The organism is Phyllobacterium sp. GQ127, assembly GCF_059758635.1.
This window is the reverse complement of the sequence record NZ_JCAXDZ010000001.1, coordinates 798927-908285: the sequence shown is the minus strand read 5'-3', so window position 1 is coordinate 908285 and position 109359 is coordinate 798927. Positions and strand designations below refer to the sequence as shown.

The following is a 109359-nucleotide window of genomic DNA, read 5'->3' as shown; positions in this document are numbered from 1 at the left end:
CGTGCGTTAGCGTGGAAGTTGCGTTGCCTCCAGATTTGCGATCATGGCTTTAACGGCAGATACAGCAGAGGCCAGCTTCGCCGCGTCCCGGGCACGGACAACAAGCTCCGTGGAAAAACGACCGTTCTCATATTTAGGGTATGACCCTATGATTGTGTCTGGGTTTTCAGCTTGTATGTTGCCCAATGCAACCGCGATGGAGCCCTCACCAAATGGACAATTCACTGATTGCGAAAGTAGTTGCGTGCCTACTTTCAATGTTGGAATAACGTTGTCCAGCATAGCTTGAAATATGGAAGGTACGCCGGCCATAACGTACACATTTTCCAGGTTGAACCCGGGAGCGGTTGAAACCGGATTGTCAATATGGATTGCACCTCTTGGCATCCTCGCCATGCGCTGACGACTTTCTGTAAACTCGATGCCCCTTGAAGCGTAATTGTCCCCCATGATTTTCATCGCCTTGGCGTCATGTTCACATGGCACACCAAATGCTACGGAGACAGCATCAGCAGTGATGTCGTCATGCGTCGGGCCGATGCCACCAGAGGTAAAGACGTAATCATAACGCTGGCGCAGGCTGTTCAATGCCTCAACAATTCGGCCTTGTTCGTCCGGAACTATGCGAACTTCCTCGAGATCAATCCCAATGGCGGTCAGAATATCGGCAAGATGGCCGATGTTTTTGTCTTTGGTGCGCCCGGAGAGCAATTCATCACCAATCGCGAGCATGGCTGCTGTCACGATGTTATTGTCATTAGTCATTGAAACACTCCTGATGGGAACAGGAACGTAGTTCCCGAAACGTACCGCTGCAAGCCCAGCCGGACAAACTGTTCATTTGTTGGCCTGGTCGTAAATACATTGCAAAACAACAAAAAACCCGGCGGAAAGCCGGGTTCATGTTGGTGCGGACGGCGGGACTTGAACCCGCATGACCAATGGCCGACAGATTTTAAGTCTGTTGTGTATACCAATTCCACCACGTCCGCGTGACTATGCTTTTCAACGGTTCAATCGATTCCGTCAACGGTGTTTTAGCAAGTTATCGCATTGATACCGGTCCGAAATGAATTTCGGACCGGTTACCATAACTGCCTTGATCAATCCTCGACAAACACCTCATCGCGTTTTTTGCGGATGCTGGGCAGGAGCACGACCACAAGTACAGCTGCCGCAAGCAGCAATAGCGTCAAACTGATTGGCCGCGTGACAAATGTCGTGGCATCGCCGCGTGACATGATCATGGCACGCCGCAGATGTTCTTCCAGAAGCGGACCCAATACAAAGCCGAGCAGCAAGGGTGCAGGTTCACAGCGGAGCTTGGCCAGAACATACCCAATCAGCCCGAAGAATGCGACCGCGTAGAGATCAAAGACGTTGGAATTAACGCTGTAAACACCGATGGAGCAGAACGCGATGATCGCCGGGAAGAGCATATAATAGGGAATAGTCAGAAGCTTAACCCAAAGACCAATCAGCGGCAGGTTTAGCAGGATCAGCATAAGATTACCGATCCACATTGATGCGATGATGCCCCAAAAAAGAGCTGGCTGTTCAGTCGCCACATTTGGTCCGGGGACAATGCCCTGAATGATCATAGCGCCGATCATCAGCGCCATGACCGGGTTGGCCGGAATGCCAAGTGTCAGCATTGGTATGAATGATGTTTGAGCGCCGGCATTATTTGCAGATTCTGGACCCGCAACGCCAGCCACAGCGCCTTTGCCGAACTCTTGAGGCGTTTTCGACATGCGCTTTTCGACAGTATAAGAGGCAAAAGATGCGAGAATTGCGCCGCCCCCAGGCAATATGCCGAGTGCAGAGCCGATAGCAGTGCCACGCAAAATCGGCGCCGTCATCTCCTTCCAATCCTGTTTGGTTGGCCAAAGATTAGTGACCTTTTTAATCATGACATCCCGGTCATGTTCATTTTCGAGATTGCGGAGAATTTCTGCAATACCAAAGACGCCAACCGCAACGGCTACAAAGTTCAACCCGTCTGAAAGCTCCAAGATCCCAAGATTGAACCGAGGCGTTCCCGTATAAATATCGGTGCCGACAAGCCCCAATAGTAGTCCTAGAACGACCATTCCCAGTGCCTTGACCACTGAACCATGGGCGAGGGCAATGGATGAAACAAGACCGACGATCATAAGGGAGAAATATTCGGCAGAACCGAACTTCAACGCAACTGCGGTTAGCGGGGGGGCGAAGACTGCAACCAATATGGTGGAAACTGTTCCAGCAAAGAAAGAGCCAATAGCGGCAATAGCCAATGCGGCACCTGCTCGACCTTTCCTGGCCATTTGATAGCCATCAATTGCTGTGACGGCGGAAGACGATTCACCCGGCATGTTAATCAAAATAGCCGTTGTCGAACCACCATATTGGGCGCCGTAATAGATGCCCGCCAACATGATCAGCGAAGATACCGGCTCCAGCTGAAAAGTAATTGGCAAGAGCATCGCAATCGTTGCTGTTGCGCCGATGCCGGGCAATACACCGATAAGTGTGCCGAGGATAACGCCGATGAAACAAAAGAAGAGGTTCCATGGGGCGCCCGCGGTGGTGAACCCGAGTACAAGATTGTTAAAGAGTTCCACGATGTGTCCTCACTGTCCGAGCCAAGGGCCAAAGCGGCGAAATGGCAGTCCCAATGCGTAACTGAAGACGACGACGGAGAAGATCGTCAGACCGCAGACAAGAAGCAGAGCCATCCCAGGGCGCATTTTGTTGCTTGCAAATGCTGCAATCAAAGCAGTTAAAAACAGCGACGGAACAAATCCCAGGCCGCGAATAGTAAGGCCGAAAAAAATAGGAGCTGGCAGGATGAGCAGCATCCCGCGCCATGCGATTGGGCCCATCGGCTCATGTTCGATCTGCGTTCCCTGAATGATAACGATTACGCCCAGGACGATTAGGATTCCAGCCAGCACGAAAGGGAAATAGCCAGGGCCCATTCGAAATGCTGTTCCGAGATCAAGTCCATAAGCCTGTATCGCAAAGAACAAACCCGCAAGAATGAAAAATAGACCGCATACAATGTCGCGAGTACTGAAACTCAAGGATTTCATTTATCCCCCCAGTCGCCGTTTTCCGGCTTTGCTTAAACAAAAGGACCGGGGCATCGTAATGCCCCGGTAAATGCTGAATTAATCTGCGTATTGACCGGCAGCTTCAATGATGGGCTTCCAGCGTGTCACTTCGCTTTCGAGCTTTGACTTCAAGCCTGCCGGGGTAGCTTCCGCATCTGTCACGGGCACTGTGCCAAGTTCGGCAAATCGGGCAACAATGTTCGGATCCTTCAGGGCCTTTTGCAGCGACGCTGATAGTTTCTCAGTCACTTCGCTCGGCGTGCCTTTGGGAGCGTAGATACCGTGCCAAATGCCTACTTGCATACCTGGAAGGCCAGCTTCCTCAACAGTTGGGACATCTGGAAGGGCATCGAGACGCTTCGCTGACGTCACTGCATAGGCCTTGATGGTGCCGCCTTTGATCTGCTTGGTCGTATTGGTTGTCTGATCACACATCAAATCAACCTGACCGCCGAGCAAATCGGTCATCGCAGGTCCTGTACCCTTGTACGGAACAGTCACAAGCGGAACTTTGATTTCATTCATGAACAACATGCCACAAAGATGCGAGGCAGCGCCGATACCGGCATTGGCAAGACTGATCTTGTCCGCATTGGCCTTCACATATTCTACGAGACCTTTCAGATCGGTTGCTTCGAAATCTTTCTTCGCAACGATGGTCATTGGCACGTCGGTCACAAGGCCAACATATTCAAACGCATTCAACGTATCATAAGGAAGCTTACGATACAGCGTTGCGCTGGTTGCCATGCCAATGTGATGCAAAAGCAACGTGTAACCATCGGGGTCGGCCTTGGCTACCTGAGAAGCACCCAAAGTGCCGCCGGCGCCACCGACATTCTCCACCAGAATTTGTTGCCCGAGATCTTTTGACATTGTTTCTGCTACCAGCCGGGTAACAGTGTCAGTTGGGCCGCCCGCAGCAAATGGCACAACCATTGTTATGTTGCGCTCGGGGTAACCTTGAGAAAAAGCAGTGCTGGATGCCAAGGCAAATGTTGCGGTGGCTGCCAGAGAAATTAGTATCTTGCGCATTAAACACTCCTCCCAGAATACGGCTTGTAAATAGAGCTAGCCTTTTTTACGAAACAGATATTGCCGGGCTCCTCCGAGGTCCGGCAGAATCTGTATGATTTCCATTAGCGCTCTATCGGAGGCAAGCGCGGCCAGTATGTCAAGCATTTCATGGGCTTCGCATAATTTTTTGAGAAAATCTCTTGAGGTAGAGTGCTCAAAGCCGTTTTCGTATATGCATGAGTGAGATGTAAAAGACGATACGAGGTAATTGGATGTCAAAGCAGGATAGGGCCAACAAGCCAGAGAGCTGGACGCAATCAGCCCCATTGCTGGTGGATGTAGCCATGGGACGCCACGCTGCGGACCTCGTCGTGCGAAATGGCCGTCTGGTAAGCGTATATTCCGGTGAAATAATAGCGGGTATTGATATTGCCATTATTGCCGGGCGTTTTGCATTCGTCGGTCATGGCGCGGAACACTGCATCGGGCCAAAAACCAAAGTCGTTGATGCAGCTGGGCGTTATTTGGTGCCGGGCCTTTGTGATGCCCATATGCACGTTGAAAGCGGCATGGTCACCGTTACTGAATTCACCCGTGCCGTTATTCCGCATGGCACGACATCAATGTTTATAGACCCGCATGAAATCGCCAATGTTTTGGGATTGGAAGGCGTACGCCTGATGCATGATGAAGCACTTGGCATGCCGATTAACGTGCATGTGCAAATGCCTAGTTGTGTGCCGTCAGCTCCGGGTTTGGAGAATGCAGGCGCAGCCATAAGTCCATCGGATGTGGCCGAGGCGATGACTTGGCCCAATATTGTTGGGCTGGGCGAGGTTATGAACTTTCCAGGTGTTGCCAATAATGATGCCACGATGCGCGGCGGCATTGATGCCACAGTCAAAGCTGGCAAAACCGTTGGCGGTCATTTTGCTTCACCGGAGTTGGGGCGCGCTTTCCATGGTTATGTGGCTGGTGGTCCCGAAGACGATCATGAAGGCACGCGAATGGAAGATGCGATGGCACGCGTGCGCCAGGGTATGCGCGCGATGCTGCGCCTCGGCTCTGCCTGGTACGATGTTGCAAGCCAGATCAAGGCGGTAACCGAGCAGGGGCTCGACTCCCGCAATTTCATCCTTTGTACCGATGACAGTCATTCCGGAACGTTGGTCAATGACGGGCATATGGATCGCGTTGTAAGACATGCGATCGCACAGGGACTTAAGCCAGTTACCGCAATTCAGATGGCGACGCTTAATACTGCACAGCATTTCCGGCTTGAGCGCGAGATCGGATCAATCACACCGGGGCGGCTGGCGGATTTTCTGATCGTATCAGATCTTCCGAACCTCGTTATTGATCGCGTTTATGCGCGCGGGACGCTTCTGGCGGAAAAAGGCAAGTTGATTGCCGACATTCCAGCCTATGACTATCCCTCATTCGCCAAAAATACGATTAAGCTGGGTAAAAAGCTGAAAGCCAAAGATTTTGATATTGCCGCACCCAAGCCCGGAAAACACGTGACGGCGCGGGTGATCGGTGTGATCGAAAATCAGGCTCCGACAAAAGCGCTTGAAGCGGATTTGCCCGTTTCTGACGGCATCGTGCAAATGGATCGCCGCAATGATGTTTGCCAGATAGCTCTCGTGGAACGTCATCGCGGAACCGGCGCTGTCGTAAACGGATTTGTGTCAGGCTTCGGTTATACGCTCGATTGCGCCATGGCTTCGACAGTCGCCCATGACAGTCATCACATGATCGTCGTTGGTACGAATAAGGAAGATATGGCAAAAGCCGCCAATCGTCTCGGTGAGGTGGGCGGTGGCGTGGTCCTGTTTTCAAAGGGACGTGAGTTGGCATTGGTCGAAATGCCCATCGCGGGTTTGATGTCTGATCAGCGCGCTGAGGTGGTTGCGGCCAAAGCTGACAAGCTGGTGAATGCCATGCGGGCAATGGGGTGCAGCCTCAACAACGCCTATATGCAGCACTCCTTGCTGGCACTCGTCGTCATTCCGGAATTGCGCATCTCCGATGTCGGGATTATCGATGTCCGAACATTTGAAAAGGTTGATTTGTTTCTATGACTGCTTTTGCCAAGGCTGTCGCTTTAGCGACCACCAAGATGCGTGTGCTTTTTCCGGAAACGCCGCTTCAACTCAATCACTACCTTTCGCAGAAATATGGCGCGCAGATTTGGTTGAAACGCGAGGATTTATCGCCAGTCCGTTCCTATAAGATCAGAGGCGCGTTCAATTTCATCTCGCACTATCTAAACACGAACAAATCCGCAGATGCGGTGTTCGTTTGCGCTTCTGCGGGTAACCATGCTCAAGGGTTTGCTTTTATTTGCCGGCATTTTGGCAAAAAGGGCGTTGTCTTCATGCCCGTCACGACACCGCAGCAGAAAATTGACAAGACGCGCAGTTTCGGCGGCGAATTCATCGAAATCCGGCTTGTCGGCGATATTTTCGATCAATGCTATGCAGCAGCGCGGACATTCGAATCGGAAATGGGTGCCGTTATGGTGCCCCCATTCGATCATATGGATATTATAACGGGACAGGCGACTGTTGCGTATGAAATTGCAGCCCAACTGCCCGATGAGCGCAAGCCCGACTTGATGATTCTTCCCGTCGGCGGCGGAGGTCTTTCCGGGGGCGTGACGCGTTATCTTTCTGATCTTGGCTGGGAAACACAATTTTGTTTTGTGGAACCGGCAGGTGCTCCGAGCCTAAAGCGTAGTTTGGAAGCCGGGAAGCGGGTGAAACTTGAAGCCGTGGATAATTTTGTTGATGGCGCTGCTGTTGGCGAGATCGGGCGTGAAAATTTCAAACTTCTCAAAGGCTTCAGTCCAAACTCTGTCACTTTGATTCCGGAAAACAGGCTCAGCTCAACCATATTGGAGATGCTGAACGTCGAGGGCATCGTAGTTGAGCCAGCTGGTGCCTTGGCCATTGACGCACTTAAGGATTTCAAAAAAGCCGATCTGAAAGGTAAGCGGGTCGTGCTTGTCATATCTGGCAGCAATTTCGATTTTGAAAGACTGCCAGAGCTTAAAGAACGATCACAGCGCTATGAAGGCTTGAAAAAATACTTCATTTTCCGGTTCCCGCAAAGACCGGGAGCTTTGCGCTCATTTCTGGATTTGCTCGGTCCTGAAGACGATGTTGCTCGCTTTGAGTATTTGAAGAAGTCAGCGCGCAACTTTGGTTCTGTGCTTATCGGCATCGAAACCAAAAACAGGAAGAATTTTGACATATTGTTCAAACGGTTCGACGAGGCAGGATGGGCTTATCAAGACATCACAGATAATGAAACGATTGCCGGGATGATCATCTAGGAGGGCGTATGACGACGTGGATCATTCTCTTTCGTGGCGTGGGTGGCGCGACATTGTTGCCGGTGAAACCACTCGCGATAGCCTTGACTGAGGAAGGGTTTGAAGGTGTCAGGACATACATCAATACTGGAAATGTGGTCCTGAAATCGTCTGATACATCGGAAAGAGTTCTAAAGCGCATCACTCCAATTGTCTTGAAGGAATTTGATTTTTCAAAAGCCATTTTGATAGCCAGCACAGCTGAATGGGCGAAACTCATTGCTGACAATCCGTTTCCCAACGCAGTCTGTGAGCCAACCAAGCTTCACGCATATCTTATGGAGCGCGAACCGGATGAGGTCGCAATAAAAGCATTGCAATCAAAGGCGGAGGGTCCTGACGAATTTCAGATACGAGGCCGGGTGCTTTACTACTACACGCCGCAGGGAATATCGAATGCTCGTCTGTTTCCCAAGATTGAAAGAACTTTGGGCGTGGTCGCCACAGCACGTAATTGGAACACAGTGTTGAAGCTTCAAGCGTTAGCTGAAGTTGCCTGAACGGCTATCGCCTCGGAAAGAACATCGAATATTCTGGAATTCCCGCATTGGGCGACGTTGAAGCGCATGTAGGAATTGGCTGTCTGCGACTGGCTAAATACATTGCCCGGGGCAAATACCACGCCTTTTTCAAGGCCATATTTTGCAATTTCGGCTGCGTCGATACCGTCCGGCAATCTGCACCATAGCAACATGCCACCGCGCGGCTCATTCCAGGGCACTATGCCAAGCGCTTTCAACCGGGTGATCGTATCTCCCATGCTACGGGCGAGTTGGGTACGCAAACCATCCATATGCTTGCGATATGCGCCTTCCTTCAGCATAAAAAGCACGAGCTCTGCTCCCATGCGGTTGCCACCGAATGATGTGGCGATCCGCAAATCTATCAATCCGTTGATCCAGTCTTGTCTGGCAGCGATAAAGCCGCAACGGAGTGATGCTGAGATTGATTTGGAGAAGCTGCCGATGTGCACAACCTGATTCAGTCCATCAAATGCGGCGAGTCGCGGAGCAGGCTCATGCTCGAAATCGGCAAAAATATCGTCTTCGACAATTGTAAGATTATGCAATTCCGCAAGCTTTAGTATCCGGTGGGCCGTTAGCGGAGATAGCGCTGCTCCTGTTGGATTTTGAAGCGCGGAATTAGTGATGTAAAGCCTGGGGCAATGGCTTTTCAATGCCTGTGCAAACAATTCGATGTCAGGCCCATTTGGCGTGTACGGCACGCCCACGACATTGGCTCGATGTGCTTTGAGCAGGGCGTGAAAGTTAAAATAGCATGGATCGTCGATGATCACTGTATCTCCAGGCTCAATCAGAAATCGGCATAGCAGATCAATTGCTTGCGTTCCCGAATCCGTCAGCATGATCTGATTGGTCGAAACTTCGATACCGTGCTCGCCCAGCCGTCTCGACAGGAGTTGCCGAAGCGGTTGCAGACCAAGGGGAGATGCGTAATCGGTCAGCGTTGAGCTATTCGATCTGGCTAGTGACCGCAATGCACGCCGAATGCCATCTTCGGGCATCCACGAAGCGGGCAACCAACCGCAGCCTGGTTTTAGCATGCCATCATTGGCATCCAATGAGGTTCTTGAGACCCAAAGCGGATCGATTGCATGGTCGAGTTTTGGGCCGATTTCGGCAAGAGTTAAAGGAGCAAGATGACCTGCAACGAAGAACCCGGATCCACGCCGTGATTGAATGAGCCCCTCGGCTGCCAGCCTGTCATATGCATCAACGACAGTCGATTTTGACGTCGCCATGATTTCCGCGAAACTTCGAATCGATGGAAGTTTGGCGCCGGGAGGCAGCAATCGCGCTGCGATACGTTGCCGGATTGCCTGCATAACTTGCTCGACTCGCGTCACGCCACATATCCTTGTTTGTCCATCTGTACTGCTCACTTATCCATTACAGTTTGCATAAATTGTACTGTACCGTATCTGGAAAATCCATCCTTAAGCGCGCTAGAGCAAGGCACGGATGAGGTGAATTGAATGGATAAGACAACGAGCGGTTGGATCAATGGTTTTGTAGGCGTTCTCATTTTTAGCGCGTCACTGCCCGCCACACGTGTTGCAGTGGCAGATTTTGATCCAATTTTTTTGACGGTAGCGCGGGCAACCATTGCTGCCTTGCTTGGTCTGGTGCTTTTGCTCGCGTTTAAAGAAAAATGGCCTTCAAGGTCCGATCTTGGACATTTATTCGTCACTGCCATGGGTGTCGTGGTCGGCTTTCCGCTATTGACCGCACTGGCGCTTCAGCATGTTACGTCGGCACACTCGATTGTTTTTATTGGCCTTCTGCCTCTATCGACCGCTATTTTCGGTGTTCTGCGGGGCGGGGAATCCATGCGTCCAATGTTTTGGATATTCTCGTGCTTGGGTAGTGCATTGGTTGCAGGTTTTGCTCTCACACAAAATCTGGATGCCTCATTGACCGGCGACCTTTTGATGTTTGCCGCTATCGTGGCTTGCGGCTTGGGCTACGCCGAAGGAGCGCACCTGTCGCGCAAACTGGGTGGGTGGCAGGTGATTTGTTGGGCACTGGTCTTATCTTTGCCTGTGATGCTGCCTCTTACCTTGTTGCAATTACCCCAAGACTGGATGGCGATCGGTCAACCGGCTTGGTTCGGATTGATCTATGTCTCGCTGTTCTCAATGCTTATCGGTTTCGTTTTCTGGTATCGTGGCTTGGCGCAAGGGGGCATAGCGGCTGTCGGACAGCTTCAGCTATTACAGCCATTCTTCGGTTTGTTGATCGCGGCCACATTGCTGCATGAGACAGTTGGCTGGCAGATGATTGTCGTTACAATTGCCGTTATTGCATGCGTTTTCGGGGCAAAACGGTTCGCCAAGTAAGGCGGTGTTTTGCGTCGCACAATAAAATCATTTGCTTTTTGTGCGGGAAGAGCCCATATGCCGGTCAGACGCTTGGGCCGGGCAATCCGGTCTTCCGAAACAGGACTTGTGGCGTCTGAGCCCCATCCGCATGATGCGGTGGGCACGGCTGCGCAAGTCGCTTGATCCCTTTGGGGCTTTTCGCGTCTCGTCGTTTATCCGAAAATGTTGCATGCAGGTTGCGCCCTGCGATGCGTTATATGGCCCGCGATGTATCGCGCTTGGCCAAGATGAGAGTTTAAATTGGAAACTACTGAAACAAACGGCTTTGCCACCATGGGCCTCAATGCGATTCTGCTTAAGGCAGTGGACGCAGCTGGAATGATTGCTCCCAAGCCAATCCAGCAACAGGCTATTCCGGCACAGCTTGCAGGTCAGGATATTCTTGGTATTGCCCAGACCGGTTCGGGCAAGACGGCAGCTTTTGCTTTGCCTATCCTGCAAAAAATCATAACTATCGGTGATAAGCGCAAGGGCAAGACCGCCCGCGCTTTGGTGCTTGCTCCTACTCGTGAGCTTGCAGTGCAGATCGAAGAAACCTTCCGTACATTGGCGAAGGGCGCTCATATTTCAACGGCTCTTGTCCTTGGCGGCGTTTCCCGCATTGCCCAGATCAACAAGATGCAGGCCGGTGTCGATGTTCTGATCGCCACACCAGGTCGCTTAACAGACCTCGTGCGCGACAATCGCATTGATTTGTCCGAAACCCGCTGGCTTGTTCTCGATGAAGCTGACCGCATGCTTGACATGGGCTTCATCAATGATGTCAAGAAAATCGCCAAAGGTACTCACCGCGATCGCCAGACAGCTCTGTTTTCTGCGACCATGCCTCAGGAAGTTGCTACCTTGGCAGCCAGCCTTTTGCGCAATCCTGTGCGTGTTGAAGTGGCGCCTCAAGGCACCACGGCAGCAGAGATCAAGCAGGTTGTTCATATGATCCCGACCCGCCAGAAGAAGCAGGTTTTGTCGGCCATGCTGAAAGACGAAACCCTGTCTTCCGTTATCGTATTTACACGTACGAAACACGGTGCTGACGCGGTTACCCGTATTCTGGAAAAGGACGGCTACAACGTTGCAGCTATCCACGGTAACAAGTCTCAGAATGCCCGTCAGCGCGCTTTGAATGGCTTTAAGGATGGGTCCGTCCGCATCCTCGTTGCAACTGACATTGCAGCACGCGGTATCGATGTTGTCGGTATCAGCCACGTGATCAATTTCGACCTGCCAGATGAGCCGGAGAGCTATGTTCACCGCATTGGGCGCACTGGTCGTAATGGCGCATCCGGCAATGCCATCACGCTTTACGATCCGGCTGAAGAAGGTTCAAAGTTCAAAGCTGTGGAGCGTGTAACCCGCATGCGTTTGCCAATGGCAGATTCGCCGGTTGATCTTTCCAGCTTGCCGGCCCGGGCGGCAAACAGCGACCAACGCCCGCCACGCCGCGAAGGTGGCAATAGTGGTGCGCCTGCAAAGAGCAAGAAGCCGCATCGTGGTCAACCAGCTGGCGGCAAGCCTCGGGAACCACGCGGCGAGAAGATTTGGAGCAATGATGGCGGTGCGCCCGCGCAGAAGCGTCCTTTCCGCCGGAATAAAAAAGGCTTTGGTTCCAAAGCTGCATAATTTGAGCTTACATTGAGCAACCTCAATTTTTTGAGAGGCCCTCGGCGTTAAATGCCGGGGGCCTTTTTGTTTATGCCCAAAGATTTATCCCCGTGGCAACAGATTGTGAGATTATGCGCTTGAACGGTGTGATCCGGACAAATAGGTTTAGGGCAGTATATTGAAGGGCTAGGCAATGTATAAATCCGTGATCGAAGCAATTGGAAATACACCGTTAATCCGCCTCAAAAAGGCGTCAGATCTCACCGGTTGCGAGATCTACGGAAAAGCCGAATTTCTAAATCCCGGTCAATCGGTCAAGGATCGTGCTGCGCTCTACATCATTCGTGATGCAGAAAAGCATGGCCAGTTGCGTCAGGGCGGCGTGATTGTCGAGGGCACTGCGGGCAACACCGGGATCGGCTTAACCATGGTTGCCAAGGCACTCGGTTACCGCACCGTTATCGTCATCCCAGAGACGCAGAGCCAGGAAAAGAAGGATGCGCTGCGGCTCCTCGGGGCAGAACTGGTGGAAGTGCCCGCGGTCCCGTACAAGAATCCCAACAATTACGTGAAGGTTTCTGGCCGTCTTGCGGAACAACTCGCAAAAACCGAACCAAATGGTGCAATATGGGCCAACCAGTTCGATAATGTTGCAAATCGTCAGGCACATGTGGAAACCACCGCACAGGAAATATGGCGTGATACGGACGGGAAAGTAGATGGTTTTGTTTCCGCTGTTGGGTCGGGGGGCACCTTGGTCGGCGTCGCCATGGGGCTGAAAGCCAAGAACGAAGCGGTGAAAGTCGCTATTGCCGATCCCCTCGGAGCAGCCCTGTTTTCTTATTATACGACCGGAGAATTTAAATCGGAAGGAAGCTCGATTACTGAAGGCATCGGGCAAGGCCGTGTAACCGCCAATCTTGAAGGCTTTACTCCAGACTTTTCATATCAAATTCCGGATGCTGAAGCATTGGAAATTGTGTTTGATCTGGTGACGGAAGAGGGGCTTTGCCTTGGCGGATCATCCGGTATCAATATCGCCGGTGCTATTCATTTGGCACGTGATCTCGGTCCCGGACATACAATAGTGACTATCTTGTGCGACTACGGCAATCGTTATCAATCAAAACTTTTCAACCCTGAGTTTCTGCGCTCGAAAGACCTGCCGGTACCGCTGTGGATGGAGAGAAACATCGATATTTCTGTACCCTTTGCGAGTGAATAATGGCTTATGACACGACGATCCTTTTTCGCGATGATTCCTATCTGAAAGAGGCCAACGCCACGGTAATAGCGGTTAACGACCGAGGAGGCATCCTCACAGATCAAACCAATTTTTATGCCACATCCGGTGGGCAACCTGGCGATACAGGTGTTTTCGTTCGGTCGGATGGTTCTACAATTGTTATCGCCGCAACTGTGACAGGTGAGACAAAAGAAGAAGTCATCCATGTTCCTGCCTCTGATCAGCCTGTGCCGGATATTGGCGAAAAACTGTTGCTTCGCATTGATTGGGAGCGACGTTACAAATTGATGCGCATGCATGCAGCATGTCATCTGCTGAGCGTTGTTTGCCCGTATCCGATCACCGGCGCGGCCGTCAGCGAAGAAGACAGCCGGGTTGATTTTGACCTGCCTGACGCAGGTGTTACCAAGGAAAGTGCGACTGCAAAATTGATGGAATTGGTCAATGCCAATCATCCCATTTTTACTCGCTGGATCACCGACGAGGAACTCGCTGGAAATCCCGGGCTGATCAAGTCGAAAAATGTCCGTCCACCCACGGGAACGGGGCGTATCAGGCTCGTTTGTATCGGTGAAAATGCTGCCATAGATTCCCAACCTTGTGGTGGAACTCACGTCGCAACGACCGGCGAAATCGGGCAAATCCACATTGGAAAAATAGAAAAGAAGGGTAAGGAAAACCGGCGGTTTCGTATCCGTTTTGGCGCTTTGCCCGAAGGAGAATGAGATGAGCGACAAAAGCGCTTTTGTAGTGTCACCGGATTGGCTTCAGGAAAGGTTGGGACAACCTGGCCTGAGTATCGTCGACGGTTCTTGGTATCTTCCGTTCCAGAATCGTGATCCCAAGGCAGAGTATGATGCGGGACATATTCCGGGCGCTGTCTTTTTCGATCATGATAAAATGGCTGATCCTGACTCCAACTTGCCGCACACATTTCCAAAGCCTGAAACCTTCGCTGCTGCTATTGGCAGCATGGGCATTACCAATAATGACACCATCGTGGTCTATGACGGGCCTGGAGTGTTTACGTCGCCTAGGGTCTGGTGGATGTTGCGCATCATGGGCGCAAAAAAAGTATTCGTTCTTGATGGTGGTTTTGACAATTGGAAGAAGGCGGGCAGGCCAGTTACCGATGAGGTGACAAAGATAGCGCCGTCGGCATTTGTGGCAGATTTCGATGCGGCGAAGATCGCAAGTTTCGACGATATGCACGAGATCGTCCAGGAGGGCACGAGGCAGATAGCCGATGCCCGGGCCGCTGCGCGCTTTACCGGAGTTCAGGCGGAGCCACGGGCGGGATTGCGATCCGGCCATATGCCGAATGCACGCAATGTTCCCTCGTCAGTTCTGGTCGATAATGGATACTTCAAAGATATCAATGGGTTAAAACAAGTGCTCGATGATGCGGGTGTTGATCTGTCGCGCCCCATCGTGACCACCTGCGGCTCAGGTATTACCGCTGCTGTCATTACGCTTGCGCTCGAATCTTTAGGGCACGAGAATAACGTGCTTTATGACGGGTCATGGACGGAATGGGGCGGTGCCAAGGATACTCCCGTAGCCACCGGCGAAGCTTAACAATGCCTACGCTCAAGACACGCGTTACCCATCTCGAAATGACGGATCGCCCAACCGCTGCGATCCCGACGCCAGCCAGCTACAAGCTGGCAATTATGCGGGCAACGAAGATCTCGCTGCCCTTCTATCGATTTTTGTATGAACAAGTGGGCAAGCCACACCATTGGTCAGTCCACCGCAAGCTTGATGACGAAGCGCTTTCTGCAATCATCCATCGAGACAATGTCGAGATCCATGTTCTGTATGTCGAAGGTTCCCCTGCGGGGTTTTTCGAGCTGGTACTAGATCAGGAGCGGGGTGTCGCTGAAATTCTCTATTTTGGCCTTGTAGCAGAGTTTCAAGGGCTTGGACTTGCGAAGTTCTTCCTGAATGAAGCCATCTCCACGGCTTGGATGAGCAGCCCGCAGAAGGTGATTATCGAAACAAATACGCTTGATAGTCCACGAGCGTTGCAAATGTATCAAAAAATGGGGTTCAGGCCAGTGAGCTTTGCTGAGGCTGAAATCGAAACCTGGGATTGATTGCATATTCTGCCGCGAGCATGAATCGGGTGGTTTGACGCTAATCTAATGTGTTTTCTTTGGCATCAAAGGAGACAGTTATGATCACAATTCGATTTATTGCAATGACGACAACAATGGCGCGGCACTATCAAGCCGGTGGTGCCGACGCCAATGGCCAAAAGCCTGAAACCCACCTATCGGATGGGGGCGGAGTGCCTTGCAGGCATTGTTTGCATAATGTGAGGGCCGGCGACAAATATCTCATCCTTTCGCATCGGCCGTTTCCTTCCCCGCAACCCTATGCGGAAACTGGGCCGATATTTCTGCATGCAGATGAATGCGAGCGATATGCGCAGACAGATCAGCTGCCTGAAATGTTCAATAAAAGCAGTGACTTCATCCTTCGCGGCTATTCTTGTCAGGATCGGATTATTTACGGCACCGGCGGGGTAGTCAAAACTGGCGGGATCGCTGACCGGGCTGCGGAATTATTGAAACGGGACGATGTCGCCTATGTTCATATGCGCTCGGCGAGAAATAACTGCTTCCAGTGCCGGATAGAAATGGCATGAAAAATCCCGGGTCACTGACCCGGGATTTTTCATTATAATCAATAAAATCAAGCTGCTAGAACGGCTTTTGCTTCGAACATTTCAAGACCGAGCGCCTCGGCAACAGCACTGTTTGTAATGCGGCCCTTATGCACGTTCAAACCATTGCGCAGGTGCGGGTTGTCGATCAAAGCCTTGACGCCACGATCAGCCAATTGCAGTCCATATTGCAGGGTCGCATTGTTGAGCGCGTGGGCAGAAGTCACGGGAACTGCACCCGGCATGTTGGCGACGCAATAATGGATGACGCCATCCACTTCGTAAGTTGGCTCGGAATGTGTAGTGGCATGGGAGGTTTCAAAGCAGCCGCCCTGATCAATGGCAACGTCAACGATAACAGCACCTTTTTTCATGCCGGAAAGCATTTCGCGGGTTACCAGTTTGGGCGCAGCAGCGCCTGGAATGAGAACGGCGCCAACGACGATATCGGCAGAAAACACTTCTTCATCAAGGGCTTCGATGGTGGAGTAGCGTGTATGGATACGCCCGCGGAACAGATCGTCGAGCTGACGCAGGCGGGGAATCGAGCGATCCAGAATTGTAACGTCTGCACCAAGTCCAGCAGCCATTTGCGCCGCATTGATGCCGACAACACCTCCGCCAATGATGGTAACTTTGCCGGGCAGAACGCCGGGAACACCGCCGAGAAGTATACCGCGACCGCCATTTGCTTTCTGCAAAGCAGTAGCGCCAGCCTGAATGGCAAGGCGGCCAGCAACTTCTGACATAGGTGCAAGCAGCGGCAAACCACCACGCTCGTCTGTCACAGTTTCATAAGCAATAGCCGTCACACCGGAATTCAGAAGACCTTTGGTTTGCTCGGGGTCGGGAGCAAGGTGAAGATAAGTATAAAGAAGCTGACCTTCACGAAGCTGACTCCATTCGGATGGCTGTGGCTCTTTAACCTTTACGATCATGTCAGACTGCTGAAATACTTCTTCTGCAGTCTTTACTACTTTGGCACCGGCGGCCTGATAGGCTCCATCATCTGCGCCAATTCCTGTACCAGCTCCGGACTGGATTATGACCTGATGGCCATGGGCAACATATTCGCGTACGGCACCCGGAGTCAGGCCGACGCGATATTCATGGTTTTTAATTTCTTTAGGGCAACCAACGCGCATAATGCCTCCTCATTGTTCTGCTTTGCTTATTGGGGAGCAATATAACACCACATCTCCCATCGCATGTCCTTGCCAAATGGCCTCGACGGTTGGTGGTTATTCGCGTATTCTTGCGTAGTAATTGCTATAAGTAATGGATTATTCGAACAATGTCGCTGGACAGGATTGATATCGCTATACTTGATAATTTGCAGAAAGACGGACGCATGTCGAATGCGACGTTGGCGGAAAAAATTGGCCTGTCGCAATCTGCCTGTTCGCGGCGCTTGGACATACTGGAAAAGTCCGGCGTTATTCGTGGATATCATGCACGTTTATCCAACAAATTGCTCGGTCATCCCGTCACGGTAATCGTCAATATTTCGCTTTCTGGACAGGCGGATAATCAACTTCGCGAATTCGAGACTGCAGTGCGGCGATGTCCGAATGTTCTGGTTTGCTATCTCATGTCAGGTGAATACGATTATCTGCTTCGTATTGCTGCGAAAGACCTTGAAGATTATGAGCGTATTCATAAATTTTGGCTCTCAGCCATGCCGCATGTCACCAAAATAAACTCATCTTTTGCTCTTCGTGAAGTCGCGGACCGAACCGGATTGGGAGTGGAGACGGGCTTGATAGAAATCTCATCGAACCCGTAACTCGCGTCAATACAACCATTTTTCTCTCCATGGTTGAAAATCTTCGGCAAAAATCGGAGGTTTTTCGGCAAAAGTCGCGGAAATTTCTGTGTTGGAGATGATTATTCGTCAAAACTCCCTCAAGATTCCATTGGTCCTGACCGTGGTGGTCCAAGAGGGCTTAAATTGACGTAATCGACTTTTTGAGTTTGGCAGGAGCCTTTGTGTGCCAAGCCAGTTTTATCCGATGGCTGAGTTCTTCGTCGGAAATGGCATCAAGGTGAATTAGTATATATGGCCATCCCTTATAATGGTCGGTCTCGAAATAGATGCTGGGTGCACTTTCCATAAGGAGAGGCTTTTCCTCCAGCGGACAATAAATTGCAAAGCTCGATTCATCCTTCAAGCGCCCCATGAATGAGGTTTTGACCTTCAACGAGGGCGTGCCGTGAGTTGTGCTTTTTATGAGCTCTGGTAAATGCAGGGCATCAGCCAGTTTCCAGATACGCTCAAACGCACGCTCTAGATTTTCGTCGGTCACGATTTATAGAAGACCTGGCGTACATCGATATATTCGGAGCGGAAGCCTGCCTCGCAATAGAACAGGTAAAATTCCCAAAGCTTTTTGAAACGACCGTCAAAGCCGAGATGGCGCAGCCGGTCCCATGATCCCCAGAAACGCTCCCGCCACTCAGCTAAAGTTCGGGCGTAATCCTGCGGGAAGATATTTTCGCGGTACATGTCGAGACCAAAGTCCTTGCCGAGACTTTTCAGCTTTGTGGGCGTTGGCAGCATACCGCCCGGAAAAACATAACGCTGGATGAAATCCGGACGCTTACGGTAGCGCTCAAAGGATTTGTCATTGATGGTAATGATCTGAAGTCCAGCGCTGCCACCGGGATTCAAGCAATCCTTGACCTTTGAAAAGAATACGGGCCAGTATTTTTCGCCGACCGCCTCAAACATTTCTATAGAAGCAATGTGATCATACTTGCCGGTCTCATCGCGATAGTCCTGAAATCGGATATCAACCTTTTCGGAAAGACCGGCTCGTTGAATGCGTTGGCTTGCATAATCGAATTGCTCGCGGCTGATTGTTAGACCGGTGATCTTGGCTCCAATTTCGCGGGCCGCAAATTCGGCAAAACCACCCCAGCCGCAACCGATCTCCAAAACGCGCGAATCAGCGGTGATTCCAATATTGCGGGCGAGGGCGCTGTACTTTGCCGTTTGGGCGCTTTCCAGATCGTTTGCGCCTTCAGCAAACAAGGCGGATGAATAGGTCATGGTGGGATCCAGCCACTCACGGTAGAAGGCGTTGCCGAGATCGTAATGGGCAGAGATATTCTTGCGCGAACGGCTTCGGGTATTTTCGTTTAGCCAGTGACGTAAGCGCTGCACCGTATTGACGAACCAGCTTGAACCGCCGGCAATGTCTTCGCCAACCTGTTCATTGACAACAAAAAGTTCAAGAAAAGTGGTGACATCAGGACTGTCCCAATCGCCGTCCATATAGGATTCGGCAACCCCAATTGTTCCGCTGGATAGAGCGCGGCGGGGAAGGTTCCAATTGTGCAGAACCAACGAAGCATCAGGACCTGTCTGTTTGCCGCCTACCTTGAATATCTGCTTGTCGGGCGTGGTTATGGTCAATGTACCACGGGGCAGATGGACCGCAGCCCGCAGTGCAGCCTGTACTTTTAACGGGAATCCCTTCAAAGCCGCGCCGACATTTTCCGGTGTCAGCAACTTCAATTGGGCTAGACTATCGGTGGAAAGGGTCTTTTTAATATTGGTCATCGGTCCAGACTTTCCGTTCGCTGACTTAATATTTCCCCCAAAGGACAATAGTTCAAGAGATTTTTCTCATCGTAGCTTGCGTGGCATGATTGCATTTCTCTGATCGGCAACTCTCAGCCTAGGACAAGAACTATGGGTGTCGGGCAAGCTGCACCAGGCAAAAGGATTGGCTTCCAGCGTAGACCATCTGGCCTTTGAAAATAGACAAAAAACGACAAAAATACATGAAGTTTAGACAGGAAGCGTCAATTGTATACATATGCGTGTGATAAGTAACATCTGTACATGCCATGATTCTGTTAAGCATTTACGGCAATTTGGTTTTTATATGTGCAGTAAGTATTTAAAAATTTATGGAAGTTTTTTGCTCCAGTCTGTAAATTATGAAACTATCATTTGCAAATAAATGCCTGATAAACAACATCAATAACCAATATTATCAATTCTGGCTTTCCGCTAAGTAAAATTAAAGGTATAAGAATTATCGTAATGGAATGTGGTCCGGGGGATCAGTTCGTGAAAACTGCAGGTTGTATTTTTTAATACGATCATGAGGAGGATGAATGAGTTCTGGGAATCGAGTAAACCAAGTCGTTGCGGCATCGATTTTTGCTGCGCTTGGGTTCAGCGCTCCAGCGGTTGCCGCTGTGGCGAACGGCAATCTTGGAGTGCAGATTCAGATAACGGCGGAATGCCGTGTCGTCTCAGCCAGCACGCTGGACTTCGGCTCTCACGGTCTTCTCGTAGCAAATGTTGATTCGAGCAGCGTCCTCACGGTTCAATGCACCAATGGCACACCTTATACAGTCGGGCTCGGCCTTGGCGCGGGTTCAGGTGCTACATTGGCATCACGCAAAATGACGGGTCCAGCCGGAGCAACCGTTAATTACTCGCTTTATAAGGATGCGGCCTATACCACGCTCTGGGGCAATGCGGTGCCGGCAGATCTGGTTTCAGGTACGGGGAATGGTGCGAGCCAAGCCATAACGGTCTATGGCCGTGTGACGGCTCAAACGACACCGGCCATCGGAACATACACCGATACAGTCGCGATCGAAGTTACCTACTGACCTTTTCACAAAGGAGAACAAAGTGCGATCCATGCTTTACAGCATTGGCGTCATGAGCCTCTGTGTGCTTTTTTCTGGCCCACTCCATGCCGCTTCACTGCGTGTTTCCCCGACAAACATTGATTTGGTTGCGCCGGGCAGCGCGGGTGTATTGACGCTCACCAATGAGGCCAAACGGCCTATCAATGTGCAGATACGTATTTTCCGCTGGACACAGGCCAATGGCGTGGAGCGGCTTGAGCCGACGAATGATGTTGTGGTCAGTCCGCCTTCAACAAAACTCACCGGCGGCAAGGACTATGCTGTTCGTGTTGTCCGCGTTTCGAAACAGCCTGTTGCCGCAGAGGAAAGCTACAGGGTTGTTGTTGATGAACTGCCCGACCCATCGCGCAAGCAAGGGGGCACGGTGACTTTGGTGGTGCGATATTCGATCCCGGTATTCTTCAGAGGCCAGGATGCGTCTCCGCCGAAGGTCGCATGGGGTGTTGCAAAAACAAAAGGATCGCTGATGCTGACCGCCCGAAATACGGGTGATACGCGACTTCGATTGGCCGAAGTGCAATTGTCACAAGGCGGACGTGTCCTTGGCACGCGCGGGGGGCTCGTTGGATATGTCCTTGGCGGCGCCAGCATGCAATGGCCCATTGGCGCAAGCAAATCAATCTCATCCGGTCGGGTAGCGCTTAAGGCTCTCAGCGACGCCGGACCTGTCAATGCAGATGTTGCGATCAGCGGCCGCTAAACTCGGCGGCATCCTTTGCATAAGTCTGTGCATGGTATCAATTGGACAGTCTCAACAACCAGAAGTTGATCCTGTTGACTTGTCTGTGTCCCCGAGCGGGGAAGCGCAGGATCTACATCTTGAAGTCTACATCAATGATGAACCGACGGGGTTGATCGGTAGCTTCAGACAATTGCCCGATGGTGATTTGTCAGCACAACCCGAGGAATTGCGGGAGGTTGGTCTGAAGCCGATGGACAATGCGCGGGATCAGGATGGATCAATTCGAATCAATCGTCTCGCCAATGTCGAATTTCGTGTCGAGGTCGAAACACAGCGCCTCTATATCTACACTGACAATGGAGCGCGATCCGCCAAAATTATCGATGCCAATCCACGGCCTGAAAGGGACACCCCAAAACCTCAATCGGGCTATGGCGCTGTTCTGAATTATTCTCTGTTTGCCAGCACAGATGATTTGATGTCGAGTAATGTAAAACCGTTTCAAGGCGTGTCAGGCGGGTTTGATGCTCGGTTCTTCAGTCCCTATGGGACGCTCAGCCAGTCATTCACCGCAAACTTATCGCAAGGAGAACTGGAAGGAGTTCGGCGGTTAAACACCACGTGGAGCTTTTCTGATCCTGAACGGCTCATTACTTACCGTGCGGGTGACTTTATTTCCGGCGGATTGCCATGGACACGCCCCGTTTTCCTTGGCGGCATGCAGATTCAGCGTAATTTTACCCTGCGCTCAGATTTGGTAACGCTGCCGGTGCCGATACTTTCAGGAACCGCCGCGGTGCCTTCCACATTGGAAGTCTATACGCAGAACGTTCGAACCTATAGTGGCGACGTGGCTTCCGGTCCTTTTGAGGTCACCAATTTCCCGGTCTTTTCCGGACAAGGCGAGGCGCAGATTGTGTTGCGGGACACCTTGGGGCGAGAGACACGTACAACCGTACCATTCTATTCGTCGAGCTCGCTGCTCCGCAAAGGATTATGGGATTTTTCAGCCGATGTGGGCGTGGCACGGCGTAACTTTGGCACAGAATCGAACGATTACGATGATGATGTCATGGGCGCTCTTACCACGCGTTACGGCTTGACCAACTGGCTGACGTTGGAAGGCCATCTTGAAGGGGGGGCCGATCTGGTGAATGGCGGACTAGGCGTTGCGTTTCCGCTGGGTGCATATGGTGTCACCTCATTGGCAGCTGCCGGCAGCCACCACGACGGCGATACGGGATTGTTGCTCAACGGCTCAATCGAAATGACCTATAAGAACAGGTACACGATCTATGGCCGCGTCCAGCACACATTCGGAAACTACGACGATATTGCTTCGGTGACGGCGAGCGACCAGCTCAATTATATTTACGGCGTTTCCGGACTGCCTGCTATCAGCACACGGGTGCCGAAATCACTGGTGCAAGCCACGCTTTCAATGCCTGGACCGTTTGAAGGCAGCAGTATGAACTTTTCTTATACACAGCAAACGCTGGAATCCCGAGATAAGAGTACTATTGTCAGTGTCTCCTACAACCAGCAGCTCTTCAAGAGCAGCTCGTTTTTTGCCACTGCTTTCACCGATCTGGAGGATAGCGGCAGTTTCGGTATTTTCGCCGGGCTGACCATTCCGTTTGACAATAATATCTCCGTTTCGACCGGCTACGAACAAACAAATGATGGCCCATCAGGATTTGCCGAGATTGCCAAGTCGGAGCAGCGCGTAGAAGGCGGTTATGGCTGGCGTTTGCGCACGAGAGAGGGCGAAACACCAGATCGCTATGCCTCTGCCAGCTATCGTGGCAGGCATGCTCGCGTTGAAGGCAGCGTACAGCAATATGATGACAATGTGCGCGCCACGGCTCAGATCGAAGGCGCGATTGCAGTTGCCGGTGGCGGCGTATTTGCCACCAACCGCATTGATGATGCTTTTGCGGTGGTCGATGCGGGCGCGCCTGGCGTCGATGTCAGCTATGAGAATCGCCCGGTCGGCCGGACCAATGGACGGGGCAGAATATTGGTGCCTGACCTTCGGGCTTATGAGCCCAACACGCTTGCTATTGATCCTGCGAATTTGCCCGTCGATGCCAGTATAGGCTCGACGCGCGACATTGTGGTTCCCGCCGATCGCAGCGGCGTTGTGGTGAACTTCAACGTGGCGCAGACCACGGCCTCAGCGCTTGTCAGCCTGATGGACGCAGCTGGCAAGCCGCTGGATGCCGGATTGAGCGGGCGGGTCGGCGATGCGGGAGAGGAATTCGTCGTCGGCTATGATGGCGAGGCCTATATTTCAGGTCTGGAAGCGAAAAACAGCGTTTCTGTCCAACTTGCCGACGGCAGCACCTGCACTGCCAGATTTGCCTATCAAGCTGCGCGCGGGACACAGGTCAAAATAAAGAATGTGGTGTGCCAATGAAGATTTTCGTTTTGAGAATGCTATTTGTCTTCGGCTTGGGACTGGCTCCGGCTTCCGCACTGGCGCAGTCCTGTACATTCACCACCACGGCCATGACATTTTCCGGATCGCCTTTGCAAGGCGGTGCGATCGATGCCACTGCAACCCTCACATCAACCTGTACGGCCGTGCTGGGTTTGTTTCGAGAAGTTTTGGTCTGCCCAAATATTAATGCCGGAACGGGTGGCACGGATGCTTCCGGTGCCCGCACAATGACAGGGCCAACTGCATTGCAGTTCCAGCTCTATCAGGACTCAGCGCGACAAGTTGTTTGGGGTTCGTATAATTGGGCATTCGCCACCAGACCGCCTGCCATCCTGGTCGGTATTTTTCCGATCTTGGGCACTGGCACCACTACGACGACGATCTATGGACGAATATTGCCCAACCAGACGACAACACCACCCGGCGCTTACAGTTCTGTGTTTTCCGGGGCGCAAACGCCATTCCGATATCGGTTTGATGATGGCAACGGATGCGGAAGTGGTGCAGGAACAACTGCAGCGACAAGCTTTACCGCCAGCCTGAATGTTGCCAAGGATTGCCTGGTCTCTGCCACTAATGTCAATTTTGGCTCACGGGGTATTTTGAGCTCGAACGTTGATGCAACCGGCGCAGTGAACGTAACCTGTTCAGCAACAACGCCTTACTCCGTCTCTCTAGGAAATGGTTTGAATGGCACTGCTCCGACCGCGCGGCGCATGAGGAAGGGCGTGGGGACAGAATATGTAACTTACGGGCTTTATCGCGATGTAAACCGACTTTTGCCGTGGGGTGAGACTATTCCTACCAATACGGTCGCCGGTACCGGAAATGGCTTGGCACAAAACATCCCCGTTTATGCAACGGTTCCACCACAGAACACGCCATCACCGGGGACTTATACAGATACGGTGGTTATTACTGTAACCTATTGAGCAGTAGGAGCCTTGAAAAAGCAAAAGGCCGGGAGCTACCCGACCTTCCTAAACTTATCTCAACATCAGTGCCAGTACATCCGTGGTCAAAAATGGAAATAAGCTATTCGCTATACATAACCATTACCCTCTCATTGCGACAGAATAATGACATTCTCCAAGAAACTTGAGCGCGTACGCAGTACAAATCGCGCTTGAGACCAAGGTGGACGATCAAGGTAAAGACAGGGTTAATGGAAATCAGAAAGTGGTCTGGTTTGCGAGCAACTTGCCGATAATTTTCCCCGCGGCAGCCGGGAGATCCTCGGCGATAAGGCCAAAGCCGAGATGATGGGCGGCCGCACCATGAATGAAGACTGCGGCACAGGCTGCCTCAAAGGCTGGCATGCCTTGCGCCATCAAGCCCGCAGTCAGGCCAGCAAGCACGTCGCCTGAACCTGCCGTGGCCAAAAGCGGCGTGCCATTTGTGTTGATTGCAGCGCGACCGTCAGGCGATGCAATAATTGTGTCGGCTCCCTTATAGATGACAATTGCACAAGCGAGTTTTGCCGCAGCACGGGCACGCTCGACCTTGGACGGCATGCTGGTTTCCGTTAGCTCTGGAAAGAGGCGCTTGAACTCGCCTTCATGCGGTGTCAGCACCAGTCTGATGGCACCGGGTCCAGCTGCAGAATTAAACAGTGTTTCGCGCTCATCCTTGAACGATGTGATCACGTCTGCATCGAAGACGACACCGGCCTTGGTTTCGCTGAGAAGAGCCAGTGCAAATTCCCGGGCTTTCCGCCCTACACCGAAAGCTGGCCCGAGTACAAACGCCGCAACTTTGCGGGTTTCCGTGAAAGTTGCGAGATCGCGCCGGTTCTCGCATTTTTGCAGCATAATCGATGTGAGGTGCGCGGCATTGGCCGCAAGCGCTTCTTCTGGTGCGAGCAATGTGACGGCACCAGCTCCACTGCGTGCCGCTGCCAAGGCCGACAACCGCGCGGCGCCCGTCGACGTGGCACCGCCGGAAAAAACGGCGACATGACCACGGGCATATTTATGGGTGTTTTCTTCCAGAACCGGCAGCCGCGCTTTCCATAAGGCGGGCGTGTTTTCAAAACACTGAGGCCTGATGGCGGTCAAAACATTATCGGCGATACCGATATCAGCGACAATAACTTCTCCAGACAGAGTGCGTCCGGGATAAAGCAGATGGGCGGGTTTCTTGCGGAAGAACGTGATCGTCGTGTCTGCCTGAAAAGCCGTACCAAGAACCTGACCGGTCAACCCGTCCAACCCTGAGGGTATGTCGATGGCAACGCGATGGCAGGTGGAGCCGTTTGCAGTGCTGATGGCAGTGGCGGCCGGGCCGCTCACCGCGCGATTGAGGCCCGCGCCGAAGAGGGCATCGACAATCACGCCAGAAGGTGCGGATTTGAAATCGGCAATGTCCTGCACTTTGATCGGACAATGCTTCGCAGCTTGCGCGGCATCGGTTCCGTTCTTTGGCTCGCCATGCGTCCAAAGGTTTACCGAGGCACCGCTCGCGCCGAGAATGCTGGCCACGACATAGCCGTCGCCGCCATTGTTGCCCGGCCCGCAAAGAATATGAAACGCGCTGGCATCGCCATGATGGCGCAGGAGATGGCGTGCAACAGCGTTGCCGGCATTGAGCATCAGGTGATAGCCGTCATGAATACCGGCCTTGATCGTCGATTGATCGGCGTGGGCCATTTCGGCGGGAGTTAAAATCTCATTTGCCATGTCGCGCGCGTTTCCTGCCGTTGTCATTCGAGCTTAATCGCTAAATTTTTATGGTGAAAGACTTTGCCGTGACAATGCATCCAAACTGCGCGTCGCGCGTTAGTGATCTATCACGCCAGGAGTAAATCATGACAACAAGTATCAAAGAACACATGGAAGTCATCGGTGCCGATGGGATTCACGTTGGAACGGTGGACCGCGTAGAGGGTGGCCGCATTAAACTGACCAAGAAAGACAGCGGTGAGGGCTCCCATAAAGGCCATCATCACTATATTTCAACAGCACTCGTAGCGGAGGTCGAAGGCGACAAGGTACGTCTTTCCGCAAATTCCGATGTTGCGGTCATGTTCGAAGAAGAGGCTTCGGACGACAGGTAAGCCAGAAACCGACTGTATTTTTCGCAAGGAGAATCGCTTTGGGTGATCCACCGCAAATTCCTGATCCGGGTCCGGATACGAACCGGCCTGTTGATCCGGTGCCTGGTCCGCGTCCGGATGAAACACCGCCGCTACCGAATCCGCTGCCCGGCGAAATTCCGATAGAAGAACCGCCACCGCCGGAGCAATTGCCGGATGAGTTGCCTTTGCCCAATCCGGACGAAGTACGCGAGCCGCCTCAGCACGTATGAAGAAAAAGCAAAACGGTCGCTCAATGAGCGACCGTTGCATTTGTGCTGAGCGGATCAACCTTTCGAAGGCATGTTCTTGTCATGATGTCTTTGGCCATGGTGCTTCTTGTGGCCATGGCGCATTTCGCTTTTGTCAATTTTCCCGTCTTCATTGCGATCCATGAGGGCGAAGCGTTTGGCCTTCTGCTTTTCGACTTCGGCAATCGTAACCACGCCGTCGCCATTTACATCAAGGCGCTTGGTCATGCGCTGAGCTTGCCGCTCAACCAGACGTTTCATCGCCATGGCTTCAATTTCCTGTTTGGAAAGGGTGCCGTCCTTATCGGTGTCTGCTTCCTTCAGGCGATCAATATTGGTAAATTCTGCCTGATCTAAGGCGCCGTCGTCGTTCGCATCGAGCCGGGCATTTCTCTTATGTTCATGGCCCGGAGTTTTAGTCGCTTCTTTGGCCACGGGAGGCTGGTCGGGTGTTTGCGTCTGGGCAAACGCGCCGCCGAGAGCAAAGACCGTCAAAAAGGTTCCGGACAAAGCGAGAGCGATAATTCGTTTCATTTTTTCTCTCCTGTAGCGCGAGCGGATTGTCCGCTCCGTGTACAGACCGTAGCGTTGCCAAAATGAACGGGAGATGATCGGCGAATTAATATTTTGTAATGCAAAGGCTGCGGCACAGCGGAAATAATAAAGACGGCCACGTTACTTCGCGGCGGCAGGAGAGACGTCAATCAGCCCGCCCGACCCTATCCTCAATTTGATAGCAGTCGCGCCTTGCCCTTGCGGGCAGATGGCTTGTGACAGATTTCAAAGGGAATTGATATCGTAATCTCAGGCTATTTAAGCGGCCAAAACAGCATCAGAGCAGGAACGGCGGTCAGCACGATGATCAGCGACAGGGGCAAGCCAAGCTTGGGGTAATCGTTGAACTTATAGCCGCCTGGGCCCATGACCAGCGTATTGCACTGATGCCCGATAGGGGTGAGAAAATCGCACCCGGCACCAATTGCCACCGCCATTAAAAAAGCCTCTGGCCGGAAGCCAAGGCCGGTTGCAAAGCTTGTCGCAATGGGAGCCATGACCAGCACCGTCGCCGCATTATTGAGAAATGGCGTCACGGCCATTGCGGCAATAAGGATCAGCGCCAATGCCGCGAAGGGCGGTAATTGATGAGCGATCTGCGTGAGGAAATGTCCGATCAAATCTGTGCCGCCGGTGGTTCTCAAAGCGTCGCTGACGGGAATTAGCGCTGCGAGCATAACGAGGATCGGTCCGTCAATTGCCGTATATAAATCACGCAGCGGTATGGCCTTGAACAAGACCATGGCCACTGCTGCCGCAAAGAAGGCTATAGATACGGGCAGGAGGCTAAAAGCCGTAACGCCAATAGCTGCCAGCAGAATGAGCAGCGGCACCAGCCCGCGGCGCACGCTACCCAGCAATATGGTTCGCTTTGCCAGGGGAAGGCAGCCGAATTCACGCAGCAGATTGGGAAGCACGCTATCGCGGCCTTGAAGCACAATGACATCTCCTAGTTGAAATCTGACTTCGCCCAAGCGATCCTTGATCCTTTCACCCTGCCTGCTGATGGCAAGAAGATTGACATCATAGCGATCAAACAAGGCCAGTTCCCGCGCCGAAACACCAATCAATGGCGACGTGTCTCCCACGACGGCTTCGATGGAATCGATTTCGGCCAAACCGCCCGACTCCGAATGGGATCGGTCGCGCGATAGCTGGAGCTTTCCGCTCGTGACGATAGCGTGGAGGGCTTTCGGATCTCCCTGCAAGATGAGTACGTCTTCCTGGGCAAGCTTTGTATCGGGCAGGGGGGTAACGCGCCGCCCGCCGCGAATGATGGAGGTGACGATCGCCCCACCTTCGGCTGGCTTTACAACATCCGTCATGCTTTTGCCTATGACGGTCGATTCCTTGGAAACGGTTGCTTCCGACACATAATTCAATATTTCAATTGCCTCTTCGGCTGAAACATCTTCGCGGGTTCGCGTTGGTACTAACCAATAAAACAAAACCAGATAGACTATACCGACCGCAGCAAGCGTTGCTCCGACGGGCGTAAAATCAAACATGGTAAAGCTTTCGCCAACCATTTCGGCACGGATGCGCGAGACCACAATATTTGGCGATGTGCCGATCTGGGTCATCAAGCCGCCAAGCAGTGCACCAAATGACATAGGCATCAGAAATACCGAAGGCGATACGTTGGAGCGGCGGGCAAACTGGAAGGCGATAGGAATCATGATTGCCAGAGCGCCGATATTTTTAACAAAAGCCGCCAGAATGGTGACGACAATCACGAGAATGGCAAGCTGCGCCCGGACCGATGACAGGCTTGGCACAAAGCGCTGAACCGCCGCTTCCATGAGTCCGGACCGTGCTACCCCCGCGCTGACCACCAATGCGCTGCCAACAATAATCACAATCTCGTCGCTGAAGCCGCGAAACGCATCTTTATAAGGCACGACACCGACAAGCACAGCCACAAGCAGCGAACACATTGCCACGACGTCATAGCGGAAACGTCCCGATATGAAGGCAGCCATCATGAGAGCGATGACCGAAAAGGACAGGATTTGTTGAGTGGTCATAAGGGTCTCGTTTTGTACCGAATTCGCGATAAGGCAAATTTGTTCCGCCTCAGCTCGGAAAACGGGAAAAATCGTTCTGCATTCGTAGGAGAACTAAAAGCGTGATTCCCTGGCGGAGTAAAACAGTGTCTGACAAGTTTGAACAATGCGCCGTGTATCGCACCCATGCAGGACCACAAACTGCATCTGAGCGACAGCCACGCAAAGTTGGGCACGCGCACCAGCTAAGCGTTATTTCGACGGAGGTATCGGGGCAGAAAGACTGTCGGTTTGAGATTGAACCGGGGAAACATCGTCTTTGGAAAGGAGGGCCACAGCGCCTAAAAGGCAAAATAAACCGATAAGAACGGCAGTTACAATACACTGATGTCTCATTAAACAGTCCCGTATGCGAAGGAAATATAAGCTAACCAATTTTTTTGACCATAATCGGGCCATTTAAAAAAAGCGACATTCGAATATCTTATTAAACAGATTTGATCGCTATACATATAGTTTAAAAGTAATTCTAAAATATTCCATGCGATGAACGATTCTAGTCTTGCGAAACCTTGCTGATGCGTTCTTGACTATAGCGGTGAGGGGATAACGGGCGCTTGCGCCCGTTATCCCCTTTTCATTAATCCATCTGGACGTTGGCGTCTTTAACGACCGGCGTCCATTTGGTGATCTCAGCCTTGACGTGGGCGGCCAGTTCTTCTGGAGTGGAGCCAACGATATCGGCGCTGAATTCCTTCATTTTACCGACCACGACAGGGTCCTTCATGGCCTCTACAGCTGCCTTGTTTAAGGTTGCGACCACTTCCGGTGGTGTTCCGGCCGGAGCAAACAGAGCATTCCAGCTATAGGTTTCATAGCCGGGGATTGTCTCGGCAATGGTTGGTACATCGGGGAAGGAAGCTGCTCGCTTAGTCGTTGTCACGCCGAGCGCCCGTAGAGTGCCACCCTTCATATGGGAAGAAGAAGAAGGAAGATTGTCAAACATGATCGGCACCTGATTGCCAACCACGTCGTTCAGAGCGGGGCCAGCACCTTTATACGGAATGTGCTGCAGGGAGACACCGGCCATTTTCTTGAACAACTCTCCGGAAAGATGCAGCGGCGTTCCGTTGCCCGAAGAGGCATAGCTGTACTTATCCGGATTGGCCTTCAAGAGGTCGACCAGTTCCTTGACATTCTTTACAGGCAGCTCCGGATTGACGACCAGGACATTCGGCACGATGACCAGCAGCGAAATCGGCGTGAAGTCCTTTTCAGCATCATATGGCTTGGTTTTCAGGATGAGCGGATTGAGCGCGTGCGTTGCAACCGTTCCCATAAGGATCGTATAGCCATCCGGATCAGCGCGAACCACATTGCCTGTACCGAGGCTGCCGCCAGCGCCGCCGACATTCTGAACCACGATCTGCTGCCCAAGTATGTCGGACATTTTATTGGCGATCACGCGTCCGACCACGTCGGTCGACCCGCCGGCTGCGAAAGGAATCACCAATGTTACGGGGCGATCGGGGAAGGCCTGTGCCTGGGCGGAGCCTCCAAGAGCTGTTGCTGCCAGCAGTGAAAGGCCGAGGGCGAGACTAGCACGCCGGGTGATCGCAGATAGTGACATTCATTTTCCTCCCTGATGTCGCTTAGGTGATGAGGTTAGTAAAGCACGCGAAGCTGCCTGACGGAAGCACGTTAGGTCGAATGTTCGATTGGAGGCGCAGCATTGTTGAATCAAGTAACGCAATCAGCATTTTCCTGGCGTCGTCATTTGCCGCACGGGCCGCTGATGCCACGACACAATCAGGTGTCTTACTCAAAATCCGAATCGTCGATAGGAGCCTTGCGTCCCGGGACCATAGCCCCGGTCGTCAACTCATTGCCAAGTTCACGATCAGCGGCAAGGGAAGCAATTTCCTCCGGATCGCGTAATCCTTGCGCAAAAAGCGTCATGACGATTCTGGCTAGCCTGCTTGCATCGGGATGAAGCCGGCGATCCCGGCCAAGAATAGTGGAGGCTGTTTCATGAGCGCGGTCCATAATGTCCCACTCATGCGGCGTGAATTGCGTTTCTTTGCGTGATCCGAATGGCATCGACCTCTCTCAGAGCGGAGCTTAAGATGACACAAGCTTATATTGGTTTTTCTCTATGTCCACGTGATTATGAGGTGGTTTTCCTGCGGCAGAGCGCCAGAAAAGCAAAAGGCTTAGCGATTTCTCGCTAAGCCTTTGAAGTGACTGGCTCCCCGGGCCGGATTCGAACCAGCGACCAACCGGTTAACAGCCGGTTGCTCTACCACTGAGCTACCGGGGAATAGCTTTTCAGTCATCAGCGAGGTGGCCTATAGCAAAAGGGTTTCGCTTTTGCAAAGGACCATTTCACTTTTTTTCATTTAATGTGCACAACAAAACGCTGGCATCAGCAAAAACACTTCCTACATCAGAGCTATCCCGTCCAATGAAGCAGAAGGATTTTGAGTGTCCGACGGACCTAAACAGACCGATAACCTTGGCGATCACGCCGAAAAGCCTCACAGGCGACGGCATATCCGCATTCTCGGACGGCACATACCCGTGCCGCAATCGGTGGCAATGCGTCGCACGCTTGGCGGAGGGTTGGTTGCGGGAGGCATATTGGGCTTTCTGCCCGTGCTTGGATTTTGGATGGTTCCTTTAGGCCTCGTTGTGCTCTCACAGGATTCGGCCATCGTCAGGCGCAAACGCCGCCAGCTCGAAGTCAAAATTCTGCGCCGCTGGAAAGCCAGCCGGTTTGGCACAGACAAAGACAAAAATTGACGCTGCTTACGGGCACTCTGTGCCGAAGTTGTGCTGTGTGACAATTTCCATTTGTTAAGCAGAATGCGGCCTGTCTGTGAATGAGTGATTTTAGCTGTTGCAGCACAAAACAAAAACGACTATTCAGAACGCCGCGAGTGACCGGTTCAGAATGAAAATGCGTCACTTTCATAAGTAGTTAATTTCATTAGCTATTTGCAGTTGAGGCCTCGTGGCGGAGTGGTTACGCAGAGGACTGCAAATCCTTGCACCCCGGTTCGATTCCGGGCGAGGCCTCCAACGCCCAAATCCCCGAGCATAAGCATCTGAATTATAAGGCTTTTTTCTCAGGTGTGGCAGCATGGGACGCCACCACACCTTCAGGGTGTGGCAGCTTGTTCTCTATTTCACCCCAATCGATTTTCGAAACGGCTTGCACGGCGAGCTTCGCACGCTGCGCATTGCGGGTATAAATCTTTGACGTTTTTGGGTCAGACCAGCCAAACATTCCTTCAAGCATTAGGTCGGTAGCTTCGTTCTCCGCCATGTTCGTAGCCAAGCCTTTGCGTACGCTGTGAGCGGACAAATGTGGCAGACCGGCCTGGGTAAACCAATCAGAAACGCGGTTACCTAAACCTTTGATGGAGTAGGGCTTCTTATGCTCGGAAATCATGTAAGCCATCCCTTTGAGTGGATGGAGTTTTAAAACCGCATCTAAAATGGGATGAATCGGTATTTGTAGAATGACGGGCTTTCGGTTGCGGTTCTTAAAAACCTTGAACTCGAGCTTGTCGCCGCGCCGATGCTGAGGCCCGATCTGGGCAAGATCGGAGACGCGAACGCCCGTGAACATTAAAAGTGAAATCGCCAGCACTGCTTTTGAAGCTTGGCCATGATGTTCAATGAATTGGCTGATTTCTTCCATGCGCGCAGTTGCATGTCCATTCGTTTGCTTGCGAAATGATGCGACCAGCTTTGCAATATTCTGCTTTACCAAAGGTTGGGGCTTCGCAGACTTACCAGCTTCAAAAATTTGCCGAAGTATTTTTAACCGTTCGTCGGCGGCAAAGGGCGTTTCCTTTTTTCGGTCCCGCAGCACTTCGATGTTTGCCGCGTCGAGGATGGCAATCGGCATGTAGGCGTAAAGACGCTTGTCGGTCTTGGATATAGGCTCCAGCAACATACTGTCGATAATGGATCGGCGCTTTGCTCTCGTTGTGGAATCCAAGCTCTGAAAAGCACTGCTCTGTAGGTAGTTTGAGCAGAGGAAATGAAAGGTATTCGGTCGGGCCACGCCCGGTAGCGTTAATTCGTCCGATACGGCGGCCTCAGCGATTGCAACGCCATTCCGCGCTGACCAGTACGCTTTTGAAAACTCTTCGCTGTGCGGGTTGTCTGGAAGTCGACAAATCCTTTGACCATTGATCCGGAAATAATATCTCAGCTTACCGTGTCGAGAACGGTTCGTTTCGATAAATGGCTGATCAATTGTCGCCAAATCGTTCATACCGATGCCCTCCAGCTGGATACATCGGCCTCTCTTGCGCCATCTACAGGCCACTCTGCCATGGCCGCTTCGATTTCAGCTATACGCCAAAACTTGCGCGTATGCCAAATCCTTGCTGGGGGAAGTGCTCCTTCTTTCACCATGGCGTCGACTGTATTGGGTGCGACGCCCATTGCTAACGCCACTTCCGTGCGGTTAAGGCCAAGGCGTGGGATGTTTCGAGTTGTTTCGGTGCGGGCCATTGTTTCACCCCTGCAGTTTCAAAAGGCGTTCCTTAAGGACTTTCACCTTTGTGACTTTGCCTGCTTGTTGCTGGTTTGCTTGCTGGCGAGCATCAGTTGGATCCTCGGCATCAACGTCAATGAAAGAGCCGGACTCGTAGTGAACGCGGAATGTCGTCATGACTGCTTCCTCGCAATGCTACGGATGATGACAAGGCCCATGTCAGTATCGCCAGAGACGCCGTATAGGGCTGCTGCCACCTTGAGGGGATCGATGCCGACAGAGTTCCAGTAGGCGCGCTCGTCGCCCATTCTGTGCTGTTTGGCGTGTTGTTCCCGGCATAGTGGAACGGTCCAGCGGTCATCAGCTTTTTCGGACTTACCGCGCTCACGCTTTCCATAGGCTGGATCGGCATAGCTGATATGGGCAGCCTCGATTGGGCGGCGGCCAGTGACTATGCAGGGCAAATCCTTCAGCCACTTAAGGTGTTGTCCATCCTTTATCGCAGGGCGTTTGTTGCCCTTCGACGGCGCTATAGAAAACGCTTCAGGGTGTCTTGCAACGCGATAGCTCATAATACGTGGCTCCAAGTACTGCCTTTGATTACTCGGGTCACAGCTCCACGCGACACGTTCAAAGCAACGGCGATTTTTCGTTCAGATATCTTGTGAGAAGCCATTCGGCGGATGGTTCTTACATCCTTCTCCGTGAGTTTCGCTTTGCCGTGGTTTTCACCAAGAGCGATGGTGCCGTGGGCAATCGCGTCGGCTCTGTTCTCCAAAGAAGTTGCCCATCTCAAATGCTCAGGGTGCACGCAGCCTATGTGTCCCTTGCCACAACTGTGGGCAGCTTCATGATCAGGCGTGGGCGGTTCGCCGTGCGCTTCACGGCACATGATATTGGACGCGACACGGTGGCGGCCTTCTAAAGCAATAACACCACGGCCTTGTCTATCCCGCCGGAAAGGCCAAATGAGACAATCATCGCCTTTGTGATGGACATGACGAAGAATCCATGGCCACGGCTCGCCATGATTTGAAGATTTTGTAAGCGATCCAGTTCTCTTCAGTCGTGCGTAGTGCATTTGGCAGTATGACTTGCAACGTGACGGGTCTGTACATTCCGGCACCGCACACTTTTCACGAAGGATTCGGAAGCCAGCCATCAGTTCGCCCTCCGCGAGCGCTTCACTGCGCGTTCAATGATCGCGTTAAGCTCGACTTCCATCTGAGCGAGTGCCATTTCGTTCTGTACAACTTCCAGTTTCAATCTGAGGTGCGTCTGGTCATAAGCGGCAGCCAGTTCACGCGATCTGCGCACTTCATAGGGAGCGTGGAGAGGGATTGAGGTCATGCTGCCCTCATCTGGTTTAAAGCAGAAGTGCCAGGATCAACGCCGAGCAGCGCATCGACGTAATCGAGAACAGCTTGTTTGGATTCCTGAAAGCGTTTGGCGCCCATGGCGTGCATGGATTGCGATTGAGCCGTAAAGCGCATGAGGGTGTTTCCCTCGATCCGGACGATGCAATACGGATCGTCGTTGGTAAGTATCTTGAACCACCGCTCTGCCTCCACGCGGCTGGAACATGCAACGCTTGTGCTGTCGCAAAAGCCACCGGCAATCAAAGCGTGCTTGCGAAGCTGATCTTCATTGAGAAACCGTGATCCAACTTCCTCGGGCAGAGACAGCCACGCGTCATGCAGCCAAGCAAACTGATGCTTGTGCGATACCCACGAGCGATCTTCCTGCACTTCCATGCGATAGTTTTCGCCGACAACAAACTCTGAATTGACCAGATTGTGGTAGCGCGGGAGAGAGCGCATTACCTCGCCATCCCACTGCCATACGATGTTGATGCTCTCCCTAGCCATGATCAACCTGCCATCATGTTATGGACAGCCTCGGGCTGTTCCATGATTTTGGCTGGCTTGGCGGCCATTCCTGCGGATTCGATTAGTTTTTTGAGCGCAAGTGCGTCGGTTGGTGACTTCGCCCAGAAAGTTCGTAGCGGATCGCGATTTGCATCTGCCCATTTTGCAACGGTGAGAGGATCGCTTTCCTTGATGAACTGCTCGGCGCGGTCGTAGAACTTCCCGACAGGCACATTCTCAAGCGCCCATCCGTCGCCCCAAGTGACAGTGATCGCGTCGTTGCCAGCAATGAGCTTCAGCCGGCTCTCTTCGCGCTCATGCTCGACAAGCTCGGAAGCCGTGAGGTCAAGCACCTTGGCGCGATCAAGTTCTGCTTCGTCATAAAGTCCGGTGAACTGCTCAGGCCATCCGGCGCGCAATGCTTGCATTTCCGCGCACTTCGCAATCATGAGGCGAGGCATGCGGCACCAATTGCCGGAATCATCCAATGAGGCGACAGCATCGGGTTTTAGCGTCTTTTCAATCTTGGGATTGCCATCAGGCCAGCGTTCGCCTGTATCAACCTTGTTGTACTGGCTGGCCGAATAGGACAGGGGAGCAAACTCATCCCAGAATGCTTGTCCGGCTACTTCGTACCATTCGGAGGTCTTGGCGTCCTGTTTCCACAGATAAACGGTCGCAGAAACAATACCGTGCGGGTTTGCAGGGCCTTTCAACTCTGGATCAAACTCATATGAGGGTGTCTTGCTGGCTGGCCGGTAATCGCCACAACGCTGCGCAATGACGCGCTGGCCGTCACGGCTGATAATGATTGTCATCTTCCGCTTATTGGCGTTGGCCTTCGAAAAGATCATTGGAATGATCTGACCAAGGAACGGATCAAGGCCCTTTGCCCGGGCGACTTCAACAAACAGATTGAACTCGTCGTTGTTGCAGTCTTTCGCCACCGTGTTCTGAATCAGAGCGAGCTGGCGTGGCGAGTGAGTAAACTGAGCTACAGCGTTCATTATTTCCTCCTGATGGACAGAGAGATCGAACCGTTGTCGAGGTGAGCGCCGGGAATTTCCTCGGCGGCTTCCAGCGCTTCTTTCAGCGCCTTCTTGTCGAGCTTCGGTTCAACATTGGGGATGGTCCAGAACACAGCCGGTATCTCAGCCTCGTTTTCGATGACGAGATTTGGCTTGCGTTTGGAAAGGAATATCGTGGCAGTCGGAAGGGTGAACTTGTCCTGCTCAGTTACAAGCATGGCTTGTTCGATTGCGGCGCGACGACGCTCGATGCGCTGCTCTGCTGCCTTACGGCGATCAGACAAGGTTTCTTCCTTGGCTTTTATGCCAACGATAAGAATTTCATCCTCATCATTCGCATCGATTGCCGCTGTGATTGCTTCGAGCAGGGAGGTTTCACCCTCGATAGCCGTCTCGACAATCTCTTGATCGTCTGCGTCTCCGCTGTCCTTGAGGCTGGCGAGCAATCGCTTTGCAGCCTCAGACTGGCGGCGCAGTACATGCGTTGCATCACTCATGCTGCAATTCCTTTTGCCTGTTCCGTCCGGAAGATTGTTTCTGTGGTAATGGCGACGACGACATAGCTGTGCCCGTAGCGCTCATGGAGGCCGGATGCGCTATCAATAGCGATGCGCTTTGAACTCACGCCGTCCGCAAAGACTTCGCCGGTATCCATGTTGAGGATGCGGTATCTGGTCATTGGAAGAACCTCAGTGCCAGAGCAGACCAGAAATAGACGCAGCCCATGATCAGGACAGACCAGACAAGGGTACGTTCCATGCGGCGGGCGCGGCGATCTTGAGCGTCGGCCATGTCTTCGAGTTCAGTTGTGGGAATGTGCGGGTTCATCAGCGTTTCCCCGCAATATAAAGGCATTCTTCAAGGGAGATTTCGCGAGGGCCGCGCTTTTCAATGCGCATGTCCAGATACGCATTCCGGAGATACATGCCGAACTGAGCGCGATTGAACCGGCGAGGCGGGACGCCCTGACGCTGTTCGTAACCAATCACCCATTCACGATATGAAGCCCAAGCAGTACGCAGGGCGGATGATGCAGTCACATTCGACCGGACCTGTTTGGCCACTGCTGGCTTAGCGATCAGGCCTGTAAGAAACTGGCCGAGGTCAGTAGTGGTTGTGTGGAAAGCGGTCATTGCGTTTATCTCCAAGCCGTTCATTGGCTGTTGAGATAAACGTACGTTTTGTACGATAACAAGTCAAGTACGTTTTGTACGATTTGTTCTGCCGTCGTACGTTTTGTGTGTCTCTGGGTATTTCATGAGATGGATGCGAGTTATTGCATCGAATTTAGCCAATCGGAAATAGATTCCGTAATAAGCCTAGCTCTCCCGGTAGTCTTCCTGAGTACCTTACCGTTCTCGATAAGGATTTGTGGTGATTCACCTAATGCCATTCCATATACAAAAGCAGCTCTACCTGATGCTGTCTTGTTTCTCTTCTGGCTGGATAGATTATAATCGTAGACGCCGCTAACGACACACGTCTCGGTGCTGCAAACCGCAGTCACGCTTTCGTCCTGCAGCATGTAGAGGCGATTTTCCCATCGCTGGGCATAATTTCGCTTGTCATCGATAAGCTTGTCTTTAGCTGTTACTTTTCCAAAATATTCGACTTCTGGGGCGTAATATTTCAAAACTCCATCCAGCATCTCAGAGAGGGACTGTTGGTTGGCGTAAATGAGGTTGCGCGTAACTACCTTTGCACGTTCCTCCATCCGATTTGTATCAGCATTAACCTGAGGTTGCGCTGCTGCAGGGGTGCCCGTTCTGTTAATTTGGTACTTTTCGATTTCGGCTAGTGTGAAAAAATGCATGCTAGTCGATGGCGTATTGAGCATCGTAGTGAGTATCTCGCTTGAAATTCCAAATTTAACAATTGTCGAGATGATATCCGCCATTCCGTATTGCGCTTGCGATCCGGATAGTTCCCCAGATTCGGTATAAAACTGATGCACACCCAACTTACCTTCAACAAAGCGCGCTTTTCCCGCAAAAAATATGAAAGAACAGGCAGATGCGCAGGTAAAATCTTTTGGAATATAGGTGCTGATCCCTTTGTCAAAAACATCCTCTGCAATCAGCAGGCCCGAAGTCATGTCGCCGCCGGGACTAAATAATTGCAGAACTGTAATTTCAGGATGTTCGCGCAGCGCGCGTTTAAATTGAAGCGGGTCTCTGCTTGTGATGGGGCCAGCTAGGGATAGAAGCTTTGGAACAGTAGGAAAGTACAGAAACGCCCCGTACTGCTGTGTTTCCTCAGCAGTGGCGGTGCTTCCCATGAGCAGCAAGGCTGCAAGCGAAGCGAACGTTCTATGCAATAACTCTCCCCTTACTGTTTTGGATCTGTGCCCAATTCTTATAAATCGTGTATCACCCTTTTTACTCGACCAAACACATAAAGATCATCGTTGGCAGGAATGGACGTATGATCGGGATTGGTCGAATAAGGCTGTAGGCGCGCAGGATCCCGTTTGTACCTCTTGAAAGTAGCTTCACCGCCTTCAAGCGAAAAAATATAATACTTGCCATCAATCAAGCGATCATCAGCTCTATTCACGAGCACGATAGCGCCGTCCGGTGCTACGCGGTCCATCGAGTCGCCGTCTACAATTAGTGCGATCCATTCACCTTTTGGCAGATCACCTACTTTGATCCATCGTTCTACGTCCGAGGCGATTACACCTTGTTGGCCGCGCAAGTTGCCCGCGCTAACCATAGACAATACCGGAACGTCAAACTCAGCATTTGAAGTATCGTCTTCAGTGCCAAATAAAATCCAACCAGGATCAACATCAAAAAGCGCTGCGTATCGCTCGGCCGCTTTTCGCGAAATCGGCCGATTTCCATTCTCGTTGCTGATCAATGTGTTGACGTTAATTTCCTTGAAGGCGCGGGCAGCGTCCGTCGGGCTATCAAAGCCTGCGCGCTGTCTTGCCATCTTCAATCTGTCTTTTGGCTCAGTCATTCGTACATAATGACTTATTTTTATCGTCCAAAGTGTACGATTTAGGCTTGTGCTTAATTCGTACGTAATGTACGATTATTGAATGATGAAGCATCCATCCTCCATTTCCGCGCTCATTTCTGAGTGGCCCACAATTGTCGAATTCGCAAATGAAGTTGGTTGCGGATACGAAGCGGCGCGCCAAATGCGCAGACGTGAAAGCATTGCGCCAGAACATTGGGCGAAGGTCGTTGATGCATGCACTGCTCGTTGCATATGCGGCGTAACATTTGAATGGCTGGCAAAGCAACGCACTTCGGCTTCGGGTGAAGCAGCATGAGCGCCGAAGCTGAAATCAAACAGTTCATTGATCGCGTTCTTCGCCTTAAGGAAGAGCAAGACACACTCGGCGAGGATATCCGCGAGGTTTACGCGGAAGCCAAGGGCAGGGGATACGACAAGACTGTTCTCGGCAACGTCGTTTCGCACCTCCGTAAGCTTGATAAGGTTGGCCGTGACGCCATTCAAGAACGGGAAGAAATCTTCGATCTGTATCTGACAGCCTATGAAACTGGCGGTCGGGCGCATGCGCCTGCGCGTACACGAGAAAACATTGAAGAATTTCCGGTCAACGCGAAGCTGGTGGCGACCGTCGCCAACGCTGTTCAGACCGAAACCGGACGCAAGGCTCTTATCGCAGCCGTCGATATCATGATCGAGCGCGAAGAGCAGATAGATCCTGAAACGGGTGAGATCAAAGAATCCTTGGCTGAAAGGCCAAGCGATGCGGTATCCGAGAGGACCGCTCCACTGGTCGATGCAACAGCACCGGCTGAGGCTGTGATAGAGGGGCAACCTTCGGTGACCGCAGCTGCCAGCGCCAAAAGCGCAGGGGAGGCGGTTTCGACTGACCTCCCCACCAATTTCGAGCCGCCAGCATTCTTGCAGGACAAGCCGAAGACGGCACGCGAGTATCGACCGCATTGCCAGAGCCCAAGCGGCTGTCGTTCCGGTTCTCCATTCGACCATTGCTATTCCTGTAAGAAGTTGATTGCAGCTCAAAGCGAGGTTGCATGAACCTCGCGTCAGAAATCACCAGAGTAGGTAGCACTACGATCTTTCGGGTCTCGTCGTTTCGTCTGGTTGTCAGGCGGTTGCTGGCGTCGGGAAGGGGTTGTTTTTTCAGAGCCTTGGACACCCGGTACAGCGCCGCCGCCTCGTTTCAAATTGCTCGCCGTCTTCCTCCCATCCTCCCGGACTGGCTGAGCATGTTGACCACTGGAGCGAAACCCCTCCGCTCCAGTGGTCTCTTTTCTCGCCTTTACGCTGGACAGGATGCGGGCTGCGAGAAATCCAATCTGTTTTTCCGACCAGTCGTCAACCTCGTGATCCCCATCGCTGCGGTTGCTGGTCGTCACTTCCAATACGTCACTGCTCTCCTTGCTGTTGCTGTCCATGACAGAAACCTAGCCAAGGAATTCGTGCATGACGTTGTCAGAAACAGAGCATCTCGTTGTCAAATTGAAACCGGAGCAAGAAGCCGTGAGTAGGGCCGAAATTGCCAGTAGTTACGTCAACCGCATGGTTGATGTTGAAAGCCAGGGTTGGGGTGATGTTTATCCCGCCATGGAACGTATCGGACGCCGGTATCGGCTTTCAAAGTGGACACTCAACCACCTGAGGAAGCGCCGCGCAAAGACCGTCGATGACAGTACCTTCCGGCGCATCCGAGCAGCCTATCTCCATTTTTGCGAACAGCAAATTTCAAATCTACAGCACGAATTAGAACTCGAAAGGTCGGTGAACCCGGATGCTCATATGGAGGATTTTGAGCGCGAGGCTTCGCAGCTTTTGGCGAAGGTTCGTGAAGCGAAGAAAACTTCGACGGGAAGAAATTATCCGGCTGGAGGCTGCTGATAAATGAAACTCCACGGCCTCACACAACGCCAGTTCCATCTCCTGACCTTCATCAGGGATTTCAACCAGAGACACGGCTACATGCCGTCATATGTCGAAATGAAGGACGCGCTTGGTCTTGCCTCAAAGTGCTCGATCTCTCGTCTGGTAGATGCACTTGAAGAGCGCGGCCACATCTGCCGCATCCCAAACAAGGCTCGCTCCATTCAATTGGCGGTGCGGCCATGAAAAAAATAGTAATGGAATTACGAGCTTCGTTTCTCGAGAATACTATCCCAGTCGAATTCGACAGCAGATATTGGCGGTGTGCCGTCCCAGTAAAAACAATCCACGAGCTCGGCGTTCTTAAAATCATCGATTGTGTCGATTTCAGCACCGGAGAAATCACAACCGATGAATTTGTTATTTTCACCGATACTATATCGAGAGCTCCATCGGCTAATTTTAACAGACGTTACGGTGCAACCGGAAAGCAGTCGATAAGTGACCCTCAACGTCCATGTGGAATCGATATCGTCGCTTATTGTTGCATCTGTAAACCGATAATTTGCGCTACTATCCAACAGACTTTCGATGATTTCCATCGCATGGTCGCCGCCAATTATTTCGACCAACTGAGTTCCATGTATAGGTTTCCAACGGTACGAAAAGTTGTCGTAACTCTTCGTTCCGTCAATCTGGATAATTCGATTCGAACCCCGTCTCAACTTGCTGCCTTCTTCAAGGGCATCTACAATTCCCTGAACTACATATCTAGCATTTTTATCGGGCAGGTATCTCACAAATCCATCTGCCAAAAGGTTCATGGCTTCGCTGGCAAATTTGGGATTCTTATCACACGCTATAGCCTGCAGAATGGCGACACCTGCTGCTCTCTGTGGTTCTTCAGTACTTACGATAAGCTCCGCACCTTTTTCCAACAACAAAGCCAAGTTGTTTTCCTCGGTCGCTGCAATCTGTTGACTCAACTTATCGATCTGCGTGCGTTGCAAAACGATCGCATCGAGTTGCGCGTTTGCTTGTCGGGTAGAAATCAAACCTCGCCAGAACACAGTGCAAAACGTTACCCCAGCAGCACCTATCAATCCCAGCTTATAGATAACGTCAATCCTTTTCGCCTGCTCATCCAGCTCCATCGAAGACAACGCGTAAACGGATGCGATAATCACGACGATGCCAACAACACTTGCAATGAGAATGGCCGAAAATTTCCAAGAGTTCTCGCTCTGCCATCCTTCATAATCGCGGACGTGTTGAGCCGCGTTGCGCAGCTGCAGAAATTTATTGTCCAATTAGCTCCCCCTCAATTAGTGGGGCATTTCAACCACAGTTGTATAGCGAGCACAACTCAATCTTGGGTAGTTTCAGCATGATGCAGCTCGATATGTTCGCAGCATTAGCTCCAGCCGAACCGGTAGTCATGCCGGACATGGTCGCCGAACGCTTGATCGAGAAGGGTTATGCTCACAATCAGTACCTTCTTGATGTCAACCGTTCGATCAACGCCGTCTACGGCAATCTGCCCTCACGTCTTTTTGGCTTTCCGATTGAGTACGCGGATCGCAACCGTCTCAAGGATAGAGATAGTGAACTATGGCTGCGCCATCCTGATTTCGAAGGCTTGTCGTTCGTAGATGAAATTGAGGCAGATACGGGCGTTAGGCCGTATTGGCAGCCTTTTGACGAGTTTGGCCGCGAGCGCAATATAGGCCAGTTCTGGCATGCCATTGATTTGCTCACCGATGAGCATTTCCGAGCAATGCTCGATACCCGCAACTTTACTGACAAGCCATCGGTCATTAACGGACTTCGCTTCCATATGGATTATAGGGGCTTGTCCGTTGCGAATGCTCGGATTGTTCTCTCCGAATATGGTTGTGATGAGCCAGAAGATCGAAGCGCTGCGTTTCTTCACAGCGATGCCGTGAAAGTCACCAAGTCTCAACAAGGCAAGCACGTCGGCATGTGGACGAAGGACGAGCAATCAGTATGGGCTGCTATCCATGGCCTTGAGGACGGCTTGTTCAAGCGTAAAGGCGGCTTCCTAACTTTCTCAAAGGAATTCCTGGCTGAGAAGGAGCTGGCAGCATGAACGACAACCAGCCAGACTCGATCAGCCTTCGCAACGTCATCTTCGGAATTTGCCTCGCTATACTCTGCATAGCTTGGATTGCTGCTCCTTGGATATTCGGGGAGGGATTCTGATGCACCTGTTCGATTGGCCGTTTGGCGATATCAATCCTCACAGCTTTGACTTCATCATGGCCGATCCGCCATGGCGCTTCATCCTTCGTTCTGAGAAGGGCGAGGGAAAGAGTGCTCAAGCTCGCTATGACACGATGCCGTTGGACGAAATCAACGCATTGCCAGTAATGGATTTAGCAGCGCCAAATTGTGTTCTCTGGCTATGGTGCACTGCTCCAATGCTTCCCCAGCAACTTACTACCGTGAAGGCGTGGGGGTTCGAATACTGCACCGAAGGTGTCTGGGTGAAGATGACTAAGAACGGCAAAGTGTCATTCGGCACTGGCTATGGTCTTCGCGGATCCCATGAACCTTTCATTATCGCCAAACGTGGCGAGCCAAAGCTGACACATTCAACTCGATCAGTAATCCACGGCAAGGTTCGCGAGCACTCGCGCAAGCCGGAAGAAGCCTACTTCGAGGCAGAGCGATTGATGCCGCGTGCGTCTCGTCTTGACCTTTTCTCTCGAACTAATCGTCCTGGCTGGACCGCTTGGGGCAACGAGTCCGGCAAATTCGCGGAGGCAGCGGAATGACCAGAATTTCGAACGCCGAAATGGCGGAAGAGTTGAACAAGCTCGTCATTGGCAAAGCTGCTTGGCTGCAAGATTTCTCCCAAGGCAGGCGCAAGCGCCCAGATCACGAAATTGAGGCGCGCTGGCGTGAACTGGCAGTCTTGAAACAGGCTGTATCGGACTATGCCGCTGCCGTCGAACACAAGCGAGGTGCAGCATGAGCAAGAACCCATGGATACGTTTCTTTCCCTCAGATTGGCTCGCTGGCACGCGTGGAATGAGCGCCGTTGAAACGGGCGTCTACATCACCTTGATCATGTCAATGTACGAACGCGGTGAGCCTATACCAGAAGACCATGCTCGTTTAGCAAGGCTCTGTGGAGCGTCAAATTCGGCATTTAAAGCTGCGCTTGAAACCCTCATTTCAGAGGGGAAAATCGTTCGTGTCGAGGCCGGGCTTTGGAACGAGCGTGTTGAAAAAGAGCAAGTCTACCTCTCGGAAAAGTCAGAGGTAGGATTTCAGGCCGCAAAAGCCAGATGGAAGAAAAGTAAGCAAAATCAAGCGGCATCCGATGCGGATGCAATGCGTTCGCAATGCGATAGCAATGCCATTCCAGAAGCCAGAAGCCATATAGAAAAACCTCCCGGTTTTTCAGGGCGCGCAAGCGCGCGAAAACCGAAAGGATTTGTCCATGTCCGGAAATCAACAGATGCAGCACGTTCACTAATCCAGGAGCTCGAAGAGAATGAACAATTCGGAGAAGATCGAAGCAACCAAGGCATTGGCCAAGCTGTTCGGGAGTTTCCCGCAATCGCCCATGTCCGATCCTGACTTGCAGCTTCGTGCCTACCTCGATGCGGTCGAGGACTTCGAATGCGTCGATGTTCTGTCAGCCGTCGAGCGCTTTCGTCAGGGCGAGGTGAAGGAAGTGAACAAGGCTTACTGCCCTTCGACAGCTCAGCTTTGTGACGAGGTTCGTCACCGCAAGCAGATGCGGGAAATCATGGCGAGGGCAGGGGTTAAGCCCGGCCAAAATCTCATTCAATAGAACTTGCATAAAGCGGACAGGCAATGAAATCGGGAATAGACAAAGACAAGCACTGGTATGTCGTCCGGACAACCGTGAAGGGCGAAGAGAAGGCTTTCGAGAACATTCGCAAGGCTGGCTTTGACACGTACTATCCCCGCCGTAAGGTCGAGGTGAAGAACATGCGGACGCACACCTACAAGATCAACGAGAATGCTTTGATGCCTCGGTATCTGTTCGTGGGCTTTGATCCGAGGAACGCAAACTTCTACCGGGTGAATGGCTGTGACGGCGTGGAATGTGTGCTTGGCGTCAATGGAAGGCCCATACGGATATCAGAGGATCATGTCGAGGCCATCTACCTAGCCGAAATCGACATGGAGTTTGACGACACCCGGGAAGCACGGATCCACCGCAGGGAAGAACTAGAATCCGCCAAGGATAACACCAAGCGAGAGTTTCCAACCGGTCGCAACGTGTTTGTCACGGAAAAGGGAAATCCGTTTGCTACATTCGGAGGCGTGGTCGAGGAAGTCACCAAGTCCGGCAAGGTCATCGCGCTTATCGAGCTATTCGGGCGCATGACGGCAGTCCAATTTGATGGTAAGCAATTGACACCAGCATAGGAAGCGAGCGGCAGGACATTGACAGGTTCTGCTTCATCATTCCCAAACTAGGATTCTTGAGATGGTTATGCAGGCCAGAATTGCCACCGCTTGGGGAACGCATGAACCTTCCCGCCAAAATGCATCTAAACTGATCGAGCGAGTCTTCAATAAAGATCCGCGTATCGAGCGGATGATTGATTTAGCTGGACCGAACGATACCATTCAAATCTTGTTGGATTGGTCGTGGTGGCAACAGTTGGCAGTGGGAGCCATGACAGTATATGGCGGTGGCATATTAGCCCAAGCCGGGGCTAATACATGGAATCGTATTCAAGCTGTCGCTTCCAAAGCATTGAAATCCAAAGCGGAAGGCGTTTCTTCAGATGCTGTGAAGGAGTTTTCTGACATTGTCAGTGACGCGCAAAATGCTGGAAATACAGTAATTCTGGGACTACCAGTTAACGAGAGCTTTCAGCGCCGTAATATTGGCATCGAGCTACGTGACAGCTCACCACATGAAATCATTCAGGCTATGGCGGTATTGACAAATGTGGGAGGAAAAGTATCCGCCACAATAAATGAGCTTATAGACGCCGGGTTGACTGTTAGGGCAACCGAGGAAAACTCTGATTGTAGTGCAAAGATAAACGTCGGCGAGGATGGAACCGCTACAGTTCGGTTGCGAGTATTTGATAAAGACCAACAAAACGGACGTGATCTGGTCATAACTTTCAGCCCAGATGGTGAAGAGTTGCCGAATTAATAGGTAGTAATCCCCAGAATAAATGAAATTAATCCTTTCGATAGGATGCAAATCAGTATATACGCGCATAAGTGATTTGCGTTGACGCCGGACCTTTGGACAGGGAACACTCGCCGGGCGCATGGGAAGAGCTTCACGGCTTCCCGCTAGGGAGGTTTATGGGCCACAATCCGCAGTTTAATTTTATGACTTGAAGGGACGAAAGCTAGTGGGGTGGACACCCATGCTAGTTCCTCGACCCTCAACAAGGATCCGCATGCGCGGGTTATAATTCCGTCTCACGTCATTTGGAACGCCACAAAGACTGTCGAAAATAAATGGCAGGCCTTGGAGTTCGATAGGTGTTAGGCACCCCTTTTGGCTGTCACCGTCCGCTCGGACGACTTCATAGAGAAGTTCGACGGGATGACCTGCAACCATAGAGGCAATCATTGGAATGCCGACAGCAATTGGGGTACTCCCCAAAAGAAACCCAAAGAAGGGCGCGATCAATATTGCGCCGATCTTTCTCAATTCTCCATCGTTGGTGTCCATCTTCTTGATAGTAAAGATAAGAATTGTGACAGCCAAGATTAGACCAAGAGTAAGCCGATAGGATTTGGTCGTATTCATCCAATTCGTGGATGGCAAATAATTGTAGCCAAAAATCTGTAGAAGAACGGGCATGATAGCAAGCAAGACCCACGTTATGGCTACGAGGGCTACCACTGCCTTGATCCTTAGGATTGTTTTCGTTGCCTCGTTCGTCAACTGATCCAACTGTAGATCCATTCAAATAACCGATTGTGAAGCGAAGTCTGCTTCTTCCACTGGAAGTTCTGTTTCATCGCATACCGTTTTTGCTGAAAGAACACCATCTAGCAGATGCATGGATACCAACGCTTGTTTGGCTAAAAATATAACAACGGACCTTTGGACAGGGAATACTCGCCGAGTGCATGGGAAGAGCTTCACGGCTTCCCGCCATGGAAAGCTATTCACCAAATTTCATTAGGAAACTTGGCTAAGTCAGTCTTCCTACCTCCTAGTAAGTTCACTAGAATCAAACGATATTCGTTTGCCGGTGAATTTAATGGGGGAAAGCACTGTGGCTAGCGACGATCATCTTGACAAAGAAACTTCAATTTCAGCTGAACTGACCGAAACCGGCGTTAAAGCGAAGGCCAAAAGTCGCTTTGTGGCTGCAATCGACAGATTTGCAGGAAACGTTGTCGAGTGGGGAAATGTTATGCTCGAAAGTGGTAGTTCTAGGCGGCGGGCACAAATAGACGGTGAGCGTCAATTGATCGAGGCGGTTGTAAAGTTTGGAATAGAACAAATGAACCACGATCAAGATTTCGCGAAAAGAGCCCTAGAAAATCACTTTGGTAAAATTGCGAAAGCACAGGTCAATAAGGACGAAGTTCTACGCGAAGCACTAGAAGATTTACGCCGAATTCCGCCGAGTGACACGGAAATGAATACTGGTCCGGTAGAGCTTGATGATCAATTTATGGACCGACTTGAAGGCTTTGCCGAAACCGCATCGACGGACGAACTGAGGCAACGATGGGGAAGAGTGCTTGCCGGAGAAGTGCGTAAACCGGGCACATTCACGGCAAAGGTTTTACGTACGACGGATGAGCTTGATGCCAAAACTGCACGGATTTTCGAGGAATTGCAGCAGTATCGTAGCAACGGAACTTTGATTATCCCGATAATGCCCGACCTGCAGTTTCAAGATCGTCTCGCTTTGGTCTCCGCTGGACTTTTGGTGGAGCCCGGCCTAGTTGGGCATGTCGCAATGTTGGTTGAAGGTACAGATAATACGGGTGAAAAGCTTTGGATGCATCAGTTTGGGGAATTTGCGTTTGCGTTCAAGCAGAACGTAGCTCTCAATTACACAGATCTGAGCCCACTTAAAAATAATTCCGGAAGGCCAGCATTTCCAGTCTACATACTAACAGAAGTTGGACAATCGCTAAGCTCCATCTTGCCGTCTGACGAAACGAAAGCGGTGCTTACGTTGATGGGTAAGCTTCGAGATTTCCTCCCGACAGGAGAGCTTCGTTTGTACAGGAATGGTATCCAAGTCCCCTTTTGAAAGCAGAGTAGAGTTGCTTGGAATACCTCAAGAAGCAGGCTACATAAATCAGGATGGCGGCAGCGTCTGTCGATCCCGTGGCCGGATGACGCCATGTCATGGGCAAGTCGGTTAAAAGGCAGGGGAAAGCCCGCGTAAACTGCCAGCCTCATAAAAAGGAGGCCCGATTACGGTGCGTACTGATATCAATATGTAACTGGTTGGCGGCACAAGGGCTGAACCAATTACATAAGAGAATGCCAATTAAACGTCGAAGTAATGGCAAGTAGCCGAATACCCGGCAGCTCAGACGCTCCATAGCGGTGACGTGGAAGGCATAGGGTAACAAAATGTGGTGCCAGTCCCGTAGGCGAATATACCGTATTGACGTTCCATATCCCCCGCACATTGGTGCGCTTGCGGCAGTCTTCGGGCTGCTGCTTACTCCTTGATAAAGTCCGCCAGCTGCGAAATGCCTTCGCGTTCCAAGCCCACCCAAACAGTCGCGTCTCCACCCATGGCCTTCAGAACGTAATACCTGGTGCCATCCTTTCTCTGTCGGAGTTGGCAGTCGAGATATCCCTTGCCGAGGCTTGTATCGATTGCCAACTGCTTAATAATCGGATCGGTAACGAGCCCTTTGATGAGCGCAGCAGAATTCTTAATCTTAGAAAACATTGTCATCGCACTCCAGTCGGTCTTGTTGTAGCGAGAAATTATCATGAGATGGACAAAAGGCGAGCCGGAACCAGAAACACCTGACACCATAGTCGTGGTGCACAAAGACCTTGGCCCAATGCTCGCAACCTGGCAGCCCCATCGTGGCGCTTCATCGGGGTAAAGCCAACAGGTGGTACCTACGGCCCGTTCTTCCATACCAATCTGGAACCGGGCTCAATACTCAAGTGGATGAAGATCGGTTAGCGACCAGAAGCAATTTCTTGGTCAATAATCTCAATCAACCGTTTATGACTGTCGATATTGGTTTGGTAGTCGGTTTTGATCTGTTCGGTGATGTCGATTTCAGGGCCATTGCCTTCGCGGCGGTAAATCCGGCCATTGCCCTCATTCATGAAGTCCAGCTGTTCTTGAAAGCCACGTATGGTTTCAAGATGTTCTTCTTTCATCGCTTGCCAACTCATCTTGGTTTCCTCCGAAGTTAAGTAGGTTCGCTCAAAGCTGGGTAAAGGGCAATCGCAATGTTTATGTCTCGCCCACTGCCACCAGAAACAATCACGTCTGTTGATGCCAGGATAACCTTTGCACCGCCTCCCGAATTAGTTGAGTGGGGGGGAATGGTGCAGGAGGTCACCAAGACCGGAAAAATAAAGGCTCTTTTGGCGTTGTTTGGCCGAATGACCTCTGTTGAATTCGACGCAAAACAAATCCGACCAGCAGCGTAGATCATATTATTTCATTAGATTAATCATGTGAATGTCTAAGAACTCTTTACATTTGTAATCGTGTTCGATCGTTATTCGTTCCAATACGTTCGGATTGTGCGGAGTTTCGGAGTATATCGATGCTATCTTAGTGCGAAGCGTACTGTTTACCTGCCTATGTATACCGTACCCCGTTGAATAAGATTTCTTGAAAATTGGTGGTATGTCTCCGCCAATAGCGTTTAATAGCTCTAGATTCTGGCTTGCAAATGCAAATCCCATAAATACTAAGTTGGTCGCCTGCGACATTGCGTGCTTTATGCGCCCAACAATTTCCTGATCGCGTATGGATTCGGAAAACGTGATCAAAGTGTCGGCCATTTCCCACAGATTTGTCTGCTGGGGGTCGGGGCCGAATTGGATCCACCCCGGCCCGTATCCGCTATCAGCAACTGGCAATTTTCCGAGAACGCCGTAGGGATGGATTATATTCATCCTGCCCACAATTTCGTGCGCGGCCTCTAACGAAACGTTTTGGAAACTTCGTACAATCGCATGTGCGAGGTAAAACTCTATACATCTATCGTAGTTGAAGCAGATGATAGTTACATTGTTTCCTATGTCTTCGACCTGTGTCGATTGAATCCCATCAAACAGCCCATAGGCAAAATTGGAGATCCAGGTTTTGTCTATTTTAGCCCAATCAATTTCATTTTTCGCTCTATTGCGATCAACATACAGATCCGAGGCTTTTTCTGCTTTGGAGAGGGCGTAGGCAATTTGCACTTTACCCATCTCAGCGATATAGGGGTCATGTGCATTCCGATAGATGAAGGAATCGATTGACTTGGCTGAATCGATGGCGCGATTAATTTCCGCACAAGCAGAAAACCGTAAATTTGCTTCAGTGTGGTCTTTGTATTTCGCTTTAATTGCTCTTATGAGTTGATGGTCGCCTTGATCTCCTTCATATGGATTGAAGCGAAACCTGCTATTTGATTTGATGGTGTCCATGAGTTGCCACCCCACAGGAAATTTGAATTCCGCGCTGGCACCAGCTCCAATAACAAAAACTGTCTTATCCTGAAACATGTGGTCAAAAACACCTAAAATCGACGAGGCCACTTTGGCCGCTTGATCTTTCAGATGATATGGGACGCACGAGTTACCCACAAAAATTCGCTTGAATGGAGAGTGCGGGGAAAATAATCCTTCACATAGGAACAAAATCAGTATATACGCGCATATAGGATGATTTGATGTTCAGTGCGGACCTTTGGACAGGGAACACTCGCCGGTCAAACCCAGCCCGAGCAGTAGCTTGAGGCAGATGGAGGTTTATTCTCCAAATTCAGTTTGGCAGGATGGCGCAGCTGGGGAGCGTGCAAGTCACTAAGCTGGCACGCCTTAAAGATTTTGGTGTAGTCAATTATTGCCGCCCCCACGCACGTTCTATGTCGGGTCTAGTGCGTCGGTCGAGTAGGCATGCATGAATGATTGCAACAGGCCAAAAAGCCAAACCATATGCAGTCCATAACCAAAAGTTTCTTCCTTTTCTACTCGCGACAACTGCGGGAGCGAAAATGAAGCACACCATCAGAATAATTTTAATGAAAACTTCCATTCTATCACCCCAGAGCAATTTCAAATTTTCTCTAAGGTAGGAATGCAAGTGTCACAAGTGGCGCGACGGCGCAGCACTCTTCAGCTTTGCGCAGGATGGCGCAGTTCGGTAGCGCGCTTGGCTCATAACCAAGAGGCCGTCGGTTCAAATCCGGCTCCTGCAACCAGTTTCCCCACCGGAAGCACGAAATTATTTTTGTCTACCCAAAATAATCGGTTCGTAACAACTGTCCAAACGGGGCACAATTTCGAGTATTTCACCCACCTTTAGGTTTGCGTCTAAGGAACCCAACGGCGAAGACACAGCGCAATCAAAAGTCTTATTCTTTGCGTTGCGCTTATATTTTATGCGCCCAGCAATACCCGTTGGGCGTCCACTTTTTGCGTCGTTCACAATCCATGTTTCCATTATTTCGGCCTGGACATGAGGATCATTGGCAATTCGCTCATTGTCCCTTTGGAATCGGATATAGAAAACAACGAAAAGAAGTAAAGCAAGTATCAAAGGCGCGCAAAACCAAAGATATCTTGGGGGCCAGACGACTGTGGAACGAAATCTTCCGGTATTGAACTCGGTTCCCATGAAATCCAGTCTCAGAATCGCGTGCAATCTGAATCTCTATTATCGCATCTGCTGGATTAAGGCGAGCCAGAGCCAGAAACACCTGACACCATAGTCGTGGTGCACAAAGACCATGGCCCGATGCTCGCAACCTGGCAGCCCCATCGTGGCGCCTTCATCGGTGTAAAGCCGACAGGTTATACCTGCGGGCCGTTCTTCCACGCGATCATTGAGCCAGGCGTGATCACCAAAATGGTTCAAGCCAAGCTGACTGCGGCACTCGTTCTACGAACCCGCGGTGGAATCAACTGATTAGGGGCATGCCGACCATATATGGCGCAAGTCCATTCGGGCGAAACTGTACTAAATGCGCCATGTTTGATTGTACGAGTTGGTCGTTTCCCCTGGAACCAAGCCACCCCCGCGCAATGCGGACCACATCTTGGCAGAAAGTTACGGCGTCCAAATTCAGGGCGTCGTTGATGATATTGTTGTGGAAGTAATTCTGCTGTTGATTTGGGACGGTGAATAGAACCCGAGCGTATTGAGAATTTGGATGGCCCATTCGGCCTTGATGGACGACACCACACCGCAAACTGTAACAGTCCTCAGCAGTGAGGCGCGGGTAGATAACCGCCAGATGTTCGTTATACCAGGCCAAATAGCGGATACGACGAGTTTCTCCGTCTTCAGATGATAAGGCAGCGCAGACATCAGGGACCGTAAGGGCCAGTGTTATGGCGGCATAATGGAGGCCGGCATTCCCGCAGTTTTCGATCTCATCCAATAACGTGCTCATCCTGAAGTACTCCCCAGTTTTGCTCTGCTCGCGTCGAAACATGCTCCTGAAACAACTTGTTTCAGAAAACCACCGTTTGAAGTCGTGAAAAAGCGAATATGCGATGCCCCGTGAACAGCATCTGAACACAAAAAAGATAAAAGAGATAGCTTATAAGGCAGAAGGCCTAAGTTACTGTCTTCCGCCAGTAAGCGACGTTGCCGCGGTGATAAACCATTCGATGAGTGCATGTTGGACACTTTGGGCGGAGGGCATCAATTGCCGTTTTAATGCCAGCGGTAAATATACCTTCAACCGCTTTGTTGACTGCGATTTCTACCTTTGTTGGTATGCCGCCACTGCAGCAATCACAAGTTTTGCAGAATTTACGAGTGCCCATTTACTCTCCCCTTATTGATAGGCAATCAATCGTGTCGCTCACCGGAAAGCAAGAGGCGTTTGCCCGAGCATATGTCGAGACTGGCAATGCTTCGGAGGCATACAGAACGGCTTATGTCGTCAAGCAAAAGACGAAGCCTGAAACCATCTGGCAGGAATCTTCGCGACTGCTTGCCAACCCCAAGGTTTCCGCAAGGGTAAGAGAACTGCAGGACGAGGCAAAACTGCTCACCATGGTGACAGTTGAAAGCCTCACGAGTGAGCTCGAAGAAGCCCGTCGATTAGCTATGGCGGATGAGAAGGGCGCAAGCGCTGCTGTTGCCGCTGTAATGGGCAAGGCAAAGCTGCATGGCCTCCTGATCGAGAAGAGCGAACACACCGGCAAGAATGGCGGGCCTATCCAGACTGAAACACGCTCATGGCGTGATGTTCTCCGCCAGAAGGTTGCAGAGTGAATGCGCATGTTTCCCTCACAAATCCTGCGCTGTTTGATTTCTGGGAACAGGTATTCCTAGGACAGGCCGATATCGCCGTATTGCATGGTGGCCGGTCTAGCTCAAAGACAAGAGACACAGCGTGTCAGTTGGTCAGGCTCGTTGATCACGTCCCCGTCAAGATGCGCGTGTTGTGCATCAGACGGTTTCAGAACCGAATTCAGGAATCTGTCTACACCGAACTGAAATGGGCGATCAGTCACCTTGGTTTGTCCGAAGCCTTCGATGTCCAGAAGACAACCATCATTCACAAGGCCACCGGTTCAGAGTTCATTTTCTACGGGATTGAGCGCAACCTTGATGAAATTAAGGGCACGTCCGATATCGACATCCTTTGGGTGGAAGAGGCAGAAAAGCTCACCAAAGATCAATGGGAAGTCATTGCGCCGACAATCCGTAAGGAAGACAGTCTCGCGATCCTGCTGTTCAACCCGAAGCTTGTCACCGATTACGTGTGGAAGAACTTCGTAGTCAACGTACCACCGCATTGTGTCGTCAGGCGCATCAATTACACCGAGAACCCGTTCCTATCGCAGAAAGCACTGCGCGACATTGCGGTAATGAGGGAGCAGGATCCTGAGACGTTCGAACACATCTACGGTGGCGTTCCTCTTGGTGATAGTGAGCTCTCCATATTCAAGCGCCGTTGGCTCGATGCCTGTGTTGATGCTCATCTCGTCCTGGACATCAATCTTACAGGGCGGAACGTCATAGGTTTCGATCCTGCCGACGATGGCGAGGATAACTGCGCAACTGCCGACAAGATTGCAGGCGTCTTTACAGATGCGAATGATTGGGCGTCCGGCAAAGATGAGCTGGTTCAGAATGCCAAGCTGGTCTGGGCAAAGGCTAAAAACAGCGGGGCTCTTGTTTCGTACGATACCATCGGTGTTGGTGCCTTCGTCGGCGGATACATTGACGAGCAGAACAAGGCTAACGGGGCCAAGGTGAGGCACTACGCCTTCCATGCTGGCAATGCGGTGATGGATCCTGACAAGCCGAGTGATCGGACGAACAGCAACAGCCCGCTCAACAAGGACGAATATCTGAATCTGAAAGCGCAGGCTTGGGCCAACACTGCTCGCCGCGCCATGCTGACATTCAATGCTGTTACGCGTGGCCAGTCGATTAAGCCCGAGGACGTCCTGTCGTTCGCTTCCAGCATGGGCGCAGAGAAGCTAGACGCGCTGTTTACCGAGCTTTGTGTGCCTTGGTGGGTCGAAAGCGAAGGCAAGAAGCGTGTTGTGCCGAAGCTAAAGCTCAAGAAGGACTTGGGCGTAAAATCTCACAACCTGGCTGACGCTGTGATCTCTGCCGACAATGTGAACATCACATCGACCTTCACGCTCGACAACATCTGAGGATTCCATGGGAAACATACTGACATTCGCTCGTGACAGTCTCACGAGCCTTGTTTCCCGTATGGGAACCGAGCGCGACAAGGCAGCGACCGTTTTCTATACCCAGCCTATCCTGACTGATGACCAGATTGTTGCCGCTTATCGCGGTTCGTGGCTGCCGAGGAAGATCATCGACATTCCTGCCTTGGATAGCTGCCGCAAATGGCGGGACTGGCAGGCCGATGACGAAGTTATCGAACTGATCGAGAAGGAAGAGAAGCGACTTAACGTCAAGGGCAAGATACTTGAAGCTTCGAAGAAAGGCCGGTTGTTCGGTGGCGCTGCGCTTCTCATTGGAACGGGTGAGGGCGATCTCGCCCAGCCGTTAGACGTGGAAAAGATCGGCAAAGGCGGTGTGAAGTATTTGACCGTGCTGACACGTCGCCAGCTCAAGGCCGGTACGATCGACCGCGATCCTGAATCTGAATGGTTCAATAAGCCTGCGAATTATTCCCTTACCGGTGTAAACGGCAGGCAGCTGATCATCCATCCATCTCGCCTGGTGCTCTTCAACGGAGCAATGGCGCCCGATGAAGACATTAGCGGCACGATGCAAGGTTGGGGCGAAAGCATCCTGACAGCTACACTCGACGCGATCAAGAACGCCGACAGCACGGCCGGAAACATTGCCTCTCTGGTTTTTGAGGCAAAGATCGACATCATCAAGATACCGGGGTTCATGGAATCCTTGAGCAATGATGCCTATAAAATCAAGCTGATTGATCGCTATGCTCTGGCTAACACTTCAAAAGGCATCAACGGCACGCTGTTGCTTGACGCAGAAGAAGAATACGAGACCAAGAATGCATCGATGGCAGGCCTGACCGACATCCTCATGGCTTTCATGCAGATCGTGTCAGGTGCGGCGGATATTCCCGTCACGCGTCTCCTGGGTCAGTCTCCAGCTGGGATGAATGCAACCGGCACAAGCGACATGAAGAACTATCATGATCGCATCCAGTCCATTCAGGAGCTTGAACTGACGCCAGCAATGGCAAGGCTTGATGAGTGCATCATCCGCTCTGCCACTGGTACACGGGATAAAGCCATCTACTACGAGTGGGCACCACTTGAGCAGATGTCCGAAAAAGAACGGGCAGACATCTTCAAGACCAAATCAGACGCAGCGCGGGCATTAGTCGGTTCATCGCCGGGTCAGGAGATAATCACTCGCGAAGCACTGTCCGATGCCCTTGTGAACGCTTTCACGGAAGACGGAAGCTTGCCCGGTCTTGATGGTTTTATTGATGAATATGGAAAACTATCAGAGCAGGAGCCAAGTGACGATGAATTGATTTCGGCGTTGCCCTCACTTTGAACCTATGTCGTTTTTTTGGATGTGGTCTTAATATGATCAGCTTTCAGCGAGTTCTCCACAATTTTTGTGTGATCGGAGAACATAATTGACAGTGAATTGTCTAGGCGCCGACGCCGCGCGCGTTCAACGGAAACGAGCGCCAAGCCAAGTACGGAACTAATAGCAAGGGCAAAAACTGGGATGAGTATAGCGAGAGTGAAGGACCGGGAAGGTTGCAACAGATCAACATTTTCGCGCATCGTTAGCATCAAGGCAACACTCATGGTGGCCGCCGCTAATCCAAGTGTAAGACTAAACGCTGCAGTCTGAGAAGAGCGGAGTGTATTGCGCTTCGCCTCGTCCGTTGTTGCCTTTGAATCCGATGTATCTCCCTTGTCTAATTCGGCGAGCTTCTGGCAATATTTTTCTTTGGCTTCTGCAGAAATAAAACTCGAATCCATTACTTCTTTTATCAAGTCTTGAGCAACTTCACCGGGTCCATATAGATCGATGGAACGCAAGCCATGCTTCCTCGCTGTAGCTTTGATCAGAGCATCTAGTACCGGCACTGTTGGAATACGTCCTTCAGGAATACCTTGGCGGACAGCAAGGGTGATCTCTTGGTTTGCGGCAGCAGTTTTGCGGGTAACTTCGTTTTTTGACTGATTAGAAAATAGCCAAGCGGTTATGAAGTACACAATTAGGCCGCTTACGATGCCTCCGCCAATCCCTATAACCCATTCATTTTGAAATAAATCCATCCGCATTCCCCCACATCTATTAAAAACATAGCAGGCTGAACACGGCAAGCGAGAAGTAAACATCATGCAATTTACAGACGCTGTAACCGTCGCGGGAACGCGTCGGCGCGATGACGGCTACCTTGTTGCCGACGCTCGTATCGCTCGCACCGGCATCCAGACTTATCTCGGATGGGAAGTCGGCAAGCCTGATATGGCGCAGGTTCGCGTCTATCGGCCGGGTTCCGAGGTATTCAGCGATGCCACGCTCAAAAGCGCTGCGCATCGGCCCGTCACGAATGACCATCCTGACGAACAGGTCACCTCCAAGAATTGGAAAGACGTTGCTGTCGGCCAGACAGGAGATGAAGTCTCGGGCGAGGGCATCTTCATCCGTGTCCCGCTCATGGTCAGCGATGAGAAAACAATCCTCGCCATTGAAGGCGGCAAGCAGGAGTTGAGCGCCGGTTACACCTGCGATCTTGACTGGACTGCCGGCACGACACCAACCGGCGATCAATACGACGCCATCCAAAAGAATATCCGTCTCAACCACGTTGCCATCGTGCAGCAGGGAAGGGCCGGAAAACAGGTTCGCATCGGTGATGCGAGCGTATGGGGCGCTGCCCCGATCACCAATGATCAGACACCAGAGAAGGAAAAGATCATGACCTTGAAGACGGTTACCGTCGATGGCATCCCGGTTGAAGTAACCGATCAGGGCGCCACGGTGATCGGCACGCTGCAAACGCGGCTTGCTGACGCCAACACAAAGCTTGCGGACGCAGAGAAGGCACATCAGACCGTCCTCGCTGCCAAGGATGCTGAAATCGCGAAGAAGGATGCAGAAATCGATGCGACGAAAGCCAAGGTGCTTTCCGATGCCGATCTCGACAAGCGCGTCCAGGCTCGCGCCGATCTGATCACCGTGGCCAAAGCAATCGCCAAGGATGTGAAGACAGAAGGCCTCACCGATGCGGCTATCCGGAAGGCTGCCGTTGTTGCCAAGCTTGGCGATGAAGCAGTGAAGGATAAGGCTGAGGCCTATATCGACGCTCGCTTCGACATCCTTGCAGAAGATGCAAAGAAGGTCGCTGACCCATTCCGCACGGTTGTACAGAATGGCATCCAGAACAACGACAGCGCGCAGAATTCCAATGATGCCTACGCAGCTATGCTCGCTCGCGATGCAGCCGCATGGCAGAGCAAGAAGGAGTCCGCATAATGGCTTTCCCACCCGTATCCTATTCGCGTGACACTCCGGCGGGTTATCCCGGCATGATCGCGACCACGGAGCCGCATCACATCATTTCGATGATCGTCAGTGCGACTTCCGGCAACATTCCTTTTGGTAGCGGCGTTCTGTTCGATACTGTCGAGGATACAGTGAAGCTGCCAACGGCAATCGGTAAGTTTGCCGGTGTTGCTGTTGTTGATCGTACGCTGCCCTTTGCAAACGGCGAGGTCTACAAGCCTTACGATCAGATCAGCGTCATGAAGAACGGCTCTATCTGGGTTACTGCGCTCGTCGCTGTCGCTCAGGGTGATCCTGTCTACATGACCCCGACCGGCGGTTTCACCAACGTTGCGAACTCCGCCGCAAACCAACTCATCGAAAATGCCGAATGGGCAAGCGTCACGTCTGGTACTAACCAACTTGCACGTCTCCGCCTTGGCGTCACCAAGTAAGGAGAACGAGCATGTTCACCCAAGACGCGCCCGCGCTGGCGCTGAACTTCCTGCGCACGGCTCAGAACTACATAGAGCCGGGCATCTACGCCCGCGAGTATCCGGACTATCAGTACCGTGAACTTGTGCCGGTCGATAACTCTGCACCTGACTGGACAACGGCTATCGACTTCTTCTCGATGGGCGATGATGTCGGTCAGGCCCGTGAGTTCGCCGCGGATGGCGATGACATTCCGTTTGTCGATTTCAAGCTCGACAGCGGCAACAGCCGTGTTTTCATGGCTGGTATCGGTTACCGTTACAACCTTCAGGAACTTGCCCATGCTCAGGCATACGGCATCCGTCTGGAGAGTGACCGTGCCGATGCCGCCCGTCGAAAATACGAGCAGTTCGTTGATAACGTCGCATTCCTTGGCCGTCCGAAGCTTGGCCTTACCGGCCTGCTGAATACGGCCAGCGTCACAGCGCTCACTGCTGCAAATGGCGCAGGCGGTTCTCCGCTCTGGGTCAACAAGACCGCCGATGAAATCCTCAAGGATGTCAACGACGTTCTCAGCGTCATCTTCACGGCTTCCAACGGTATCGAGCAGGCGGACACCATCCTGCTCGATCAGGATCGCTATGCATTGATCGCTACCAAGCGTCTTGATGCAACGATGACCACAACCATTCTGGAGCATATCCAGCGTGCGAACATCTATACCATTCGCACGGGCCGCCCGCTGACTATCCGCGCTGTCTTCGGTCTGGAGACTGCAGGTGCCGGCGGAACGCACCGCATGGTTGCCTATCGCCGTGACCCAGGCGTGGTGAAAATCCATGTGCCTATGCCGCTTCGTTGGCTTCAGGCTGAACAGCGTCTGCTCAAGTACGAAATTCCCGGCATCTTCCGCCTCGGCGGTGTTGAGGTTCGTCGTCCTGGTGCAGTTCGTTATCTCGACGGCATTTAAGGAGATCACCAGATGTCCAAGATCACGATCACGAATAGCCGTCCCGGAGGCTTCGGCATTCCGGGCGGTCCGGTCATCGCTGGCAATGATGGCAGTCTCGAAGTCGAGCAGAAGGATTGGGACGGAGTCAAAGACCACCCAGTCGTTAAAGCTTGGCTTGATGCCGGTCACCTGAAGATTGATGGCGCTGTCGAGGAAGACGATGGCCTAGACCGGGAAGACCTGAAGAAACAAGCGTCTGAACTCGGCATTGAGTTCGCCCGCAACATTGCAACCGATAAGCTTAAAGAGCTGATCGACGCAAAGCTTGCTGCATAACACTCTGCCCGGCGGGAAACTGCCGGGCACCCCATTCGACCGGAGATGATCATGGCCGCTTACGGTACAAAAGAAGGATTCCAGCAATATGCTGAGGACCATGGCTATGTCATTCCCGATGGAACGATCGATGCGCAGATCGTAGCTGCGATGTTGCGCGGCTCTCTTGTGATTGATCGATATGAACCCAAGTTTTCAGGAACACGTACAGGTGGATACAACCAAGAGCGCGCATGGCCGCGCACTGGTGCTGTGACCTATTACGGGCAGGGAATTCCATCTGACGTTGTTCCTCAGCCCATTATCAACGCCTCTTACGAGGCCGCTTTCCTTGAGCTGACCAATCCGGGCAGCCTTTCGCCCGTTGTGACGGGCAATTCGATTGCCAAAAAGGAAAAGGTTGGCGAGCTCGAAGTCGAGTATGCCGTGTCGAGCAGCACTTCATCTGCTGACGTTGTAGCGGCTGCCACGCCTGTCGTAACGATCATCGATGGCTTGCTCTGGCAGTTCTTCCGCCAGATTACGCCTTGGGCTTTGGTGGTCTGATGGCAAAGTTCGATCATCAACCAAGCTTGGCGAGTGTCGATTTCATCGGTACCGAAAATGAAATGTACGTTATCGTGGCATCAGGCCGATAGTGCGCCCCTACCTGAACGCCATCTTTTATCCATTGGTCCCATTCGATCTCACCGTCGTCCTCTTCAGTACGAAACGGATCACCAAACACGCGTAAAGCTTCGGGGCGATTGTGGATTGGTCCATCGGCGTACGGGATCGGGCCAACATAGGCGCTACGCTTTTTCCCGGCTCTGTCATAGGCGAAAATTGCCGCCAAGATCGCCTTTCCTTCATCTTTCGGCGGTCCATAAGCTTGGATGTAATTGGTATGGAACTCGAAGGTGAGTTCAATACCGAATCCGTTCAACTCATAGCCTGCGGATCCGTAGCCTCGCTGGGCTTTCGCTGGCATCTTACTGACATCGAAACCAAGGGATTCAAGTAGAGTAGATAGGCCGTCACTTTGTTCGGAATGCCCCAAATAGGGTAAAAAGTCGCTTACGTTCATATCAGCGGTTCCTGTCAGCACTGTCCTTCGACTGGATCACAGATCATGACCAAATTCAATTATGCCCGCGCGCAATCAACGGCGCTGCGCCTGCTCGACAAGTTCGGCGCTGCTGGCTCTATAGTACGAGATATGCCCGGCAATGGCCCTATCTATGATCCCGGTGAGCCAGTGCCGACGCCATACCCATGCATTGCAGCGGTACTGGCTATTGAAATGAAGGATGTTGACGGCACTCTCGTCAAATCGACGGACAAGACCGCCTATGTCGCTGCAAAGGGTCTGGCTATCGAGCCAACCACAACTGACCGGCTAAACTTCAACGGTAAGAGCTACACAATCATCAAGGTTGCGCCACTACAACCGGCGGAGACTGTTGTTTACCACAAGATATTTGTGAGGGCTTAAGGGTGACACTGTGACTGACCGCAATCACTCTTCTCCTTCGAGGCCGACTACTTCAATGAATTCGTCAAAAGTCGGCGCAATGAGTAGGATGCTCTCGTCAAGATCTGTGTTTGTCATATCGACTGCGACAATTGGGTAAGGCGTGGGGTGTCTGAGATCGAACCCGATAATCTCTCCACCTCCATTTCCCCCCACGACAAAAATCTGCGGGAAAAACTCGTGAAAGGTGCGATCTCGCTCAACTTCAACGGCTTCCTCTGCCGAGTACAGGCAGAAATTGTACGGTTGAACAAGCAGCGGTCCTTCTCCTCCATTGCTGTAAGAAAGTAACGCGTAGTAACTTTCAGGAAGCGCAACGGGAGCGACGGCTTTAAGTTGTTCGATTGCATCTGACGAAGCGCCGGGCGAGCCAAACCATTCTCGGTCTTCAAACATTCAAACTATCCCCACTTTCACCGCAAGCCTAGTGCTTGTCCGACACATAGTTTCAGAAAGGTTCAACATGCTCAAGCGCCTTTCAGCCCGCGAGAAGTTCTAATGGCCAGCAATCGCACTATCTTTGAGCAACTGCTGGACAAGTATGATCAGACCCTTGCAGAGGCGTTCTTTCAGAGTATCGACGCTATCAAGTCCCAGATAACTCTGAGGATTGTAGTTGAGCGGCTTGAACGAGGTGACATTGCCGGTGCTATCGATGCGATGCAGATCGAGCAGGAAGCCTTCTCCGCTTTGGAAATTGCGCTTCGCGATGCTTACAATGCTGGCGGGGTGAGCTTTGCCGAGAACCTGCCGAAGCTCAAAGACCCGGAAGGCAATCGCGTTGTCTGGCGCTTTGGTGTTCGTGATTATGCCGGTGAGGCATTCTTGCAGGATCATTCGGCACAGATGGTTACACGCATTGTCGAAGATCAGCGTGTAGCTGTTCGTCAAGCGCTGGAAACAGGACTATCTGAGGGCAGGAATCCTCGTTCGACGGCGATCGATGTAGTTGGCCGGATCAATCGGGTAACAGGCAAGCGGGAAGGCGGCATAATCGGGCTGACAAGCCCGCAGGAAGGCTTTGTCGCCTCGGCGCGCACAGAGTTGCTTTCAGGTGATGCAGAGCTTCTACGGAACTACCTGACAAGACAGCGCCGCGATAAACGCTTCGACCGAACTGTGATGGCGGCAATCCGTGAGGGTAAGCCTATCCCGGCAGTAGCCGTATCTCGCATGATTGGTCGCTATTCAGATCTGCTGCTTGAGCTCCGCGGTGAAATACTGGCTCGCACTGAAACCATGATGGCAATCGGTACTGCTCGCGAGAATGCCATGCGCCAGCAGATTGATGCTGGAAAGGTCGCATCTCAGGACGTTCAGAAGATTTGGCGATCTGCTGCTGATGGTCGGGTAAGACACACCCATAGAGTTCTGAACGGGCAGTCTGTCGGCCTTGATGCTACATTCCAGAGCGTTTCAGGTGCTCGCCTACGCTTTCCCGGCGATCCCGACGCACCAATCAATGAGATTTCGGGTTGCCGTTGTCATCTGGAATACAAGGTCGATTACTTTGCATCGGTTGTTCGTCAATACAGGGCTGCATAATGGCCAAGCTTTCGTTTAGTTCCCAGGTTGCAGCCTTTGCCGAGAAGATACCCGGCGCCTGCGAAGCGGTATTCAAAGAATCCGTGCAAGAGGTTGTTTCAGATATGCAAACGCCAATTGGGGCAGGTGGACGGATGAGGGTTGATACCGGATTTCTCCGCGCTTCCCTGATGGCTTCAACCGCTGCAACGCCTTCGATCAACCCGAGCAAAAAGCCTGCCAGCGGCGGCTCTTATTCCTACGATCAAGGCGATATCGAAGCCGTGATCTTGGGTGCCGATATCACTGACACGCTCTACGTCGGATATACGGCCGCGTATGCGGCATATCGTGAGTATGGAGTGGAAGGGCAAGCGCCCGACGCTTTCGTGAGATCAGCAGCGCAGCGATGGAATGCAATCGTTGAGGCAAAGGCGAAAGAGCTCAAGTCCCGCTTGGGTCTTTGATTGCGATGTTCTTATCGCCGTTCTCATCCATGGCTTTGAGCAAGCCCATCTGAAGCAGAGCTAAAGCCCGCCGGGCAGCCTTGAGACTTGTATCACCACGAACAGTTTCACCTTCCTCCTTGCCAAGGGCGAGAAGGGCGGAATGCAATCTCTCGTAGGTCTGATCGTCTGAAAGTTTATCGGCCATTGCCGGAAGGATTAGCACGATGGCCACGAGTGTTGAAGGCACAATCCTGAGTTTGCTACTTGCAAGGCTTGCAGCGCTCGTATTGACGCCCGCATTACCCATAGCCCAGCCAGGGATTGCCTTCACGGCTCCCGTTGACGGGCAAGGCAAGCCAAAGCCCTACCTCCGCGCAGACTTCATCCCGAACCGCACAGACAATATCGGGCTCGCGGATGATGCCAAGGCCAGACACCAAGGCATTTTACAAGTCATGGTTGTTCATCCTTCCGGCATAGGCGCTGTGAAGCCAACAGACATTGGGGGCGCTGTGCAAACACACTTTGCCAAGGGAACGAAGCTGTACGGCTCTGGCGTGAAGGTGAAGGTCTATCAGAAGCCGAGTGTTGGCGCTCCGATGATCGAGACTGACAAAATCTATGTGCCCGTAACCATACTTTGGCACAGCTTCAACTGAAACCCGGACACTCCGGTCTAACCCGCCCCGATCCGGGGTTCTCACTCTGAAAGGAAATACAATGGCCATTACCACGGCAACTGGAGCCCGTTATTTTATCGGCGGGACAACATCTATCCCTTACACCAGTGATGCAGCGGCAATTGCAGCTTTCGAAGCCCTGACATGGGTAGAAATCAAGGAAGTTGAAGACGGCGGTGAAGTGGGCGATGAATCCTCCGACGTGACATTTCAGTCGCTTGGAGACGGCCGTGTTCGCCACCTGAAGGGTGCTCGCGATGCGGGTACCATTGCCATTGTTGTCGGCGACGATCCGCTTGACCCTGGCCAGATTGCAATGCGCGCTGCCGAAAAGACCAAGTTCAACCACAACTTCAAGATCGAATATGAGGATGCTCCGAGCGAACTCTATGAGAACAGTGTGGATTACTTCCGCGGTCTGGTCATGTCGGCTCGCAAAAACATCGGCACAGGCGACAACGTTTTACGGCGCACGTTCAACGTCGGCGTGTCCACTCCCATCCTGAGTGTCGATACAGCATTGGCGTAAATCCCTTTGGCCGGTGTAAGTGCCGGCCGTCTCTCCCAAAGGACAATCCATGACATTCGAACTATCTGTTTTTGACGGTACAGCCGCCAAATTTGAGGACGGCTTTGACCTCGACATCCTGCACCCTGCAACGGGAGAGAAGACCGGCTTGGTAATCAAGGTCGCGTCCTATCGCTCCGAGCGGGTCAAGCGCGTACAGCGCCGTCTTGCCAATGCTGCCATTCGAGAGGGGAAGAAGAACCCGAAGAAGGTTGGCACTGTTGAAGAGATTGAGGAAAAGACCAATGAGATTGTTGCGGCTTCCGTGATCTCATGGAACCTCACGCAAGGCGGCAAGTCTGTCGAATGCACGCCGGAAAGCGTCCTCAAGGTCGTTTCAAACCCTGATTACTTCTTCATATCCGAGCAGATCGACAAAGCTGCTGATGAAGATGCAAATTTCGTGAAGCCCTCGCTGAAGAGCTGATCGACTTCGCGAGGGCGCATTTCTCCCCGCGCCGGAAGAATGATCCAGAACCGGAAACGCCGGAATATACCGATTATATCTGGGACTGGTTCGTTCAGCTTCACAATTCTCGCCAGACCGGCTTTAGCGCCAACCCGATCAGCTTCCTTGAGATAGAGGCATTCTGTCGGGTTTCTGGTGCGATCATCGATCCTTGGGAGCTCTCTGTAGTTCGCCGCATGGATCAAGCAGTCCTCTCCATCATCAATAAGACCGGCAAGCCAGAGGTTGTTCGCAGCCAGGCAACACCGGCAGACGTTCAAGAGGCCAAACTTCGTATTAGAGGTGCGGTGAAGGATCGGCGGGTAGTAAAACGAGACGTGTAGTTTAAAGATACCCGAACATTCTGCATTTGCTGAGAACGTCTTTTACAGGCTCACTGTCTTTTGCAGGATCGCGTGAAAAGCTGGCGCATAAGGTGCGGACCTTGTCAGTTTCGCCTTCTTTCACACCCAGCCGATCATACAGGGATTTCCTAACAACGGTTAAGCGCTGGGCTTGCTCGCTTCTGACAGTATGGGCTTCGTATTGAGTATATCCGTAAAACCCGCTTCCGATGATTACCACCAAGCAAGCAACGGCAATCAGAACCTTCAACCAACCGTCCATAGTTCCCCTCTCGATTGAGTGGTGCACGTTATCTCACGTTATTCTGAAAGGTAAATCCCCATGGCCGAACTTGCTACGCTAGGCATTGAAGCCAAGGCGACTGGCGTTGACCAAGCCGCAAAGGCCATGGACCGCCTCACGGGCGCCGCTCAGCGCGTGGAAGCCGCAACGTCATCAATCGGCCCAACTTCCGCAAAGGCAGGCGCTATGGCCGCGCAGGCAGCCAATGCTCATGCGACAGCACTCAACGCAGAAGCAGCGGCAGCCACCAAGGCAGCCGGTGCCGTGCGTGTCCATACTCAAGCCGCTAACCAAAATGTTCGTGGTAGTGGGGCTGCTGCTGCGAATGTCGGCAATCTGGCAGCACAGTTTCAGGATATCGGTGTTTCGGCAGCAATGTCGATGAATCCCCTCCAGATCGCGCTACAGCAGGGTACGCAGATCAGTGCGGTTCTGGGACCAATGGGAGCAGCTGGAGCGCTCAAAAGCCTTGGCAATGCCTTCCTTTCGATCATTTCGCCAGTAAGTCTCGTGACGATTGGTTTGGTCGCGGCAGTCGCTGCTGGTCTGCAAGTGGTCAATTGGGCAAAGCTTGGCGCTTCCGCACTTGTCGGGCTCGCCGACAGTCTTCAGGTGATTGCACCATATGCAATGGGCGCCGCCGCTGCACTTGCCTTGCTTTATGCTCCTGCGATCATCGTTGGCATCGTTCAGGTGATTGCATTGCTAGGCCGCATAGCTGTTGCTGCAACAATCGCAGCCGCAACTATGGCCGCTGCAAATCCCGGCTTGGCTTTCGTCTTGGGCGTAACCGCTGCTGTCGCAGCAGCCAACCTTTTCCGGGATGAACTCACCCAGATATTCGGCGTTGATATCGTCAAAGCTGCCAAGGATGGGGTGAACTTCATCATCGGAGGGTTCGTCGGTGGCTTCAATGCGATCAAGACAACTTGGAAGCAACTGCCGGGTGCGATCGGTGATGTGATCTATCAGACGGTCAACGCGACAATCAAAGGCGTTGAGTCCATGATTAACGCCGTCGTCAAACTCATGAATGAATACATCGGCGGGCTTTACAATAGCGTTGGCGGCTTGGCCAAGAAGGTGGGCGTAGATATCGGTTCGTTCACCGGCGTGGGCGAGGTGTCGTTCGGCACAGTGGCCAATCCTTATGCTGGATCGGCAGACCAGACGGCGACCGCAATCACGAAGGCCATGAGTGGGCAACGAAGGACGCGCCTGCTCGCTATTCCACCGATCTCGAACTAGCGGATGGAAATCGTCGTCTCGCATCCGGTGTAATTTTTGAGGCCGTTCCATTCGCGGTTCAAGTTCAACGTCTTATGAAGCTGCTGATTGAGGAAGATCGCCGTTTTCGGGTTCATTCGTTCTATCTGCCGCCGGATGCATGGGCGCTTGAGCCGAATGACGTTGTTTCTTGGACATCTGCCCGGAATGGATACATCAACAAGAAATTTCTCGTCGTCCGTATCGATGGCGAGCGCACGTTTAACCAGCTTGTTGTCCTCAAAGAGATCGACCCATCTGACTATGACTGGTCTACCAGCGAGCAATTGCCGGTATCGGTTGGTCCAATAGGTCCCGTTATCCAGCCTTCACATCCAATGTTTGGTTGGCAAGCACTTCCTGCGGTTTTCAAAGATCAGAATGGTACGGCTCGCCGTCCCTCTATTGAGGTATTCTATGCAGGAGATCAGGACGGTGTAGATCGCATACGTGTTGAGGTGTTCCTGAAAGAAGATGGCAGCCTAGTCTTTGATGGTGAGTTGCCATACGACGCGCCGCTTGATCAGCAATACTCCACGATCCTGAACGGCACATTTTTGCCAAACGAAGAGTATCAGGCCAGAGGAACCTATGTTTCCAATCAGGGAAAACGGTTCTCACCATCTGGTTTGATCGATGTCACCACACCGAATGTTCTGCTGACCGACAAAGATGTTTATCTTCCCGGTATGGTGGACGAAGTCCAGCAAAGCCTCAGAGACAAGCTCGCATTCATTCAGGAAGGTTTGCGGTATCATATCAAAGCAGCACAACAGCTTGACGAGTTCGTAGCAGAACAGAGCGCTCAATCCTTTGCGGACCGTAAGGAGATCTTTTCCACAGTAGGCGCGTTCAAGGCTGAGTACACCGAGACAATCCAGGTTGTTGCCAGCGATACGGCGGCAGCGGTTCTCAAAGTGGAAACGCTGGAAGCCGCTGTCAACGATCCAGTCTCCGGTCTGGCTGCAACGGCGAACATCACCAATACGCTGTCGGTAATGGTCAATGATCCGGGAACGGGCCTGCAAGCAACTTCGAACGCCGTACAGGCTGCCACCGTCACAATAGGCAAGTTCTCAGCGAGTGGATTGTTTCGGTCGGAGCAGGTTGCAACGCATGCGGGTGCGCTATCAACAATTGCCCTCGGGGTTTCGGCAACGGCAGGCGCATTGATGTCTCAGGCCGTCATGTTCCTGAGTGCATTGGCAGGCGGACTGAGTGAGATCGGCTTCCTTGCTGATCGAATTTATATGGTCAATGGATCGGATAAAGCCCGTCCCTTCGTGTTCCAGTCTGGCATTCTTTATCTCGACCAGGTGAAGGTCAATTCACTCTCGGCTCTGTCCGCAACGCTCGGTGCAGTGGATATCAGCCATGCGATTATCGGCAATCTGATCGTCGGCACCTCAAATCTCGGCTTCCGTGCTGTTACTGCAAACGTAAGCTATAGTTTTCCGACGCAGACAGGTACGCAAACGTCATGGACAGTCGGAGCAACCGCAACAACACAAAACCCGGAGCAGGTCCCAGTTTTCTGTGAGTATGGCTTGTTTACGAATGTCAAAAGCACGACGGGCTTCTCCAATTTCGCCGAAGCGAGATGGCGTCACGTTGAAAGCGGCGCCATTCTTAAGCAGGTGTCGAATTTTATCAACAACGCTGGCGAGACGGTTAAGAACGACGTCGGATTCTTCCTGCATGATACGCCCTCGTTGGGCACGAACACGTACGTCTTGGAATATCGAAATCAGACTCAAGGGCCGAACTTTGCGCAGGTAAGTGCCTACGTCAAATCCGTCTGGTGGAAGAAGTAACCAGTAAATTCCGACCTTTCCCAATTGCAACCCGTACCCAACGGGAAGGAGACCCCATGTCATCAATGGTCGAAAAAACAGTCGAAATCACGATAGCCGATCATGCTGAAGAGGCGCTGGCGCTTAACCAGTTCTACCAGCAACGCACGCTTGGCGTTCAGGCTATGCGCCGGACGGAAGCCGAGAAGGTGCGCGTCCTCACAGAACAGCTTGAAACTGCGGAGAAAGCACTATCCGAAGCGATGGCCGAGATTGAGCGGCTTGCTCCTGCAAAACCCGTCGAAGCGCCTGAGAAGCCGAAGAGGGCAAACTAATGGCTATCACCAATCCAGACTATAGCGTCGGCACGGTATCGATCACGGAAAACACCAAGGTGCTGATTGGCGTCGGCACGATGTGGTTGTCTGCTGATCTGGAAAAGGGCGACCAGTTCGGCTTTGACGGCTACGCTCCGGCGCGCATCGATACGATCAACAATGACGGGTCAATCACGTTGCTCGACACGTGGCGCGGTCCGACGCTCGCGACCAGCCCATATTTCATTCGCTATCAGGCTGACGGATCGGGACTGACAGGTCAATCTGTTGCTCTTCGTCGCATGTTGAGCCAGCCGCTGCTATCAGCGTTTGCAGGTCTGTCCGCTGCCGCTGACAAGCTGATGTATTTCACGGGTGCCAACACAATGGCTCTTGTCGATTTCAAAGGATGGGCACGGTCTCTGCTTGGGTTGACGCCTGCCGCCAACAAGGGCATCTATTTCACCGATGCGAACACTGCAGCAACCTATGACATTACCGCTCAAGGCCGCGCCGCACTCGCTAACATAACAGCAGCTGGCAATGCGTTGATCGATGATGTCGATGCCAGTGCAATGCTCACCACATTAGGTGTTTCCACGTATATCAAAGGTCTGTTGGACGATGCCAACGCCGGTGCCGCGCAGACGACGCTTGGAATCTCGACTTTTATCAAGGCGTTGCTGGACGATACGGACGGTGGCGCAGCGCTGGCGAGTTTGGGCATCACCAAGAATCTCATTGGCAACGGGGGATATTACCGCTTTCCAAGCGGGCTCATGATCCAATGGGGAAGCACATTCAATGCAGCATCAGATTTTGCGACAGCATTCCCCGTCGCATTCCCCACTGCCTGTATTGGTGTCTATCACAACCCAAATTTCAATACGGCATCTACCAACGCCTATGTCATCAACACGAGCAACGTCAGTGCATCAACGTTTGATACAAGAGCGCGTGCAATTTCCAACGGCGGTCTCGTGGCAGCGCAGGCCAATCTTCCCTTTTACTGGTTAGCGGTAGGATATTGATCATGACAAAATTCGCAGTGTTTACCGGAGAGGGTTTACCCGCTGGCTTCTATGTGGAAGATATTCATGGGTTCCGAGAGATCGATGGCAAACCAAACCCCGATTGCTTGATCCCTCTTGATGCAATCCAGATCACTGAACAGCAGTGGCAGGCGTTCATTAACAATAATGGCCGGCGGAAATGGTTGGATGGTCATGTCGTGCCTTACGAGCCGCCATCTCCCGAACCCGTCATTCCTGATCGTCTGTCTAGGCGCCAGTTCCGTCTCGCGCTTATCGATGCGGGGCTGCTTGAACAGGTCGAGGCGTGGATTTCAACTCAAGATGTCCGCACACAAGCAGCCTATGCCGACAGCAGCACGTTTCTGCGTACCGATGAAATGTTGCAGCAAGGTTTTAGTGGTCTTGGCTTCACAGAAGCGCAGATTAATCAGTTCTTCACAAACGCCGCGATGCTCTGAGAGCACAACCAGGTGAGCCATCTTAACCTGATCGTTCGCCCTCAGCTCCTGCGCTTGGTTCAGCCGCGGAGAGCCCTTGTGCTTCCATCTCTAAGGTAATTGCCCGATCATACGCCTCAGCTATGGCGGCACTGATAAGTCGTTCCAATTTGTGATGGTAGTCGTCTCGGGCAATCGCATGCGCTTCCACAAGTAGGTCTAAAAGATCAAGCATTCTATCGAGAGCAATGGACATCGCTACTCCTATCAAATTTCGCTGCGATTGGGTGCGAGCCGCATGGGGGTCTTTTGTTATAGCCCGGCAGAGCGACCGGTGGATTCAGCACCGGGTACGGCCGCACTCTGGAAAGAACGCATAGAGCACCACATACGACCGGTGGCACTTCCGTCCCTATGGCCCGGGTCTCAAAGGCGACCTGACAGCACGCACCCAATCAAATTGAATGCTGGCACGGATTGAGCCCGAAGGCTTCATAGCAATTGGTAGCGACTCGTCAAACGAGCGCAACGACAACAACCACAATCAGGAATTGCGGCCCGATCGCTCCGAGTAAGGTAAGAGGGTACCAACTGCGCTGACCCTATAACCCGGTAATTCAATTGTGTTTTTTGGGCTTTCCAGGATCGGAATGATCTGGAACTCGAAATCCGTTCGCATGGTTTTCCGAGCAGGCACGCCCTGCAACAATGGAAACAGCGGACAGTGCAGCGACAATAAGTAGGTACGGCCACACACTGCTCAAATAAGGCTTGTCGTCATCATCCGTCATGACCTTCCCCCTCCCGATAGTGAGGTCTAGCTCGGCCAATATACCACGGAATCGGCGTCAAACCTCGAATTAACCCGCACCGGCGGAGACCATTCCAAACTCAATTGAGGAAAATACCATGAAAGCGAAGTTCCCCGCTGCGCTCGCGGCTGTGCTTGTCCATGAGGGCGGTTATTCAAACCATCCTTCCGATCCTGGTGGCGCTACAATGTGGGGCGTCACACAGCGGGTCTATGATAATTACCGTAAGTCGCAGGGCAAGAAGCCTCAGCCGGTGAAGCAGATAAATTCGGCCGAGCGAGATGCGATCTATCGCAATCTCTACTGGTCACCGATCAAAGGCGATAAGCTCCCGGCCGGGATTGATTACGTTGTCTTTGACGGGGCTGTGAACAGCGGGATATCGCAAGCGGTCAAATGGGTGCAGCGCGCTCTTGGAAACGCCTACAACGGTGCGGTTGATGGTGTTATGGGCGAATTAACGGTCAAGGCAATCCAAGCGGCCAATGATCACGATGCGCTGATTGCCAAAATACTCGACCGGCGTCTTGCCTTCCTCAAAGCGTTGAGGACGTGGAAGACGTTCGGGAAGGGTTGGGGCAATCGTGTCGCCCAGGTAAGGAAGATCGGGCAAGCATGGGCGTCAGGCTCAGTCGGTCCGGCTCCAGTGTTCGTCGCGGATATGGATGCCAAGGCATACCTTGAAGACGCCAAGACAGCGCCGGGCAAAGGTCCGGCAGATGCCGCTCAGGGTGGTGGTGTCGTGTCTACAGTGCTGGCTCAGGCCACAGAACAGCTTACGCCACTGACGAACATTGACTTTGTGGCCAAGGCAGTTGCTGCGCTGACAATAGCCGGTGTCGTCATCTTCATTGGCGGCTTTGCCTATCGCTACTGGTCGAAGAAGAAAGAAGCCGAGCTTCGCGACGCGCTTGATCTTCCGAACAATGCGGTGCCGGCATGACCGCGCTTCTCGCACTTATACCCGGACCAATCAAAACCGTTCTGATCTAGGCACTTGCAGCGTTTGTGCTTGTATCCGGCTCATTCCTCTACGGTAAGCGTGAAGGCCGTCAGGATGTTGCTGTTGAGCAATTGCAATCAAACATCAAAGCAGAGCGCGAAAGGATCGATAGCGATGCGAAAGTACAAAACCTCAGTGATTACGACTTTTGTGTTCAGTCTCTCCGTTCTCGCAGGATGCCAATCGAACCCTGCGAGCAGTTGCGCGGGCTTTAGAGCCGTCAATCTCAATCCGGCGGCTACTGTCGCAGTAATTCAACTGGACCGCCCCGGTGCCGAACGTATCGAGGGCAACGATCAGAATGGCACAAGGCGGAGATGCTGGTAGATGGCTGCGGCAAGTAATAATGACCTGTATCGTGCAATTGGCATTCTAACTGCCACAGTCGAGGGCCTACGCCGAGACATAGATGCTTCAGAGCGAAGAGCCGGCGCTGAAAACCGGGAGGCCGATGAAAAGCGCGCTGTTGTGCATCGACGGATGGATGAGCTCATAGGAGAGGTTGGTGGCATCAAAACAGACATAGCGGCCATCAAGGATGATGTTACGGACGCTAAGGCTGTCACCGATGATGTCAAACGTTGGCGATTGATGGGAATCGGCGCGTTGGGAGTTGTCGGGATCGGCGGAACCGCCCTTGGCGTCAGCCTAGCCAACTCTTTCGAATGGCTCACCCGCGTATTACATAAATAGTCGTAGTGCCAGTTTGACTGCGATGAATGGTGTCATTATCCTGCATGAGCATCATGGCATTGGGGGAATAATGAATTTCACAGCGTCTTCCATCGTCTCGGCAATTTTCTTGATGTTCTCTTTCTCGTTTGAAGCAAACGCACTAAGTCCCGCAACTGAGCATCTGCTACGCACAAAACAATACGAGAAGGCAATGGTGCGCCTCGAACCACTTGCCAGACACGGGGATGCAGAGGCGCAGGCCTATGTTGGCTACCTTTACGAAGGTGGATATGGAGTTTCCCAAAGCTATTCTGATGCTTTTAGCTGGTACGAAAAGTCTGCCAAAAGCGGAGATCCCCACGGGCAATATGCTACTGGTCGACTTTACGCGCACGGGTACGGTGTTAGCCGAGATGTTGCTAAAGCAATTGCATTTTATAATGCATCAGCTGACCAAGGTTTCATTCCAGCCCAAACAATGCTTGGCATTTGCTATGAGATTGGCAATGGGGTTGAGCAGAATTACGAAACTGCGGTTGGTTGGTATAAAAAGGCGGCAGGAAGTGGTTCGGCACAAGCGCAAAACAACCTTGCTGGTTTAATTATCCACGGGCAAGGAATAACAAAAGATATTGTGTATGCAGTTTCGTTGTTTCGCAAGTCTGCTGAACAAGGCTACCCGAATGCCCAGTCTAACCTCGCTCGGATGTATTATTACGGAGATGGGGTGCCTCAGGATTATTCTAAAGCAGCAATGTGGTTTCAGAAGGCTGCAGAACAGAATTTGGCAATCGCGCAGTACAATATTGGTACACTTTATCTGAAGGGGTTAGGGGTGCCGCAAGACATCTTGAAAGCTAAAGAGTGGATCGCCAAGGCGGCATCGCAGGGATTTCCTGACGCTGTCAAAGCGATGCAGACATTGGGAGCTGTGAAACTTTAAGGACTGTGCGCAGCGTTAGATCGGCTGGAACGAATAAAGCGCGATCGTCGCCAAGGAATACCTCCGGATAAAATGAAGCCCGGCGCGCTTTCGGGTGAAAGATGGGGTGCCGGGCTTCATACTGGCGATTTGGTAAAAACCAGCACGGTCAAATGAATACACTGCAGCCAGACGATCAAGCCCCGGCGTCCTCACGGGATGTCGGATCGGGCTGGAGCGTTTAGAGCGTGACCGGCACATAGCATGCGCCTTAACCGATTGAACGTTGTAATGTCGCTCAGGGGGTGTCGTTTCTCAAATTAATTAGACTCAATAAACTCGCCCGCTAGCGAACGTCTATTTAATTGCTCGATCAAGCCGTTTCGGAATTGAGCGACCTCTATTACTCCCAGCTTCATAGCGTCATAGAGGCTACGCTGATCTTCCCGTACTATGCCCTTTTTGTTTGCTGTTTCACTGACAGGTAATCGTTGGAGAACAGTAGCATGTGTGGGTACGGGTGGCAGTGTAGTATCTTTCCGAGGCACGGTTTCATCGTATACGCAAAATAGTCTTCCCAAAGGCTCTCTTGAAAGGCTGTGAATCGATGCAACCTGCACTTTTAGCAAGGCCTGAACAGTTTTCGCTGGCTTCTCAGGCTTTCTGCTGAGTCGTTCGACGACCAGAGTTTCAACATGCTGATCTGTCGCACATTCGCGGAATACGCTTAATCCATCTTCCCGAACATTACGGAGGGACTCACTTAGTAAAACACGAGTGTTAGGGTCTATGTCGCCGGGACTGATTATCAAGCGATAAATGAACTCTGATTTAGAAACGGGACCAGGCGATCCCTTTCCAACAGAAACGCTCTCGCAAGCGCAAGCTGGGTGTAGCATCTCGACTCGATCTGGCTGCTTTCTATCTGTAGATAGGCCGCTCAGAACGCACCGACAACTCTCGCAAAGTGGTGACGTCACGCTTCTAAAGCAAACCCAAACGCTTTTTTGAATTGAGAATGAACACTCGGATCGTCGATAGCGCCTTCCATGCTAAAAGGCGCTTTATTTGGGGAAGAATAGAATATTTCAACCTTCCGGTCGTTCTGAAATATAACCTGCCCGAGTTCATCTCCATCGTGGAACTCTACGACGGCGTGACCATCCCTATCCAGGCCAACCGATGGATCGGGTGCGTAAAATGGAAGGAATTTGATAAACGACATAGCAGAATCTATCGATTGTTGAGAAGGTGCGGCAGCGCCCTCGCCATCGAAGTCGTCGCCCAACGACTTTAACGTACTCAATCGCTCAAGGGCATTCCGGAAGGCAGCAGTTGAAACTACGCTCACTTCACTCGTGGGTTGAAAGACCGTAGTCGAAGCGGTTTGACGCTGGACAACAATTTGTTCTGGCTCGACGAGGCGATAACGATAATCGGGTGCGTGAGCATGCGATATAGTCCCAATGAGGGGCGCAAAAAGAATAGCTGTTGTGGATGTTGCTATTGCACGAGTTGCCAACGTCATTCCATCCCTACACGTATTGCCATTTCTTTATTTAACACTCTCTTACAAAGTTCAATCGAATCTTTGTGCAAACTATCGAGGCGTTTTGTCAATACATCGTTGATCTCATCCTCAATTGCAAGCCCGGTACCTTCAAATCGATCATCTACGGCCGTCATTACCGTTATAGATCGCCTGCCAGCGAATTCTGCAGGTGCTGCTAAATCTTGGGCATCCACATTTACTTGGAACAACCGCTTAAAACCGTCGTCAGAGACTTCGAATTTTCCAGTATGTGAGTGCCATAAATCGGGTGCCAAGAAAACGTGTGCGGAAACTAGATCAGAGTCTTTATTGATAACGTCATCCGCGGAACCCTTAGACTCTTCGCCAAAAAATATAAAGCGGTCGAGGTACTCTAATCTGATGGTCGAAAGCGCCACTGTCGTTAAGCCGATATTGAGAGCCGGCATAAAAAGACGAGTCAAGGTGTCCAGCGTTGGGGACCATCCTGCATATTTCCAAGTTGTATAAGTTAGCGCCTGAGGCTGAATCTGTAGTTGTTCAACCATTTTATTCGCAACGGTGCCTGACGCATCCCTTGTCAACGAATGCTTCTGGAAAATCATTCCATTTACGCTTAAAGGTCTAACCTGAGGTGATGGCCCTTCCACATTGAATTCGAAACCCTGGATGGGCTTGCGGATATTTAAGCCTTGGTCGAATGTTGTACGCTCAAGTTCTCTCACCATTTTCCGATAAGTAAGGGAACTCACGGCCTCGGAGAACCCAATCACCACTGACATAGTTTCAATTGAATGGTCAGGGTTTAGCGGCTTCCACATCTTATCAAAGTTTCCAATTTGTCATTGTTGAATGTCTATGGCATTTTATAATGCCGCCCGCTACACAAACGTTAATGATCTCCATAAATCTGCTGTGCTGTTCGAGCCCTGCGCCTTACCTCCCTTTGCGCCAATTCTCCAGCTTGCCGGTTGGTGGCGGGCGGCCAACCGCCTCGATGTATATGTCGGCTTCTTTAGTGGCCTCAATGAAAGCCATTCGCGCAACGCCGGGTGACAGCTTACCGTCATAACATTCCAACAGCGCATGCTTGGCGATATCGAGCTTTTCGGTATCAGTACCAGGCCACTCATTCACAATGAACTCTGCCGCCTGCGTTATGGAGGTTATCACCTTCATCTTGCCAAGCTGGCGGGTCATTACGGTTACTTCTTTGAAGGGTTTATCTTCCATGAGTCGGTGAACGACTCTTGCGGCGAGTCAGTTCCCGCTTGGCCAGGACGTAAGGTGGTTATGGTCAAGTAAACCATCGGGGGATATAATAAGAAAGTGTACAATTGCGGTCTGTCTTGTGGACCATGAAATCGAGGTTTATCCCTTACCGCTGTCCCTAACCTCTTTCGAATCAATCCTGCCCCGCCTGTTTAACACCTCACGAAGCCAGTGCGGCAAGACGATATCAAACTTACGTCGCAGAAATTTTTCCAACCGGGTGCGCGCCTTAGGCTTCGCCATCAGATGCGGGTTAGGCAGCGAACAGAGATAGTACATATTGATTTCATGTGCCTCACACCAATGGGCGCTTTCATCAATTGAGAATAAGTATCCATCAACCGGCAAAGCGTCTAGCAGCGCAAAGCAATGGTCTTTGGCGCTCGGAAAAAGAAAATTATGGATCTCGATATCCAGCACAGGCAACTGTCTGAGCAGTCGACGCGCGCCGTGCAGCGCCGCGACTTCATGGCCTTCTACGTCGATCTTGAGAAAATCAACATCCCCTAACAACGCATCGTCTAGAGCAATAACCTCTACCGTGAAGTCGCCGTCTGGGGCGTGGATCATCTCGTCGTTCAGTATCACATTGCTGGTGTCGGCTAATACTTTATGGGTGCCGGTTTTGTCGCCTATTGCCTTGCCGTGGGCCGTTATGTTCGGCATTCTATTTAAGACTGCATTCTCTCGAACGACTTGGGCGTTACTCTCCAGTGCATCAAAGGCCGTCACTTTCCCCTTCGGTCCAGTCTTTTGCGCAAACAGCACGGTCATGAGGCCGTGATGCGCGCCGCAATCAACGACGTGAGATCCGGGTTTGACGAAGTGCAAGCATTTTTCACGTAGTAAATTATGGTTATCGTCAACGGTAATATACCATTCGTACCCCACTGCATCGGCGATGGAGAACGGGATTGTTCTATCCCGATATTTGATATCCGCCACGAAGGGATAGTTCATTCCGTTGCCCCATGATATGCCCCTCGATCGAGATTAGATTGAAGTTATCGTTGAATCAATCCGATCGCTTCAATGCACGAATAGTCCGGTGCAGGGTATTCGGGCTTGGGCGAGGGTGGTGTTTCAAACATCAGAACTTTTTCGATAAGATTGGGTCATACTCCAAGGCAAGTATGACCATGACCAACAGGATTATTCCGACGCAAATTACCCCAAGTTGATAGTAGCCGTTCGGCCAAACCACCTTGGACTCTTGAGATTTATCAGCCCACACCGCCTCAATCTCTTCGTCTTGCTTTTCAGACATCAGGTTTCTTCATTAATTTCGACATATGTATTTTGACCGACTCGGCCAAGGTTTCATGATGGCTTCTTAATCCAAGCCAAACTCACAATGTGCTTGATAGTCTTTGTCCTGCGCCAAATTGAAAAGCGTCTTTTTATAACCGGCGCGAGCTTATCATAGGTATCCCAAGTATCAGGTACCTTGTACATTATGTCTGAGGAAAACGTATTCCCATAATCGGCAAAGTAGGTGTAGGGAGCCTCATAATAGTGTGCTGCAAACTCATTGCCCTCGACAGTCAAATCCTCGTCTGTAAACTTCTCATCGCAAGCCGAAATAAACCAATTCCCGGGCGTTATTGTGCGAGTCGTAAGAGCTAAAAGTTCCTCATCGGTATGGATTCCACTTCCTAATCCATTGAGCGTTGCCCAAGCAACAAACATGCCGATGTGCGTTGATGCGGCTGAGGGAGCCAAGGTTAAGGGAAATTCTCCTCCATAATGCCATGAAGCGTCATCGTACTTCATTAGAAATCCATTCGACTACACGCTCCGGAAAAGGCCCGGTTCCCTCGGAAACTACGACAATCATGTGCCATCGCCCGCAAATGCTGTCTCGTTGTAAGCGGGTTCGTTTGCAGCCGCATTAGTATAGAGAACGTGCAGCTCACCCTCGGTTTCATCCGGCACGCCCTTGAAAATGTAGATCTCGCCCAGTTCAGGATGATTGGCACGGACAGCGTCAAATGGAAATTCGTGGGGATCGGCGGATTCGGCAATGGTGATATTCTCTACAATTTCCTCGCCGTGCGATACGACGTTGAATGAACCCGGCAGTTCTTCGACATCGGTCATGTCCGCCTCGACTTCTGCCATGTAATCTTCATCGAAATAGCTCTCGAGGCTGTAGGTTTTCCCGCGAAATCTGACTTTCCAAGGCATGGCCATTCCTCCTAAAGCAAAAGCGGCTCTTCTTCGATCTTCTTTGGTGGCGCTAGAACAACCAAATCGTTGTCGGGTAGCGGGCGCTGTAGCTGTAGCGCTTGCTCGGCCGGCGCATTCATCCAGATATCAAGCTCTTCGCGTGTGCGCAGTATGACGGGCATTGCCTTGGGATGGATCGGCTTCACAACCTCATTGGCGTCAGTGGTCAGGAATGCGAAGATATCAGCCTGAACAGGGCCTTCCTTCTTCTTTCGCATACTGAACCAAGGCGTCCAGATGCCAGCAAACCAGAATAGAGGTTGCTCTTCATTGAGGGCAAACCAGTACAGCGGCAGTTTTTTCGTGACCGGATCGCGCACCTGACCATATTCGGAAAAGCTCGTTGCCGGAACGATGCAGCGGCTTTCTGGCCCCAGCCATCGCCTCCAGTGCGGAGACTTCACATTGCGGATATTGGTAACACCATAATCGACTTCGCCCTTGATAAAGGCCGGAGGCGTTGGCATTCCCCAACGCAGCATTGATACCTCCAGCTCGCCGCTTTCATCCTGGCGCGCGACCGGCGCGGGATAGTCCGGGTAAATATCGAGATTGAAGTCGGTGATGTTTGTCCTGTTTCCGATCCCATTGAAGAGATTGCGGACCGCATCAAAGCCAGTCGATATTTTGTAGAGGTTGCACATGCCTAACGGCCCCATTCATTTTCTTGCTGCGGTGGAGGTGGTGATTCCGCAATGAACCGCTTGATATCGGCCGCAGTGGCTTGCAATTGCGAAGCGGTATCTTCGATGAGCTTGAGAATCTCTTCTAGTTCAAATTGGGCGCGATACACCTGTTCCCGATCGACGTGGATATTGAGGGTAGCATAATCGGGTTTTGTCGAACTTGGACGGATGATTTTGATTGTGCTGCTGCTGCTATGTCCGTGAGTGAAAGTGCAGCGCCATACGACTTCACCACCGAGAATATCATTTTCAAGCGTCTCGAAAAAACCTTTTGGCATTTCAGTCCCCCTGCGGCCGCCCATCACGAGATGATATTCGATCCTTGGTTGCGCGCAAGCGGGCGTTAATCCCGCAATTTGTTCTTGGTGCCGAACATATTGTGTTCCTTATTCCTGCAGCTCCAGACCTGACAGCTCAGCTTCTTCGTCAGCGAGTTTATGCGAACATGCGCGCCGTATTTCCATTGAAGGGAATCCCGATCTAACCGGCTTATCTGGCCGCATTTGTAGCAATAGGCATAAAGATCGTCCCACGGTTCGAGATCACAGAACCGCGTCGTTTCGCGGATGCCTCTAAGTTGTCTTTTCGATATCATAACCCACCAGCATGCGCGTATAGCGCGGCACCCAAGTGCCTTTCCGGCGCTGTTCAGGGGTTATCCACTCCCCTTCAAATGCCTTTAAAAAACACTCGGCATTTCGCTGCTCTGCAAACATATAGATGCTGTAGCGCTCGGGATGTATGTAAATGCTCTGATTCAGGCGATAGCGGCCAAGCAGTATTGAAAGGAAGTCCACCCTGTCAAAATGCGGCCTCACCTCGTCACAATGCAGCGCAACCTGAAAAGGATATTCCTTGTCAATCAAAGTGGTTGGCGGTTCGCCTCTGCTTCTGGCCATCTCAATGCCTCGACAGCTTTGGCTTCCAGCCACGGGCGAAACCGAAACCCATGGCAAGCGAAGCATATTCGAGTTCTTTGGTAAGATAGGCGCGTTCCTCGACCAGCTTGGTAATGGCAGCATTGGCATCGCCGCCATGTTCGGCAATCAGTTGGTCTGCTTCGTTCTCATAATCTTGCTCCGGTTCTTCCATGGCTTTTCTCCATTGAGACAAGCCTGTCCGCCCCCACTACAGGCAGGTTTTCATAGTCCTAAAATGTCATTGGAACGGTCGCCGCTACCGTGTATGTTCTATTAATGTTCTCAATCTCGGCGTGAGTCAATAAATTTTCATGGACAGAATACCGCACTCTAAAAGAGCCGCCTTGCTGGCGGCTTTCCTAATGTTGGGCCCCGGGATTGTTCCGGCCGATGCCAGGCAATCGCTTTACGTCATCGATGGCGACACGATCCGCTTGAACGGCGAGACGATCCGCATTGCCAATATTGATGCGCCCGAAACGCGCAATGCAAAATGCGATGCTGAATACAAGCAGGGACTTGAAGCAAAGTTCGTGCTGAACGCGCTGCTAAAGGCCGGTGACTTTACCGTCCAGCGCGGCGACCCGACGAGCGGCCGGTTGATAGACAAATATGGCCGCACGCTGGCGATGATCTCTGCCAACGGAAAGGACGTGGGCCAACTCCTGGTCAAAATGCGTTTGGTGCGGCCCTGGACGGGGAAACGGCGCGGCTGGTGTTAGCCAGTCAGGGAATGCGCTCTTCAACAAGCAATTGCACCAACTCAGAATGAACATATTCAATTAGAAGGTCTCCCACGAGTTGCTGCTGCGAAGTAGATGCGCCTTCCGAAACGATAAGAATGTTATTTAAAATTCCCGAAACACGGCGCCAATCTGAGTCAAACTCAGTTGCAACAAGCGTGAAATTTGCTCCTTCGGAATTGTATTTCTGCAGCTCGGTGAAGGCCCTTGGGCACAAGGTCAACAACGCTGCGACTTTGCCCTTTGGCAATGGCGGATACCAAAGCTTCATTCCGTTAAAAATTATCTCATCTTTCTCGTCGCGAACAGGAATCCACCCATTGAGCCTCTCGGCGAACATGGAATACAATTCATCCAGCAATTGAGTTAGCTGTTGGTCACTCCGATCCTGTCTTTGTGCGTCTAGCTGCTCCTTGAGAATCTTGTTTTGGGTTTCGGCTGCCTTCGCATTTGTGATAGCCGCATCGGCCTGTGCATCGGCTGCTTTGGCCTGAGCTTCAGCCACGCCTTTGCTCTCGATGGCAACAAGCCTGCTTTGCTCAAACTCTCCGCGCTGAAGCTTCATTTCCTCACGAGTCAATGACAGCTCTTTACGTTGTTCTTGAAGCTCTTGGGATTGCACGAGAACTGCCGCAACCAGCCAAAGGAATGCCAATGGAGCAAATACACCGGCAACCAAATCGCCAAATTCATTGGCCCTCAAACACGGAAAATAGCCGTAGGCGCAATCGTAAGGCTTGGGGGTGACCAAGTGAAACAAAACAGCAAATAATAGGATATAACCGATGCTGACTATCGCCATTATGGCGAGCCAGTTGCGTTCAGGATTGTTCGCGGATGGATTCAAGTCAGTTGATTCTTTTGTCATCTTTTGCCCCTGCGCCGGAGCAAAGCCGATATCTTTCAATTCAGCAAGGATCGACAATTTCATGGTAGTTGATAACGTCAGAAATCGGTGCCAACTCGCGGGCTGTGGGATTAAATTTTGATGACGTACGACGAAGTTTTGGCCGGCGGAGAAGGTAAGCTCATAGAAGCGATAGACGCTGGAACTCAAGAGAGTCTGACACTTGATTTCAAGCTCGCCACTGAGGGAGCCGGTGTTTTCAATGAAGATGGTGCCTTGACCACTGAGGGTAAGAAGGTGGTCGCAAAAATCCTTTCCGCTTTTAGTAATTCTGGGGGTGGTTTGGTCATATTTGGCGTTGATTGCAGGAAAGATGATGACAACATCGATTGTGCATCTGCCCTTGCACCCTTCAAGGGTTTCAAACAGGCCGCATCAACGCTGAACTCCGCTGTAGGTGACCTTTTGCAACCAAAAAATGCGGGTATACGCGTGGGCAGCTTTCCCGCCGGATATGACAATACCAAAGGCTATGTGATTATTGATGTGCCGAGGTCGGAGCGCCGTCCTCATCGCAGTGAAGCGGCGAAACAAAAAACTTACTTCAAGAGAAGTGGTGCCTCTTCCTATGAAATGGAGCATTATGACATTGAAGATGCCTTTCGGCGGCAATCAAGTCCCGAACTAGCGGCTGAGATTCGCCCGACTTGGGGCATGCGTTCGGGTTTGACCCTTACAGTACATTTGGATTTTTATGTGCGTAACGTGTCAAACATATCGGCACAGTACGTCTTGCTCGAGCTCCCCGAACCACAGCATGACACCTATCAATGGATTGCTGAAGAGGCATGGGGCCTGAAAGGGGTGCGATATGCCAGAGAAGGCACGGTCATAAAATACTACGCAAACAGCGACTATGTTATTCATCCTCAGGATAGTCGACATATCGGAAGAGCCACGTTCAAAGTGACTCTTGATGGTGATGCCAATCCGATAAGCGTTCCTCATCCTAAAAAAGTGCCCTTCGAACTGCCTTTAAAATTCATTCTTAAAGCTAAGGATATGCGGGTGATTGAAGGCGTTTTCGACTTCAAGGACGTTACGTTAAAAAGCCGACCTTGGGACAGCGGAGCAATAATTAAACAAGCTGACAGGCCATCTCTAGATGGGCAGCTTTGAGAGTTCGCCACGCATACGCCGCAGCCAGGCTGACCACTCCGTTACCCGCCGCGTCGGATCGATCTAACCGATCGGCTTGGGGAAATTGCCGAATTGAGCATTGATTATTAATCGATCGAGGGGCGGCGAGGGACCAGCACTTGGGACTGAGTGAGACAGTCGATATGAATTCTATCAAAATTTCAAGGGGCGGAGAATTGTCCCACTCTGTTGTAATCTATTGAGCTGAAATGCTTTCCGGTGAACCTCCGGTCTCACCATCTTATCCGCAAGTGGCGATTATTTAGGTGTGGCAGCGCGCCAGCTAAGTCATTGATTTGTGCTGATGAAAATCCCTGCCACACTGCTTGGTAAGCTGTTGATTATGCTACAAAAGTGCCTTCCGGGCGAGGCCTCCAGAAAATTATCACGTAAAATCAAGTAGATAGCGCTTTCGCTGACTTGGTGGTCGTGTAATTTCATGTTGCATCGAAGCATGTGGTGCATGATACCCCGCAGAATTTGGCCGTAGATACTCCGGTCATAAATTCTTTGCCGCATAGCACGCAATTTTTCTTCAGCAGCTTGGATTTTTGAACAATCTGGAAGCATTGAAACGAACAATATTTCGCGTGGGCATCTCGTGACTGGAATTCAGCACTGCAATGCTCGCAGTTGCGCTTTGGTGACTTATCCACAACGGCGAGATAGAAGGCCCATCGGCGTGCATGATGCTGCGCTCTTTCAAACAATGCCCCATTATAGGTTTTACAAGACGCAGCGCACGATGCGGAGCAAACGACCCTTCAGTACCCGAGCTCGCGGTGTTGTCTAAGATCGTCGCCCCAGAGATTGTCTATCTTTGATCGTAGTGATTAATAAGCGTAGAGCGAGGGGTATGTGGCGATGGCCAGGGTAGTAAAGACACAGCCCCGGAAATGGGGGACACCAATCTTCCAAGACACGCTCGAGGCGACCATCGCGCAGGGCATCCGTGGCAAGGTGGTCGGGGACAAAGGCAATGCCAATTCCATCGATCGCCGCATCCACCATCAATGGCTGGTCAGACAAGGTTAACGGCCCGGTGACATTTATCGTTTCGATATTACCGTGCCGTTCAAATTCCCAGTTGTAGATCGCGCCACTTTCAAAGCGAAAACGGATGCAGTCATGGTTATGGAGGTCCTGAGGTGTTGTCGGCCGACCACGAACAGTGAGGTATTCAGGAGACGCGACTGCCGCAAAGTGGATGTTGCCAGTCAAAGGGATGGCTATCATGTCCTGCGGCACGGCCTCGGCAAGTCGGATGCCAGCATCGAACCCGTCCGCGACAATATTGCTGAGCCGACCATCACTCACGATATCGAGGTGAATTTGGGGATAGGTTCGCAGAAACCGTGCAAGGATCGGTCGGAGGATCAAACGTATCGCACCTTCGCTGGCATTGATTCTCAGCGTCCCACTTGGAGTTTCGCGCAGATCGTCCACTTCTTGTATAGCTTCTTCAATTGCAGACACTGCCGGACGGAGTTTGGCTGCGAGCCGTTCTCCCGCCTCGGTTAGAGAGACGCTACGTGTCGTACGATTGAAGAGACGGACACCCAAGCGCTGCTCAAATGTCTTGAGCGAATGACTGACTGCTGATGCGGTAATATTGAGCTCAGTTGCAGCTCCACGAAAACTGCGGTGCGTCGCAATTGCCAGGAAAACGGTATAGGCGAATAAATCGCCGCCCTTTAATTGATGAGAGTTCTTCATATAAGCATCAAGCATTCATGAGATTGTTTTGATTCAGTATGTTCCATACACTCCCCGGAATAACAATCGCAAGGAAAACACATGTTCAAAAAAATACTGATTACAGGCGCCAGTTCTGGTTTTGGCTGCGGCGCAGCGATAGAACTTGCGCGTCTCGGGCACGCGGTAGTGGCTACCGCCGAAACTTGGCCGCAGGTTCGCAGCCTGCGCGCCGACGCTGCCGAGGCGGGCGTCAAACTTGATGTAATCAAGTTGAACCTGCTCGACGAAATCGACATCGCCCACGCGGGCTCGTTCGACCCTGACGTATTGGTTCTCAACGCCGGTGTCATGGAGGGTGGTTCTATAGTCGATATTCCAATGCAACGCGTACGAGAGTCATTCGACATCAACGTGTTTGGACATCTGCAATTAGTCCAAGCCATCGTCCCAAAGATGGTAGCCCGAAAATCCGGAAAAATTGTATGGACCTCATCAATGGGCGGTATTCTTGTGGTGCCATTCCTCGGTGTCTACTGCGCTACGAAACATGCAATCGAGGCCATCGCTGGCTCGATGAAGGCGGAACTTGCGCCTTACGGCGTCAAAGTGGCCACTGTCAATCCTGGTGTCTTCGGCACGGGTTTCAATGACACCGGCGCTGAGAGTTATGTGCAATGGTACAATGCGGATTCCGCAGTGGTACCGATGCCGGATTTTGGTGACAGCTTGGTTGGTCAAGCTGACCCGAAGGAGATGATTGATGCCATGGTTGAGATCATCCCTGCTGAGGAACACCTATATCGCACCATGCGCCCGCACGCGACCATTGAAGCTGCGAAGGGGTGGCAAGAAACAGAGTGGACGCAAAATGCCTGATCTGACACTTGATCATGCGCACCAAATTGTAGTTCAGGGCCACGGCGCTGCAAAAGAAGCCGGTCTTAATGCCGTCTTCGCGATCCTTGACACTGGCGCACACCTTGTCACTTTCTCCCGGATGGATGGTGCATGGCTGGCTTCAAACGAGTTGGCCATCGCCAAGGCTCGCGCCTCCGTGATGTTCCAGGCACCAAGCGAGGCACTGAACGCTCCGCCACAAGTTGGTGAGCCGGTCCCGCATTTTGATCACATCCACGCGGGCGGCTTGCTGCTAATGGGCGGCGGCCTCCCGCTGTTTAATGGCGACGGTGTATTAATCGGTGCTATCGGAGTTTCTGGCGGGACGCCAGAGCAGGATGCGGCTCTCGCACGCGCGGCCGCAAGTTGATCAAGCAGTAAATCATTTGCCCAATTAAATATGGCGAGTGAAGTGGGACAGTCGATGCAAATTCTATAATGATTTCAAAGGGCAGGGAATTGTCCCACTCTGCTGTAACCTATTGAGCTGAAATGCTTTCCGGTGTCCCTCCGGTCCCACCATTCTATACGCAAGCGGCGATTAACCGGCTGAGTTTGTGTGGGCAATTTCATCAAGGGTGTTGCAGCGCGCCAGTTGTTTTTATTGGCCTGTAGATTCGTCTCCGAATCTACAGCAGTCCATGATTTGCGGTGTGACGTAAATGTGCCGGAGAACAGGGCGCGGTGTGCGGCCTGTTCTCCTTGACGCAAATCAGCTTTTTAGCCGTGAATTGCAGAGGCTGTAATATCCTCCGCCTTTCTGTATCCATTTCAGGCTGCCAAGAGAATTTCTCTGCTTGTTGGCGTAATATTGGTCCAGACAGGTATGCATACGTGCCTTGCCTGGGCTTTCCGTAGAATATTTCGTGGAAACGGCGCTCGGAAAAGCCACGCCGCGCGGAGCCCTTGTCGTTGGGGCGGGCGGATCATCTGTATAGGTGGCATTGTCCACGGATGGCGCAGAATCATCGTCATCATCATTGGCTGCGGTTGCTCCGGCGGCGCATTGTGCCTTGCGGAAGTCGTTCCACTTCAGGCCGCCCAGCGTTCCAGCGTCTTTGGCAGCCTGATATTTCACGCTGCATTCCTTCATCGTCAGGCCGCTACCTGAATCATCATTGTCGTTGGCTTGTGACTTTGCCGTCTTGGTTTTTGTGACCGGCGCTGCAGCAGCACCTGCGCTACATTGCGATTTGCGGAAATCATTCCATTTGACATCGCCAAGTGTGCCGGCGCTCTTTGCCGCCTGATACTTGGCGCTGCATTCTTTCATCGTCAGTCCGCCACCGGAATCATCGTCGTCATTGGCTTGCGACTTCGCTGTCTTTGTCTTAGTAACCGGCGCAGCAGCAGCGTCCGCGCTGCATTGCGTTTTGCGGAAATCGTTCCATTTGACATCGCCAAGTGTACCCGCGCTCTTTGCTGCCTGGTACTTGGCGCTGCATTCCTTCATGGTCAATCCGCTGTCGTCGTCATTACTGGCTGCAGCGGTCGTTTTTGCTTTTTTCGCGGTTGTTGTCTTTGTACTAGCCGCAGGCGAATCGTCCGAAGCGCACTCCGCCTTGCGGAAGTCGTTCCACTTCAGGCCGCCCAGCGTTCCTGCGTCTTTGGCAGCCTGATATTTCACGCTGCATTCCTTCGCCGTCAAGGCATAGGCAGGCGCAACGGCAAACGATGCCGAAGCCAGTACACCCGCATATAAAAGATTTCGCATCATTGACATGCTTCGCTCCCTCAAGTGGTTGAATATTTGCAACCATACAACCTTGAGTACATTCCATTCATCATGCCGGGTCAATTGAAATCTGCCGGTGCAAATATGGCTGGGGGGTGACAAAAGCCCCCGGGATCAGTGAAATGACCAATCGGTGAGGCATGAAGGCGTAGGGGTGCCGATGACCGTGATTGATGACGGTAAGCGGATTTGGCCATACTGGAACCAAGCTATAGTATTGAGTTAATTTGGCTCTTTGGATCAATATGCCGGGTTCTATCGTGAAATAATACTCTTGGTAGCCGGCATATTGCAGGTAAATTACGAATTCATGTTGCATGCCGGTGCAATATGATATCGTTGGTACAATTTGGAAAACAGCTTTCCAATCGGCTGATTTCTTCACATAAAACACTTCATGGCCAATCTATAAGAGATTGGTTTATTTGGGATTTTCTTGCTTCATGTTTGAATTGGCTGTCGTCGGGTTTCTTATTATCCTCAATGGCGTATTTGCGCTTTCGGAACTGGCGGTCGTTTCGGCCAGGAAGGCCCGTCTTGAGATGTTGGCAGACCGTGGTATTGCCGGAGCCCGTGCGGCGATTGCCCTTTCGGAAAACCCCGGAAAGTTCCTGTCCACCGTGCAGATCGGCATTACGCTTGTTGGCATTGTTGCTGGTGCGTTTTCGGGCGCCACGCTAGGCGCGCGCATGAGCGGTTTTCTGGTTGGCATCGGCGTTCGCCCGGATATTGCCGATATAGGCGGCTATACGTTGGTTATTGGCATCATTACCTATCTGTCAGTCATCATCGGGGAACTTGTGCCAAAACATTTGGCGCTGAAAAACCCTGAACGCATCGCCTGTTTCATCGCGCGGCCCATGAATATCCTGTCACGGGTCGCGGCACCTGCCGTCTGGGCGCTGGACGCATCGACAAGGGGTGTGTTCCGGCTGCTCGGTATTTCCACCGCATCGGAAAGCTCGATTACCGATGAGGAGATACTGACAATTGTAGCAGAGGCGGGAAATACCGGCGTGATCGAAGAGGCCGAGAGGTCCATGATTTCCGGCGTTATCCGGCTGGGTGATCGAAGCGTGCGGGCCGTCATGACCCCGCGCACGGAAGTTGAAATGGTTGATATCGATGAAGATGCCATAGCGCTGAAGCGCAAATTGATATCCGCAAATCATTCCTGTCTTCCAGCTTTTGAAGGCGACCGCGACAATGTCATTGGCGTCATCATGCTCAGGGACATGATCGAACCCATGCTTGCCTCGTCAATGGTCGTGATCCGCGAGCATGTCAGGCACGCACCCATCATTCCGGATACGCTTGATGCGCTGGCTGCGCTCAAAGTCTTGCGTGACTCTGACGTTCCCATGGCACTCGTCCATGATGAGTACGGCCATTTTGAAGGCCTGCTGACGCCCGCCGATATTCTTGATGCCATCGCAGGCGCGTTCGCCTCGGATGAAGATCAATCAGAGCCGGAAGCGGTGAGACGGGAGGATGGTTCCTGGCTTCTTGCAGGCTGGATGCCGGTTGATGAGATGGCGGATCTCTTGGGAATAGACCTGCCCGCGACAAGGCCATATGAAACGGTGGCCGGTTTTGTCATTGACCGTTTGCAGCGAATTCCAATGACGGGCGAATCCATGGAGTTTGATGATTGGCGTTTCGAGGTTGTCGATCTTGATCATCGCCGCGTCGACAAGGTTTTGGCGTCGCGCCTCTCCTAGCCAGAAATTGCTCCCAATTCGAGGCCTCACCAGATGACTGATCAAGATTACGCTATGCCATCCGTATGGGAGGAGCGGCTAGCGAAATACAATTGGATAACGCAAACCATCGGAGAATCCGGAGCGCTGGTATTTCGTCTCGAAGCGGCAGAGCTTCCGACCTTATTCGTAAAAAGCGAGCGGATTGGAGAGTTCACCGAACTATTCGATGAGATAAAGCGGCTGCAATGGTTGGCAGGGCAAGCTATTGCCGCACCGCGCGTTCTGGATCAGGCAGAACAGGGCGATCGCCTCTGGTTGCTGATGAGCGCGGTGCCGGGGCGCGATCTTGCATCAAATCCGGAGATTCCCGCCGAAGCTGTCATCAGAATTGTTGTCCGGTCGCTTAAAGCTTTACACCAGCTTGATATAGCGGGCTGTCCGTTTAACCATAGTCTTGAAGATCGAATTCCAATTGCCCTTTCCCGAGTGATTGGCAATCAGGTGGATGAAACTGATTTCGATGAGGTTGGACCCACTGCTGCTGAACTTTTCGAGAGACTTGTAGCAACACGTCCAAGCAATGAGGATTTGGTGGTAACGCACGGCGACGCGTGCCTGCCGAATATATTGAGCGACGGCTCGCAATTTACCGGTTTTGTTGATTGCGCACGCCTTGGGATCGCAGATCGGTATCAGGATCTTGCTCTGGCCAGCAGGAGCATTGAGGATAATCTGGGCGCTGAATGGGTCGAACCATTTTTCAAGCTATATGGTGTTGAGGCGGATTCTACCCGCGTAACCTATTACCGGCTGCTTGATGAGTTCTTTTAGCTGGAACGACGCTCGGAATAACGACGATAGATGCCTTTGCCTGCCTTCTTGGCAATATAAAGGGCCGCATCTCCGCACCAAAGCAAGCTTTCCGGCGTATCGCCGTCACGCGGCGCAAGAGCTGCTCCAATGGTAACCGTGATAGCTGCCGAATCCGCATTGGCAAGATCATAGGGCTGAGAAACGCTGCCGATGATACGGTCTGCCACGCTTGCAACTTCATTGGCAGTGACCTGAAGCAACACGACGGCAAATTCGTCACCATCAATGCGGTAGACGACATCATTCTTGCGCATGCATGTTTGAAGGCGGTCAGCGACAAGCTTTAAGACAAGATCACCTTCGGCGCGCCCGTATTTTTCGTTGAATTGCTTGAAGCCGTCCAGATCAATGCAGAGAATCGCAAATTGCAGCCGGTCGTCAAAGTCGCTATCAGCGTAGGAGCCGAACAGACTATCGAGATGTTCTTCCAGTGCAGCGCGGTCGGCGAGTCCCGTGAGCTCGTCCTGGCTGACAGGAAAATCACCAAATCCCTTGGTTTCAATCATTCGCCTAAAGTTCCCATCGTTCACTTGAACGACTCCATTTTTGCTGTGTGTAGAATGACAGGTGCCGACATTGGATACAATACAGGAAGATTCATAGGGTTAAGAAGGTTTTATCACAAACCGAAAGTAACCGGTACTGGAAAGTCAGTAGAAATATTTTGCACCGCCGCGCTCAATTGACGTGCCCTTCATTTTTTGACACACCCCTTGTGGGTTGGCGTTCTGGTTCCAATATGCTTTCGAGTTCACCGGATCCGTGCCCAACTGGCATAAACATGTTTTGCATGGTCGAAGTGTTCTGCATAACCTCATACTGGAATCGCTTTCCGGAAAAGGTTATACGGAGTCTCATAATGCTTTTGCGCATTGCGCCTTTGTTGGATGCATAACGCGATCGCACTGCTCGTGCTGTTAGGAAAGCTTGGAATAATATGGTGCTGAATTTCGAAGATCTGCGGACCAAGATGGTCGATAACCAGTTGCGTACAACTGATGTGACGGACAAGCCTCTGTTGCAGGCGTTTCTGGATGTCCCGCGCGAGAAATTCGTACCAAGTGTTCGTGCACCGCTCGCTTATATTGATGACGATGTCATGGTCTCAACGCCGACGGCCGAGGCAGGCGCGCGCTACATCATGCAAGCTTCGCCTTTTGCCAAGCTCGTTCAGCTTGCCAATATCCAGCCTGAAGATGTTGTTCTCGATATCGGTTGCGCGACAGGATATTCGGCAGCCATTCTCTCGCGAATCTCCAGCTCGGTTATCGCCGTGGAGGCTGATGCAAATCTCGCCGGTCAGGCTACTTCAATCCTGTCGTCCCTGGGCTATGATAATGTCGTGGTCTTAACCGGGCCGCTGGAAAAGGGCTACGCGTCTGAAGCACCTTTTGATGTAATCATAATTGAGGGTAGCGTTGACCACGTTCCTGTTACATTATTCGATCAGTTGAAGGATGGGGGGCGACTCGTTGCCGTTGAAGGCAGCGGAAACTCCGGAAAATCAATGATTTACGTGAAGAACGAGGGAATCGTATCAGGACGTCGCGCTTTCAATTCGGCGGTAAAGCCTCTCCCAGGCTTCGGCAAAGTTCCTGAATTCGAATTCTGAGCGTGTCGCACGTGAGACATAAGTGCAACGGTTGACCACTTTGTTTGCGAATTGGGGTTTGCAACTGTGGTCAATTCGGAAATTGGCTTGTATTGAAGTTACAACGTCGAACCGATTGGTTCGGTCTGAATATTGAGACATGAAGGGGTTTATAGTGTTCATAGCGGGTAAGCGATTACTGACCGCAGCGCTGATGTCAGCCACGGTACTAGCCTCTACGCCTTCAATGGCTGAGACGATCTTTGGCGCAATGGCCAAAGCCTACAACAACAACTCCACTCTTAACGCCACAAGGGCAGGCGTTCGCGTTACTGATGAAGGCGTGGCGATTGCCAAGTCGGGCTACCGGCCGACTATCTCTGCTTCCGCAAACCTCACATCGACCTATACCAGACTGGATGGACGGGGCCGATCGACAGGCACGGGGTTTGTGAATGACGGCACCTCAAATACCGCCGTGTTCGGCGTTACTGTCAATCAGATGCTCTTTGACGGGTTCACCACCAAGAACACAGTCTCAGCCTCAAAAACCCAGGTTCTGGCCGCCCGTGAAAACCTGCGCAACACGGAGCAGAATCAGCTTTTCGCTGCGGTGCAAGCCTATATGGATGTCTATCTGACCCGTCAGATCGTCGTTCTTCGCCAGCGGAATATCGAAGCGCTTGACGAACAGCTTCGTGCTGCGCGCGCTCGTTTTGACGTGGGTGAGGGTACGCGTACCGACGTTGCACAGGCAGATGCCCAGAAAGCAACGGCCATTGCGCAGCTGAACCTTGCCAAATCAAACGAAAAAACCGCCGAGGCAACCTATATTCAGGTGGTCGGCGAAGCACCGGGACGACTTGAGCGCGCACCAGCTGCCAAAAAGTCATTGCCGCGCAATATGGACGAAGCCTATGCCATAGCCGAGAATACGCATCCTGCTATTCTGTCGACACGCTATGCCGTGGATGCCGCTGGCTATACGGTCAAGGCAACAGAAGGCGAATTGCTTCCTCAGGTGAATTTGAGAGGCGAGATCAGCCGCGACGAAATATGGGGCGAGCCAAGCGATCTTTCTACCAGCAGCAATAATTCGACAAGCGCGTCGGCTGGAATTCAGGTTACCGTTCCGATTTACAGCGGTGGCCGCACATCGGCTCGTGTTCGCCAGGGCAAGGAAACCGTGGCGCAGCGCCGGATCGAAGTTGACGTAGCGCGTGACGATGTTCGTCAGGCTATCGCCAGCGCTTTTGCCGAAATGGAAGCCGCCAAGGCATCCATCGTTGCTCAAAGGACTGCTGTCGCCGCTGCTCAGCTCGCATTGAACGGCGTTATTGAAGAACGTAAAGTTGGTCAGCGCACGACACTCGACGTATTGAACGAGCAGACCAATGTTCTGACAGCGCAAATCAATCTTGTGCAGGCTGAGCGCGATGCGGTTGTTACCAGCTATGCTGCTCTGTCGGGAACTGGCCGTTTGACGGCAGCCCAACTTGGATTGCAGGTGGCTGAGCACCGGCCGGAAGAGCATTACGAAGCGGTCAAGGACAAGTGGATCGGCCTTCGCACGCCTGATAGCCGCTGATCGATCCTGCTACGATAAAATAGAAATTTGGCCGCTGGATAAATCTGGCGGCCAATTCATTTCAGCGGGGCGAATCAAAAGTCTGTGGGTTAGCCCGAAACATTGCTCTGAGGGATTCTCAAATAGACAACCAGCCTCTACACTGCATGCAGATTCGTTGCACCGCACCGAAACAAGATGTAGTAGGCAAGTTGATCATGGCACAATCACCAATCGGGGCATCCGCAGGCTTATCAAGCGCGACGCGCGAACCTTCCATGGAAGAGATTTTGGCCTCGATACGCCGCATCATTGAAGAGAGCGACACGGCACGGCCTGATGATGTCCCGCCAGCGGCTGTAAATTCCGATATGCCAGCTCAAACTACTTCCAATTTGCAGGTCGAAGATAATCTGGAAAGCGACGAGGCCGAACTTACTCCGCGGCAAGGTATTGCTGTTACGCCGCCTGTCCAGAAAATGCCTGAGGCGATGTTTTCGCCTCGTTTGCCCGACGTGGAATCAGAGCCGCATGAGACGAACAAGCCTGAGGCGGAATCGCCCGCCGAAGCTGTTGCCCCAGCTCCACAAATTCTTGCCGAGGAAGAATTGCTCGTTGCGGAGCAGGTTGCCGAAAAGCCGGCAGCACCTTCGCAACCCGATACAGGCGCTAATATGCGCTTTGCTGAGCCAGCGAGCGTCCCGGAATCTGGTCCGGCAGTAAAGTCATCGATGCCTATAGCTATCGATGAATTCGAGACGAATATGGAGGAAGAAGTGTCGCTTGATCTGGCGCAGGCGCTGGAGCCGATTCTTTCTGAGAGCACTGAGCGCCAGGTTAGTGCTGCGTTTGAGGATCTGTCATTTGCCGTTCGCAGCGAGCAGCGGCGTTCCTTTGATGAAATCGCACAGGAAATCATGCGGCCTTTGCTGCAGGATTGGCTGGACAATAATTTACCGACCTTGGTGGAGCGCCTTGTTCGCGAAGAAATTGAACGCGTTGCGCGCGGCGGCAAGCGTTAGAGCCCAGAAATACCTCGTCGAGCTTGTAGGGGCCGCCAGATGGCGGTCTTTTCGTTTCAGGCGTACGATATCATTGACTTGAGCCTCGCCATTGGGTTTACACCCTAACAATCCTTTTTTCCGCAAAATGACGGACAGTTTTATGCTTGAGAAGACTTATGACGCCGCGGCCGTAGAGCCAGAGATTGCAAAACGCTGGGAAGAGGCGGGTGCCTTTAAGGCCGGTGCCGGTTCCAAGCCGGGCGCAGATCCCTTTGCGATTGTCATACCGCCGCCAAATGTGACCGGCTCTCTGCATATGGGACATGCGCTGAATAATACCATTCAGGACATTATGGTCCGCTTTGAGCGGATGCGTGGCAAGAATGTCTTGTGGCAGCCGGGCATGGATCATGCCGGTATTGCAACGCAAATGGTTGTCGAGCGGCAATTGATGGAGCGTCAACAGCCGGGTCGCCGTGAGATGGGCCGTGAGAAGTTTGTCGAGCGTGTGTGGGAGTGGAAGGCGGAGTCTGGCGGGATTATTGCCGGACAGCTGAAACGCCTGGGTGCGTCCTGCGATTGGTCGCGCGAACGCTTTACCATGGATGAAGGCTTGTCGAAGGCCGTTCTTGAGGTTTTCGTTACACTTTACAAGCAGGGGCTCATTTACAAAGACAAACGTCTGGTCAATTGGGACCCCAAGCTGCTGACTGCGATTTCTGATATTGAGGTCGAGTCGCGCGAGATGAAGGGGCATTTGTGGCATTTCCGCTATCCGCTGGAGAATGTCGCCTTTGACCCGGAAAATCCGCATACATATATTGTTGTCGCAACAACCCGGCCAGAGACAATGCTTGGCGATACGGGCGTTGCCGTCAATCCTGACGATGCCCGCTATCATGCGCTTATTGGCAATAATGTTGTTCTGCCGCTCATCGGTCGTCATATTCCTATCGTTGCCGATGATTATGCTGATCCTGAAGCCGGATCCGGCGCTGTGAAGATTACGCCTGCGCACGATTTCAACGATTTTGAAGTGGGCAAGCGCAACGATCTCCGGCAGATCAATATTCTCAATACGAATGCTTCGATTTTCCTCAAGGAAAACAATGATTTCCTGGAGGGTTTGGAGAAATCGAGTCATCTGGATCAGTTTATCCACGCACTGGACGGGAAGGATCGTTTTGCAGCACGCAAGCTGATTGTCGCTATGATGGAAGATGGCGGTTACCTTGAGAAGATCGAGGACCACACCCATTCCGTACCCCATGGCGATCGCGGCGATGTGCCGATTGAGCCTTATCTGACAGATCAGTGGTATGTGAATGCGGGCGAGCTCGCCAAGCCAGCCATTGCCAGTGTTCGTGAGGGCCGGACCAATTTTGTGCCGAAAAACTGGGAAAAAACCTATTATGACTGGATGGAAAACATCCAGCCCTGGGCGATTTCACGGCAATTGTGGTGGGGGCATCAAATTCCCGCCTGGTATGGACCGGATGGTCAGGTTTTCGTCGAGCGCACAGAAGAAGAAGCGCTCAGCGCAGCCGTTCAGCATTATCTCGCCCATGAAGGACCTATGAAGGCGCATGTGCAGAACCTTCTGGAGAACCTGAAGCCCGGAGAAATCCTGACGCGCGATGAAGATGTGCTCGATACATGGTTCTCTTCGGCGCTCTGGCCGTTTTCAACGCTTGGCTGGCCCGACAAGACACCAGAGCTTTCGACCTATTATCCAACCAGCGTTCTGGTGAGCGGCTTTGATATCATATTCTTCTGGGTTGCTCGGATGATGATGATGGGCCTGCACTTTATGGATAAGGAGCCGTTTCACACCGTCTATATGCACGCGCTTGTTCGCGACAAGAACGGTGCGAAGATGTCGAAGTCCAAAGGCAACGTTATTGATCCGCTGGAACTGATGGATGAATACGGCGCTGATGCGTTGCGGTTTACACTTGCCATCATGGCCGCTCAGGGCCGTGACGTGAAACTGGATACCAGCCGTATTGCCGGATATCGCAATTTTGGTACCAAGCTTTGGAACTCAACGCGCTTTGCTGAAATGAATGGTGTTGCGCGCAACCCGTCTTTCAAGCCGGACGATGCCAAGCTGACGGTTAACCGCTGGATTCTGACCGAGCTCACCAATGCTGTGCGCGATGTCACCGACGGTATCGCCACTTATCGCTTCAATGAAGCTGCAAGCGCGGCCTATCGTTTTGTATGGAATCAGTTCTGCGACTGGTACATCGAGCTGTTGAAGCCTGTATTCAATGGTGACGATGCCGAGGCAAAGGCGGAAGCACAAGCCTGTGCAGCCTATGTGCTTGATGAGATCTACAAGCTTCTGCATCCGTTCATGCCATTCATGACGGAGGAGCTCTGGGCGCATACGGCGGGCGAGGGCGCGAAGCGTGAAACCCTGCTGTGCCATGCTGAATGGCCAGTGTCATCATTTGTTGATACCGATGCCGCCTCAGAGATCAATTGGTTGATCGATCTGGTAACCGGTATCCGTTCCGTTCGGGCCGAGATGAATGTCCCTGCTTCCGCTGTAGCTCCGCTCGTCGTCATCGGTGCCAATGAAGCCACCGAGGCGCGCTTGCAGCGTCACGAAGCTGCGATCAAGTGGCGCGCGCGCGTGGACACGATTACGCTGGGAAGCGAGGCCCCTAAGGGTTCGGCGCAATTTGTCATCGGCGAAGCTACAGCCTGCCTGCCACTGGGCAGCCTTATTGACGTCAATGCTGAAATTGCGCGACTGACCAAGGAGGCCGGTAAGATCGCCGATGAAAGCGACAAGATCGGTAAAAAGCTCGGCAATGAGAAATTCGTTGCCAATGCCAAACCGGAGATCGTGCAGGCAGAACGCGAACGACTGGCCGAGCTTCAGGAGGCCGCTGGTAAAATCGAAGTGGCGATACGGCGCGTTCGCGAGGCGAGCTGATTCCGGAGTTTTATTGCCGATAATGAAATTTGGAGTGGCTCGTCCCTTGAAATATGCGGCGAGCCACCCCATTTTCGTCGATCAAAAGCCCCAATTTTGTCATTTTTGAAGTGCGTTGCATTTGCGCAACAATGACGTTTTTTGGCTAAAAAACCGCTATTTTCCCCATAATGCTTTGTGGCTAGTGGGAAACCCGCGATAATTTTGAACTGATTTTCGAAAAAAGTCAGTTTTTGAAGAATCTCCCATTTTTCTCCCATAACGGGGCGCAATCAAAGATATTGCACTCAATAAGATTGCTTTGTTACCTATTACGTATTGGTAATATTTCCCGAATTAGGCTGACATTCGGGGCACATTATAAAGCTTTCGGGGGAGGAATTAATGTCTAAAGCTATTTCGACAATGTTGGGCGGGGCACTATTGTTGACTGGTGTGGCCTCTGCTGCGCAAGCCGGGGGGCTTGAGCGCGGAGGCTACAATTACGATCTGCTGTTCAGCGAAGATCGTTTCGCCTCTGAAGCTGGCGTGATCTATGTCATGCCTGATCGCAAGATCAAGAATGCACAGGGTCTTAATGCAGGTGGCAAATCTTCTGTCAGCGAGACCGAAAATTACACCATTCCTCGCGTCGGCGTTAAAGTTGGCATCACTGAGGATTTCGATTGCTTGGCTCAGTATAGCCAGCCATGGGGAGTTCATACCAACCCAGGTGACGATTGGAAGGGCTCCAACCAGAACATCGAAACCAAGATCGAAAGCCATGATTATGGTTTGACTTGCTCTTACAAGTTCGATGTTGGCAAAGGCTTCCTCCGCGCACTCGGTGGTGTTTCTTACCAAAAGGTCGAAGGTTTCAAAGAGCGGATGGTTACACCCGCGTTCCGGCGGCTTGGTTTTGACGGTAACGGCCTGCTTGAACTCGAAGGTGATGGTGTAGGCTGGCGTATCGGTGCTGCTTACGAAATTCCAGAAATCGCATTGCGCGCAAGCTTGATCTACAATGCCGAAGTTGATCTCGGTGACGTTGAAGGCACTCTCGATCTTACTGATCTGCCAGCAGGAATTCCTGGCACCCCGGCACTCTTTGGCCGTGTGACCGATGTTTACGGCACGGCAACCATGCCGCAATCTTTGGAATTCAAAATCCAAACAGGTATTGCGCCCGATTGGCTGGCTTTCGGTTCGGTTAAGTGGGTTGACTGGAGCGTTCTCGAAGTCGTGTCATTCTGCCCAATATCCACAAGGGGTGCAGTTTCCTGCGGACCTAACTCACCTGCCAAGGCGACATCGATCGATCTTATGTTCCGGGATGGCTGGACGGTTGCTGCAGGTGTTGGTCACAAGTTCAACGACCAATGGAGCGGTCAGGTTCAGGTTTCCTGGGACCGTGGAACTTCGACAGGCTTGACCACTCAGACAGACACATGGTTGCTGTCGAGCGGCGTTTCCTGGTCGCCTAACAAGAATGTTGAACTGCGCGTAGGCGGTGCAGTTGGTATGCTCACTTCCGGTTCGTACGGTCCGACAAAGTGCACCGTCAACACTGGCTGCGGCAATGATGCCAAGTATGATTTCGGCGATGACTTCGTGTCAGCGCTGTCGATCTCAGGCAAGCTGAAGTTCTGATCACTGCTTAACGAAATAGCGAAAGAGCCCGGCAAAGATGCCGGGCTTTTTTATTGGTACCGTGGCTTCCTTGGTCAATGCCTGCATTTGATCGATGGCCACCTGTGCCCGGGGGAAACCGTAGCGGCAGACAGCGTCCGGCATCCATGCCGGTTTGTGTTTAGGCATCACTTTTTGTGACGATTCGGCAACAGTGTGGCCAGGATGATTCACACAGCGCTTTCGGCAGCCAAATTTGCCCATTTTGCGCCACAAACCCGGAGCACCTCGATAAGGCGGTAACCTTTTAGAGGTATAACGTCAGGCAATATTGCTGGCGTACCGTTTTGGGGTAATGATGGACGCGACACTACTTTCGCATGAAGCTTCGAAAAGCCACCACGCAGTGGCATATCGCAATTCTATTTTAGAGTTGCGATCATCGGCCATTAATCCAGACCTTGAATACTGGAACAATTCTGCAAAGCGCAGCCGCACTATTGCCGGAAATCTGCCCAACCATGGCTCAAATGATCTGAAATATTCTACAATTCCGTTGCGAGCCGCCATAAGGGTGTTGACTGGCGGTGTTGAAATCCGGTCTGCCGTTACGGCGCGCCTAGCGGCTGCGACAATGGCGAGCCCGAGCGAAGGAATTAAGCTGCCATGCTGATTGCTGATCGTTTTCTCGCTCCCATTGTGGGAATTGGTCTTTTTCTGAGCGCTATGACTCTGCCCTGCATGGCTTTTGATACCAAGAATGAGATGAACGAGGATTCCAGCCCTTTTGCTCTCTTCAAGTTTGGTTTTTCTGCCTACAAAAACGGTCACAAGGATGAGGCAGTCAAAGCCTTGCGTTTTGCCGCTGAAAAAGGCCATCAGGGCGCAAACTGGAAACTCGGACGAATGTATGCCGAAGGCGACGGCGTAAAAGAAGACGATTACGAAGCCTATAAGATGTTTGAGCAAGTCATCCAGGAAGGCGCTGATCAAGGCACCGAGAATGAGAGTTATGTTGCAGATGCGCTTGTAGCTCTTGCCGGATATGTAAAACGCGGCATCCCAAATTCACCCATCAATTCCAACCCAAGTGCCGCCCGCGATCTTTATCTGCAGGCAGCGTCGAATTTTGGCGATCCGGACGCACAGTTCGAACTCGGCAAAATGCTGATGCGCGGCGAGGGTGGCAGTGCAAGCCCCAATCAGGCAGCACGCTGGTTCCGGCTCTCAGCACAAAAGGGCCATGCCGGTGCTCAAGCGATGCTTGGCAATCTGTTGTTTCAGGCTGGCAAGACCGTTCGCGGGCTGGCAATGATGACGGCAGCGCTTGAACACGCAACCGGCAAGGATCGCATCTGGATCGGTGATATTCAGGAACAGGCATTTTCGATTGCGGATGAAGCGGATCGCCGCACGGCCATGGTTCTGGCTGGCGATATCGTAAAGACTGGCGATTTCTAATAGCTGTCAGCGCAAACCAAGTTCGATGAACTTGGCTTGAACCCATCGTCGTATCCGCATAGTGTTAAAATCCGCTCTAGACGATAATTATCGCGACCGGGACGTGATCCGAAGGCTTTTCCCAGGCACGGACATGTTTTTCTATGCTGGCAGATTCCAGACGATTGGCCGCTTCCGGTGACAGCATGAGATGGTCAATCCGAATGCCATTGTTCTTTTGCCAGGCGCCCGCCTGATAATCCCAGAATGTATAAGTTCCAGCCGCATCGGTCACGCTGCGCACCGCATCGGTGAAACCCAGATTTTCCAAACGGCGGAAAGCCTGTCGCGTTTCAGGTTGAAACAGCGCATCATTTACCCAGGATTCGGGATTGCGCGCATCGATAGGCTCAGCGATGACATTATAATCGCCGGCCAGGATCAGCGGCTCTTCGAGGCTCAAACGCTCCTCAGCCCATTTTTCCAAACGGGCCATCCAGCGCAGCTTGTAGGGGAATTTTTCCGTATCGATCGGATTGCCATTGGGCAGATAGAGCGAGACGACGCGCAACATGCCCTTTTCCGTTGAGAAAACCGCCTCGATAAAACGCGCATGGTCGTCCTCGTCTTCGCCGGGAAGTCCTCGCGTTACTTCTTCGGGCGAGGTTTTCGACAAGATAGCGACGCCATTGAAGCCCTTTTGTCCATTCGTCTCCACATGGTAGCCAAGCGCTTCAATTTCTTCGCGGGGAAAACCCTCGTCGACAGATTTGATTTCCTGCAAACAAACAATATCCGGATCGGACTCCCGCAACCAAGCCTTGAGAACCTCGATGCGGGCTTTGACGCCGTTGATGTTCCAGGTGACAATTTTCATGGGAAACACTTGGCTTTGCTGAGTTTTCGGTTGCGCAACGACCAATATAGGTCATTCTCATTAGTGGGGAAAACGATACTCGTCCGGTCATCAACCGGTCAAGCCATTGGGGGTATTTATGAGCAGTCCTTCACATATTCATGATGTTGATGCGGGCTTGCCCGTGCCCCGTCTTGCAGCCTTGGGCATTCAGCACGTCCTCGTCATGTATGCGGGGGCGATTGCGGTGCCTTTGATCGTAGGCCGCGCCTTGCAGTTAGCGCCTGCAGACGTTGCTTTTCTGATCTCCGCCGATCTCTTTGTCTGCGGGATCGTGACGATCATCCAGTCGCTTGGCGCAACCCAGTGGTTTGGGATAAAGCTGCCGGTGATGATGGGCGTAACATTCGCTGCCGTAGGTCCCATGGTCGCCATGGCCAATGCCAATACGGGGCCGGACGGAGCGCGGCTGATTTTCGGCGCCATTATCGGTGCAGGGTTTGTAGCAATGCTGCTGGCACCGCTTATGAGCCGTCTGCTGCGTTTCTTTCCGCCGGTGGTGACAGGCACGATTATCCTGGTCATCGGGGTTTCGCTGATGCGGGTCGGTATCAATTGGGTTTTCGGTAATCCCTTTGGCCCCACGGCTCCTAAAATTGTTTCTCCCGAACATGCGGCATGGCTTAAAACGATTACCGAGCTTGCCGCCGCGCCGGGTTCTGCTTTACCGGCATTGCCGCAAAAGCTGGCGCTTGCACCTTCGCTGCAAAATCCTGCTTATGCGCCGCTTTCGAATATTGCGATCTCCGCTGTTGTGCTTGCCTCGATCCTGCTCATTGCGCGCTTCGGCAAGGGGTTCATCTCAAACATTGCCGTGCTTCTCGGTATCGTCATTGGCGCGCTCGTGGCAACAAGTCTGGGCATGATGGGTTTCGAGAAAGTTGCTTCCGCCGGCTGGTTTGCAATCATCACGCCGTTTCATTTCGGCATGCCGATTTTCGATCCTGTGCTGATCATCACCATGAGTCTTGTCATGATCGTCGTGATGATCGAATCTACGGGCATGTTTCTGGCGCTTGGCGATCTGACGGGAAAGAAAATAACGCGGCCAATGCTATCAGCCGGACTTCGCACAGATGGTCTGGGAACAGTCATTGGGGGTATCTTTAACACGTTTCCCTATACGAGCTTCTCGCAAAATGTCGGGCTCGTAGGCGTGACCGGCGTCAAAAGCCGCTTCGTATGCGTGGCGGCCGGTCTGATACTGCTCATACTCGGGCTGATGCCCAAAATGGGCGCTCTTGTTGAATCATTGCCGCAATTTGTTCTTGGCGGGGCAGGGCTGGTGATGTTCGGCATGGTGGCAGCGACGGGCATACGCATATTGTCGAAGGTGGAATTCCAATCAAGCCGCAACAACCTTTTCATTGTGGCAGTGTCATTGGCTTTGGGAATGATCCCGCTGGTGGCCCCCGACTTCAAAATGTGGATGCCGCACGCCGTTCATCCCTTGATCGAATCCGGCATTCTTCTGGCATCGGTCTCGTCAGTTTTGCTGAATTGGTATTTCAATGGGGCTTTGGGGAGTGCCGACGATTTGCGCGAGGCGGCAAAAGGCGCTGAAGCTTGAGGGGAAATAAAAAAGGCTGTCGCGAGACAGCCTTTTGAAACAGCTTGAGAAGAGGCGAGCAGCCTAGACAGAGAAACTCGTGCCGCAACCGCATGAGGATGTGGCATTCGGGTTGCGGATTTGAAAAGACTGGCCCATCAGGTCATCGACAAAATCAATCTCCGACCCGCCAATATAGGGCAGTGAAATCGAATCGATCAAAACCTTTGCTCCCAATTTTTCGATTACGATGTCATCTGCATCCTGTGCATCGACCAGATCGTACTTATAGGAAAAGCCTGAGCAGCCGCCACCTTCGACAGAGATGCGCAGGGCGGTTTTGTCAGGGTCGGATTTTAAAATTGCCGAGATGCGCTTGGCCGCAGCGTCGGAGACAGAAACATTTACAACTTCGGTCATTCTTCACATTCCTTCGCGGAAACATCCGCCCGGCTCCAAAGACAGAACATCATCATGTCATGCCTTGCCATTCATTATACACCATAGCTAAGAATTGGCGACGGTGAAGTCAACGGCATGCGTGTTAATGGGTGGTACTGCTGTGCTCGCATGTTCCGAAGCATGCACAAGAAGGCGGGAAGTGAAATAATGTCGATGCAGGATGTGGGTTTTGGTTACAGGGAACGGGCATCTTATGCCAGCGATCCACAGCATAGCCGTGGGCGGCTCGTAGCTGAGAGCGAAAGTCCAACGCGCACCGTATTTCAGCGCGATCGCGACAGGATTATTCACTCGACGGCGTTTCGCCGTCTGAAACATAAAACTCAGGTTTTTATTGCCCATGAGGGCGACCATTACCGCACGAGGCTCACGCACACGATTGAGGTGGCGCAGATTGCCCGAGCCCTGGCTCGCTCAATGCGTCTTGATGAGGATTTGGCTGAAGCGATTGCCCTGGTACATGATTTTGGTCACACGCCCTTTGGCCATACCGGCGAAGACGCGTTGGATGAAAAGATGCGCGATTTTGGCGGCTTTGACCATAACGCGCAATCGCTGCGGATCGTAACCAGTCTTGAAAGGCGATATGCCGAGTTTGATGGTCTGAACCTGACCTGGGAGACGCTGGAGGGGCTTGTCAAACATAATGGCCCGCTAATGGATACCCAAGGGCGAGGCATTGGCCATCCTGTTCCGGCGGCGATCCTTGAGTATAATGCCCAGTTTAATCTGGAACTTGGGCATCATGCCTCTCTTGAAGCGCAATGCGCCGCAATAGCAGACGATATCGCTTATAATGCTCACGACATTGACGATGGGCTTCGTTCGGGCCTCCTATCCTTGGACGCTCTGGAAGATGTGGCAATAATCGGCGATATTTTGCGGGCTGTAAGGACAAAATATCCCAAACTTGATGAAGTTCGCACGACACATGAGATTGTCAGACGCCAGATAACCCTGATGGTTGAGAACGTTATAAGTCAGTCACAAGCCAATCTTGATCGTATCCAACCTCAAAAGATCGAAGACATACACAATGCTGGGCAAAACATTGTCGCCTTCACCGAGGCTATGAGATTGCAAGAGAAGGCACTGAAGACATTTCTCTACGACAATCTGTATTTTCACGAAAGTGTTCTAAGAGTGCGCAAATCGGCTGACAAGATTGTGAGAGATCTTTTTGAAGCCTATATGAATGACGCTCAAGCAATGCCGGAAGGCTGGAGGAACGAGCAAGTTCAGGCAGATATGCCCGCCCGCGCTCGCCTGGTTGCCGATTTCCTGAGTGGTATGACCGACACTTATGCTGTGCGCGAGCATCGCAGGCTGTTTGACCATACGCCCGAATTGTCCTAGAGCAGGCTCAACTTTGGCCATGAGGCCCCAGACTTTTCTATAAACCTCGAATGAGAATTACGTCATGAACATCTTCGCGGACTTCGATGCGCGGATTAAGAACGCCCTGCAAGCACTTGATTTGAAAACAACTGATGGTGCAGCAGTCGATCTGTCGCGCGTTGGCGTCGAGCCACCTCGCGATGCAAGTCATGGCGATATTGCAACCAATGCAGCGATGGTGTTGTCGAAAGCCGTCGGTCAGAATCCACGCGAACTTGCCGTTAAAATCGGTGACGCGCTCAAGAATGATCCTGATGTCGGCTCAGTCGATGTTGCAGGTCCGGGCTTTATCAATTTGAGGCTGAAAGACAGTTACTGGCAACAGCAACTCTCCACCATGCTGGATGCCGGACTCGATTATGGCCGGTCAAAGCTCGGCTATGGCCATAGGGTCAATGTCGAGTATGTTTCAGCCAATCCGACAGGTCCAATGCATGTCGGGCACTGCCGCGGCGCAGTGGTGGGTGATGCGCTGGCCAATCTTCTATCTTTTGCCGGTTACGAAGTTGGCAAGGAATATTACATCAACGATGCCGGCGCGCAGATCGACGTGTTGGCAAATTCTGTCATGCTCCGGTACCGCGAGGCTTTGGGAGAACAGATCGGTGAGATTCCTGCCGGTTTATATCCGGGCGACTATCTCGTTCCTGTCGGCAAGGCGCTGGCCGACGATTACGGTACGAAATTGCTCGAAATGCCGGAAGAAAAAAGCCTTGCGATCGTCAAGGACCGGACTATCGACGCAATGATGGCAATGATCCGTGACGATCTGGCTTCGCTCAACGTTCATCACGACATCTTTTTCTCCGAGCGGACGCTGCACGCCAATAATGCGAAGCTCATCCGCTCGGCCATCAATGATCTGACGCTGAAGGGGCATGTCTACAAGGGTAAGCTTCCTCCACCCAAAGGCCAAGTGCCGGAAGATTGGGAAGATCGTGAACAAACCCTGTTCCGCTCAACCGATGTTGGCGACGATATAGACCGGCCTTTGGTGAAGTCTGATGGGCAATTTACTTATTTTGCCGCCGATGTTGCCTATTTCAAAGACAAGTATGACCGGCATTTCGATGAGATGATCTATGTGCTTGGTGCAGACCATGGCGGCTACGTCAAGCGGCTGGAATCACTGGCGCGCGCAGTTTCGGGCGGCACGGCAAAGCTGACGGTACTGATTTGCCAGCTCGTCAAGCTTTACCGCAATGGCGAGCCGGTGCGGATGTCGAAGCGGTCCGGCGAATTTGTGACCCTGCGGGATGTGGTTGAGGAAGTTGGCCGCGATCCCGTCCGGTTCATGATGCTATACCGGAAGAATGATGCACCCCTTGATTTCGATTTTGCCAAAGTAACGGAGCATTCGAAAGATAATCCTGTGTTCTACGTTCAATATGCGTCCGCACGGTGCCATTCGGTGTTCCGGCAGGCGATTGAGCAGCTTGGCATTGGCGAAGTGGATCTGGCGGCGAGCGCGAAGCATTTCAATTTGCTGACCGACGAGAGTGAAATCGCGCTTATCCGCAAGCTTGCCGAATATCCGCGCATGATCGAAACAGCTGCGCTTCATCAGGAGCCACACCGGGTCGCATTTTACCTTTATGACCTTGCAAGTTCGCTGCATGGACAGTGGAATAAAGGCACTGAAAATCCGGACTTACGTTTTATTAAGGTTAACGATCCAAACTTGTCCCAAGCCAGGCTAGGGCTGGTTCAGGTTGTTTCGAAGGTTTTGGCGTCCGGTTTGTCAATTATTGGTGCGGACGCTCCGACTGAAATGCGCTAATAAGCGTAGAAATCCTGTCAACTTTTGCCCACATTGCGCTGGTATGGCCAATGCGTGACGTTTTCGGACGTCCCACAGTTGAGAGTACAGGATTAACGCCATGGCGGAAAACTATCTTCAGCGTTCTAACCGGCAGGATGATTCGCGATTCGGTATTGATGATCCTCTGATGGAGCTATCCCGCATTATGGGAACTCCGGAGCAGGATGAGTCACCTTCCGGGTCCAATGATGATTTTGCTCTGGATCTTGAACGCGAACTGATGGGAGGCTTCGATGATGAAGTCACCTCACAGTCCGCTTCGGCTGAATCAGATCGCAATCAGCAGAATAACGAGCCTGACGCTAGCGAATTTCAGGAGTCAATCGAGCGCGAGCTTTCGGCCATGCAGCCTGAGCAGCCTTACGATATTCCTGCGCAACCCGTCGCCGCTTACGAAGAGCCTGACTATGCGGATTATGAGCCGGAGACGGCTTATGCCGACAATGAAGCAGGCGAGGGTGTAATTTCAAATACAGGCGCTGAAGCTCCCGCTGCGCCAGTTGCGGCCGCGCCGGCGATCAGCCTTGAAGATGAATTGGAAACACTGCTTGCCGGATCGGCAAGGCCAGTTGTGCAGAGGTCTGCGAATGCATCCTGGGGATACGGTTCACGTTCCAATGTAGCCGGTCGCACGGAAGCAGCGCCGATTATCAGCCGCGCAACTGCCTACCAGCAGCCAGAAGCAGCGCCAGCGCCTGCTCCGGTCGCTTATGCACCAGCATCGCCCGCTGCTGCGTATGAGCCGCCTGTGGAGGAGATTGCTGCGCCGGTTGCTTATGCTGCACCAGAGCCTTCTTATGAGCCGCAGGTTTCCTATGCCGAGCAGGAAAATTCCGACACGGAAATCGAAGATGCTTTCAATGATCAGGAGCTGATGGCAGCGCTTGATGATTTTGAAGTGCCGATGGATGCCGAGGAAGAGCTTGCGCCAGTGCGGGAACAGATCGCCGTTCCAGTTGCTGCTCCTATTGCCGGGGTGCCTAAGGTTCCAGAAGTTCATGCCTTGAGCGATTATGCGGATGAACTCGATCGCGCCGCCAAGCCGGTTCAAGCACCTGATGTGGATACTATCGCCGTTACCGAAAGTCGGGTTGACTACACCGAGTCACTCGATCTTCCGATGGTGAACTACGAAGACGATGCTCCCCAGAACAATGGTCTCAACGAGCTGGAGAGCGAGTTTGCTGAAGTATTCGGCTCGATCGAATCCGACACACAGCACAATGATTTTGCTGCAGCGTCCAAGGAACAGGCACAGCCGGAACCTGCAAAGGACGAGTTTGCTGAAATCTATGCCGATGTCTTTGGCAATGAAGCCGAACAAAGCCGTTACAATGAAGCTGGCTATGCGGCTGCCGGTGTCGCTGCGGCAGGCGTAGCCGGAGCAGCATTGCAGGCTCCTGCTGCCTCGGCCCGTTATCAGCACGGTCCTGAGGACGATGCTAATTTCGGTTATGATCCGCGTCAGGATGATGTCGACATTGCAGCTGGAGCCTATGCGCAGAACGAAAACAGGCCACGCCGTAATCCTCTGTTCGTTCCGGGTGTGGCTGCTGCTGTGGTTCTGGTCGCTGTTGCGGGTGCGCTCGCATATAAGTGGACTGGCTCGACGGGTGGTGAACCCGTGGTCATCATGGCCGATAAGGCGCCGATGAAGGTTCAGCCAGAAGCAACGGCGAGCGCTGTCGTTCCCAATCAGGACAAGGCTGTTTTCGATAAGGATGCAACCGCTGCTCCGGTAACGCCCAAACAGGAGCAATTGGTAACAACGCGCCAGGATCCTGTTGATCTTGCAGCCGATGAGGACGATGAAGTGCCAATCGCCGACAAGGTTGACGCGCGTATCGACCCTGCCGATCAAGATCTGGCGGCAACTGAGCCAGCTCCGGAACGCAATGGTGCACTTGCACCG

128 protein-coding genes and 4 tRNA genes (1 of these 132 cut by a window edge) are annotated in these 109359 nt (G+C 52.1%); 73 read left to right on the top strand and 59 right to left on the bottom strand.

Annotated features, from left to right (window positions below; all coding sequences use genetic code 11):
- Positions 1-6: 6 nt before the first annotated feature.
- The 5 genes from AC6CHM_RS04745 to AC6CHM_RS04725 form a co-directional block, all read right to left on the bottom strand.
- Entirely contained in the window at positions 7-765 is a 759-nt protein-coding gene (locus AC6CHM_RS04745) for a competence/damage-inducible protein A (RefSeq protein ID WP_498172212.1), read from the bottom strand.
- A 141-nt stretch (positions 766-906) separates the two neighbouring features.
- Positions 907-992 (bottom strand) — tRNA-Leu (locus tag AC6CHM_RS04740).
- A gap of 111 nt (positions 993-1103) precedes the next feature.
- Positions 1104-2606 (bottom strand): tripartite tricarboxylate transporter permease, encoded by a 1503-nt coding sequence (locus tag AC6CHM_RS04735; RefSeq protein WP_337354664.1) that lies wholly within the window; start codon positions 2604-2606, stop codon positions 1104-1106.
- 9 nt (positions 2607-2615) lie between these two features.
- Entirely contained in the window at positions 2616-3077 is a 462-nt protein-coding gene (locus AC6CHM_RS04730) for a tripartite tricarboxylate transporter TctB family protein (RefSeq protein WP_115052819.1), read from the bottom strand.
- Positions 3078-3155: 78 nt separating this feature from the next.
- Positions 3156-4133 carry a tripartite tricarboxylate transporter substrate binding protein BugD gene (locus AC6CHM_RS04725; protein ID WP_115052820.1) on the bottom strand — a complete coding sequence of 326 codons (978 nt, stop codon included), beginning with the start codon at positions 4131-4133 and terminating at the stop codon, positions 3156-3158.
- Between the two features lie 254 nt (positions 4134-4387).
- On the opposite strand from AC6CHM_RS04725, the gene ade reads away from it, so the two are divergent.
- Genes ade through AC6CHM_RS04710 form a run of 3 tightly spaced genes read left to right on the top strand, consistent with a single transcriptional unit; the run spans position 4388 to position 7994 of the window.
- Positions 4388-6199: an adenine deaminase gene (ade, locus tag AC6CHM_RS04720; RefSeq protein WP_354343880.1), complete on the top strand. Its 1812-nt coding sequence runs from the start codon at positions 4388-4390 to the stop codon at positions 6197-6199.
- Entirely contained in the window at positions 6196-7455 is a 1260-nt protein-coding gene (ilvA, locus tag AC6CHM_RS04715; RefSeq protein ID WP_115052822.1) for a threonine ammonia-lyase IlvA, read from the top strand. The genes ade and ilvA overlap by 4 nt, the downstream gene beginning before the upstream one ends.
- An 8-nt stretch (positions 7456-7463) precedes the next feature.
- Positions 7464-7994, top strand: coding sequence for a DUF1697 domain-containing protein (locus AC6CHM_RS04710; protein ID WP_115052823.1), 531 nt, complete (start codon positions 7464-7466; stop codon positions 7992-7994).
- On the opposite strand, the gene AC6CHM_RS04705 is transcribed toward AC6CHM_RS04710, so the two are convergent.
- On the bottom strand, positions 7970-9340 hold the full coding sequence (locus AC6CHM_RS04705) for an aminotransferase-like domain-containing protein (RefSeq protein WP_498172652.1): 1371 nt from the start codon (positions 9338-9340) through the stop codon (positions 7970-7972). The genes AC6CHM_RS04710 and AC6CHM_RS04705 overlap by 25 nt on opposite strands.
- 150 nt (positions 9341-9490) lie before the next feature.
- Between AC6CHM_RS04705 and AC6CHM_RS04700 the strand changes: the two genes are divergently transcribed.
- The 7 genes from AC6CHM_RS04700 (at position 9491) to AC6CHM_RS04670 (ending at position 15894) form a co-directional block, all read left to right on the top strand.
- Entirely contained in the window at positions 9491-10354 is an 864-nt protein-coding gene (locus AC6CHM_RS04700; RefSeq protein ID WP_498172209.1) for a DMT family transporter, read from the top strand.
- 315 nt (positions 10355-10669) lie between these two features.
- Positions 10670-12013: a DEAD/DEAH box helicase gene (locus AC6CHM_RS04695; protein WP_115053281.1), complete on the top strand. Its 1344-nt coding sequence runs from the start codon at positions 10670-10672 to the stop codon at positions 12011-12013.
- Between the two features lie 175 nt (positions 12014-12188).
- Positions 12189-13220, top strand: coding sequence for a cysteine synthase A (locus AC6CHM_RS04690; protein WP_336439994.1), 1032 nt, complete (start codon positions 12189-12191; stop codon positions 13218-13220).
- On the top strand, positions 13220-13966 hold the full coding sequence (locus AC6CHM_RS04685; RefSeq protein ID WP_115052827.1) for an alanine--tRNA ligase-related protein: 747 nt from the start codon (positions 13220-13222) through the stop codon (positions 13964-13966). Before AC6CHM_RS04690 ends, AC6CHM_RS04685 begins: the two co-directional genes overlap by 1 nt.
- 1 nt (position 13967) lies before the next feature.
- Positions 13968-14819, top strand: a complete 852-nt coding sequence (gene sseA / locus AC6CHM_RS04680) for a 3-mercaptopyruvate sulfurtransferase (RefSeq protein ID WP_498172207.1) — start codon at positions 13968-13970, stop codon at positions 14817-14819.
- A 2-nt stretch (positions 14820-14821) separates the two neighbouring features.
- A complete protein-coding gene (locus tag AC6CHM_RS04675) occupies positions 14822-15340 on the top strand; it encodes a GNAT family N-acetyltransferase (protein ID WP_115052829.1) in 519 nt (172 codons plus the stop codon).
- Between the two features lie 83 nt (positions 15341-15423).
- Positions 15424-15894: a DUF1203 domain-containing protein gene (locus AC6CHM_RS04670; RefSeq protein ID WP_498172651.1), complete on the top strand. Its 471-nt coding sequence runs from the start codon at positions 15424-15426 to the stop codon at positions 15892-15894.
- A gap of 47 nt (positions 15895-15941) precedes the next feature.
- On the opposite strand, the gene ald is transcribed toward AC6CHM_RS04670, so the two are convergent.
- Positions 15942-17057 carry an alanine dehydrogenase gene (gene ald / locus AC6CHM_RS04665; RefSeq protein ID WP_440806062.1) on the bottom strand — a complete coding sequence of 372 codons (1116 nt, stop codon included), beginning with the start codon at positions 17055-17057 and terminating at the stop codon, positions 15942-15944.
- 149 nt (positions 17058-17206) lie between these two features.
- On the opposite strand from ald, the gene AC6CHM_RS04660 reads away from it, so the two are divergent.
- Positions 17207-17698, top strand: coding sequence for an Lrp/AsnC family transcriptional regulator (locus AC6CHM_RS04660; protein ID WP_115052832.1), 492 nt, complete (start codon positions 17207-17209; stop codon positions 17696-17698).
- A gap of 160 nt (positions 17699-17858) precedes the next feature.
- Here the strand turns inward: AC6CHM_RS04660 and AC6CHM_RS04655 are convergent, their stop codons facing one another.
- A complete protein-coding gene (locus AC6CHM_RS04655; protein WP_115052833.1) occupies positions 17859-18218 on the bottom strand; it encodes an MmcQ/YjbR family DNA-binding protein in 360 nt (119 codons plus the stop codon).
- A complete protein-coding gene (locus AC6CHM_RS04650) occupies positions 18215-19468 on the bottom strand; it encodes an SAM-dependent methyltransferase (protein WP_115053282.1) in 1254 nt (417 codons plus the stop codon). The genes AC6CHM_RS04655 and AC6CHM_RS04650 overlap by 4 nt, the downstream gene beginning before the upstream one ends.
- Positions 19469-20040: 572 nt before the next feature.
- Between AC6CHM_RS04650 and AC6CHM_RS04645 the strand changes: the two genes are divergently transcribed.
- Genes AC6CHM_RS04645 through AC6CHM_RS04630 form a run of 4 tightly spaced genes read left to right on the top strand, consistent with a single transcriptional unit; the run spans position 20041 to position 24646 of the window.
- Positions 20041-20547, top strand: a complete 507-nt coding sequence (locus AC6CHM_RS04645; RefSeq protein WP_115052834.1) for a Csu type fimbrial protein — start codon at positions 20041-20043, stop codon at positions 20545-20547.
- A 22-nt stretch (positions 20548-20569) separates the two neighbouring features.
- Positions 20570-21289 (top strand): fimbrial biogenesis chaperone, encoded by a 720-nt coding sequence (locus tag AC6CHM_RS04640; protein WP_115052835.1) that lies wholly within the window; start codon positions 20570-20572, stop codon positions 21287-21289.
- Positions 21261-23690: a fimbria/pilus outer membrane usher protein gene (locus AC6CHM_RS04635; RefSeq protein WP_498172204.1), complete on the top strand. Its 2430-nt coding sequence runs from the start codon at positions 21261-21263 to the stop codon at positions 23688-23690. The genes AC6CHM_RS04640 and AC6CHM_RS04635 overlap by 29 nt, the downstream gene beginning before the upstream one ends.
- Entirely contained in the window at positions 23687-24646 is a 960-nt protein-coding gene (locus tag AC6CHM_RS04630) for a Csu type fimbrial protein (protein ID WP_498172202.1), read from the top strand. Before AC6CHM_RS04635 ends, AC6CHM_RS04630 begins: the two co-directional genes overlap by 4 nt.
- A 240-nt stretch (positions 24647-24886) precedes the next feature.
- On the opposite strand, the gene AC6CHM_RS04625 is transcribed toward AC6CHM_RS04630, so the two are convergent.
- Positions 24887-26392 (bottom strand): NAD(P)H-hydrate dehydratase, encoded by a 1506-nt coding sequence (locus tag AC6CHM_RS04625; RefSeq protein ID WP_498172200.1) that lies wholly within the window; start codon positions 26390-26392, stop codon positions 24887-24889.
- A 128-nt stretch (positions 26393-26520) separates the two neighbouring features.
- Between AC6CHM_RS04625 and AC6CHM_RS04620 the strand changes: the two genes are divergently transcribed.
- Positions 26521-26769, top strand: a complete 249-nt coding sequence (locus AC6CHM_RS04620) for a DUF2171 domain-containing protein (RefSeq protein WP_115052837.1) — start codon at positions 26521-26523, stop codon at positions 26767-26769.
- A 38-nt stretch (positions 26770-26807) separates the two neighbouring features.
- Complete coding sequence (locus AC6CHM_RS04615; protein WP_115052838.1) at positions 26808-27020, top strand: hypothetical protein; 213 nt, start codon at positions 26808-26810, stop codon at positions 27018-27020.
- A gap of 54 nt (positions 27021-27074) precedes the next feature.
- Here AC6CHM_RS04615 and AC6CHM_RS04610 read toward each other — a convergent pair whose 3' ends face one another.
- From AC6CHM_RS04610 to AC6CHM_RS04590, 5 genes are all read right to left on the bottom strand, one after another.
- Complete coding sequence (locus AC6CHM_RS04610; protein ID WP_336439999.1) at positions 27075-27572, bottom strand: EF-hand domain-containing protein; 498 nt, start codon at positions 27570-27572, stop codon at positions 27075-27077.
- Between the two features lie 275 nt (positions 27573-27847).
- On the bottom strand, positions 27848-29620 hold the full coding sequence (locus AC6CHM_RS04605) for an SLC13 family permease (protein ID WP_498172198.1): 1773 nt from the start codon (positions 29618-29620) through the stop codon (positions 27848-27850).
- Positions 29621-30239: 619 nt separating this feature from the next.
- A complete protein-coding gene (locus tag AC6CHM_RS04600; protein WP_115052841.1) occupies positions 30240-31229 on the bottom strand; it encodes a Bug family tripartite tricarboxylate transporter substrate binding protein in 990 nt (329 codons plus the stop codon).
- Between the two features lie 188 nt (positions 31230-31417).
- On the bottom strand, positions 31418-31699 hold the full coding sequence (locus AC6CHM_RS04595; protein ID WP_337354673.1) for a hypothetical protein: 282 nt from the start codon (positions 31697-31699) through the stop codon (positions 31418-31420).
- Positions 31700-31844: 145 nt separating this feature from the next.
- Positions 31845-31919: transfer RNA gene (locus tag AC6CHM_RS04590), tRNA-Asn, on the bottom strand.
- A 164-nt stretch (positions 31920-32083) separates the two neighbouring features.
- On the opposite strand from AC6CHM_RS04590, the gene AC6CHM_RS04585 reads away from it, so the two are divergent.
- Positions 32084-32401, top strand: a complete 318-nt coding sequence (locus AC6CHM_RS04585; protein ID WP_115052900.1) for a hypothetical protein — start codon at positions 32084-32086, stop codon at positions 32399-32401.
- Between the two features lie 205 nt (positions 32402-32606).
- A tRNA-Cys gene (locus tag AC6CHM_RS04580) sits at positions 32607-32680 on the top strand.
- Positions 32681-32711: 31 nt separating this feature from the next.
- On the opposite strand, the gene AC6CHM_RS04575 is transcribed toward AC6CHM_RS04580, so the two are convergent.
- The 13 genes from AC6CHM_RS04575 to AC6CHM_RS04515 all read right to left on the bottom strand — a co-directional run bounded on the left by AC6CHM_RS04575 (position 32712) and on the right by AC6CHM_RS04515 (position 39945).
- Positions 32712-33887 (bottom strand): tyrosine-type recombinase/integrase, encoded by a 1176-nt coding sequence (locus tag AC6CHM_RS04575; protein ID WP_498172197.1) that lies wholly within the window; start codon positions 33885-33887, stop codon positions 32712-32714.
- Positions 33884-34129 carry a hypothetical protein gene (locus AC6CHM_RS04570; protein WP_498172196.1) on the bottom strand — a complete coding sequence of 82 codons (246 nt, stop codon included), beginning with the start codon at positions 34127-34129 and terminating at the stop codon, positions 33884-33886. The genes AC6CHM_RS04575 and AC6CHM_RS04570 overlap by 4 nt, the downstream gene beginning before the upstream one ends.
- 4 nt (positions 34130-34133) lie before the next feature.
- Entirely contained in the window at positions 34134-34289 is a 156-nt protein-coding gene (locus AC6CHM_RS04565) for a hypothetical protein (RefSeq protein WP_498172195.1), read from the bottom strand.
- Positions 34286-34684: a DUF968 domain-containing protein gene (locus AC6CHM_RS04560; RefSeq protein ID WP_498172193.1), complete on the bottom strand. Its 399-nt coding sequence runs from the start codon at positions 34682-34684 to the stop codon at positions 34286-34288. Before AC6CHM_RS04560 ends, AC6CHM_RS04565 begins: the two co-directional genes overlap by 4 nt.
- Before the next feature lie 589 nt (positions 34685-35273).
- Positions 35274-35462: a hypothetical protein gene (locus AC6CHM_RS04555; RefSeq protein ID WP_498172192.1), complete on the bottom strand. Its 189-nt coding sequence runs from the start codon at positions 35460-35462 to the stop codon at positions 35274-35276.
- Positions 35459-35980 carry a hypothetical protein gene (locus AC6CHM_RS04550; protein WP_498172190.1) on the bottom strand — a complete coding sequence of 174 codons (522 nt, stop codon included), beginning with the start codon at positions 35978-35980 and terminating at the stop codon, positions 35459-35461. The genes AC6CHM_RS04555 and AC6CHM_RS04550 overlap by 4 nt, the downstream gene beginning before the upstream one ends.
- A 2-nt stretch (positions 35981-35982) precedes the next feature.
- A complete protein-coding gene (gene bet / locus AC6CHM_RS04545) occupies positions 35983-36987 on the bottom strand; it encodes a phage recombination protein Bet (protein WP_498172188.1) in 1005 nt (334 codons plus the stop codon).
- Positions 36987-37505 (bottom strand): siphovirus Gp157 family protein, encoded by a 519-nt coding sequence (locus tag AC6CHM_RS04540; RefSeq protein ID WP_498172187.1) that lies wholly within the window; start codon positions 37503-37505, stop codon positions 36987-36989. The genes bet and AC6CHM_RS04540 overlap by 1 nt, the downstream gene beginning before the upstream one ends.
- Positions 37502-37687 (bottom strand): hypothetical protein, encoded by a 186-nt coding sequence (locus tag AC6CHM_RS04535; RefSeq protein ID WP_498172186.1) that lies wholly within the window; start codon positions 37685-37687, stop codon positions 37502-37504. The genes AC6CHM_RS04540 and AC6CHM_RS04535 overlap by 4 nt, the downstream gene beginning before the upstream one ends.
- Positions 37684-37836: a hypothetical protein gene (locus AC6CHM_RS04530; protein ID WP_498172184.1), complete on the bottom strand. Its 153-nt coding sequence runs from the start codon at positions 37834-37836 to the stop codon at positions 37684-37686. The genes AC6CHM_RS04535 and AC6CHM_RS04530 overlap by 4 nt, the downstream gene beginning before the upstream one ends.
- Positions 37836-38141 (bottom strand): hypothetical protein, encoded by a 306-nt coding sequence (locus tag AC6CHM_RS04525; protein ID WP_498172183.1) that lies wholly within the window; start codon positions 38139-38141, stop codon positions 37836-37838. The genes AC6CHM_RS04530 and AC6CHM_RS04525 overlap by 1 nt, the downstream gene beginning before the upstream one ends.
- Positions 38142-38281: 140 nt before the next feature.
- Positions 38282-39325 carry a COG3904 family protein gene (locus AC6CHM_RS04520; protein ID WP_498172182.1) on the bottom strand — a complete coding sequence of 348 codons (1044 nt, stop codon included), beginning with the start codon at positions 39323-39325 and terminating at the stop codon, positions 38282-38284.
- 38 nt (positions 39326-39363) lie between these two features.
- Complete coding sequence (locus AC6CHM_RS04515) at positions 39364-39945, bottom strand: S24 family peptidase (protein ID WP_498172181.1); 582 nt, start codon at positions 39943-39945, stop codon at positions 39364-39366.
- A 109-nt stretch (positions 39946-40054) separates the two neighbouring features.
- Here AC6CHM_RS04515 and AC6CHM_RS04510 point away from each other — a divergent pair, with 109 nt between their 5' ends.
- Positions 40055-40291, top strand: coding sequence for a hypothetical protein (locus AC6CHM_RS04510; RefSeq protein ID WP_498172179.1), 237 nt, complete (start codon positions 40055-40057; stop codon positions 40289-40291).
- The gene (locus AC6CHM_RS04505; RefSeq protein ID WP_498172177.1) at positions 40288-41028 is read left to right on the top strand and encodes a DUF2312 domain-containing protein; all 741 of its coding nucleotides are present in this window, start codon (positions 40288-40290) and stop codon (positions 41026-41028) included. Before AC6CHM_RS04510 ends, AC6CHM_RS04505 begins: the two co-directional genes overlap by 4 nt.
- A gap of 8 nt (positions 41029-41036) precedes the next feature.
- Here AC6CHM_RS04505 and AC6CHM_RS04500 read toward each other — a convergent pair whose 3' ends face one another.
- On the bottom strand, positions 41037-41408 hold the full coding sequence (locus tag AC6CHM_RS04500; RefSeq protein ID WP_498172175.1) for a hypothetical protein: 372 nt from the start codon (positions 41406-41408) through the stop codon (positions 41037-41039).
- A 28-nt stretch (positions 41409-41436) separates the two neighbouring features.
- Between AC6CHM_RS04500 and AC6CHM_RS04495 the strand changes: the two genes are divergently transcribed.
- Positions 41437-41868: a hypothetical protein gene (locus tag AC6CHM_RS04495; protein WP_498172173.1), complete on the top strand. Its 432-nt coding sequence runs from the start codon at positions 41437-41439 to the stop codon at positions 41866-41868.
- Between the two features lie 3 nt (positions 41869-41871).
- A complete protein-coding gene (locus AC6CHM_RS04490) occupies positions 41872-42096 on the top strand; it encodes a LexA family protein (RefSeq protein ID WP_498172171.1) in 225 nt (74 codons plus the stop codon).
- 17 nt (positions 42097-42113) lie between these two features.
- Here AC6CHM_RS04490 and AC6CHM_RS04485 read toward each other — a convergent pair whose 3' ends face one another.
- A complete protein-coding gene (locus AC6CHM_RS04485; protein WP_498172169.1) occupies positions 42114-43160 on the bottom strand; it encodes a hypothetical protein in 1047 nt (348 codons plus the stop codon).
- A 77-nt stretch (positions 43161-43237) separates the two neighbouring features.
- Here AC6CHM_RS04485 and AC6CHM_RS04480 point away from each other — a divergent pair, with 77 nt between their 5' ends.
- From AC6CHM_RS04480 to AC6CHM_RS04450, 7 genes are all read left to right on the top strand, one after another.
- Positions 43238-43960, top strand: coding sequence for a hypothetical protein (locus AC6CHM_RS04480; RefSeq protein WP_498172167.1), 723 nt, complete (start codon positions 43238-43240; stop codon positions 43958-43960).
- A gap of 112 nt (positions 43961-44072) precedes the next feature.
- A complete protein-coding gene (locus AC6CHM_RS04475) occupies positions 44073-44648 on the top strand; it encodes an MT-A70 family methyltransferase (RefSeq protein WP_498172166.1) in 576 nt (191 codons plus the stop codon).
- A complete protein-coding gene (locus AC6CHM_RS04470) occupies positions 44645-44848 on the top strand; it encodes a hypothetical protein (RefSeq protein ID WP_498172164.1) in 204 nt (67 codons plus the stop codon). Before AC6CHM_RS04475 ends, AC6CHM_RS04470 begins: the two co-directional genes overlap by 4 nt.
- Positions 44845-45459: a YdaU family protein gene (locus AC6CHM_RS04465; protein ID WP_498172163.1), complete on the top strand. Its 615-nt coding sequence runs from the start codon at positions 44845-44847 to the stop codon at positions 45457-45459. Before AC6CHM_RS04470 ends, AC6CHM_RS04465 begins: the two co-directional genes overlap by 4 nt.
- Positions 45446-45676 (top strand): hypothetical protein, encoded by a 231-nt coding sequence (locus AC6CHM_RS04460; RefSeq protein ID WP_498172161.1) that lies wholly within the window; start codon positions 45446-45448, stop codon positions 45674-45676. Before AC6CHM_RS04465 ends, AC6CHM_RS04460 begins: the two co-directional genes overlap by 14 nt.
- A 23-nt stretch (positions 45677-45699) precedes the next feature.
- Positions 45700-46281: a transcription termination/antitermination protein NusG gene (gene nusG / locus AC6CHM_RS04455; protein ID WP_498172159.1), complete on the top strand. Its 582-nt coding sequence runs from the start codon at positions 45700-45702 to the stop codon at positions 46279-46281.
- A gap of 61 nt (positions 46282-46342) precedes the next feature.
- Positions 46343-47026 (top strand): hypothetical protein, encoded by a 684-nt coding sequence (locus tag AC6CHM_RS04450; RefSeq protein WP_498172158.1) that lies wholly within the window; start codon positions 46343-46345, stop codon positions 47024-47026.
- Between the two features lie 183 nt (positions 47027-47209).
- On the opposite strand, the gene AC6CHM_RS04445 is transcribed toward AC6CHM_RS04450, so the two are convergent.
- Positions 47210-47797 carry a hypothetical protein gene (locus AC6CHM_RS04445; RefSeq protein WP_498172157.1) on the bottom strand — a complete coding sequence of 196 codons (588 nt, stop codon included), beginning with the start codon at positions 47795-47797 and terminating at the stop codon, positions 47210-47212.
- 316 nt (positions 47798-48113) lie between these two features.
- Here AC6CHM_RS04445 and AC6CHM_RS04440 point away from each other — a divergent pair, with 316 nt between their 5' ends.
- Entirely contained in the window at positions 48114-49109 is a 996-nt protein-coding gene (locus tag AC6CHM_RS04440; protein ID WP_498172156.1) for a DUF2806 domain-containing protein, read from the top strand.
- Positions 49110-49529: 420 nt separating this feature from the next.
- On the opposite strand, the gene AC6CHM_RS04435 is transcribed toward AC6CHM_RS04440, so the two are convergent.
- The 3 genes from AC6CHM_RS04435 to AC6CHM_RS04425 all read right to left on the bottom strand — a co-directional run bounded on the left by AC6CHM_RS04435 (position 49530) and on the right by AC6CHM_RS04425 (position 51562).
- A complete protein-coding gene (locus tag AC6CHM_RS04435; protein ID WP_498172154.1) occupies positions 49530-49766 on the bottom strand; it encodes a hypothetical protein in 237 nt (78 codons plus the stop codon).
- Positions 49767-50008: 242 nt separating this feature from the next.
- Positions 50009-50230, bottom strand: coding sequence for a hypothetical protein (locus AC6CHM_RS04430; RefSeq protein WP_498172153.1), 222 nt, complete (start codon positions 50228-50230; stop codon positions 50009-50011).
- A 267-nt stretch (positions 50231-50497) separates the two neighbouring features.
- Positions 50498-51562 (bottom strand): hypothetical protein, encoded by a 1065-nt coding sequence (locus tag AC6CHM_RS04425; protein ID WP_498172151.1) that lies wholly within the window; start codon positions 51560-51562, stop codon positions 50498-50500.
- Positions 51563-52183: 621 nt separating this feature from the next.
- Here AC6CHM_RS04425 and AC6CHM_RS04420 point away from each other — a divergent pair.
- Together AC6CHM_RS04420 and AC6CHM_RS04415 are read left to right on the top strand one after the other, a co-directional pair.
- Positions 52184-52260: transfer RNA gene (locus tag AC6CHM_RS04420), tRNA-Met, on the top strand.
- Positions 52261-52796: 536 nt separating this feature from the next.
- On the top strand, positions 52797-52967 hold the full coding sequence (locus AC6CHM_RS04415) for a hypothetical protein (protein WP_498172149.1): 171 nt from the start codon (positions 52797-52799) through the stop codon (positions 52965-52967).
- Here the strand turns inward: AC6CHM_RS04415 and AC6CHM_RS04410 are convergent.
- Complete coding sequence (locus AC6CHM_RS04410; RefSeq protein ID WP_498172148.1) at positions 52960-53454, bottom strand: hypothetical protein; 495 nt, start codon at positions 53452-53454, stop codon at positions 52960-52962. The genes AC6CHM_RS04415 and AC6CHM_RS04410 overlap by 8 nt on opposite strands.
- A 103-nt stretch (positions 53455-53557) precedes the next feature.
- On the opposite strand from AC6CHM_RS04410, the gene AC6CHM_RS04405 reads away from it, so the two are divergent.
- Genes AC6CHM_RS04405 through AC6CHM_RS04390 form a run of 4 tightly spaced genes read left to right on the top strand, consistent with a single transcriptional unit; the run spans position 53558 to position 57044 of the window.
- Positions 53558-53851, top strand: coding sequence for a hypothetical protein (locus AC6CHM_RS04405; RefSeq protein WP_498172146.1), 294 nt, complete (start codon positions 53558-53560; stop codon positions 53849-53851).
- A gap of 13 nt (positions 53852-53864) precedes the next feature.
- A complete protein-coding gene (locus tag AC6CHM_RS04400) occupies positions 53865-54287 on the top strand; it encodes a terminase small subunit (protein WP_498172145.1) in 423 nt (140 codons plus the stop codon).
- Positions 54284-55687: a PBSX family phage terminase large subunit gene (locus AC6CHM_RS04395; protein ID WP_498172144.1), complete on the top strand. Its 1404-nt coding sequence runs from the start codon at positions 54284-54286 to the stop codon at positions 55685-55687. The genes AC6CHM_RS04400 and AC6CHM_RS04395 overlap by 4 nt, the downstream gene beginning before the upstream one ends.
- Positions 55688-55694: 7 nt before the next feature.
- Positions 55695-57044 (top strand): DUF1073 domain-containing protein, encoded by a 1350-nt coding sequence (locus tag AC6CHM_RS04390; RefSeq protein ID WP_498172142.1) that lies wholly within the window; start codon positions 55695-55697, stop codon positions 57042-57044.
- 2 nt (positions 57045-57046) lie between these two features.
- Here the strand turns inward: AC6CHM_RS04390 and AC6CHM_RS04385 are convergent, their stop codons facing one another.
- Positions 57047-57784 carry a hypothetical protein gene (locus tag AC6CHM_RS04385; RefSeq protein ID WP_498172141.1) on the bottom strand — a complete coding sequence of 246 codons (738 nt, stop codon included), beginning with the start codon at positions 57782-57784 and terminating at the stop codon, positions 57047-57049.
- Positions 57785-57848: 64 nt separating this feature from the next.
- On the opposite strand from AC6CHM_RS04385, the gene AC6CHM_RS04380 reads away from it, so the two are divergent.
- The 5 genes from AC6CHM_RS04380 to AC6CHM_RS04360 are packed head-to-tail and all read left to right on the top strand — an operon-like array spanning position 57849 to position 61266.
- The gene (locus tag AC6CHM_RS04380) at positions 57849-58988 is read left to right on the top strand and encodes a DUF2213 domain-containing protein (protein WP_498172139.1); all 1140 of its coding nucleotides are present in this window, start codon (positions 57849-57851) and stop codon (positions 58986-58988) included.
- Entirely contained in the window at positions 58988-59452 is a 465-nt protein-coding gene (locus tag AC6CHM_RS04375) for a structural cement protein Gp24 (protein ID WP_498172138.1), read from the top strand. The genes AC6CHM_RS04380 and AC6CHM_RS04375 overlap by 1 nt, the downstream gene beginning before the upstream one ends.
- 11 nt (positions 59453-59463) lie before the next feature.
- The gene (locus AC6CHM_RS04370; RefSeq protein WP_498172137.1) at positions 59464-60402 is read left to right on the top strand and encodes a DUF2184 domain-containing protein; all 939 of its coding nucleotides are present in this window, start codon (positions 59464-59466) and stop codon (positions 60400-60402) included.
- 12 nt (positions 60403-60414) lie between these two features.
- On the top strand, positions 60415-60720 hold the full coding sequence (locus tag AC6CHM_RS04365; RefSeq protein ID WP_498172136.1) for a hypothetical protein: 306 nt from the start codon (positions 60415-60417) through the stop codon (positions 60718-60720).
- 51 nt (positions 60721-60771) lie between these two features.
- Entirely contained in the window at positions 60772-61266 is a 495-nt protein-coding gene (locus AC6CHM_RS04360) for a DnaT-like ssDNA-binding protein (protein WP_498172134.1), read from the top strand.
- A 16-nt stretch (positions 61267-61282) separates the two neighbouring features.
- Here the strand turns inward: AC6CHM_RS04360 and AC6CHM_RS04355 are convergent, their stop codons facing one another.
- Positions 61283-61786, bottom strand: a complete 504-nt coding sequence (locus AC6CHM_RS04355; protein ID WP_498172133.1) for a hypothetical protein — start codon at positions 61784-61786, stop codon at positions 61283-61285.
- A gap of 45 nt (positions 61787-61831) precedes the next feature.
- On the opposite strand from AC6CHM_RS04355, the gene AC6CHM_RS04350 reads away from it, so the two are divergent.
- Complete coding sequence (locus tag AC6CHM_RS04350; protein ID WP_498172132.1) at positions 61832-62194, top strand: hypothetical protein; 363 nt, start codon at positions 61832-61834, stop codon at positions 62192-62194.
- A gap of 24 nt (positions 62195-62218) precedes the next feature.
- Here AC6CHM_RS04350 and AC6CHM_RS04345 read toward each other — a convergent pair whose 3' ends face one another.
- Positions 62219-62629: an SMI1/KNR4 family protein gene (locus AC6CHM_RS04345; RefSeq protein WP_498172131.1), complete on the bottom strand. Its 411-nt coding sequence runs from the start codon at positions 62627-62629 to the stop codon at positions 62219-62221.
- 102 nt (positions 62630-62731) lie between these two features.
- Here AC6CHM_RS04345 and AC6CHM_RS04340 point away from each other — a divergent pair, with 102 nt between their 5' ends.
- Together AC6CHM_RS04340 and AC6CHM_RS04335 are read left to right on the top strand one after the other, a co-directional pair.
- Positions 62732-63778 carry a phage minor head protein gene (locus AC6CHM_RS04340; RefSeq protein ID WP_498172130.1) on the top strand — a complete coding sequence of 349 codons (1047 nt, stop codon included), beginning with the start codon at positions 62732-62734 and terminating at the stop codon, positions 63776-63778.
- On the top strand, positions 63778-64224 hold the full coding sequence (locus tag AC6CHM_RS04335; protein WP_498172128.1) for an HK97 gp10 family phage protein: 447 nt from the start codon (positions 63778-63780) through the stop codon (positions 64222-64224). Before AC6CHM_RS04340 ends, AC6CHM_RS04335 begins: the two co-directional genes overlap by 1 nt.
- On the opposite strand, the gene AC6CHM_RS04330 is transcribed toward AC6CHM_RS04335, so the two are convergent.
- Positions 64202-64411 carry a hypothetical protein gene (locus AC6CHM_RS04330; protein WP_354344756.1) on the bottom strand — a complete coding sequence of 70 codons (210 nt, stop codon included), beginning with the start codon at positions 64409-64411 and terminating at the stop codon, positions 64202-64204. The two genes, AC6CHM_RS04335 and AC6CHM_RS04330, sit on opposite strands and share 23 nt — an antisense overlap.
- Positions 64412-64430: 19 nt before the next feature.
- On the opposite strand from AC6CHM_RS04330, the gene AC6CHM_RS04325 reads away from it, so the two are divergent.
- Genes AC6CHM_RS04325 through AC6CHM_RS04310 form a run of 4 tightly spaced genes read left to right on the top strand, consistent with a single transcriptional unit; the run spans position 64431 to position 66246 of the window.
- Positions 64431-64865, top strand: coding sequence for a phage tail terminator-like protein (locus AC6CHM_RS04325; RefSeq protein ID WP_498172126.1), 435 nt, complete (start codon positions 64431-64433; stop codon positions 64863-64865).
- Positions 64866-64911: 46 nt separating this feature from the next.
- Positions 64912-65415: a phage tail tube protein gene (locus AC6CHM_RS04320; protein WP_498172649.1), complete on the top strand. Its 504-nt coding sequence runs from the start codon at positions 64912-64914 to the stop codon at positions 65413-65415.
- Between the two features lie 49 nt (positions 65416-65464).
- On the top strand, positions 65465-65881 hold the full coding sequence (locus tag AC6CHM_RS04315) for a hypothetical protein (RefSeq protein WP_498172124.1): 417 nt from the start codon (positions 65465-65467) through the stop codon (positions 65879-65881).
- Positions 65878-66246 (top strand): phage tail assembly chaperone, encoded by a 369-nt coding sequence (locus AC6CHM_RS04310; protein WP_498172648.1) that lies wholly within the window; start codon positions 65878-65880, stop codon positions 66244-66246. The genes AC6CHM_RS04315 and AC6CHM_RS04310 overlap by 4 nt, the downstream gene beginning before the upstream one ends.
- A 1-nt stretch (position 66247) precedes the next feature.
- On the opposite strand, the gene AC6CHM_RS04305 is transcribed toward AC6CHM_RS04310, so the two are convergent.
- Positions 66248-66517, bottom strand: a complete 270-nt coding sequence (locus AC6CHM_RS04305; protein ID WP_498172122.1) for a hypothetical protein — start codon at positions 66515-66517, stop codon at positions 66248-66250.
- A 72-nt stretch (positions 66518-66589) separates the two neighbouring features.
- On the opposite strand from AC6CHM_RS04305, the gene AC6CHM_RS04300 reads away from it, so the two are divergent.
- From AC6CHM_RS04300 to AC6CHM_RS04280, 5 genes are all read left to right on the top strand, one after another.
- Positions 66590-67798 carry a phage tail length tape measure family protein gene (locus AC6CHM_RS04300; protein ID WP_498172120.1) on the top strand — a complete coding sequence of 403 codons (1209 nt, stop codon included), beginning with the start codon at positions 66590-66592 and terminating at the stop codon, positions 67796-67798.
- A 74-nt stretch (positions 67799-67872) separates the two neighbouring features.
- On the top strand, positions 67873-69630 hold the full coding sequence (locus tag AC6CHM_RS04295; protein WP_498172119.1) for a hypothetical protein: 1758 nt from the start codon (positions 67873-67875) through the stop codon (positions 69628-69630).
- Positions 69631-69686: 56 nt separating this feature from the next.
- The gene (locus AC6CHM_RS04290; RefSeq protein WP_498172118.1) at positions 69687-69944 is read left to right on the top strand and encodes a hypothetical protein; all 258 of its coding nucleotides are present in this window, start codon (positions 69687-69689) and stop codon (positions 69942-69944) included.
- Positions 69944-70957, top strand: coding sequence for a gp53-like domain-containing protein (locus AC6CHM_RS04285; protein ID WP_498172116.1), 1014 nt, complete (start codon positions 69944-69946; stop codon positions 70955-70957). Before AC6CHM_RS04290 ends, AC6CHM_RS04285 begins: the two co-directional genes overlap by 1 nt.
- Positions 70958-70959: 2 nt before the next feature.
- Positions 70960-71418, top strand: coding sequence for a hypothetical protein (locus tag AC6CHM_RS04280; RefSeq protein ID WP_498172114.1), 459 nt, complete (start codon positions 70960-70962; stop codon positions 71416-71418).
- A gap of 22 nt (positions 71419-71440) precedes the next feature.
- Here AC6CHM_RS04280 and AC6CHM_RS04275 read toward each other — a convergent pair whose 3' ends face one another.
- Positions 71441-71653: a hypothetical protein gene (locus AC6CHM_RS04275; RefSeq protein WP_498172113.1), complete on the bottom strand. Its 213-nt coding sequence runs from the start codon at positions 71651-71653 to the stop codon at positions 71441-71443.
- Positions 71654-72306: 653 nt separating this feature from the next.
- On the opposite strand from AC6CHM_RS04275, the gene AC6CHM_RS04270 reads away from it, so the two are divergent.
- The 3 genes from AC6CHM_RS04270 to AC6CHM_RS04260 all read left to right on the top strand — a co-directional run bounded on the left by AC6CHM_RS04270 (position 72307) and on the right by AC6CHM_RS04260 (position 74830).
- On the top strand, positions 72307-73152 hold the full coding sequence (locus AC6CHM_RS04270; RefSeq protein WP_498172112.1) for a glycoside hydrolase family 108 protein: 846 nt from the start codon (positions 72307-72309) through the stop codon (positions 73150-73152).
- A 387-nt stretch (positions 73153-73539) separates the two neighbouring features.
- A complete protein-coding gene (locus AC6CHM_RS04265) occupies positions 73540-73905 on the top strand; it encodes a DUF1515 family protein (RefSeq protein WP_440806147.1) in 366 nt (121 codons plus the stop codon).
- A gap of 22 nt (positions 73906-73927) precedes the next feature.
- On the top strand, positions 73928-74830 hold the full coding sequence (locus AC6CHM_RS04260) for a tetratricopeptide repeat protein (protein ID WP_498172111.1): 903 nt from the start codon (positions 73928-73930) through the stop codon (positions 74828-74830).
- Between the two features lie 955 nt (positions 74831-75785).
- Here the strand turns inward: AC6CHM_RS04260 and AC6CHM_RS04255 are convergent.
- From AC6CHM_RS04255 to AC6CHM_RS04205, 11 genes are all read right to left on the bottom strand, one after another.
- The gene (locus tag AC6CHM_RS04255) at positions 75786-76337 is read right to left on the bottom strand and encodes a hypothetical protein (RefSeq protein ID WP_498172109.1); all 552 of its coding nucleotides are present in this window, start codon (positions 76335-76337) and stop codon (positions 75786-75788) included.
- Positions 76334-77161 (bottom strand): hypothetical protein, encoded by an 828-nt coding sequence (locus AC6CHM_RS04250; RefSeq protein WP_498172108.1) that lies wholly within the window; start codon positions 77159-77161, stop codon positions 76334-76336. Before AC6CHM_RS04250 ends, AC6CHM_RS04255 begins: the two co-directional genes overlap by 4 nt.
- A gap of 115 nt (positions 77162-77276) precedes the next feature.
- The gene (locus AC6CHM_RS04245; protein ID WP_498172107.1) at positions 77277-77540 is read right to left on the bottom strand and encodes a DUF982 domain-containing protein; all 264 of its coding nucleotides are present in this window, start codon (positions 77538-77540) and stop codon (positions 77277-77279) included.
- Between the two features lie 171 nt (positions 77541-77711).
- Positions 77712-78572 (bottom strand): FkbM family methyltransferase, encoded by an 861-nt coding sequence (locus AC6CHM_RS04240; protein WP_307278022.1) that lies wholly within the window; start codon positions 78570-78572, stop codon positions 77712-77714.
- Positions 78573-78702: 130 nt separating this feature from the next.
- Entirely contained in the window at positions 78703-78879 is a 177-nt protein-coding gene (locus AC6CHM_RS04235) for a hypothetical protein (RefSeq protein ID WP_498172105.1), read from the bottom strand.
- Between the two features lie 53 nt (positions 78880-78932).
- Positions 78933-79385 (bottom strand): DUF7832 domain-containing protein, encoded by a 453-nt coding sequence (locus AC6CHM_RS04230; protein ID WP_440810581.1) that lies wholly within the window; start codon positions 79383-79385, stop codon positions 78933-78935.
- Positions 79386-79445: 60 nt separating this feature from the next.
- The gene (locus tag AC6CHM_RS04225; protein WP_440810579.1) at positions 79446-79799 is read right to left on the bottom strand and encodes a hypothetical protein; all 354 of its coding nucleotides are present in this window, start codon (positions 79797-79799) and stop codon (positions 79446-79448) included.
- An 11-nt stretch (positions 79800-79810) separates the two neighbouring features.
- Entirely contained in the window at positions 79811-80485 is a 675-nt protein-coding gene (locus AC6CHM_RS04220; RefSeq protein ID WP_498172102.1) for an SOS response-associated peptidase, read from the bottom strand.
- A gap of 2 nt (positions 80486-80487) precedes the next feature.
- Positions 80488-80805, bottom strand: a complete 318-nt coding sequence (locus AC6CHM_RS04215) for a hypothetical protein (protein WP_440811029.1) — start codon at positions 80803-80805, stop codon at positions 80488-80490.
- Between the two features lie 294 nt (positions 80806-81099).
- The gene (locus tag AC6CHM_RS04210; RefSeq protein ID WP_498172100.1) at positions 81100-81426 is read right to left on the bottom strand and encodes a hypothetical protein; all 327 of its coding nucleotides are present in this window, start codon (positions 81424-81426) and stop codon (positions 81100-81102) included.
- A gap of 1 nt (position 81427) precedes the next feature.
- Positions 81428-81619 (bottom strand): hypothetical protein, encoded by a 192-nt coding sequence (locus AC6CHM_RS04205; protein ID WP_498172099.1) that lies wholly within the window; start codon positions 81617-81619, stop codon positions 81428-81430.
- Positions 81620-81809: 190 nt separating this feature from the next.
- On the opposite strand from AC6CHM_RS04205, the gene AC6CHM_RS04200 reads away from it, so the two are divergent.
- Positions 81810-82169 carry a thermonuclease family protein gene (locus AC6CHM_RS04200; protein WP_498172098.1) on the top strand — a complete coding sequence of 120 codons (360 nt, stop codon included), beginning with the start codon at positions 81810-81812 and terminating at the stop codon, positions 82167-82169.
- Between the two features lie 4 nt (positions 82170-82173).
- Here AC6CHM_RS04200 and AC6CHM_RS04195 read toward each other — a convergent pair whose 3' ends face one another.
- Positions 82174-83121: a hypothetical protein gene (locus tag AC6CHM_RS04195; RefSeq protein ID WP_498172097.1), complete on the bottom strand. Its 948-nt coding sequence runs from the start codon at positions 83119-83121 to the stop codon at positions 82174-82176.
- A gap of 57 nt (positions 83122-83178) precedes the next feature.
- On the opposite strand from AC6CHM_RS04195, the gene AC6CHM_RS04190 reads away from it, so the two are divergent.
- The gene (locus AC6CHM_RS04190; RefSeq protein ID WP_498172096.1) at positions 83179-84216 is read left to right on the top strand and encodes an AlbA family DNA-binding domain-containing protein; all 1038 of its coding nucleotides are present in this window, start codon (positions 83179-83181) and stop codon (positions 84214-84216) included.
- 810 nt (positions 84217-85026) lie between these two features.
- Here the strand turns inward: AC6CHM_RS04190 and AC6CHM_RS04185 are convergent.
- Positions 85027-85968, bottom strand: a complete 942-nt coding sequence (locus AC6CHM_RS04185) for a LysR substrate-binding domain-containing protein (RefSeq protein ID WP_307285478.1) — start codon at positions 85966-85968, stop codon at positions 85027-85029.
- Positions 85969-86034: 66 nt separating this feature from the next.
- On the opposite strand from AC6CHM_RS04185, the gene AC6CHM_RS04180 reads away from it, so the two are divergent.
- Both AC6CHM_RS04180 and AC6CHM_RS04175 read left to right on the top strand, forming a co-directional pair.
- Entirely contained in the window at positions 86035-86811 is a 777-nt protein-coding gene (locus AC6CHM_RS04180; protein WP_307285475.1) for an SDR family oxidoreductase, read from the top strand.
- Positions 86804-87202, top strand: a complete 399-nt coding sequence (locus tag AC6CHM_RS04175; RefSeq protein WP_307285472.1) for a GlcG/HbpS family heme-binding protein — start codon at positions 86804-86806, stop codon at positions 87200-87202. The genes AC6CHM_RS04180 and AC6CHM_RS04175 overlap by 8 nt, the downstream gene beginning before the upstream one ends.
- Positions 87203-87544: 342 nt before the next feature.
- Here the strand turns inward: AC6CHM_RS04175 and AC6CHM_RS04170 are convergent, their stop codons facing one another.
- Complete coding sequence (locus AC6CHM_RS04170) at positions 87545-88555, bottom strand: hypothetical protein (RefSeq protein WP_115052901.1); 1011 nt, start codon at positions 88553-88555, stop codon at positions 87545-87547.
- Positions 88556-89010: 455 nt separating this feature from the next.
- On the opposite strand from AC6CHM_RS04170, the gene AC6CHM_RS04165 reads away from it, so the two are divergent.
- Both AC6CHM_RS04165 and AC6CHM_RS04160 read left to right on the top strand, forming a co-directional pair.
- Entirely contained in the window at positions 89011-90288 is a 1278-nt protein-coding gene (locus tag AC6CHM_RS04165; RefSeq protein WP_498172094.1) for a hemolysin family protein, read from the top strand.
- 33 nt (positions 90289-90321) lie between these two features.
- Positions 90322-91101, top strand: coding sequence for an APH(3') family aminoglycoside O-phosphotransferase (locus AC6CHM_RS04160; protein WP_498172093.1), 780 nt, complete (start codon positions 90322-90324; stop codon positions 91099-91101).
- Here AC6CHM_RS04160 and AC6CHM_RS04155 read toward each other — a convergent pair.
- The gene (locus AC6CHM_RS04155; RefSeq protein WP_307285463.1) at positions 91098-91649 is read right to left on the bottom strand and encodes a GGDEF domain-containing protein; all 552 of its coding nucleotides are present in this window, start codon (positions 91647-91649) and stop codon (positions 91098-91100) included. The two genes, AC6CHM_RS04160 and AC6CHM_RS04155, sit on opposite strands and share 4 nt — an antisense overlap.
- A 431-nt stretch (positions 91650-92080) precedes the next feature.
- On the opposite strand from AC6CHM_RS04155, the gene AC6CHM_RS04150 reads away from it, so the two are divergent.
- The 5 genes from AC6CHM_RS04150 to AC6CHM_RS04130 all read left to right on the top strand — a co-directional run bounded on the left by AC6CHM_RS04150 (position 92081) and on the right by AC6CHM_RS04130 (position 99881).
- Positions 92081-92755 (top strand): protein-L-isoaspartate O-methyltransferase family protein, encoded by a 675-nt coding sequence (locus AC6CHM_RS04150; RefSeq protein ID WP_115052906.1) that lies wholly within the window; start codon positions 92081-92083, stop codon positions 92753-92755.
- Positions 92756-92894: 139 nt separating this feature from the next.
- The gene (locus AC6CHM_RS04145) at positions 92895-94322 is read left to right on the top strand and encodes a TolC family outer membrane protein (protein ID WP_115052907.1); all 1428 of its coding nucleotides are present in this window, start codon (positions 92895-92897) and stop codon (positions 94320-94322) included.
- A 197-nt stretch (positions 94323-94519) separates the two neighbouring features.
- Positions 94520-95323, top strand: coding sequence for a PopZ family protein (locus AC6CHM_RS04140; protein ID WP_498172090.1), 804 nt, complete (start codon positions 94520-94522; stop codon positions 95321-95323).
- A gap of 142 nt (positions 95324-95465) precedes the next feature.
- Positions 95466-98252 carry a valine--tRNA ligase gene (locus AC6CHM_RS04135; RefSeq protein ID WP_498172088.1) on the top strand — a complete coding sequence of 929 codons (2787 nt, stop codon included), beginning with the start codon at positions 95466-95468 and terminating at the stop codon, positions 98250-98252.
- Positions 98253-98636: 384 nt separating this feature from the next.
- The gene (locus AC6CHM_RS04130) at positions 98637-99881 is read left to right on the top strand and encodes an OmpP1/FadL family transporter (protein WP_115052910.1); all 1245 of its coding nucleotides are present in this window, start codon (positions 98637-98639) and stop codon (positions 99879-99881) included.
- On the opposite strand, the gene AC6CHM_RS04125 is transcribed toward AC6CHM_RS04130, so the two are convergent.
- The gene (locus AC6CHM_RS04125) at positions 99882-100124 is read right to left on the bottom strand and encodes a hypothetical protein (RefSeq protein WP_336440007.1); all 243 of its coding nucleotides are present in this window, start codon (positions 100122-100124) and stop codon (positions 99882-99884) included.
- 402 nt (positions 100125-100526) lie between these two features.
- On the opposite strand from AC6CHM_RS04125, the gene AC6CHM_RS04120 reads away from it, so the two are divergent.
- Positions 100527-101321 (top strand): tetratricopeptide repeat protein, encoded by a 795-nt coding sequence (locus tag AC6CHM_RS04120; protein ID WP_115052913.1) that lies wholly within the window; start codon positions 100527-100529, stop codon positions 101319-101321.
- 76 nt (positions 101322-101397) lie between these two features.
- Here the strand turns inward: AC6CHM_RS04120 and xth are convergent, their stop codons facing one another.
- The gene (gene xth, locus AC6CHM_RS04115; RefSeq protein ID WP_498172085.1) at positions 101398-102177 is read right to left on the bottom strand and encodes an exodeoxyribonuclease III; all 780 of its coding nucleotides are present in this window, start codon (positions 102175-102177) and stop codon (positions 101398-101400) included.
- A 118-nt stretch (positions 102178-102295) separates the two neighbouring features.
- Here xth and AC6CHM_RS04110 point away from each other — a divergent pair, with 118 nt between their 5' ends.
- A complete protein-coding gene (locus AC6CHM_RS04110) occupies positions 102296-103786 on the top strand; it encodes a nucleobase:cation symporter-2 family protein (RefSeq protein WP_498172083.1) in 1491 nt (496 codons plus the stop codon).
- Positions 103787-103849: 63 nt separating this feature from the next.
- On the opposite strand, the gene erpA is transcribed toward AC6CHM_RS04110, so the two are convergent.
- The gene (gene erpA / locus AC6CHM_RS04105) at positions 103850-104185 is read right to left on the bottom strand and encodes an iron-sulfur cluster insertion protein ErpA (protein ID WP_115052915.1); all 336 of its coding nucleotides are present in this window, start codon (positions 104183-104185) and stop codon (positions 103850-103852) included.
- A 189-nt stretch (positions 104186-104374) separates the two neighbouring features.
- Here erpA and AC6CHM_RS04100 point away from each other — a divergent pair, with 189 nt between their 5' ends.
- From AC6CHM_RS04100 to AC6CHM_RS04090, 3 genes are all read left to right on the top strand, one after another.
- Positions 104375-105583 carry a deoxyguanosinetriphosphate triphosphohydrolase gene (locus tag AC6CHM_RS04100; RefSeq protein ID WP_498172081.1) on the top strand — a complete coding sequence of 403 codons (1209 nt, stop codon included), beginning with the start codon at positions 104375-104377 and terminating at the stop codon, positions 105581-105583.
- A 64-nt stretch (positions 105584-105647) separates the two neighbouring features.
- Positions 105648-107405 (top strand): arginine--tRNA ligase, encoded by a 1758-nt coding sequence (gene argS, locus AC6CHM_RS04095; RefSeq protein ID WP_115052917.1) that lies wholly within the window; start codon positions 105648-105650, stop codon positions 107403-107405.
- 100 nt (positions 107406-107505) lie between these two features.
- Positions 107506-109359, top strand: the 5' portion of a protein-coding gene (locus AC6CHM_RS04090) for an SPOR domain-containing protein (protein ID WP_498172078.1). 666 nt of this gene lie beyond the right edge of the window; the window shows 1854 of its 2520 coding nt (coding positions 1-1854); it begins with the start codon at positions 107506-107508; its stop codon lies off the right edge, out of view.

Bases quoted from the DNA above. Each gene is read 5' to 3' on its own strand.
- AC6CHM_RS04745 (WP_498172212.1), bottom strand. From the start codon at position 765: ATGACTAATGACAATAACATCGTGACAGCAGCCATGCTCGCGATTGGT.
- AC6CHM_RS04730 (WP_115052819.1), bottom strand. From the start codon at position 3,077: ATGAAATCCTTGAGTTTCAGTACTCGCGACATTGTATGCGGTCTATTT.
- AC6CHM_RS04725 (WP_115052820.1), bottom strand. From the start codon at position 4,133: ATGCGCAAGATACTAATTTCTCTGGCAGCCACCGCAACATTTGCCTTG.
- ade (WP_354343880.1), top strand. From the start codon at position 4,388: ATGTCAAAGCAGGATAGGGCCAACAAGCCAGAGAGCTGGACGCAATCA.
- ilvA (WP_115052822.1), top strand. From the start codon at position 6,196: ATGACTGCTTTTGCCAAGGCTGTCGCTTTAGCGACCACCAAGATGCGT.
- AC6CHM_RS04710 (WP_115052823.1), top strand. From the start codon at position 7,464: ATGACGACGTGGATCATTCTCTTTCGTGGCGTGGGTGGCGCGACATTG.
- AC6CHM_RS04705 (WP_498172652.1), bottom strand. From the start codon at position 9,340: ATGCAGGCAATCCGGCAACGTATCGCAGCGCGATTGCTGCCTCCCGGC.
- AC6CHM_RS04700 (WP_498172209.1), top strand. From the start codon at position 9,491: ATGGATAAGACAACGAGCGGTTGGATCAATGGTTTTGTAGGCGTTCTC.
- AC6CHM_RS04695 (WP_115053281.1), top strand. From the start codon at position 10,670: ATGGGCCTCAATGCGATTCTGCTTAAGGCAGTGGACGCAGCTGGAATG.
- AC6CHM_RS04690 (WP_336439994.1), top strand. From the start codon at position 12,189: ATGTATAAATCCGTGATCGAAGCAATTGGAAATACACCGTTAATCCGC.
- AC6CHM_RS04685 (WP_115052827.1), top strand. From the start codon at position 13,220: ATGGCTTATGACACGACGATCCTTTTTCGCGATGATTCCTATCTGAAA.
- sseA (WP_498172207.1), top strand. From the start codon at position 13,968: ATGAGCGACAAAAGCGCTTTTGTAGTGTCACCGGATTGGCTTCAGGAA.
- AC6CHM_RS04675 (WP_115052829.1), top strand. From the start codon at position 14,822: ATGCCTACGCTCAAGACACGCGTTACCCATCTCGAAATGACGGATCGC.
- ald (WP_440806062.1), bottom strand. From the start codon at position 17,057: ATGCGCGTTGGTTGCCCTAAAGAAATTAAAAACCATGAATATCGCGTC.
- AC6CHM_RS04660 (WP_115052832.1), top strand. From the start codon at position 17,207: ATGTCGCTGGACAGGATTGATATCGCTATACTTGATAATTTGCAGAAA.
- AC6CHM_RS04645 (WP_115052834.1), top strand. From the start codon at position 20,041: ATGAGTTCTGGGAATCGAGTAAACCAAGTCGTTGCGGCATCGATTTTT.
- AC6CHM_RS04635 (WP_498172204.1), top strand. From the start codon at position 21,261: ATGCAGATGTTGCGATCAGCGGCCGCTAAACTCGGCGGCATCCTTTGC.
- AC6CHM_RS04630 (WP_498172202.1), top strand. From the start codon at position 23,687: ATGAAGATTTTCGTTTTGAGAATGCTATTTGTCTTCGGCTTGGGACTG.
- AC6CHM_RS04625 (WP_498172200.1), bottom strand. From the start codon at position 26,392: ATGGCAAATGAGATTTTAACTCCCGCCGAAATGGCCCACGCCGATCAA.
- AC6CHM_RS04620 (WP_115052837.1), top strand. From the start codon at position 26,521: ATGACAACAAGTATCAAAGAACACATGGAAGTCATCGGTGCCGATGGG.
- AC6CHM_RS04610 (WP_336439999.1), bottom strand. From the start codon at position 27,572: ATGAAACGAATTATCGCTCTCGCTTTGTCCGGAACCTTTTTGACGGTC.
- AC6CHM_RS04605 (WP_498172198.1), bottom strand. From the start codon at position 29,620: ATGACCACTCAACAAATCCTGTCCTTTTCGGTCATCGCTCTCATGATG.
- AC6CHM_RS04600 (WP_115052841.1), bottom strand. From the start codon at position 31,229: ATGTCACTATCTGCGATCACCCGGCGTGCTAGTCTCGCCCTCGGCCTT.
- AC6CHM_RS04595 (WP_337354673.1), bottom strand. From the start codon at position 31,699: ATGCCATTCGGATCACGCAAAGAAACGCAATTCACGCCGCATGAGTGG.
- AC6CHM_RS04575 (WP_498172197.1), bottom strand. From the start codon at position 33,887: ATGAACGATTTGGCGACAATTGATCAGCCATTTATCGAAACGAACCGT.
- AC6CHM_RS04570 (WP_498172196.1), bottom strand. From the start codon at position 34,129: ATGGCCCGCACCGAAACAACTCGAAACATCCCACGCCTTGGCCTTAAC.
- AC6CHM_RS04565 (WP_498172195.1), bottom strand. From the start codon at position 34,289: ATGACGACATTCCGCGTTCACTACGAGTCCGGCTCTTTCATTGACGTT.
- AC6CHM_RS04560 (WP_498172193.1), bottom strand. From the start codon at position 34,684: ATGAGCTATCGCGTTGCAAGACACCCTGAAGCGTTTTCTATAGCGCCG.
- AC6CHM_RS04555 (WP_498172192.1), bottom strand. From the start codon at position 35,462: ATGACCTCAATCCCTCTCCACGCTCCCTATGAAGTGCGCAGATCGCGT.
- AC6CHM_RS04550 (WP_498172190.1), bottom strand. From the start codon at position 35,980: ATGGCTAGGGAGAGCATCAACATCGTATGGCAGTGGGATGGCGAGGTA.
- bet (WP_498172188.1), bottom strand. From the start codon at position 36,987: ATGAACGCTGTAGCTCAGTTTACTCACTCGCCACGCCAGCTCGCTCTG.
- AC6CHM_RS04540 (WP_498172187.1), bottom strand. From the start codon at position 37,505: ATGAGTGATGCAACGCATGTACTGCGCCGCCAGTCTGAGGCTGCAAAG.
- AC6CHM_RS04535 (WP_498172186.1), bottom strand. From the start codon at position 37,687: ATGACCAGATACCGCATCCTCAACATGGATACCGGCGAAGTCTTTGCG.
- AC6CHM_RS04530 (WP_498172184.1), bottom strand. From the start codon at position 37,836: ATGAACCCGCACATTCCCACAACTGAACTCGAAGACATGGCCGACGCT.
- AC6CHM_RS04525 (WP_498172183.1), bottom strand. From the start codon at position 38,141: ATGACCGCTTTCCACACAACCACTACTGACCTCGGCCAGTTTCTTACA.
- AC6CHM_RS04515 (WP_498172181.1), bottom strand. From the start codon at position 39,945: ATGGCAAGACAGCGCGCAGGCTTTGATAGCCCGACGGACGCTGCCCGC.
- AC6CHM_RS04510 (WP_498172179.1), top strand. From the start codon at position 40,055: ATGATGAAGCATCCATCCTCCATTTCCGCGCTCATTTCTGAGTGGCCC.
- AC6CHM_RS04505 (WP_498172177.1), top strand. From the start codon at position 40,288: ATGAGCGCCGAAGCTGAAATCAAACAGTTCATTGATCGCGTTCTTCGC.
- AC6CHM_RS04500 (WP_498172175.1), bottom strand. From the start codon at position 41,408: ATGGACAGCAACAGCAAGGAGAGCAGTGACGTATTGGAAGTGACGACC.
- AC6CHM_RS04495 (WP_498172173.1), top strand. From the start codon at position 41,437: ATGACGTTGTCAGAAACAGAGCATCTCGTTGTCAAATTGAAACCGGAG.
- AC6CHM_RS04490 (WP_498172171.1), top strand. From the start codon at position 41,872: ATGAAACTCCACGGCCTCACACAACGCCAGTTCCATCTCCTGACCTTC.
- AC6CHM_RS04480 (WP_498172167.1), top strand. From the start codon at position 43,238: ATGATGCAGCTCGATATGTTCGCAGCATTAGCTCCAGCCGAACCGGTA.
- AC6CHM_RS04475 (WP_498172166.1), top strand. From the start codon at position 44,073: ATGCACCTGTTCGATTGGCCGTTTGGCGATATCAATCCTCACAGCTTT.
- AC6CHM_RS04470 (WP_498172164.1), top strand. From the start codon at position 44,645: ATGACCAGAATTTCGAACGCCGAAATGGCGGAAGAGTTGAACAAGCTC.
- AC6CHM_RS04465 (WP_498172163.1), top strand. From the start codon at position 44,845: ATGAGCAAGAACCCATGGATACGTTTCTTTCCCTCAGATTGGCTCGCT.
- AC6CHM_RS04460 (WP_498172161.1), top strand. From the start codon at position 45,446: ATGTCCGATCCTGACTTGCAGCTTCGTGCCTACCTCGATGCGGTCGAG.
- nusG (WP_498172159.1), top strand. From the start codon at position 45,700: ATGAAATCGGGAATAGACAAAGACAAGCACTGGTATGTCGTCCGGACA.
- AC6CHM_RS04450 (WP_498172158.1), top strand. From the start codon at position 46,343: ATGGTTATGCAGGCCAGAATTGCCACCGCTTGGGGAACGCATGAACCT.
- AC6CHM_RS04445 (WP_498172157.1), bottom strand. From the start codon at position 47,797: ATGGATCTACAGTTGGATCAGTTGACGAACGAGGCAACGAAAACAATC.
- AC6CHM_RS04435 (WP_498172154.1), bottom strand. From the start codon at position 49,766: ATGTTTTCTAAGATTAAGAATTCTGCTGCGCTCATCAAAGGGCTCGTT.
- AC6CHM_RS04430 (WP_498172153.1), bottom strand. From the start codon at position 50,230: ATGAGTTGGCAAGCGATGAAAGAAGAACATCTTGAAACCATACGTGGC.
- AC6CHM_RS04425 (WP_498172151.1), bottom strand. From the start codon at position 51,562: ATGTTTCAGGATAAGACAGTTTTTGTTATTGGAGCTGGTGCCAGCGCG.
- AC6CHM_RS04415 (WP_498172149.1), top strand. From the start codon at position 52,797: ATGCTCGCAACCTGGCAGCCCCATCGTGGCGCCTTCATCGGTGTAAAG.
- AC6CHM_RS04410 (WP_498172148.1), bottom strand. From the start codon at position 53,454: ATGAGCACGTTATTGGATGAGATCGAAAACTGCGGGAATGCCGGCCTC.
- AC6CHM_RS04405 (WP_498172146.1), top strand. From the start codon at position 53,558: ATGCCCCGTGAACAGCATCTGAACACAAAAAAGATAAAAGAGATAGCT.
- AC6CHM_RS04390 (WP_498172142.1), top strand. From the start codon at position 55,695: ATGGGAAACATACTGACATTCGCTCGTGACAGTCTCACGAGCCTTGTT.
- AC6CHM_RS04385 (WP_498172141.1), bottom strand. From the start codon at position 57,784: ATGGATTTATTTCAAAATGAATGGGTTATAGGGATTGGCGGAGGCATC.
- AC6CHM_RS04380 (WP_498172139.1), top strand. From the start codon at position 57,849: ATGCAATTTACAGACGCTGTAACCGTCGCGGGAACGCGTCGGCGCGAT.
- AC6CHM_RS04375 (WP_498172138.1), top strand. From the start codon at position 58,988: ATGGCTTTCCCACCCGTATCCTATTCGCGTGACACTCCGGCGGGTTAT.
- AC6CHM_RS04370 (WP_498172137.1), top strand. From the start codon at position 59,464: ATGTTCACCCAAGACGCGCCCGCGCTGGCGCTGAACTTCCTGCGCACG.
- AC6CHM_RS04365 (WP_498172136.1), top strand. From the start codon at position 60,415: ATGTCCAAGATCACGATCACGAATAGCCGTCCCGGAGGCTTCGGCATT.
- AC6CHM_RS04360 (WP_498172134.1), top strand. From the start codon at position 60,772: ATGGCCGCTTACGGTACAAAAGAAGGATTCCAGCAATATGCTGAGGAC.
- AC6CHM_RS04355 (WP_498172133.1), bottom strand. From the start codon at position 61,786: ATGAACGTAAGCGACTTTTTACCCTATTTGGGGCATTCCGAACAAAGT.
- AC6CHM_RS04350 (WP_498172132.1), top strand. From the start codon at position 61,832: ATGACCAAATTCAATTATGCCCGCGCGCAATCAACGGCGCTGCGCCTG.
- AC6CHM_RS04345 (WP_498172131.1), bottom strand. From the start codon at position 62,629: ATGTTTGAAGACCGAGAATGGTTTGGCTCGCCCGGCGCTTCGTCAGAT.
- AC6CHM_RS04340 (WP_498172130.1), top strand. From the start codon at position 62,732: ATGGCCAGCAATCGCACTATCTTTGAGCAACTGCTGGACAAGTATGAT.
- AC6CHM_RS04335 (WP_498172128.1), top strand. From the start codon at position 63,778: ATGGCCAAGCTTTCGTTTAGTTCCCAGGTTGCAGCCTTTGCCGAGAAG.
- AC6CHM_RS04330 (WP_354344756.1), bottom strand. From the start codon at position 64,411: ATGGCCGATAAACTTTCAGACGATCAGACCTACGAGAGATTGCATTCC.
- AC6CHM_RS04325 (WP_498172126.1), top strand. From the start codon at position 64,431: ATGGCCACGAGTGTTGAAGGCACAATCCTGAGTTTGCTACTTGCAAGG.
- AC6CHM_RS04315 (WP_498172124.1), top strand. From the start codon at position 65,465: ATGACATTCGAACTATCTGTTTTTGACGGTACAGCCGCCAAATTTGAG.
- AC6CHM_RS04300 (WP_498172120.1), top strand. From the start codon at position 66,590: ATGGCCGAACTTGCTACGCTAGGCATTGAAGCCAAGGCGACTGGCGTT.
- AC6CHM_RS04295 (WP_498172119.1), top strand. From the start codon at position 67,873: ATGAAGCTGCTGATTGAGGAAGATCGCCGTTTTCGGGTTCATTCGTTC.
- AC6CHM_RS04290 (WP_498172118.1), top strand. From the start codon at position 69,687: ATGTCATCAATGGTCGAAAAAACAGTCGAAATCACGATAGCCGATCAT.
- AC6CHM_RS04285 (WP_498172116.1), top strand. From the start codon at position 69,944: ATGGCTATCACCAATCCAGACTATAGCGTCGGCACGGTATCGATCACG.
- AC6CHM_RS04280 (WP_498172114.1), top strand. From the start codon at position 70,960: ATGACAAAATTCGCAGTGTTTACCGGAGAGGGTTTACCCGCTGGCTTC.
- AC6CHM_RS04275 (WP_498172113.1), bottom strand. From the start codon at position 71,653: ATGTCCATTGCTCTCGATAGAATGCTTGATCTTTTAGACCTACTTGTG.
- AC6CHM_RS04270 (WP_498172112.1), top strand. From the start codon at position 72,307: ATGAAAGCGAAGTTCCCCGCTGCGCTCGCGGCTGTGCTTGTCCATGAG.
- AC6CHM_RS04265 (WP_440806147.1), top strand. From the start codon at position 73,540: ATGGCTGCGGCAAGTAATAATGACCTGTATCGTGCAATTGGCATTCTA.
- AC6CHM_RS04260 (WP_498172111.1), top strand. From the start codon at position 73,928: ATGAATGGTGTCATTATCCTGCATGAGCATCATGGCATTGGGGGAATA.
- AC6CHM_RS04255 (WP_498172109.1), bottom strand. From the start codon at position 76,337: ATGACGTTGGCAACTCGTGCAATAGCAACATCCACAACAGCTATTCTT.
- AC6CHM_RS04250 (WP_498172108.1), bottom strand. From the start codon at position 77,161: ATGTGGAAGCCGCTAAACCCTGACCATTCAATTGAAACTATGTCAGTG.
- AC6CHM_RS04245 (WP_498172107.1), bottom strand. From the start codon at position 77,540: ATGACCCGCCAGCTTGGCAAGATGAAGGTGATAACCTCCATAACGCAG.
- AC6CHM_RS04240 (WP_307278022.1), bottom strand. From the start codon at position 78,572: ATGAACTATCCCTTCGTGGCGGATATCAAATATCGGGATAGAACAATC.
- AC6CHM_RS04235 (WP_498172105.1), bottom strand. From the start codon at position 78,879: ATGTCTGAAAAGCAAGACGAAGAGATTGAGGCGGTGTGGGCTGATAAA.
- AC6CHM_RS04230 (WP_440810581.1), bottom strand. From the start codon at position 79,385: ATGAAGTACGATGACGCTTCATGGCATTATGGAGGAGAATTTCCCTTA.
- AC6CHM_RS04225 (WP_440810579.1), bottom strand. From the start codon at position 79,799: ATGCCTTGGAAAGTCAGATTTCGCGGGAAAACCTACAGCCTCGAGAGC.
- AC6CHM_RS04220 (WP_498172102.1), bottom strand. From the start codon at position 80,485: ATGTGCAACCTCTACAAAATATCGACTGGCTTTGATGCGGTCCGCAAT.
- AC6CHM_RS04215 (WP_440811029.1), bottom strand. From the start codon at position 80,805: ATGCCAAAAGGTTTTTTCGAGACGCTTGAAAATGATATTCTCGGTGGT.
- AC6CHM_RS04210 (WP_498172100.1), bottom strand. From the start codon at position 81,426: ATGGCCAGAAGCAGAGGCGAACCGCCAACCACTTTGATTGACAAGGAA.
- AC6CHM_RS04205 (WP_498172099.1), bottom strand. From the start codon at position 81,619: ATGGAAGAACCGGAGCAAGATTATGAGAACGAAGCAGACCAACTGATT.
- AC6CHM_RS04200 (WP_498172098.1), top strand. From the start codon at position 81,810: ATGTTGGGCCCCGGGATTGTTCCGGCCGATGCCAGGCAATCGCTTTAC.
- AC6CHM_RS04195 (WP_498172097.1), bottom strand. From the start codon at position 83,121: ATGAAATTGTCGATCCTTGCTGAATTGAAAGATATCGGCTTTGCTCCG.
- AC6CHM_RS04190 (WP_498172096.1), top strand. From the start codon at position 83,179: ATGACGTACGACGAAGTTTTGGCCGGCGGAGAAGGTAAGCTCATAGAA.
- AC6CHM_RS04185 (WP_307285478.1), bottom strand. From the start codon at position 85,968: ATGCTTGATGCTTATATGAAGAACTCTCATCAATTAAAGGGCGGCGAT.
- AC6CHM_RS04180 (WP_307285475.1), top strand. From the start codon at position 86,035: ATGTTCAAAAAAATACTGATTACAGGCGCCAGTTCTGGTTTTGGCTGC.
- AC6CHM_RS04175 (WP_307285472.1), top strand. From the start codon at position 86,804: ATGCCTGATCTGACACTTGATCATGCGCACCAAATTGTAGTTCAGGGC.
- AC6CHM_RS04170 (WP_115052901.1), bottom strand. From the start codon at position 88,555: ATGTCAATGATGCGAAATCTTTTATATGCGGGTGTACTGGCTTCGGCA.
- AC6CHM_RS04165 (WP_498172094.1), top strand. From the start codon at position 89,011: ATGTTTGAATTGGCTGTCGTCGGGTTTCTTATTATCCTCAATGGCGTA.
- AC6CHM_RS04160 (WP_498172093.1), top strand. From the start codon at position 90,322: ATGACTGATCAAGATTACGCTATGCCATCCGTATGGGAGGAGCGGCTA.
- AC6CHM_RS04155 (WP_307285463.1), bottom strand. From the start codon at position 91,649: ATGATTGAAACCAAGGGATTTGGTGATTTTCCTGTCAGCCAGGACGAG.
- AC6CHM_RS04150 (WP_115052906.1), top strand. From the start codon at position 92,081: ATGGTGCTGAATTTCGAAGATCTGCGGACCAAGATGGTCGATAACCAG.
- AC6CHM_RS04145 (WP_115052907.1), top strand. From the start codon at position 92,895: ATGAAGGGGTTTATAGTGTTCATAGCGGGTAAGCGATTACTGACCGCA.
- AC6CHM_RS04140 (WP_498172090.1), top strand. From the start codon at position 94,520: ATGGCACAATCACCAATCGGGGCATCCGCAGGCTTATCAAGCGCGACG.
- AC6CHM_RS04135 (WP_498172088.1), top strand. From the start codon at position 95,466: ATGCTTGAGAAGACTTATGACGCCGCGGCCGTAGAGCCAGAGATTGCA.
- AC6CHM_RS04130 (WP_115052910.1), top strand. From the start codon at position 98,637: ATGTCTAAAGCTATTTCGACAATGTTGGGCGGGGCACTATTGTTGACT.
- AC6CHM_RS04125 (WP_336440007.1), bottom strand. From the start codon at position 100,124: ATGGGCAAATTTGGCTGCCGAAAGCGCTGTGTGAATCATCCTGGCCAC.
- AC6CHM_RS04120 (WP_115052913.1), top strand. From the start codon at position 100,527: ATGCTGATTGCTGATCGTTTTCTCGCTCCCATTGTGGGAATTGGTCTT.
- xth (WP_498172085.1), bottom strand. From the start codon at position 102,177: ATGAAAATTGTCACCTGGAACATCAACGGCGTCAAAGCCCGCATCGAG.
- AC6CHM_RS04110 (WP_498172083.1), top strand. From the start codon at position 102,296: ATGAGCAGTCCTTCACATATTCATGATGTTGATGCGGGCTTGCCCGTG.
- erpA (WP_115052915.1), bottom strand. From the start codon at position 104,185: ATGACCGAAGTTGTAAATGTTTCTGTCTCCGACGCTGCGGCCAAGCGC.
- AC6CHM_RS04100 (WP_498172081.1), top strand. From the start codon at position 104,375: ATGTCGATGCAGGATGTGGGTTTTGGTTACAGGGAACGGGCATCTTAT.
- argS (WP_115052917.1), top strand. From the start codon at position 105,648: ATGAACATCTTCGCGGACTTCGATGCGCGGATTAAGAACGCCCTGCAA.